Here is a 115,343-nt window from a genome sequence, read left to right on the forward strand (position 1 = left end):
ACCGCATTCCTGCAAACACAATCTTGGCCATCGTATCATCAGCCGCCATTTGCAACTCGATATAACTGACCTTTAACACCGGAAATGCGCTCCCCCATAATATGGAACAAAAAACAGCAATGATTGCAACTATCCACTTTTTTGTTAAGAACCTATCCATTCTTGTCATCTCCCACGGGTGTATGAACCTGCAACACATTGCATCAATCATGTATCAAAATTTATTTAAGTACCTATAGCAGTCTAATAGATTTATGCTTAAGAAAAACATTATTGTTTCCGTCGTGCAAATGAGAAGCTCCCATCTCAAGCATTGCCGAGTAGTTTACTTTTCTTCAAATTCCTCCACCATTAACGAAAGCTTTTCCCAGCGGGTCATTTTCCGCTCCAATTCATCTTCTGTCTGCTTTTGTTTTTCATACAATTCCTGTGCTTTTTCAAAATCGCTATCTGCGGCCTGTATCTCCATTCGAAGATGCTCCACGTTTTCTTCAAGAGACATAATTTCATCCTCAATTGTCTCCCATTCTTTCTGCTCATTATAAGACAGCTTTTTTCTTTTTGTATCAGTATCTTTGCCGGGCTTTACTTTCTGCTTTTTCCCTTTTTCTTCTTGTTCTATTTGTTGGACTTGTGATAAATATTCACTGTAATTCCCATAAAAGTGTTCGATCTGTCCGTCACCTGTAAAAACAAGCAGGGTTTCCACTACCCGATCTAAAAAGTACCGATCATGTGAAACAGTAATAACAACACCAGGAAATTGATTCAAATATTCTTCTAGAACACTTAATGTTTGTACATCCAAGTCGTTTGTCGGCTCGTCCAATAACAGAACATTCGGTTCGGTCATTAATACTTTTAATAAGTATAATCGTCTTTTTTCTCCACCGGACAGGCGACGAATATATGTCCATTGTTTCGGTCTTGGAAACAAAAAACGTTCCAACATTTGCTCTGCTGTAATTACTTCTTTATCTTTTGTATAAATGACTTGCGCGACTTCTCTAATATAATCAATTATACGCAAATCACCGTTTAGTTCTTCTTCCCCTTGGGTATAGTAACCAATCTTTACGGTTTCTCCGACATGAACTTCTCCTGTATCAGGTTTTTGACGCTGTGCAATAATATTCAATAAGGTGGATTTCCCTGTTCCATTCGGACCAATGATCCCAAGTCTTTCCTCCCGATTAATTAAATAGTTAAAAGGAGCAATGATTTCTTTACCGCTATATGACTTTCCAACTTGATCCAGTTCAACTACTTGTTTTCCCAGACGGGTTGTGCCAACTTGAAAATCAACATTTTCTTTTTTCGTATGAAACTTTTTTTGCTGTAAATCATCAATTCGCTCGAACCTTGCTTTTTGTTTTGTTGACCTTGCCCGTGCACCTCGTCTTAACCAGGCAAGCTCCCTTTTTAATGTATTTTCATGTTTTTGCTGACCGGCCTTTTCTAGCTCTTCCCGTTCCGCTTTCTTTTCAAGAAAAAGCTCATAATTGCCTTCATATGTATAAAGCGTCCCATTATCCAGCTCAAAAATCCGATTCGTCACGCGGTTTAAGAAATAGCGGTCGTGTGTGACTAGCAGTAAAGCACCCTTGTATGAAGTCAAATAGTTCTCTAGCCAAGATATTGTTTCATTATCTAAATGGTTCGTAGGTTCATCTAATATGAGTAGATCAGCGGGTTGAATAAGCGCTTTCGCAATGGCCACGCGCTTTTTTTGTCCACCGGATAACGCCTGTACATGTTGGTTTACGTTGGAAATTCCGAGCTTTGTTAGAATTGTTTTTGCTTTTGTATTTGCATCCCAAGCTTCATGCTCATCCATTTGCTGTTGCATCTGTAGCAGTTTTTCTTGATTTGCTTCGTTCATTGGATCTTGTTCCAGCCGGAGTAGTGCTTGTTCATATTGCCGCATCGTTTTCATGATGACTGCTTCACCATAATAAATTTGTTCAATAACCGTCAACTGCGCATCCAGTTCCGGCGTTTGCGGCAAATATTCAACTTTATAGTCCTTTGGATGTTTAATTAATCCTTCATCCGACGGTTCTATTCCTGAAATCACCTTTAGAAACGTTGATTTCCCAGTTCCATTAACTCCAATTAAACCAATTCGATCACGATTCGTAATTGTGCAGTTGATATTCTGAAATAAAATTTTATCCCCATATGCCTTTTGTAATTGTTCAATTGTCAGCATTGTTCATCACCCTTATTAGAAAAGCGCAAGCGCCCTGTTAAGCCCCGACAAGCTTAAGCAAGAAATCGTAGTGGCGGTTTTTGCCACGAAGAGTTATTGCTTAAGACCTCGAGGGGCTGGGCGCTGGAGCTAGACAGCTATGCGCAAAATTTTATACTTCTGATCTTATGAAATAGTTGTTAAACTATTTATTCCTTTCTCGAAAAAACTGTTTTAGAAAAAGTACAATCAATAATAATAGCCAGGAAGTAACAACATAAAAGATTATCCTCCCTGAATCAAGCATATCCGACAAAAAGAACAGCATGCCTAACCAAATAATGAACACGCCTAGTATTTGATAACCATAAAATTTTAAATTCATTTTCATCCCCTCCAATAACAAGCACTATTTTTAGTTTATCGGATGTTTACCTGCTTTTCCATTCCAAGAGCATATGATGCCTCCAATCAACAACCATAGCGGATAAAAAAACCGCGCTCGTCGCCCAACAATCAAACTGCTACCTGCAAATCCCGCAGATTGTATTAAAACGAAGAAAATCCCGCTACACGCGGGAACGATAATATATCAAATTCGAATTTTCATTTCTTAACCTTCGACAGGAAAAGAAACCCAAAAAGTCGTTGTGCCCTCTTTACTGTCTACACCTACTTGGCCATTATGCTTTTTCACGACTTCTCTTACAATCGCTAACCCCAGACCGGAACCCCCTGTTTGTCGATCCCGTGACGATTCAATCCGGTAAAAGCGGTCAAAAATGTTGGCTTGATCTGCTTGTGGGATGGTTTTGCTCGGACCGGTGAAAGAAATCCGATATTTCGCACGCTCTTTTTCCCCCGTAATGGTAATCGGCCCGTTGCCTTCATAATAACGAATGGCGTTATCAAGCAAATTGTGAAGCACTTGCTGAAGCGCTTCGACTTGAACCTTTACAGGAGCTGCTACTGCATTTACTTCTACCGGAATGTCTAACTCCTTAAGCTTCCAATCAAACAATGAAACACACTGGTTTATTTGAGTGGACATAGCCACAGATTGTTTATTTGCAAATTTATCTGTGCCTGAATGATCCCATTCCTTTAGTAATTCAAGCTGTTCGACTAGTTGTGATAGACGGTTTGCTTCGTCATGAAGCGCGTGAAAAAGTGTTTCATTTCCCTGAATCATCCCTGTTTTCAGCGCTTGAAGATATCCACTTAAATTGGATAGCGGTGTCCGAAGTTCATGGGATACATCTGAAACTAGCCTATGCCGTTCCTGTTCATTTGCTTGTAGTTGTTGGATAAGCCCATTGTATTGCTTAATAAGCTGGCCAACCTCATCATCGGTTCCAACGGTAATTTTTTGTGGATATTCTCCCTGTTTCAGTTTTTCTGTAGAAGCGATAAGCTTTCGTATAGGACCGACAATTTTTTTCGTCATATAAAAATGGAGTAATCCCCCAGCGATTATACCAATCATACTGAAAATCAATAAATATTGAAGTAAGGTTCCATTAAATTGCTGCTGCCTCTGTTCATCAAAATTACCGATTCCTTCTGCTAAAAAACAAGCGGTATTATAAACCGCCCAGCTGCTTAATGCGATTGCAGCGATAATGACAACCGTGTTTAATAGCGTCAGCTTCCACAAAAAACCTTTTGGAGCAAAAGATTTAACATAATTATGAAGTGACAAAACGATACCCCATTCCTCTAACGGTTTGAATGCGCAAAGGACGTGACGGCACTTCTTCCACTTTTTCACGCAGTTTTTTTATATGGGCGTCAATCGTTCGATCCAGAACGCTTTGTTCATCATAAGGATAAAGTTCCGTAACAAGCTGTTCGCGTGAAAAGACTACATTCGGATGCTGCATCAGAAAGTAAAGCAAATTGAACTCATGTTTTGTTAGTTGAATATTTTCCCCGTAGAGCAGAACCTCACCTTTCCGAGGCATAATACAAAGGCCATTAATTGTAATTTTTTTACAAAAGTGTCCTGTCCTGCGCAATACCGCTTCCACATTAGCGATCAGTTCATTCGGATCAAACGGCTTCGTAACGTAGCCGTCAGCGCCCATTCGCAGGCCGGCAACCTTATCATCCACACGTGCTTTTGCAGACAACATAATAATGGATACTTCACTATTTGCCTGCTCTTTCACCCATGCACAAAATGCTTCCCCGCTTATTTTCGGTAACATTAAATCAAGAATAATTAAACAAGGCTGGTAAGTTAAAAATGCTGTTTTCGCCGCCTCACCATCCGGTGCTTCCACTACTTCATATTCATGATGTTCCAAGTACATGCGAACTAGCTGGCGAATCATTGGATCGTCTTCCACTACCAAAATAACTTGCTTCATGCTTACCCCTCATTAATCCATTTTTTCGTATTCCTGTACCATTAATTCATAATTCAGCGCTCCGAGTGTTGTGTTTTGTATTTTCCCTTCCGAATCAATCATGAATGTAGTAGGGATTGGCTGTATCTCATAGCGGTTGGCTACAGAGGAATCCTCATCTAACAGAATACGAAATGTAACGCCAAATTCTTCTATAAATTCTGGAACTTTATCTACTCCACTTTCCGTCTCCAACAAATTTACAGCTAAAATTTCTACATCCGTATTTTCGTGAAACTTCTGCATATCAGGCATTTCGGCACGACATGGCGGACACCACGTTGCCCAAAAATTCAACATAACGCGTTCACCTCTAAAATCGGATAACTTTACTGTCTCACCGTCCAGAGTCGTCAATTCGAAATCAGGTGCAAGGTTTCCTTGTTCAAGCCCAACATCAACATTCTCTTCTTCCTCACCTTTTGAATCGCTTAAGACAAAATCATAAATCGCCCATGCAAACAATCCAACAATTACAGCAATAATAATTCCCTTTTTCATCTGTACGGTCCCCCCACTTTTATCCTAGTTTTTCCATCCATGTATCTTGGACTAACTTCAGAAAAAACTCCGCAATCCGGGGCATTTGCCCGGTAAATAAAATGATGCCCATAGCAATCATAACAACGCCGCCTATTTTCATAATAACTTGGCTTCGTTTGACAATCCATTTCGTTGAACCAAGGAAGAAAGTCAGCACTAGAAAAGGTAAAGCAAAACCGATAACATACATAATCGTATAAAAGACTCCCTGTCCCGGATTACTGGCAGCCAAAAATAGAATGGAGCCGAAAATCGGTCCTATACAAGGTGTCCAGCCAGCAGCAAATCCTGCCCCAACAAAAAAGGTCCCTGCATAACTAACTCGTTTTTTCGTATATTGCATACGTTTTTCTCTCATTAAAGTAGGTAAATTAATCCAGCCTGCAACAAACAAACCCATCACAATAATAAAAATACCGGCGATCCGTTGAATAAGCAGTCCAGAGTCTCCCGCAAGCAAATGTTGAATCCATTGTCCAAGAAATGATGCTCCAACTCCAAGGCTTATAAACACAAGCGAAACACCTAGAATAAAAAATAACGAATGACTTAACAATCTGCCACGTATTTTCGAATCTTGTTTTCCTTGAAGTTCCTTAACGCTCATTCCAGTAATATATGACAAATAGGCCGGGAAAATCGGCAAAACACAAGGAGATAAAAACGACAATGCTCCTGCCCCCAAGGCGAGAAACATCCCAACAATTAATAGTGTATCAGCTTCTATTCCACTCATCTTGACACCTTCCTTTTATAATGTAAACGTTGGAAAGTTACTATTACAAAAAATATAATAATGAAAAACCATGGGTCAATCATAAAACCGTAAACGCTCGTATAAGGCATAACCAAGGATAAGATAAATTGTGCAATACTCCAAACTAACAGAAGAATGTATACATTTCTTTCCTCCTGAAAACGTTCCATTAATACAAGCATAACCAAAACAAACAATAAACTTAAATATGGCAACATGATCGAACTATGTTCCAATACCATTTGCAAAAATTCATATATAAACGAACTAATAAAAAATATTGGTGTAAAAGCTAATAGAAGGGCTATGACATCAAAGGAATGCCGCTTCATTTTATATATAATATTAATAATGATCAAAACACAGGCAATATAAAAAGCCGTTGAATTACTCGGATATGCTAGAACAGATAACGGATCTTGCATGAAGATCCCTAGATTAGCAACTATTTTTCCAACCCAAGTATATATAACAAAGTTAATTAATAAAGACGTTATTTCCTCCAATTGTTTCTTTTTCACATGTTTTGGCAGGGAACTCGTAAAATAATAAAAAACATAACTAATTAAAAAGCTTGCAATTAAGATACCAATTGACATTAACACCGCAGTTGCCGCCATCCTTATCCTCCATCACGTATTATTCAATACCAATTATACACGTCCTATATGAAAATTTGATGAAAGCCGCTTATATTTATACTTTAAACAATCTTTAACGGTAATCACCTATGCTATAATTAAGTCCAAACACTGATGATACGGGGGTTTTTTCATGACATTACCAAGAGGAAAAAATAATTGCATTACAGATGTATGTAACGTGAAGGTTGGACATGTTACATTGTATGAAAAAATGTCTGAGACAGACACAATATGTACAGGTGTAACTGCTATTCTCCCACATAGCGGGAATCTATATAAAGAAAAAGTACGTGCGGCAGCTGATGTTATCAATGGATTTGGGAAAACGAGCGGGCTTATTGAGGTAGATGAACTCGGATTAATTGAATCTCCCATTATGCTAACAAATACAATGAGTGTCGCCCCTGTTATGCAAGGGACATTAACATATATGCTTGAACAAAATCCGAAGATCGGGGATGCTTCTCCTTCCATCAATATTGTTACGGGAGAATGTAATGATGGTTTTCTAAATTCGATGCGCTTGCAGTCAGTCACACCTGCGCATGCAATAGAAGCAATTAATAATTCAACGACAGAAGCTGCGGAAGAAGGGGCTGTCGGAGCTGGAAAAGGGATGATTTGCTATGGATATAAAGGAGGAATCGGCACGGCTTCTCGTCTCGTACAAGTAGATGATACCGACTATACTGTCGGCTGTCTCGTTTTAAGCAATTTTGGTAAGCGGGAGGAAGCACTATTTGCAGATTGGCCAAAATCGACGATGAAAACCCCCGAGGGCTCCATTATGATGGTCGTCGCAACAGATGCGCCATTTTATGACCGTCAATTGAAGCGAATCGCTAAACGTTGTGCTGCAGGACTTGCTCGAACCGGAAGTCATATGGATCATGGAAGCGGGGATATATCCATCGCCTTCTCCACCGTCAATAAATATGAACACTTAAACGACGAACCAACGGAAACGGTTACCTTTTTCCGGGATGATCATCCGTCTATGAACCAATTTTTCCTTGCAGTAACGGAATCAACTGAAGAAGCGATTATTCGCTCAATGAAGCAAGCGGAAACGACAGTCGGAAAAGGTGGATTTACTGTAAAGAAGGCACCGCTGTAGTATCGTGATGGGTCCAGTTTTAGGAGATAAATTATCATTTAGTACGCAAATTCGGGATGCAAATCACACTCGATTTTGCTTCTTTTTTATTGCGATTAAAGAAAATATCATATAAGTTTATGTTGTTTTGTTATACACTAAATTCATCGTTAAAACACTTGCGATTCATACCGTTATTTTTACAATAATTAAAGCCTGATTAAGGATTTATTTCGAGGGTGCTAAGATGTTTATGTTAAAATTAGCATAGTAATCATTGTTAAGTAATCGAGACAATTTGTTCAATTTAACTTTAATTAAAAGGGAGAGGTTATCAGGGTGAAAATAGACTTTTTTTGGATAGGAATAGGGTTAATTGGAGGGCTAGTGGGATTAGGATATTTTATAGGAGATGGATTAAAAAACTTCCAAAATCCAAAAGCAAGTTCTTCAGGTTATCCTACATTGATTAAAGAAAAAGATATGCATATTTATTTAGGGCTAAGTAAAGAAGAATTAAATGAATTGTTAAACAAATATACAAATGCACCAAAGATTGAACTTAAAGGTACTACCTACTATCCATACCAACAATTTATAGAGTGGATATCTTCTAATGACATTTATAAAAATTAACTTCTTCAAGGGCGCAATTTTGAATTAAGGGTGATACCGTTTAAGTGCTAGATTGTGTAGTAAAAATTTTACTAATCAAAAAAAAGGAGTTGATTTGTTGAATCCCTCTATCTTGGCTGCATTACTTGTAATTTTTATAGGCGCTTTTGTTTATAAATCTAAAAGGAAAAAAGATTAATCAATAGGGCGCAGTTGTTGCCAGAATAATATTCTGGCAACAGGCACCTCAGCTAAGGTCACACAGTTAATTGAATCAAAAAAATAGTCCCAATAGATGATGACCTCCATTGGGATTAACTGTAGATTTAACTGCTATGCCAATACATCATGATATTCCGGCGTTTTTTTAATTTTACTTTCTGCATAAGAACATTCCGGGATTATTTTCTTCCCCTCTTCTCTAGCATACGTAACCATCTTTTCTACGAGTTTTCCTGCCATACCTTGCCCGCGAAGTTCATCTGATACATACGTATGGTCCACGATTAAGGTCCGATCATCTTTTTGTTGAAACGTAATCTCTGCTAGTGGAGAAGTTTCATTTTCTCCAACAAAAAACTTGCCTTCACCTTTTTTGATTGTACTCATGCTATCCCTCCCTTTCTTATTATCTTAACATAGTCACATTATTTTGACTTCCAATAAAGATTGTTCACGAGTTTTTATTATCGTGGAGAGATAATTGCTATTGTAGTTAGTTCCCCAAAATCGCTAACCACTGCTGCCAAATTACGAATTTCCTCCCATTCCATTGCAACGTATTAATGATATAGCCCAATCCATCGGCATGGTAACGGCCGCTAATTAACTGAAATGCTTGTATTTCATACACGCCATTACGATCCATATCTACAGGATAAAATCCGCTAACACCGTCGTCCATTCCTTGAATTGGTTTTTTTAACGTTCCGTCCACATGATAGATTTGTGATAAATAATCAGGACTTCTACCGCTAATATCAACCAAGTACGTCTGACCTGTGGCAGGACTTTGAATACTAACTTTATATTGATCCAAATAAGTTACGGTATACTGATTTTGTCTATTATAGTCGTTATAATCAAACAACTTCACCGCTTGATTGTTGACATAAGAATACACATAATCGTATGTTAATGCCCCTGATCCACCTGAATCAATACTAATAAGAATGTCCATAATACCATCCCCAGTAAAATCACCAAGGTACAAAGATGGTTGATAACCAGCATTTGTTTCAAGCGAAATAGCTTGCACAAAGTTCGTTGCCCCATCTTGAATGTTCAATGTAATCTGCTCAACATAAGGACTGGATAAATCTGCTGACTTTATCGCAGACAAAAACACATAATCTGCCATTCCATCCCCATTCACATCACCATATGCGCCACTTACTACCTCAGGTTGACTGTTGCGATATGGATTATTCATAAACATACTTCATCACTCCTGCCTAGATTATTGTTTTAACCCAGTATATTCTTTCAAGCAGAAATGTGATTCGAATTAAGAAAAGCGCAAGCGCCCTGGTCAGCCCCGACAAGCTTAAGCAAGAATTCGTAGTGACGGTTTTTGTCACGAAGAATTATTGCTTAAGACCTCGAGGGGCTGGGCGCTGGAGCTAGACAGCTATGCACAGAACCTTAAACCTTCTGTCCTTTAAAAAAAGTAGTTCATTTCTGTGCAACATAACAATTTACACAAAAAGAACTACTTATTATATAAAAAGATGGTTTTTGTAACAGCAGACTATTGTTTATTTATTGAGTCCTTCAATTCCTTTAATCAATCGATCAATTTCTTCTTCTGTATTGTACGGTGCAATGCCGGCACGAATGAGTCCGCCTTCACTACCTAATTCAAGTTTTTCAACTAAGGTCATCGCATAAAAATCTCCATACTCAATATGGACCCCTAGTCCCGCCATTTGTCGGCACACTTTTTCCGGGCCAGTTCCTTCTACTCTAAAAGCAACTGTTGGGGTCTTTCGGACAGAATCGGGAGCTTGGTACATGATCACATTCTCTATTTTTCCTAATCCCTCTCGTAATCTATCAGCTAGTTTATTTTCATACGCTTCCATTCGTTCATAGCCAGATAGAAGCTGTTCCCTTAATGTCTCGCCTTCTCCGAAACCAGCAATAACGCGTATCGCTTCCATTACGCCAACTAACCCTTCAAAGTTAATTGTACCTGTTTCCAATTTGTCGGGAAGATCATTTGGCGCAGGACGTAATTTAAATAACTGTAGGTTTTCATACACTTCTCTATTAATAGCTGCAATACCTACATGAGGGCCAAAAAATTTATACGCTGAACAGAATAAAATATCAGCGCCCAACTGTTTAAAATCGACAGCAAAATGCGGAACGGCATGAACAGCATCGATAGCAACCAATGCACCTACCTCTTTTGCACGTTTAATGATAGGTTCAAGGTTATTGATTGTACCAATCACGTTGGATGCCAATCCAATCGCAACAAGCTTCGTATTATTCGTAATGATATCTTCCAAATTCTCTGTGTTTAATGTTAACTTGGATGTATCAAGTGGAAGCTTATGAATATCGAGTCCACGGTCATCAGCAGCCGTCACCCAAGGGTCAATGTTTGCATGATGATCAAGTTCCGTTACAACAATATTCCCGTCTTCTTCGTTCCACTCTCGAAATAAAGCCCTTGCAATCCGGAAAGCAATCGTCGTTGTATTTGCGCCGAATACAATTTCATCTTTATGTGCGCCTAACAAAGTGGCAGACAGTTCCCTTGCCTCATCAACAATTCTTTCCGTCTCCCGTCCGGTTTCATACTCCCCGCCGAGGTTAGCAACACCACTCCTCATATACTCTGACATGGATTCTATAACAGTTCCTGCAACCTGTGAACCTCCGGGTCCATCAAAGTATACTACCGAGTTATTATTATACGTACGGTTTAGAGCTGGGAACTGTCTTCTTACTTGTTCAATTGGAAATAGATGTTGATTCATTCAAATCTCCTTTCACTCATGCATTATAGAGGTTGTTCAAAAAGTCACCAAATTATTAGCGGCGAATCTCTTCGTTAGCTTGTTTCTCCGCTGCTCATGTATCTAAATGCATACATTCCGCTGCTCGAAACTACGCCGCCTCGACCTTCTTGCTTCTAATTCGGCACTTTTTGAACACGCACTTATAGATTATAATTCTCTTAAATACTCCGATACTTTTTGCAATCCTTCTTTTAATACGTCAGGATCACAGGCATACCCGATACGAACTGTCCCTTCCATATCAAAGCAACTTCCCGGTGCAAAAAACGCGCCATTTTTTTCATATAGTCCTATACAAAAATCTACGGAAGACATGTCCGCATCATACGTAAGCATTGTCGTTGTACCGCCTTGTGGTTTTACATAATTGATACGTGGTTCATTTTTTACCCAGTCGTCAAGAATTTCGATGTTGTTACGAACGATTTTTAAACTTCGGTCCATAATTTTGTCGTAATTTTTTAGTGCGTGTACAGCCAATAAATCATCAATCATGCCGCAGCTGATGGTCGTATAATCCCGGTGCTTTACACATTCTCTAATGACATCTTCGGGTGCTGCGATCCAGCCTAAGCGAAGTCCAGCTAATGACAATGCTTTAGACATACTGCTTGTGCTGATCCCTTTTTCGTAAAGGTCCACGATTGATGGGACATCTAAATTAGGATCCTGCAGTAAGCCGCGATATACTTCATCACACAACAAATAAGCATCTGCCGATTTGGCAACTTCAACAATTTCATTTAACTTCGCTTCATCCATCACAGATCCAGTCGGATTATTTGGGTTATTAATAATAATTAACTTTGTCTTTTCCGAAACAAGAGAGGCCATCTCATCCACATCAGGGATAAAATTATTCTTCTTTGTTAACTGTAATCGTTTGACAGTAGCTCCAAAAGACTCTGGAACGGAATGGAGTTGTTGATACGTTGGGTCGACACAAATCACTTCGTCCCCGGGTTCAATAAGTGTATACAATAGTAAAAAGTTTGCACCGATTGCCCCATTCATGGCCAGTACATTGTCAGGTTCCATTGTTTTATACAACTTAGCCACTTCTCGCTTAAAGTCAGGAGAACCTTCAATATGACCATATGTTAGTTTTGTATCCGTTAAATTTTGAAAAAATTGTACAGGGTCCTCGCCACCTAACGTTAATAATTCACCTACTGTTAAAGAATCCACACACGTTTCGGCCATATTATATACAGCACCCTGTTCGTACTCATTCATCCATTCTTCTATTTTAAAATGTTTAATATCCATTTGCTGTCTGTCTCCTCTTTGCTTTTACATCTTTAAAAGAATTTTCCGTTTAATTAACCGTACAATGTAAAATTGCTTTTTCTCTGATCATCGATTCATTCACTTTAATTCCAAGTCCCGGCGTATCCGTTATTTCAAGTGTTCCGTTTATATATTTCGTTTCCGCTACATCTTCTGAAAACATGAGCGGCCCGACCATCTCGTTTGACTCAATGATCGTTTGAGAAAGTGATAAATGAGCTCCTGCCATGGTTCCGATTGCTGATTCCACCATCGAACCAAATTGACAAGGCATCCCGGCCGCTTCCGCTAAATTCGCGAGTGCAAGGGCAGGATATATTCCACCTGTCTTCATTAATTTAATATTCACCATATCCGCTGCACGTAGCTGGATAATATTTAACAGTTCATGAGGGCCATGGATACCTTCATCAGCCATAATATTCACATTCGTCGCTTTTCTGATCTCTGCCAATGAAAGATGATCATTTGCCTTCACCGGTTGTTCATACCATCCAACGTTACAATCTCTCGTTTGATTAATGACGTAAATGGCTTCGGCTGTTTTCCAACCTTGATTTGCATCAACGCGCAACTTAGCTTCAGCTGGTATTGCCTCACGTACGGCACGTATCCGTTTGATATCCGTTTCGGCATCTGTTCCTACTTTTATTTTAATATGGTGATACCCCTCAGAAACAATTTGCTCCGCTTCTTCTGCCATTTTTTCAGGTGATAGAATACTTATCACTTGAGGGATTTGCAGTTCTTTATGGGATCTCCCGCCAATTAACCGATAGACTGGCTGATTGGAGAGCTTGCCCATTAAGTCATACAGCGCAATATCTATCGCCGCTTTTGCCGATGGGGCATCAAGAATTTTTTCATTCATTTTCTGGTGAATGGAATTAATGTTGAACGGATTCTCGCCCATCACAAGGACTGCTAGCTCATTTTTTAAAATCTGAAACGTACTCTCCCATGTTTCACTCGTCACATGCTGATCAGGAACCGCTTCACCCCAACCAACTGTACCATCTTCTGTTTCTATTCGAGTAATAATTGTCGGCATATCGTCATACCGATCATAAGAAACAATAAACGGCTTTTTTAAATCCAATTTTATACCAAAAACTTCTACTTTTATAATTTTCATGAAAACACCTCTTCTATGGAGACTACTTGTCCTTATTATTTATCATCATATTTTTCGGTAAATTGGGCTAAACGATTAACATCTAAATTACTTCCTGTAACAAGTGTCAATACCTTTTTCCCCTTCAAGTCATCAAGAACGCCTTCTTGAAATGCAGCTATTCCTGCCGCGCCTGAACCTTCAATTATATGATGGTGCTCTTTCGCCATCCAGTGGACTGCTTTGGCGACACTTTCTTCTTCTACAAGTACGAAATCATCGACAATATTGAGCACTAAATCTAAATTGCCTTGAGAAATTCCGCCATGAAGCCCTTCTGCATAGGAATCTTTATATTCGACATCAACGAGTTCTCCTGCTTTAAATGAATAATACCAAGGGGGTGATGCATGCGTTTGTACACCAATGACTTTAATAGACGGATTAATCGCTTTGGCAACAAGTGCAACGCCACATAATAAACCGCCGCCACCTGCTGGAACGACAACAGCATCAAAGTCTGGTTCCTGTAAAAACGCTTCAAGGCCAGAAGTTCCTTGGCCAGCAATAATATAGTCATCTTCAAATGCATTGACAAAAACTCTGCCTGTTTCTTCAGCCAATTTGTGCGCATGTTCCTCTGCCTCATCGTAGGTTGCCCCGTATACTTCCAAATCACCGCCAAGTCGTTTAATGCCTTCTCTTTTCGTTGCTGGTGTATTTTCCGGAACGACAATTTTCGCAGAAATATTTTTTAATCCTGCTGCATAGCTTAGACCTTGTGCATGGTTACCGGCTGAGGCTGTAACGACCCCTTTTTGCATTTCTTCGTCGGACAATGAATCCAATTTATTTAGTGCGCCACGGGCTTTAAAGGACCCTGTTTTTTGCAATCCTTCCATTTTCAACCACACATCTGTACCTACATCTTTAGATAGAATATCCGAATAAATCAATGGAGTTTCATTTACTCTTCCTTTCAATCTCTTTCCGGCTATTAAAACATCTTGAAATGTTACTTTTAATGACATGTATAGATTTCCTCCTGCTTTAATTAAAGTTTTTTACAATGTTAATAAATAGTTCGATCGTTGAAGGGAATACATCTTCATCAATATCAAAGCGTGCGTGATGGTGTGGATAAGCACTTTTTTCTCCACCCATCCCTACAAATATAAAGGCTCCCGGTTTTTCCAGTAAGTAGTGGGAAAAGTCTTCTCCACCCATCACTGGATCAAGTGCTTCAAACACATCATTTCCAAATGAATCACGAATGACTTTTTCCACAAACCGGCTTTGCTCTAAATCGTTTATAAGTGGTGGAGTTCCTTCAATATATTTTAGCGTACCCTTTGCATCAAACGTAGAACATATTCCTTCTGTAATTTGTTCCATTTTAGCTCGCATCAGTTGTATTGTTTCCAGATTAAATCCTCTTACTGTCCCATGTAAAGTTGCCGTATTTGGTATAATATTATAGTTTGAACCGGATTCGATTTTACCTACCGTAATCACCTTCGTATGAATCGGGTCTGTTTTCCGGCTTACAATGGATTGTAACCCTTGAATGATATGGGAGCTAATATAGATAGGATCTACCGTATCATGTGGCATGGATCCGTGTCCGCCTGCACCTTCTATTGTGATTTCAAAGTCATCGGTTGATGCCATCATTGGTCCATGCGCTAATCCAATTTTCCCCTTTTCCACTCCTTGCCAAAGATGAACACCAAAAACGGCATCGACATCCTCCAGCACACCTTGGCTTATTAAATAAGCTGCTCCGCTTGGGGTTATTTCCTCGGCTGTTTGAAAGATGAATTTAACGTTATGTTCAATTTCCTCAGAATGCGCTGCCATCCATTCCGCAACAGCGAGTAGTACAGCCGTATGCCCATCATGCCCACACGCATGCGTTACACCGGGGTTTTTTGATATATATTCTTTATCCCCTTCTTCTGTCAATGGCAACGCATCTATATCTGCACGTAAAGCAATAGTCTTAGCGCCTTTTGTTCCTTTTAGATAGCCAATAACACTGGGGCGCTCATAATTTAATATATCAATTCCTAGCTTTTCCAACCTTGTTCGAATGTAGTTTGAAGTTTCAAACTCTTTCCAAGATAATTCAGGATGTTGATGCAAATGACGTCGATCTTTAATCGCTTGATCAGAAAGCTGCTCTAACGTTTTTGGTTGCATAATATACACCGCCATTTCTTAAGATAACATTTTATAAGATCTTTTTTCACCATTACAAACAATGCAACTGCAACAACGGATAATTAGCACCATTGTTGCAGTATTAGTTTATCCCTATTTTACTATTCTTTCATCAAAAGATAAATAAATGAGCAATAGTGACGAAAATAGCCCCTAATGTGTATTGGATTAAAATAAGCGGCCATACCCAACGAACCCACTTTGTCCAAGAAATTCCAGCGGCTGCAAGGCCTGCCATAAAGTAACCAGATGTCGGGGTAAATATGTTGGAAATCCCATCCCCGAACTGGTAAGCCAATACAGCTGTTTGTCTGCTAACACCTACTAAATCAGCCAGTGGTGTCATAATTGGCATACTTAATGCAGCTTGCCCACTACCAGATGGTACGATAAAGTTTAATAATGCTTGCGCAACATACATCCCGATAGCGGAAAAGCTGGATGGAAGTCCACTTACCACGCTAGCAAGACCGTGTAAAATAGTATCTAGAATATTACCATTCTGCAAAACTACGAGAATTGCATAAGCAAAACCAACAACAAGTGCTCCTAATACAAGTACGCGGCACCCTTCAACAAAGGATTCCGCAATATCATCAAGAGACATTTTTCCAACAATCCCCATCACAATACCCATTAATAAAAATAGTCCTGCAATTTCTTTAATATACCATCCATATTGCATTACACCGAATGCTAACCCGAAAACAGTGAGAATTAATACACCAAGGATTATTCCTTGTCGAGTCGTTATCGAATCTTGGTCTGTATTAACTTCTACTTCGCGGGCTTGGTCTTCTTCATAAACAAGGCTTTTCGTTGGATCTTTTTTTACCTTATGAGCATATCTCATTACATACGCAATACTTACACCAACAAAAATAACCCAAAACACCATCCGAGTAGCAAATCCGGAATAAATCGGTAATTCAGCAATTCCTTGTGCTACACCAACTGTAAACGGATTCATAAATGCTGCAGAAAATCCGGCTGATGCACCTGCAAGCACAATACCTACACCGGTTAAAGAATCATACCCAAGCATTAAAGCGAGCGGAGTAATGATCATAATGTATGGAATCGTTTCTTCAGCAAGCCCAAAAATAGCGCCTCCCAGAGCGAAAAAGATCATTAATACCGGTATTAAATATAATTCCTTCCCATTCATCTTTTTTGAAATACTACTAATGGCACCATCCATTGCTTTTGTCGCCCGAAATATGCCAAAAGCTCCACCAATAATAAAGATAAAGAAAATAATACCTGCTCCGTCAACCATCCCTTGGTGAAGGGCTTGAAATACTTCAAAAAAGCCTGTTGGACTTGAGTCGATTGCACCATACGTACCTTCAACAACAATCGTTCTCCCGTCTTCATTCTCGACCCTATCGTATTCACCTGCTGGAACAACGTATGTAGCAACTGCAGCTAAAACTATTAATGCAAATATAATGACGTAAACGTGTGGCACTTTAAACCTTTTCTTATTTTGTTCGCTGGTTGATTCCATTTAACTTCCTCCCTTTTAACATGTTCCAATCTTATAAACATTAATAAAATTGGTTACCTTATTGTACACCAAAATTCCTTTTTAGACAATTCAATATATTAATACATTTTCCAGAATATTTGCGACTAAGCGCATAATGTTGCACAAAATTAACTTTTATTTTTAGATGACATTTACCACTGGAGAAAGTAAAATAACGTAGAGGGGGCAATGCGGAAAAATGAATAAGTGGAAATCATATTGTCCATATTTATCACAACATCCTGTTTTTATGAACACGATAATTTTCTTAATTATCATCAATGCTATCTTAGTAGGTTTAGAAACATATCCTTTTATTGCCGATCGTTTCGCTTTTTGGATCGTTTTTCTCGATCAGATTTTGCTCTGGATTTTTACGATTGAAATAGTCATTCGCCTCATCGCCAGTAAATCAATCGGTTCTTTTTTCAAAGACCCTTGGAATCTGTTTGATTTTATCATTATCGTAAGTGGACATATATTAATTGGTGCCTATTATGTTACTGTTTTAAGGTTATTAAGAGTATTACGGGTCTTGCGGGCAATATCCATAATACCTTCCTTGCGCCGGATGGTAAATGCTCTCCTACTCACTATCCCTTCCATGGGCACGATTTTTTTGCTTCTCGGTTTGTTTTTTTACATTTATGGGGTAATGGGCACGTTTTTATTTAGATCGATTGCTCCTGCATATTTTGGTACCCTTCATGATTCCTTACTGACGTTATTCCAAGTCGTAACGCTTGAGTCGTGGGCAAGTGGTGTAATGCGTCCTATATTAGCAGAGGACCCTACATCATGGTGGTTTTTTGTGACGTTTATTTTAATTGGAACTTTTGTTATCTTCAACTTGTTCGTTGGGGTTATCGTAAATAATGTAGAGGAAGCAAATCAAGAGGGCCAGCCTTCACCAACCGATTTAAAGCTGGAAAAAATGCAAAAAGAACTCGAAGAAATTAAGCAGATGCTGAGAAATCCAGACAGAGAGTAACATTCTGCTGTCGATAATAGCGCTTCTGTTTATCGACAGCCAAAATGTTATGAGATGCGCGTACCGTTTGCTGTCTTTTCATCAGGACTTAACAAAATAACATCACCGTCTTCAGGAACCCCGCCCAATACAAGTACTTCAGATTTATATCCAGCTATACGCATTGGGGGAAAATTAACAACTGCAGCTATTTGTCGTCCAATCAATTGATCCGGCTCATATCTTCGAGTTATTTGTGCTGATGATTGTTTAATTCCAAGCTCGCCGAAATCAATTTCTAATTTAATCGCCGGTTTACGTGCCTCCGGAAAAGGCTCTGCTTTTATAATTGTGCCGACTCGCATATCAATATTCAAAAATTCTTCAAAGGTTGGCATGAAAAGTTCCTCCTACTTATGCATTGTATTGGATACAACATATCATATTTCACACGAATTTTACCAATTAAGCAACACTTTAAAATATAGAGCATAATATTTATATGGCAGAAGCAGTTTCCATCATAACAATTACATCAAGTGACCAATAGCTTAAGCAATAACGCACTGCTCTCAAAAAGGCATCTCGATTTCTAGTTTTGCTTCGCTGTGCATTTATCATTAAGGTTTTTAAAAAAAGACGATTCGTTTGGTTGATTAAACAAACGGGTAACATGGTATGATGGAGACACCCTTATTCAATTCAGGTGTAAATATATAAATAAACCTACTTATATTAAAAAATAGTCTGGGAGCGTTATGATGAAATTATGGAAGAAATATAAAAACAGTTCACTCGTTCTAAAAATGTCCATTGGTTTTATATTAGGTATAGTGGCAGGAGTTATATTTGGTGAAAAGGCAGGAATAATTAATCCGCTTGGAACACTGCTTATTCATTTGCTCAGCTTAATTGCTATTCCAGTCATTTTTTTAACCGTCGTATTGGCTGTGGATCAAATGAAGATTGCCCAGCTGGGGAAATTGGGAAGTAAATTGGTACTATACTATATGGTCACAACAGCTGCCGCCGTGTTAATCGGTCTTGCACTAGCTTTCACTATAAATCCCGGTGAAAATTTAACCTTGCCTAATACCCGAGTCGAACAACCGGAAATACCACAGGTTTCAGATGTGCTATTGCAAATTGTACCTAAAAATATATTTGCTGCTTTTTCCGCCGGTGATTTAATGGCGATTTTATTCGTTGCTGTTATAATCGGAACAGCTATATCAACGATGAAGTTTTCCAAAGAAGAGAAGATGCAGGAATATGGTCAGTTACTCGACCATGTTTTTAAGGCATTGAATGAAATGTTTTATAAAATACTGGGCGGAATTTTATTGTATGCACCGATTGGGGTATTTGCAATAAGCGCATCAACCTTTGGTAGCCAAGGCTGGGATACATTTCAGTCATTATTAACATTTACTGCTGTGTTTTATATTGGTATTATTCTTCTTTGGTTAATTGTTTACACAAGCTTTTTAAAATTTTCGGGCAGATCGATCGTTTCTTTTTTCAAGCAAACAAAAGAAGCATACACAACAGCCTTTTTCACATCTAGTAGCATCGCTTCATTACCGGTTGCGATTAATGCAGCAAAAAAAGCTGGGGTATCCGAACACACCGCTAATTTCTCCTTGCCGCTTGGCGCTGTATTTAACTCTGACGGCGGCGCATTAAGAATGGGAGCCTCCATTATTTTTGCGGCGAATATTACTGGACTAGATTTATCCATTAGTGATTTGATTATTATCGTTGTAATCGGTACGTTACTCTCCGTCGGAACTGCTGGAGTGCCAGCGGCTGGACTTGTAACTTTATCGGCAGTTCTATCCATGTTTGGCCTGCCTCTGGAAATTGTTGCATTAATTGCCGGTGTTGACGCAATTATTGGTATGGGCGGGACGGCTTCTAATGTGATAGGCGATATTGTCGGAGCTGCTGTTGTGGACAAACCAAGTCCAAAACAAGCAAAGAGCACGGTATAATACGCAAAGTCTTAGTAGGTACCAGATTTGAAATAATTTAAAAAAAGCGCCAGACTCTTAAAAATAGAGTCTGACGCTTTTTAATTATGCTTTTTGAACATTTGTTGCTTGTGGTCCGCGTTGACCTTCTTCGATATCAAAAGTTACGCTTTGTCCTTCGTCCAATGTTTTGAACCCTTCACTTTGGATAGCAGAGAAATGTACGAATACATCGTCTCCATCTTCACGCTCGATAAACCCAAATCCTTTGTCTGCATTAAACCATTTTACTGAACCTTGCTCCATTAAAAATTCCTCCTAGTGTGATGTTCACACAATGTATTACTATCCCTGTCCAAAGTGATCTTTAAGGAAAAGGTATGCACGCATTCCTTCACATTGTAAATTCCATGGCTATCGCCAGGCTCTCCAAGCGATTACCTTAGTCGCACTTATACTGATGTTTAAGGGTATTTCCTTTCTTAATCAGCCGAACAACAATAATTAATTACTACTATACCAGTGATACAGAAAAAAAGCAAATAATCATGAACGTTTTTTTAACCATAGAATTATAGGACGTTAAAAATCTTAAAATAGCCTAACGACAGATTCGAAACAATCGCCCAACTCTGCTAGGACGCAACATGAATATTACGCACGAAATGAAACCGAAAAATAATATGGACGAATAGTAAATGTCTTCGTAAGAAAAGCGCAAGCGCCCTGCTTAGAAACGTAGCGACTGCGCCAGCTCATAGCTGGTGGTTCGATGTCGTCACGCAAAGTGGCGGTTTTAATCGAACATTCCAATATGCTCTGAGATAAAGGAATCATGCCCCTGCAAAAGGGGTATGCCAACGTTGCCCGCAAAGGGCGTATTTAGTTGGCCCTCCCTTACCTGAGCGAATCGATGATGACTTTCACCCAAGGGCATAAGGGCGACTAAGCCTCTGTCTAAAGCCAATCGGCAAGTCTTCTTTATCGTAAGGCGCTGCGGGAAGTCGCCTAGTTTCTGGGAGCTTAAGCTAGACAGCTATTCGCAAAACTTTTATACTTCCTTATCTTTAAATAAAAGCTGTCGAGTGAATAGTGCGTCTCGACAGCCAGTTTATTGTTTATTTTTGTAAGTTATGTTTTTTAATAAATTTACTTAGAACTTCTTCCAAATTTGGTTTACCCGTTTCTTCCAGATCGTAATGCACTCTCGTACAAGGTTTATTAATGTTAATGATTCTTGTTAAATCCATTGGTGTTCCAATAATGACCGTATCACAGTCTGTCTGGTTGATTGTGTCCTCCAGATCTTTCAATTGCTGTTCACCGTATCCCATAGCTGGAAGGACTTGACCGATATCTTGATAGATTTCAAATGTTTCGGTTAACTTACCGACCGTATACGGACGCGGATCGACAAATTCTTTTGCACCGAGGCGTTCTGCAGCAACGGTTCCCGCTCCTATTTTCATCTCACCATGTGTTAAAGTCGGGCCATCCTCAACAACCAACACGCGCTTTCCTTCAATTAGTTCTGGTTTATCCACTGTAATTTTCGATTCGGCCTTCATAATCGTCGCACCTGGATTTGCTTTTTTAATATTTTCTTCCACGATTTTAATTGATTTCTCGTCTGCACTATCAATTTTATTAATAATCGCAACATCGGCTGTTCTTAAACTTACTTCACCCGGATAATAGCCTAATTCATGGCCGGGTCGATGTGGATCCAAAACGGTAAAAGCCAAATCAGTTTCATAGAATGAAAAGTCGTTGTTTCCCCCATCCCAAAGGATCACATCACAGCCATCGGGATCGTTTTCAGCAGCTCTTAAAATTGCTTCATAATCGACTCCAGCATAAATAATATTGCCACGTTCCACATGCGGCTCGTATTCTTCCATCTCTTCAATCGTGCACTCGTGTTTCTTTAAATCTTCCACCGTTGCAAATCGTTGTACACGCTGTGCTGCTAAATCACCATATGGCATTGGATGTCTGACAGCAACTACCTTTAAGTCATGTTCCATTAACGTTTCAATGATTTTTCTTGATGTTTGGCTTTTTCCAGTTCCTGTACGCACCGCACAAACAGAAATAACCGGCTTATTACTCTTAATCATCGTATTTTTCGGTCCCAATAATGTGAAGTCAGCACCTGCTGCATTGACGATTGCACTAACACCCATTACTTCATTATAAGTTATATCACTATACGCAAAAGCACATTCATCCACGTCTAATTCATGCAACAATTCCGTTAATTGGTCTTGGGAATAAATCGGAATCCCCTCTGGATACAATTCTCCTGCTAATTCTGCCGGATAACGGCGACCATCAATATCTGGAATTTGTGTTGCTGTAAATGCTACCACATTATAATTCTCATTATCCCGGTAATATGTATTAAAATTATGAAAGTCTCTGCCTGCCGCCCCAATAATAATCACATTTTTTCTTTTCATTTGACTCTCTCCTACTATTCCAGTTGTTTTAAAGCATGAACTTATTTTATCTCATATCCTCTCTCTTGTACAGTATTTTTATAAATTTTTTTGTATTTTTATTAGTTTTTTTATACATTCGAACAGAATAAAGAAATAGACACCGAAAAACAAATTAGACAAAGAGACTAACTGATTATCCACAATAAGTACAATCATTGAAGTTAGGCAATCGTTGTTTTCACAATACATATTAATGAATATTAATTAGCTTTTACGTATAAAATGAGAGAGATGGATTAGTGTACTATTAAACTTAATCGAGGAGGCATTTTTTATACAATGAGGCATCTTTTATGGAGAAGATTTTTAAATAAACTTTTACATCCTTCCCTCTTCTGTACTACTATCAATGTAAAATGCGTTATTTACATTATTATTTCCCTTAGCTTGTTTGTCGCTTGAGAACTAACATAATACAACTTCTTTTCATGACCAACATACATCAATACACTTTCTTCTCCTTCATCACCGAGTATCAAGTGGAGTAAATGTGTACCGCCATCTTCATATTGAACTAAAATATCGTAATCGGGTTTTACGTTATTGACACCTATTCTTTTTCTTGTAGCACGCTTCATCACTTCTTCAAAACCGGATACACCTTCTTGTTTATCCAAGGATATAAAAAAATTGTCATTAATACTTCCGTATCCCTCTGACTTAGAAATAGAAATTTGTGTAATCGTATCTAAAATGGTCATCTCTTCTTCTGAAGATTGGCAACTACTTAAAACAATATGTGTTAAAAAAAGACTTACTGCAAAGAACCGTATATACACTATGTATCTCCTCCGTTGCATGCTTCGATTGATTGTTTCACCTTTAACCCAATACTTTTTAATTGTCCGAATTATGCTCGTACTCTAAAATATCACCAGGCTGACAATCCAACGCTTTGCATATAGCTTCCAAAGTGGAGAACCTGATTGCTTTTGCTTTTCCATTTTTCAAAATAGATAAATTAGCCATCGTAATACCAACGCGTTCCGAAAGCTCCGTCACACTCATTTTCCTTTTGGCCAACATAACATCGATATTTACTATGATTGCCACATGATCACCTCAGACTGTTAAGTCATTTTCAGATTTTATTCTAAGTGCACTTTCTAATAACTCCTGCAATACAGCAGCAAATATTAAAATAATAAAAGTCGCAAACAGGATAACGAAACCGACAATAGCAATACTTGGATGCAAGGCTCCCTGTATTCCAATATAAATTATTCCGATGACATACAGTAAGATGATAGCAACCGCACAATATTTTATACGATTTAACGCCGTTATCGACACCTCGGAAAAAGCATGGTTCCCATTGATGTATTTAAGAAGATTTAACGCTTGATACAATGCAAAGAAAAACGGGACCAACGTCACGTATAGCCCAAATAAAATCGGATATTGCAAGTAAGCAAATTCCGGATACATATTCGCTGTATTGTTTGCCAGAGACGGCAGGAAGAACAAACATAAAATAAGTGTCACCAACCCAATAATAAAAACAGTTATCTTTAAAAAAGTAATTGACCCTCGTTGTTTCATAAAAATAATCACCCCACATATGTATTACATTTTATTTTACAACGTTTATTATCGAATATCAATAATTATTTATCTATTATCAATGCATTAATGCAAAATGTTTACACACGAGCGGAACAAATGTACATTCTTTCAATTCTTGCATAAGATGATTCTGCAAATCTTTTAAGGAGATGTTTAAAATGTATAATCAGCCTAATATGTATGCATGCCCTTATTACGTGGGCACACCAGTATGCCTATGTGGAATGATTCCCAGAACATACTACGATCATGTATACTATCATTCTTCCAATGTTTATGATGATAACAGAGCGAAGTTAAAAGACCATGGGAAAGAACCGTTTGTCATTAATATCGAAAATGCTGCTGAAGAAAACGAAACCTTTCGTACCGCAATTTGGACTGGGAAGAATTTGCAAGTAACAGTGATGAGTATTCGTCCAAGTGAGGATGTCGGGTTGGAGGTCCATCCTAATGTCGATCAATTTTTGCGAATCGAAGAAGGGCATGGGATTGTTCAAATGGGGAATGTGAGAGATAACTTATATTTTGAGAGGTATGTCTATGAAGATGACGCGATTATGGTGCCGGCCGGAATTTGGCATAATGTAACGAATACAGGAAATGAACAATTAAAATTATACACCATTTATGCACCGCCTGAACATCCTTATGGGACGGTTCATAAGACAAAAGCAGAGGCAATAGCTGCTGAATCAAACCATTATTAACAAATCGTTTATTAACAAAAGTATTCCTTTAGTATCTTAATACACAATCGATCCAACATTGATAGGGATGGCAGATTCGATAGGAAAAGTCGCTATCCCTCGCTTTTGTTTAAGATATTAAGAAATATAAATAGAACTGCTAAACGGCTTTATAGATGACAAGATAAAATATTGTTCATTTTTCTATTAAGGTTCATTTTTGCCTTCATACTTATTTGTTTTTAATTCCTTAAATAAATTATTATTTTGAGACCCATTTAAATTTGTTTTCGGAAAATTACCGCCCGCTAATGTATTCTTGATTGCTGCTATCTCATTGATTAACGTATTATAATCTTCTTTTGTTAATGGCTTTTTATTTTCCTTCAATTCGTATCCAAGCTGGCCGCTAACTTCAATCGTAGCATATTGAACATCATCAATAGATGAGACACCGGATTGTCTTAAACGAGTTTCAAGTTTTCTATTTGCAGTTTTCCACTTTCTATTACTATCACTGCTTTACCGGTGGATATCGTTTCCATGAAATCAAACTTTAACTCCAAATACTCCGTTACTATCATTAGAATGGTTATGAGTAATGCTACACCAAATGTAACGAATAATCCTTTTCCTGATACAGGCTATATTAATAATGAACCGATTCCAATCATGACGATCACTTGAGTAATTGTCATTTGCGATATGGATTTTCTGCCGCCAAATCTTAAAATAAATTTACCGATATAAAAAATGAGGATTGTTTGCCATATCCAATGAAATTCGTCCACTTTAACGCACCTGTCCTTCGTATATGTATAACAATATATCATTTAAACTGTGCTGTTTTACAAAAATCATACACCGAAGTTTACTACCGTACAGACGAGAGATGGCTTAACAATAATATTAACCATCCTTTATGTCAGGTATATTGTTCATTACAGCATCCATCGTAAAGGAGACGCAAGTAATAGTTGGAGATGTAATATGCTCATCTCCTTGAAAAATATTTGTCATTTCGTACCGATCCTCTGATAGAACATATTGTTCGAGCGTTCCGGAAGCGGGGTCAACAATCCAATATTCCGGAATATGGAACGCAGCGTACGTCTTTATTTTATCAATCTTATCTCGTTTTAAAGTGGAAGGGGAAAGAACTTCAATAACTAGATCTGGTGCGCCTTCTATACCACGTTGCGTTAATATACCAACTCGTTTACGATGCACCAGAGCGATATCTGGTTGGCGTACGTTTGTAGAAGATAAAATGACATCAATCGGGGCGAAAAAAATGAAGTAATCCTGTTTACAGCTTAATGAAATTTGATCATCTATTTCAGCAATGACTAACTGATGAATTGTTGAAGGAGAGGGACTCATTAATTCAAGCTTTGCCTGTACGAGTTCATACCGATTTTGATCATCGAGAGTTGCATAATCGTTATAAGTAAGATTGTTTTCCTTTAAAATATCTTTATTACAGCGATCTTTCTTATCCATTGGTGGAAACCTCCTTTGCATCAGCCTATCATATCATTAATTCGCTCACTATTAATTGGTCTGAATTTTCCATCTCCATTAATAGTTTGAAGAATTCTACTATAATAAGCTCGATGAGAAACCTTTTTTCAGAATGTACCATTGTTAAAGAAGCATTATCTCGCCATTTGAATCAACATAAGAAGTTGAGATGTCCTAGATTTTTCTTATCGTAGTTGCTATAATCAACGTAGCAAAATACGCTTAGCACTCATGTTTAGTAAAGACTGTTTTCGCAGAAATTTAGGTGGTGGGTCATTCGATGAAACACATTCTTAGAAACGTTGTGCGTTGGATAAAAATACGTTTATCGCATATTCCCGAGCGTGACAATTATTTTAGCGCTTGGGTCATTTTTATCCTTTGGGTGGCTACGACGATAACTGCTATTACTCTTGCAGCCGGCAACCCGACGGGAGCTAGCCTAATCTCATATGTTATAGATTTGGGTAAGGCAGTTGGTCTCAACCTCTTTCTGTTTCCTATTGTAACACTCGTATTGAGTGCTTTATTTGCATGCCTTTATTTACCTATCCCTCGCCTTTGTACGGGGAGTTTTATATATACTGTCATTGTCCACATCACCATTTTAATTTGTGCGAATAGTGGTACTCTATTTTCTTATATGGTTGGCATTGGGTACAGTACAGCTGTATTGCTTATTGGAATCCTTTTGATCATGCTTATGCATAAAAAAGTCGGTCGGGTTAGCCTATTAGTAATGCTTGCCCTTATAGTCATTGTGAATTATATGTATCTATCAACAGATACCTTTGACAGTCAACACACCTTACAAATGGATACGGAAGACGCTACCCCGATTATGGAGGAAAATCCTGCTGAGCCTGGCAATTATGATTATACGTTTTTTACGTATGGGAGCGGAGAAGACTTGCATCGTGAAACGTTTGGACATGAAGTTAGTGAGGTGACAAGATCCGTAGATGCGTCCCATTGGATCACAAAATGGGATGAAAAAAGAAAGGATTTCTGGGGGTTTGATCCATCGAATTTCCCTATCAACGGAAGAGCTTGGCTCCCGGAAGGTGATGGACCTTTTCCTATCATTCTAATGGTCCATGGAAATCATACGATGGAGAATTTTTCAACAAGCGGGTACGACTACTTAGGTGAATTGCTTGCTAGCAGAGGATTTATTGCAATATCCGTAGACGAGGACTTTGTTAATTATTCAAATGTATCCGGAAGCCCTAATGATAATTATAAATTACGCGCATGGCTTATTTTACAGCATATCGCTGAACTGCAGCATATGAATCTATCTCCGGAAAATGCATTATATAAAAAAATAGATTTTGATCAAGTTGCTTTCATGGGCCATTCAAGAGGTGGACAAGCAGCGCTTATGGCAGCTGATTATACGACCTTTTTTGAGGATGAATCATTGCTGGAAAGCATGGATGCAATTACGATAAAGGGTGTCATTGCCATTGCCCCAACAGATAAAACGATTGATGGAAAAAAGCCGCACTTGCATAACATTTCCTGTTTGCTGCTAGGTGGAGCACGGGATGCGGATGTGAGTGACTTTCGAGGAAATGAGCAGTTTTATCGGTCTACTTTTGATACAGTAGATGATGGATTCAAGACAACACTTTATATTGCAGATGCAAACCATACTCAGTTTAACACCAGTTGGGGAAAAATGGATCTGAGCATTCCAAGGGGCCTGTTTTTAAATCAGAGACAGACGATGAGCTCTGAAGACCAACAACAAATTACTAAAGTATACATGGCGTCATTTTTGGAAAGTGTATTTCACAATAAGCAATCTTATAACAAACTATTCGAAGATTACAGGTACGGGAGCAAGTGGCTTCCGGATACGACGTTAGTGAATAAATATCGCGACGCCGCGTATACGCCAATCATTCAGTTTCAACAAGATAAAAACGAAACGATAGATTTGGAAGGCTTTAAAAAGTGGGAAGTGAAAACACCAGAAGACAGACGTGGTAATGATCATCTTACCGATGCGCTACTGCTCGAATGGGATACCGATGCCACCTATACGGTCGATCTGTCAAACGAAGATCTAATCACATATTCACATCGACTACCTGAACAATTCGTACTGACTATGGCAAACATGGATAGTGAAGCAGATGGTGAGCGTGTGCCTGACATCGAAGTAGAAATCGAAACAATGGAAGGGGTACGTGTCCAGCTTCCACTAGATGAATTCCTTCCTTTTCCGCCGGTTATTTCTACTAATTACACTATTTTTGGCCTATTCGAAAATACATTTCGAGACGGAAAATATGAGCCTTCATGGGAGCCGATTTTTCAAACGTTCCCAATTCCCATCGAAGCGTTCGAAAAACATGATACTGCATTTGACGGGAAAAACATCAAAAAACTAACATTGCATTTTAAAACGCCTCCCGGAAAGATATTCGTAAAAGAAATTGGAGTACGGTGATGTGCGGGATGAAGTCGGCTGTCATTGAATCATTATACAGAAAACATCTTCCGTTACGAAAAAACAGACATGAACGATATCATGTCTGTTTTTTCTATAGTGAACTTTTTACTTGTTTGATATATACAAAACGAACGATTATAAAGTAAATCACTTGTATAATGAAGAAACTTCCGAGAACCATACTTGCTTCTTTTACAAGATTATAATCAAATAAATGGGAAAGAGCGGTTAGAGCAACAGCACCATGCACTAACGCAACAACAATCGGTGCAAAAAATAACAGAGCTGTTTGCCGTGTAATAACCTTTTTCAATTCTTTATCCGTAAGTCCCATTTTAGCAATGGATGCAAATTTACTTTTATCATCATCAAGGTCTGTAAATAATCTAAAATATAAGAAACTCCCTGCTGATGCGAAGAATACGATACCGATAAACAAACCGATAAACAATACAGGCCCAAACATCTTGTTAATCGTGTAAATGGTGTAATCATTCGCTTGGAAATTAAAGGTTTCTATTTCATCCCTTAAAGTTTCACCAGCTTGAATCAATTTTTCATCCTGACCTCCAGCCGCTTTCCAAACCGTATTCTTTTCTGTTCGTGAAGGTTCAGGTAGCTGTTGATACGTCGCATCTGAAACAACATAATAACCATACATTTCAGGTAATACAGTGCCATCAATAATTTCTTTTAATGTCAGTTGTTCATCATTTTTAAGCTGTACAGGCTGATCTGTGAAATTATCCTGAACATATCCTTCCATTATTGCATCATTCTGTTTAACACCAATGATTTCGTTATGTTCCAGATGAATGGGATTTTTACCTAATAGCTTAGCGAAGTCATTATACATCGTTTCACTCGCAATCAGGACTTCTTCACCATCCCCCATATTATAATATTCCATCTCAACCGATTCCTGTTTTGCCTCAATGCCTCGCTCTTCAAGTTCTTGATTAACCGTTTCAATATCCTGACTTGCTTCATCACTTGCATCCTCATCTTCCACATAAGTAAACGTATAAGGATTGGCCTCTTTCATCCCGCCTGTTAAATACGTCTGAAAGCCAAATAAAGCGCCAATCGCACTAAACGCTACCGTTGAAATAATCGCAACCATAAAAAAAGTGCGTGCATTATCTTTCATACGGAACGCTAAATCAGAAAACAGAATCATATTCGTCTTTTTCCAAAACAGCAGCTTTCGTCTTTTTAAGAAATTAATTGTAAATACGCTTAACTGCGTAAATAAAAAGTAGGTACCGATAGTAACTACAACAATAACCGGGATCATCACGATAACAACCGTTACCCCTTTTGCGAGTAAAGCTGTAACATAACCCGCGGCCAATAATAATACAGCAATGATCGTCAGAAAAATAGATGCTTTTGGTTCTTTTTTAGGCTGTTGATCCGCTTTAATCAGTTCCACTAATTTTTTGGAACGAAGGATAAACGTCACAAAAAATGAAATAACTAAAAACAATAGCGTAAATGAGAGAAGAGTGATGATGATCGCCCATAGCGGGAAATAAAAATATAAGGATTCCTCTATTACTAATACATTTTCGGCAATCAATAAAATTAACTTCGCAAATAATGTGCCAATTCCAATCCCGATAACCGTCGCAATGACACCAATAAACATGTTTTCGAGAAACACCATGAAACGGATTTGCCTTATTGACATACCTTGCATCATAAGCAATCCAAATTCTTTCTTACGCGATTGTAAAAAAGAGCCCATGGAATAAAGCACAAAGAAGAATGAAAACAAGTAGATAATCCCGCCGGCAACACCCATCCCAAACAAAGCATTTCCATCCACATCACCTTCACCAAATGCCGGGTGAAATGCAAACATCGCAAACGTAAAAAATATCATAACGGTAAACAAACTGCTTAAAAAATAGGCGGCATATAGGCGCTTGTTCCGGAGTACATTATTAATCACGAACCGACGAAAAGTCATGGTCATCCCCTCCTAATAAGGAGAGTGTATCAATGATTTTCTGGAAAAAGGCTTTCTGGTTGTCTCCTTGGTGAATTTCTGAATAAAACTTTCCATCCCGAATAAAAATAACCCGATCACAATAGCTTGCTGCTTGTGGGTCATGCGTAACGAGCAGCATGGTTGCTTTTTCCTGCTGATTCAATTTTACAAGCATTTCCATTACATCTTTAGACGATTTGGAGTCTAAATTTCCTGTCGGTTCATCTGCAAGCAGAAGCTTCGGACGATGAATCATTGCACGTGCAACAGCTGCACGTTGCGATTGGCCACCCGATATTTCGTATGTCCGCTTGTTCATAATTTCAGAAATCCCTAATGTGCTGGCAATTGCTTCTGCTTTTTCTTCCATTTCTTTCACTCGCTTGCCGTCTAATGTTAACGGAAGAACAATATTTTCTTTGACCGTTAACGTGCTTAGTAAATTATAATCCTGGAAAACAAAACCGAGTGAGCGCCGGCGAAATTTAGCCAATTGATTACGATGGAGTTGATAAGGATTGTCCCCTTCAATCAGGACGGTTCCTGTTGTTGGCTCATCAATTGTTGCAATCAGATTTAAGAGGGTTGTTTTACCACTGCCAGACGGTCCCATCACCCCGACAAATTCACCTCTCTCTACTTCTAAATTGATATCTGTCAATGCACGGTAAGCTATCTTACCTTCATAAACTTTACTCACTTGTTTTACCTCAAGCATAAAAATTCCCCTTTCAAATAAAAGCGCAAGCATACGTACAAGCTAAAAACAGAATATTCTAGTTCTCCAAATTACCCGTCCTACAGAAACTAGGGGGTCTTTGAAAAGCCTGTACTAGCTATGGTGCGTTATAAACTGTACTTTAATAGCTTATACTTATATATTAAACGCTTTGGCCCTATTCAACGATCGATCATTCTTTCATTAACATTACATCTTTGTAAGATAAGGGGAATTTATGCAAGCGTCTGTGGTTTTGTAAAACAAATCCGGAATGTTGTGCCTTTATCAACTGTCGACGCCACTTCAATAGTGTGACCAAGGTAATCGATAACTTCCTTCGTTAAATAAAGTCCTATACCCGTTGATTCACGAAACGTACGCCCATTATCACCTGTATAAAATGCCTGGAATACCCGTTTTTTATCATGCACCGGAATACCAACACCATAATCAGTTATTTCCAATACGGCCGCTTCCGCTCGCTTATACACAGTTATATCTATTCGATTACTCCGACCGGCTGTATATTTCACCGCATTATGCAATAGTTGATCAATAATAAAAAAGAGCCATTTTTCGTCTGTCTCAACGGTAAGATTACTTTTTATGGTGACACGAGGATACACTTCATTACGGATATAAAAACGTTTATTTTCCTGGTTTACTGCTTGTATAATTTTTTTCAATTCAACGGGCTTTATTTGAAAATCCTCTTGAATTGTCCGCATTCTCGCCATATACAAAACAGTATTCAAGCCATTTTTTATACGACCGGTTTCTTCGCGTATATTCGAGGATTCGGGTTCATCCAACTCCTGCGCAGACAACTCGATAACAGATAACGGCGTTTTCATTTGATGAACCCAGCGATTAATAAACTTTAAATGATTCGCCTGGTCATCCTCCGCTTCTTTTAAATGATTCATAAATAATTGATATTGCGTTTTCGTTAATTGATCAAGCGCTTCGCCAATAGGAGTATTGTCCGTCCTTTCCAGCAGCTGCTGCAAATCAATAGAACTTATGGATAATTTTTTGTACATATGACGCCTGTTATAATAATGAAAAATCAAATAAACAAATAATAAGAAAAAACTAATGACCACACAATAAAGTAAAATCGCGTATTCATGAAAACCGCTTAGGATTAAGATCATACTAATAAACAATAATTGCATGCATTGAAGAGCAATGAACCCGATATGTTCTTTCATAAATAACTTCATAATGAACGCTCCGTCCATGTCACATTCAGCCTATAACCTGATCCACGCACTGTTTCCACCGCTCCGGTAATACCAACGCTTTGAAACTTTTTGCGAACTCGCGACATATTCACATTCAGTGTATTTTCATCGACAAATACTTGGTCATCCCATAATTTTTCCAATAAATCTTCTCTTCCAGCCACCCGTGGGTAACGTTCAATTAAAAGTTCCAATATATTTGTTTCATTTTTAGTAAGGTCAACGGAGTTATTATTGTAATGCAATTGATGTCGTTCCGGGTAAAGTTTCACATCATGTACATCTAAAACTCGTTCCTTTTGACTTCCTGCATATTCACCGTAAGCACGGCGCAGCTGGCTACGAATTTTTGCCATAACGATATCTGGAGAAAAAGGTTTCGTAATATAATCATCACCACCGTTTTCAAGTGCCATAACTTGATCCATTTCCCCTATTCTTGCTGAAATAAATATTACCGGACAAATAGACTCACTTCGAATTTGGCGACACCAATAAAAGCCGTCATAATAAGGTAAATTAATATCAAGTAAAACAAGATCTGGCTTATACGTTTGAAAGGAATCCATAATATGATCAAATTGTTCAATAGCTAAAACACTGTAATCATATTTTGAAATATATGCCTTTAAATAGGCTGCAATTTTTGGATCATCTTCAATAATCATCACTTTATTCATATGAAATCTCCTTATTTTACAAAAGTGCCCGTCTATTTTATCACACAACTTATTTTACGAATCCTTTTTACATTGGATACCCTTTGCCCGATAACAGATAAGAACCAGTAATATTATATTCTTTACGTTGCTTTATGGATATCCTTAAGACTATTAAAAGTAACACAAATCCTACTAAACTTGTCAAAACAGGATAGACAATTGGAAAAATCACACTTGGGTAGCCTTTTGTAATATCTGAATAGTACCCCATTGCCATTAGCGATGTGCCAGAAAGGTTTATCAATTTGACGGCTAATTTATTTTCGCTTCTTTCCATATAAGACACCTCTTCTTCTTTAACCGTATTATCTGAAGAGATGGTGATGATTTTCCATTTTCTATTATCCATCAACTCGTCATCATCTGTTAGCCGCTGAACGATCTTAATCTGTTCATTGCCAGTAAGGCGATCTTTTACAGTCAATACATCTAACCAGGAAAAATATCTGCTCCCTCTATTTCGATTGGATAGCCATATTTCATCCGGTTTGGAAATTTGCTTATTGTTTAGTAGCCAATGAATTTTTACAATATCCCCTGGCGGTACGTTCGCATCTTTATCCCAAAGAGTTAATGATGCCTTTCGACCTGTTTTCTCTTCTCTAATTTTTATATTTTCTCCATTTACCGTTATTTCCTGCACATCAATGATATCTTCAAAGCCTTGTTCCTCGTAAGCATGATGAATCTCATAACGGGATTCGATTATTTTTCCAATCCAAAATTCACGGATCATATGAAACATGGGGATCAATGAGGTAGCCAGAAATATAAAGGAAATAATCAATAATGTAATTTGTTTTTTCATTCTTTCTCTCTCCCCCGTCGATACGAATGAAATTTCAATAAAATTGAACAATGAACCTTTAGGACTTATAGGTTATATACTAATGTAAGATTTTATAAAGGAGATGGGTTTTGTGGAAAGATGGATTAAAAACTTAAAAACAGCAACACCACAAGAAGGATTTGAGCTGGCGATTAAACTCGCTCAAAAAGGTATCGAATATACGCAGCCATCCGAAAGCATCAGAAAAAAACTGCGTCCGAAATATTCACGGGATGCCGATAGTCTAATAGCTGCTTCACAAGTGATCGCTATTCATTATCAAACCGTTGCGGCTGCAAATAATTATTGGGGAATGAATACGAGAATTAACTCCAAATAACAGCTGCCGCCCCATACGAAAAATATTCAGAAGTTAACGGTAGAAATACAACAAGGCCAGTTGGACAAAGATACAACAGATTTAACGAGGCTGGAATTGCCTACCATTTACCGTTGAGCTTCCCTCTTCACACGTGAAGAAAAGCGCAAGCGCCCTGCTTTGAAACGTAGCGACTGGACCGAAGCAACTGAGATAAAGGAATCACGATGAGCTGTGCGAATCGATGATGACTTATTGTAAGGCGCTGCGGGAAATCGCCTAGTTTCTGGGCGCTTAAGCTAGACAGCTATGAGCAAAACTTTATACTCTCTGACCTTTTTTTTAAAAAAAGGGAAACTTATGAAAATAAACGACAAGATTTTTTAAAATAAAGTCCCTTTAAATTTCTCTGGTTTTTTCACATACCCTTCAATGATAAATCCGCAGTTTGTGCAAATAATATACTCGATCGTCGAGCCGAAACTCATTTTGTTATCTGGATGCATGGCTGAATAGCCACTTTGTTTCCCTTTCCCCAATTCTTTTTCACCACATTTTGGACATTCCGTTACTCCCGTATTATTATCCATAAAAAATCCCCCCTTTTGTCTATGATATATCATCTAATGCAACTATTTCCCCGGTTGATGCATCTACACCGTATAGACAATCCAATCTTCCACATAAAACGTACTGTTTTTGCTCAAAATCATATACATAATAAGGGTCTAGCTTAAATAATTTCTTAAGTTTTTCATACGCCGCTTCTTTTGTTATTGTTACTTGTTCCGGTGCTTGAAATTCTTCAATCATCTCTAGCATCGGTTGATTATCAATGTAATTGAGTGGCTGAAAACTCTTAGCACCAATCATCACGTTTATTTTTCGTTGAAATACCCGATCATCTTGCTTATTTACTCTTAATGTTGCATGAATGTATTCTTTATCACGGTGAAGTGTTTTTAAAATCCATTTACCAGTATCGTTTGGATATTCCTTGCGCAAAAAGGTGCTGACCGCTTCAACACATTTCTGATGTTCCGTTTTGGTTATCGGAAATGAATCAGGAGAGGACTCGCCTGAAAATGCCTGTTCGATTGTTACATCCTCTGTCATCTGAATCTCTTGCCTTTCAAAAGTTTGATGTATAGGAGCTTCCCAATACAACGTTTGATCTATTTTAGTCCGTGACCGTTCATCCACAATGAATTCAAACGGTATCATCGATGTTTGATCATTCGTAATATAGACTTCTTCCACCGCATAAACAGGCATTAATTTTTCCTGTTCAAATAAAGGAAATTCAACAAGCCCCAGTTGTTCTTTTGCGAAGTTTTCTATTTTTTCAAGGGATAGCGTATATCTTTCATTTTTTATTTTATCCGAAAAAAGAAATTCCCCATGAACAGCAAAGAAAGTAAGCTTTCCTTCTAGGTCAACTTTAACCTCAATCGAACCGGAGGGAGAAATTGCTACACCAGCGAAGTGTTGTTTAAAATGAAACTCCCCTTTTTCGGCTTTATGCAGTTGAAATTCCTCTCCATATGATAGACCTGTCTCCTGTTCGATCCACTTTACGATGGTCTCTATATTCATATCCGGAAAAATGAGCCCATCTGCATACGATGTTCCCCCGACAAAAATTACACGCTCAAACTTTCTGCTATGAATGTTGATCTCTATGACTGCTGTACCCTCCGGATTTAAATCATCATCTTCTAATTCTTTTAAATGATTAGGAAACCATTCCATGCATAATGTATATATCGTTTTATTGAAAATATTTACGCTCCGATCAAGGTGATAACGCTGTAAATAATAATTATTTAAACCAAATTTTCTATATGTAAAATCAATTAATCCCTTTATTCTATTATCCATCTTAGTCACCTCGATTCTTTAAGTGCTGGCTGTTCATCATTTGCATTTACATGTTGACTTAACATCCTGTTTAATTTTCCCTTCATTTCATCCGTAGTAATGATAAAACTTAACGGAAAGCCTTTTGTCTTTACTTTCAACTCATAACCAGCATTTGCTTCTAGTGAAAAGCCATAATATTTGTGATTTATGTCAATGGGAACAAATTGATAGGATTTTATCTTATGCCACGGAATAAAACGCCTTCCGCTAAGCAATCCGTCATCAACAATGGCAAATAAATTTAACAGACTGTGGGAATTAGCTATTGGAAGAAATAATAATAAGTATAAAGACCAATCAAACAGTTGGAAAAAAGCGCCTAGTAAAAACATCGTCATTACAAATAGTAGCATAAGGGAATAAATAATAATGCCAATCTTTTGCTTGGCATATGTAGGAAAATCAACAGGCTTTTCCGGATGTTGTCGAATAGCAGAAATATCTTCATTCGTTTTAGGAAAAATAACTTTCTGATTCATTTTGAAGAGAACCTGAATAAACTGATAGAGAAAAAATCCGAAGATAACAAGAAACAATAAATCTATAATTAATTTTAAAATCATTAATCCTGCCCCCAATCGGCTTATAGCCATTGACACATTGAACTATTATTTCGATAATACACTTTATCTTCCGCCTCTTCAATCCTGCCTATTTTCAATGCTAGCAGGCATTAGGGGAATTTGTTACACCATCTTTTTTTATGATTTTTATCAGAACCGATAAACGCTACTAATGTGCAAGCCTAAATGTAATCTAATACAAAGTGGCCGTTATGACTTAAGTGAAAAATATGTAACAGTCGATAATCTCCTGAATCAAAAAGTGAATGACAGTGGCTTTCATCTATCTCCCATTCATCATTAGCAAACTATATTCTTTCCTTATACATAACCATTGCGCTGAAAAAGAAGATTGGAGTGGAAAATTTAATATCCACTACTTCAATCGAATAATCATTTAAAAATTCATTAACCTTCTTATCCAGCCCTTTTTCAGAAAATCCATAAAATGTTTTTATTTTCACTTTCTTCGCCTCCTAATATTTTTATATTTTAATTTGATGACTTATAGCGCAGCGTTAACGGCTCGTTTTCTTCCATCGTGGCTTTGTATAGACTAAGGCTTCCCGTTGTCGGTTTAGAAACATCGGAATGTACTACAAAATCTTCATTTAAAGATATAATCCAACCAGCTTCATTGTCACTCACTAAAACAATAGCAAGTGTCCCAAACTGCTGAATATCATCCCATGCAAATAATTCTGTTTTATTATTTTCGGTAATAGAGATTCCCTCTTGTTCACTGACCACTTTAACATTATCACCTTGCCATTCTCCATGAATCTCTGCTCCGACATAATAGTAGGACAAACCATTTTTACGATCGCCATAAGTGCCAACAAATTGCTGGATGGTATCTTCCGCTGTTTGATATGTAAAAGCTGCAACATCATTTGCTAGCCATTCCACTTGATGTTTTCCATCTATTTCATATGGCAATGTTTCTTTTGGACGACCTAAAATACCGTAATACGACCTATAGTAAACGGATTCCCCGCTGTCTACATGTTCTTTAATGGAAAAAACGTGCTTGAAATCAGGTGAAACGCTTATGATGTTTTTTATTTCCTTGTTACTATCAACAAGCAATACGGCGTGTACGATAATGAACATACCTACAGCGACAACTCCTATCAATTTAAATCTCCTTGTGAGGCTAAGCAGAAGTAGTATTGAAATATATAAACAAATAGCACACATAATATTGATGATGTAAAATAATCGGTTATCGATATACTCTACTTCAACTCTTTCATGGACGAATAAATATCCCATTTGCAAACAAAAAAGGCCTATAGCAAATAGAAAAAGAATCCAACCGACGATTTTAAACGATTTATTTTTATTCGGATTCATTTGGCTGTACCTCCGTCGAAAACTTCCATGTTAATCCGTTGTCTTCTGAGATAAACTTTCCTTTTATGTTACCGCCTTCGTAATCCCCATTCGGTCCTTGATTAACGAGAACTGTCAAATGATCGTCTTCTATTACCGGTACTTCTGCCTGAACAAAGACTCGGTCATATTTTTCCGGGATATTAAAAACTGCTTGATTCCAAGATTCTCCACCATTCTGTGTAACATAAACATCCGGCTCTTCAGGATTTATTGTTCCATAGGATAAAAATCCAGTCGTTTCATCAACAAATCCACCAAACGCAATTAATCTCGTTGTAGGTAGTTCTGCTGTAGACACCCAAGTTTGTCCGCCATCATGGGTTAAAAAGACAATTGAAAGCTCTTGAGACATGGTACGCCCACCAGAGATAACAATATATCCAAACTGATCATTTAAGAAATCTACTTTTCTAAAACGCATAGGCGCGAAAGGTTTCGTAACAACACGATCATGCCATGTTTTCCCTCGATCAAGGGAATAGGTTATTACGATTTTTTTTGATTTTCTGTTTACACCCTCCGAATATAAAAATGCAGCACGGTTTTCGTTAAGTATATAACTGCCATCAATTAATTCTTGCTTGTTCCCCCTATACTCCCCTTCAAATAAAAAATCTTTTTCAATCGGAACTTTAACCCAGTCACTTCCTTCGTCATAGGTAATGTTTAGCTCATCGTTTTGTAAAGTATAGCTAATATTCTCGTTGTTTACTGGCTGTAATGGTTCAGACTGCGATTGAGATTGTTCCGCTGCATTTGGTGATTTTGTATTATCTGCGGATTCCGTTTGCTCGTTCAATTCCGGAATTACGATAGAGTTTTGATTTTGATAAAAGTAAGTTCCAATAATTAAGGCCACCATCATAATAGAAGATAACCCTAGGATAACGTTTTTCATTCATAAAGCTCCCTTATAAACGATTAAATTGCTTAGCTAACAATCGCCAAGTCTTGATGACGATAGCTTAAGATGCACTTATACAATAGAAAGGTTTTTCACAGTCGTATCTGCTGAAGATTGCCTTTTTTTCTTCCGTCATCGAAATCCGTTAAACAAAATCTCTGTTACTTGAGATGTCAAACGGAGTCAATAAAAACCGTAGCACTGTCTTAGCTTTCACGTCAATCTTTTTCAGAATTCCTTCCAGTATACCCATCCACATCATTTTCGTGATAAGTACATTTATGGTTAAGAGTTAGATGTTTTCGCTAAATAGCTTTTTTAATGAATTAAGTTGATGTTTATTTTTAAAAATTTACTTCCCGGCCAGGCAGCACAAGGAATGCTCTTATACTTGTCATTTTCTTCATATTTAAAAAGCGATCATCATTACATTAATTACCTTAATAAGGGAACCATTACTATAAAGATTTTTTTGGAGGTAATCTTAAATGAAAGTCGCTATTATGGGTGCCGGACTTTCTGGTTTAGCTTGTGCGATAACGCTTGAAAAGAACGGTATTTCCCCAACGATATATGAGAAAGGAAGTAGGGTAGGTGACAGATTTGTAAATGGAGAAGTGTTACTTGATATTCTAAACCGACCAATTGACGACTGTATTGCTGATCTTTCAAATAGGTATGGCATATATCTCAAACCAACATCCACTATTCAAAGTATGGAGCTTTTTTCAAAAAATGAAAAGGCAAAAATCGAGGGGCATCTAGGATTTACAAATATTCGAGGTAGAAATCAAGATTCTTTTGAGTCCCAACTAGAACGACAAACTAAGTCAACTATTCATTTCAACTCCGAGTATACATTTGAACAATTACGTACGGAATATACGCATGTGGTCATGGCAACTGGAGATGGGGCTTATGCAAGTGAACATAAAAACTTCAAAGAAGATTTGTCTGTATCTATAAAAGGGGCAACAGTTGAAGGTACATTCGACCCGAACAGAGTAATGGCCTGGATTGATTATGACGTTTCTCCTTATGGGTATTGTTACCTTATTCCATACTCAGAAAAGGAGACGAATGTTTCCCTAGCAATTCCTGATCTACCTGAAAACGCTGATGTAAATATTAGCGACCTTTGGGATCGATTCTACTCAAATATTCAATCTCAACTAAAACAGGAGCTACCAATTACTGATCGGTTTCAAATTACCCGTTACCCAATGGGTATCTGTCTATCTCCGAGAATAGGTAATACATTTTACGTTGGCAATTGCTTGGGTACAATGATGCCGTTTATGGGCTTTGGCCAGTACCCCTCTATTTTAAGCGGAATTTATGCTGCTTATGATTTATGCGGTATAGATAATTATGAGGAATTAATGAAACCCGTTCGTCAAAGCTATGAAAACTCTCTTGTACTAAGAAGGTCTTTAGAAAAATTATCTAACGAAGGGTTAGATCGAATGATCCGATCGCTTCAAGGATACTTGGGTGAAAAGTTATTTCAAACAAAATCAATTGATCCAGTAAAATTAGCAAGCTATGTACTACGACCTGTTCTAAATATGACGAAGGAGTAAACGTTTTTTTCGGCTAGTTGCATCGTTTTTAGAACATCTCTTACCTCTTCCTGAATTACTCTTCGCTCCAGTTAAGTTAACTTGAAACGATCATTTAGGTTGAAACATAACTGAATGAGCATGAAAACCCGGGTTCCTAATTGAGGAATTCCCGGGTTAATGTGGGATGCTGTCAAAGAGTTATTTTAGTATGATCAAAAATATTCTCTTGCCCATATGCGTTCCTCTTCTCTGTCGAGTTTCCATTAGACCGTTTATATGTAGTAAATGTTACACACATTGCAATACAATCCGATTATTGCACAATGGTTTTTTCTATCCGCGTATCTGGGATGAACCATATAATCGCAACAATTAAATAAGTAACGTAAGAAATTATCGGGACCCAAAATGCAAATGCAATACCCGTTACATACAATAGCATCGAAGTTTTCCCTTTCCAGTCAAAGCCGATTTCTTTAGCCAAATCAGAACCTTTCCCTTCACATTGAACGACTTTCTTTTGTAAGAACAAGTATGAGACGGCACACAGTAAAAGGATAACGCCATAAAATAATGTTGGCACAGCTTCTAACGGGTTCATTCCAACCCAAGCCGTCGAAAACGGAATTAATGACATCCAAAACAACCAGTGAAGATTGCTCCAAAGTACTTGACCATTTAGACGATTTAATTTATGTAGTAAATGATGATGATTGTTCCAATAAATTCCGACATAAACGAAACTTAACATATAACTCACGATAGTCGGAATTAGTACCAAGAATGCTTCTTTATCAATGACTGTAGGTGGCTTTAGCTCTAATACCATAATAGTAATTATAATTGCTAGTACACCATCACTAAACGCTTCCATACGACTTGTTTTCATACTACCGCCTCCCCTTTCTCTAGTTCTATTAACGATTTCTTTTAATTTTAAACGATATAACCATCATTTATCTATATTTTTTTATGTTCACCGCTCTTAACAAGTGGCCCTCATCCAATAATTTTAATCTGACCTACATTTCCAAAGCCATATTCTTTAAGGAATTCTCAGTAATCTTTCGAAAGCGTTATATCAGTCTTTTCTTCAGCCTCCCCTCGTCCCATTGCCACATTTAAGTCTTGTGTCCAATCGAAGTAATAAAAAATTCATATACTGTAGTATCTAAAACACTATGGTTTTAGTACTGTGCAAAATGATGAAGTGAATATTTTGGTAAATTATTCGAAAGGAGTTGTATTATGCAAATTCACCATTGTCCAAACTGCGGTTATTCCCTTAACTCGTCTGATAAGCACAATAATTACCACTGTCGCGTTTGCGAACATAGCCATAATGTTTGTCGTTGTAAGGACAGCCATGAACCGATGTCGTCTTACAGCCACCATCACGATTGCAAGCATCCTCACCGACATTGCCAGTGTGTTTGCTGTCACCATGGATCATGCAGACGGTTCATTTGTGACGATGACTTTAGGTTACGTTTAGGTGGGTTACAAGATGGGTTGAACTTCCGTCTCCGACAATTAGTTGGTTGTCATGTAGAGATTCGCCTAGAAGATGATCAAACCGTCCGTGGTGAGATCTGTCATGTTGGGTCAAACTTTGTTGAATTAATGGTTGATCACAGATATCCTCATACTGGATCAGAAGAAATAGATCCTGCTTCTGTAGATGCCTCGGGTTCTCCGGATGAAACGGATGCACAGGGTATTACTGAAATAGAGGAGCAAGGGAGTAAGAATAACAAGAGAAAGAAAAGCTATACAGTGATTTTCTCGCTGGAAAAAATCAACCATATGGAACACCATTGCGGATGCCCAGGCCCTTGCACATGTAAGTAGTAGCAATTGCGTTTTATAGACCTTCTTTGTGAGGGGATTACTTTGTTCATCCCCTCAAATCATAGAGCGTTTAAATTCCATAAAGATAGGAGGGGTAATGCCATGAAAGACATGTTCCAAAAAATACATGACCAAATCAAGAATAATTCCTGTCTTCTGATTAAACAAAGGCTGCCTTTTCTCATTATCTATTCGCAAAATGGAACTACCTTTAAAGCTATTGGAAAAAATAACTCCAAAGATTATTTTAGCACTCACCTTTTTATGTTTGCGGACTACCTTGAAAACCAAAAATGTATCACCCTATTCCCGGTAAATCAAAAAACTCATACGATTTCCTATACTACTCAAGTTGTTGTTTCCCTCAATGCCATTTGTGGAATTCAATGGGTAAAACCTAAATTGATTAGCAAAGCAAAACGTCGACACACGACAGAAAAACCAATTAATACTGATAAAAAAACAGGCAATTACGAACCTCAAAATAATAAAAAGACAGCCTCACATAAACAAGACAACGCCAAACCTGTGATCGTTGAGAATAACAAAACTTCCCCATCTCATACTACTGCACCATCCGAAATAACTATTCAGCGAAAAGATGATTTCCCTACACGTAGGAATGAAGTAAATTCCTCAATATCTCTGAACCGAATAATTCCAGATATGGAAAATAAAAATTCACCTGCAGTAGATGGTTCAGAAGTAGAACAAACACTCCGTTCAAAGATAGAGGATGCAGAAGAAAGAGTAATCGATAGCGACACTGAAAAGCCATCCACGATTAAAGAGGAAATGTACAAAGACCTAGTAGAAATATATCCACATCAACATTCACATCATTCGACTGTTAAACCTGCGCAGAAGTCACAGCCTGATTTTCTCCTAATTTCAACGAATAGTGAAAAACAAGAACATAAAAAGGTTCAATCCTCTGAAACTGAGTCAAATGAAACTCCAGAAAAGGTAGTGAAAACATTAACCTCCTTTATTCCACTCGATAAAATTAGATCGATTACGATTAAACATGACAAGAAAAACTAAAATTTAAAATTATTGGATGAGGATTTCTATTATGCGTTTGTTAAGTTCTGTTAAAAGCAATGTTAATCTTCTTACACCTATTTATGCAGTTAGGATACAAATTCCCTTCGTACCGTGTGCACTTAGTAAATTATTTTCATGGTCCTGCCAAAAAGGAGATCGGTAGGGTGTGCCCAGAAGGATAACAGTTATTTCCTAAGAGACTAGCTCAAGAATCTATAGGTTACTGGCAATTCCGCAAAAAAATCAACCACTAGGTTTAACAGGACTTTTTGTGTTTGAAAGCTTATTACGATAGTAATCCCTGCCAGCTCTCTAGCCCTCTACCTCCTGTTGGGCTTATAGTCATTAGGTAGTAAGGAGGATTACCTTAACGTTCCTATGCTTGTCTATATGTGAGCATGTAGTTCGTGTTTTTTACAACAAATATTTAGTTTGTTCTAGTAATAACTATTATATCATGAATATTTCTTATAATTTTGGTGGGTTCCCTTAAGTGAAGTCTTGTTAAATTTCAGGGATAAATCAATTTATGAAGCAAGGAAATGCGTGGTATATAAATAAATGCTAAGTGAATGTGCAATATTGTAATCCTGACTCGATCACATAAACCGAGTCAGATTTTTAGTTCAATTCTCTTTTTTTATTGATATCATTATGATTTTTTCCATAGAGATTATTTTTACATCCTTTTCCACCTTTAAAACAATGGTTTCTTTGTTCACATCGGTTACGAACCCTTTAATCACCTCATCATCCATCGTGATTTCAATAGTTTTTGTTTCAAGAAACAGTAAATATATATTTAACCGCATTCGGAAGAATAGATGCAGTAATTTTGGCGATGAAGCAACTGTAGCACCAAAAAAACTGGTAATATCACGACGCAGACAAGGGTCAATATCGCGCAATTGTGCTTCATGCTCGTGTTCCGCAAACCGCCCTTTTGGTTCCACCTTTCCGATGACACGGTATGGTAGAATGGTCTCCATCTTGTCATCTAGTAAGACAACAAAGTCAAAGCCAGCCGTGTGAACTTTCCCTTCTACGGTTTGACCTGTGAGTAGTTTCACTTCCACAAATAACCCTTCCAATCCGAAAAGGGCCTTGCGAAACGTCTCTTCCGGCGGTCTGTTATCTAATGCCAGATCAAGAAGTAATTCATTTGCAACAGCAATTTCCTTTTCTAGTTCTTCTAATTCGTCAATGGATAGGCAACTTGTTGGGGATGGGAATTCCGCAGTTGGAAACCTATCTGGGCAACAACGATGATCAGTACAAAAGTCTTCAATCGGGGCTTCTTCAACAAGAGGAAGGTTCTTCCTCGTCACAAACTTCATCTTATTCACCTCCTTCCTTAAGAACCTTTTTATGTATGCGATGGTGGCGGACACTAAGTAAAGGGAATCAGTGTAAGCTTTTTCGCCCCTTCTTTATTTACTTAGTGCCAGACACCATTCCTTCTTATCTTCTAAACGTTCCAAGGAATCTAGATGGTTAGAACTACCTTTAGTGTTTTAGTGGAGGCAAGTGTTTTTGAGGATCCTGATGCACCCTCATAATCCCCCACATTCCTGCCTCGATATCCCAGCGAATATTACCTGAGCGATACATATAGTCACCAGGAAAACCAGATACTGATCCAGCCCCACCCAAGAGCGGTAGATTGCGAATAGCTCCAGCTACCTGATGGCCAACGACCGATTCAATACGTGAATTCATATCCTTTGAATCGAAGTGCCAGCGGTGTCCGTGCAGGTGGAAGGTGTGTGAACGGCGTCTTTCTGCTGGAGTCACTAACCGAATTGTAACTGGGTCACCTAAATAGCTTTCAAACAGAGGTGTTGCTGGGTCTTCAAACACGATGGAGGAAAATAGTTCATGTAGCTCAGGATGTTCGCGATAGCGGTTTATGAGACGCTCAGAACGGTAATTAAATCCGCGTGATCCCTGGTCGTACGTATCAAGAAGGTCCTCATCAATTTCTGGTGGTGCTAAGAGGATACTGTCAACAGGATCAAAGATAATTTGTTCGTCTTTGTCTAGCAGTCTTACACCGTCATGCATGATTAGAGCGAACTCTCTCGTATCAGGCAGTAATGAGTTCCGTAAAATCACATTGGCACCAGTCCTAACAGGTTTAAGGGTATACGGATCTAAATATTCGGTCCCTCTAGGTTCAGCAATAAAAGCTCCGAAAGTGCCATGCCCTTTGTGATTACGAAAATCAGCCATATCCCATAATCCGCAAGCTCCAACTTGGCTGTCTACAAACCAGCGGTAGTTAATAGTCTCACCTGGCCCCACTGTTTGGTCGTCATTAAATCCTACGGTTTCTCCTGAGGATGTCTTAACGTCATAATCGATCAGTTGTGGATGAAGTGATATTCTTAAGGACGGCGGATAGAATGCTTGTTCTTTCACTATCGGGTAGGGATAGATCCCATCTTTAAATGGGAACAAATCAAATTTCAGCATACTTGTCAAGGTAACATCGACTGTATCACCCACATTGGCTCGAATAATCAATGGCTCTGGTTTCTTTCTTCCGCTTAAAATATCATCCATTTCTTCACGTAAGGCAAAAATGATTCCATGCGGGTCGTGATCACCGTATCGGTTGTATTCGATTGGAGTTTGAAAAGCAACAATATCAAATTTTCGAACAGGCCCTTTAACCGGCAAGAGGGTAGGGTCTTTTGCTGATTGCGGCACCTTCCCTGTACATTCTGGAAACGGTTTACCGCGCTTTGGCGGTGCAGGCCGATCCGCTAGAGGAATGAGGTCTGGAACACGTTCACCGTATGCCCGAATTAATCCCCATAGCCCATGCCATAAATCCTCTTCCGTTTCAAAGGCCCACAAATAGTCTCCGGCTCTAGGGATAAAGGTTTCAAAAGTGAACGACTCCGAAATTCCAATATGGTTCTGGCAGTTAAGACTAGATAATAGATCCCCCCTTTCCTGCAGCCATTTTAGCCCGTGAACATTAAAGCTGTGGGATTCTTCTTGCGCCCCTTGCAATAGTCTGATGCGAATCGGATCGCCCTCATAAGCGTATAAAATCGGTGTAACCGGATCCCCATGGACGTGAGAACTAAAACTGTAAGCCGGATCACAATCAGGACCTAAACGAAACTGGAGCGGCTCATTTTTATAATTCACTCCAAATACTCCAGGATCATCCTGTGAAGCCGGGAAAGGGGGCGGATTGATAGGTTTGCCGTCTTCGTCAAATAATTGAGTGAAATCTTGTGTGAATAAAGCAAAGTCACGGTAATTTGGGATGAATGGATTTTCGACGGTTACCTGTGTGCCATGATCCACTTCTTTACCCGTCTTCGAATCAAGGAGCGTTGAAAAACGCGGGTGTATGACACCGGAGCCAAACACACCGTGATGTTGATGAGCCAATGGGAATAGATGATCATGGAAGTACCATGCTTTCAATTCAACATCGGCAAAATAGGAATATCGGATTGTTTCGCCTGGTAAGACAGATGAATCATAGTTCCACCCAACATTTGCTCCATCACATACAAGTACATCGAATTTTACAAAGTGAATATGAAACCCATTTTCATACGTTCTCGTTACAAGCTGGAAGGCATCACCATCTAAAATATGCGGGAGTCGGTTCGTATAATTAATTTGAATACACGTATTTGCTGGGGCATGGATGACAAGCGGTTCTGGTTCCTTTTCACCTGAACAAATGGCCTCTAAGTCTTCGTCAGGAACGAAGATTCGCCCCTTTGGATCGTGCCAGCCGTGTTTATTATAAACAATGTCTAACTCAATGATTGAAACATTAAACTCTTTAACCTTCACTCCCTCTGGGCAAGGGTCTGTAAATACCGCTCCTGGTCTAGAATTAGGGATCGCAGCATGTCGCTCAAGCTCCGTCAGTCCTCTTCCTCCAACAATGCCGAGTGGAGGGCGAGGTGCTTTATTTCCAACCTTGCCAGGTATAAAATTCGGAAATCCTGGTCTCAATTTAGTTGGCTTTGGAGGCTTCGGTCGATCTGGAAGCGGTTGAAGTGCTGCAATAGTCTCACCATTTGGATAGCACTGGCTGCCATCTTGAAGAGTGTCAAATACGCGATTCATTCCCCACATACCGGCCGCAAAGTGTGGATAAAGGTGACAGTGAATTACCGCATCACCCATCGAACCCTGCAGACTTCCTAACCCATATAGGGGAGAAATCGTATAGTGAGACTGTGGACTAATCGCTTGGGCATCAAAGATTTCTGAAGATAAGTCCTTAGGATCACTAAACCATTGATGGACATGGTAGTGGAATACATGCGTTTCCTTCATTCCTCCATGAAAAAGGCGAATTTTAGCTGGATCACCAACGTACCCTCTCAAAATGGGAGCGGATGGGTCCCCAAACACCCACGAATCGTGATGGACTTCCTCTCCTTCACAATTTGGGCACACAACCCCTTCGGCAAGCAGCTGCGAGCGTCGATTTTCAGGTTCATAACGGTAGTTCGCTCCATGGAATGAATCTTCTTCCTGATTAGAAATGTGATTAATCGGACGGTTTCCAGTTATATCATCTACTTCCATTTCATCATGGAACATCCAAACATATTCGCGGAAAGATGGCAGCAGTGGATGATGAATATCCGCATACAATCCGCTGTTAGATTCCTTTCCTGTAATTGGGTCAGTCCACCAGGAAAACCGATTTTGAACCACTAGAGCGCCGAACAGTCCATTTCCATTTGTACCATTTTCTGTGCTCGATTGGTTTCCTAAATCGGAAAAGAAATATTTCCCATCTGCAACAGCATGGATACGATAAAGAATGGATTCGTTCGGTGCTACTGTGGTGTCTTTATTAAAGCCCACCATGGTACCATCGGATTGACAAACATCATAATCCGCTTCCTGAAAATGAATACCTGTGTTAAACGGCAGTTTGTTTTCAAATTGAATTTCCACTATATCGCCCTCATTCGCCCGAATTGCTAAAGGCTGAACGAGTTCGACAGGAGTGAAAGGATTCTTTTTGACTAATCTTTTCACTTTTTGCTCATTTTCTTTTAATACATACATCATTCCATTTGGGTTGTGATCACCAAAGGTATTGACGACAATTCGTATCGGGATGGCAACCACGTGGTATCTTCGTATCATTTAACACCCTCTTCTCTTTTAATCTTTTAGGTCTGGAATTTTCGTACCCCTACCTGTTTCAATATAGAAGACTTCGATTGAATGGATATGAACAAACCATTCTCTTCCCTCCAAAGCTGGGACATGAGACGTCTGAACGTCTAATACTGCTATATCTTCCATCACATCTTTGATAATGCCAATAAACAGGAACGGGAAGGATTCTGTTAAAATAAAGACTTTCCTTCCTTTATTTCTTCTAAAATGCTTTTCAATGGCATCATCTCTTACAACGTTGACCGTACTCATTTGTCTTAGTTCATCCAATGAGTAAACCCTCCTTAATAGTGTTATAGAAATGGGATTATGATACCCTTGTGCCCCGCTCCCGTTATGTTAATGGGAATACCAAATCGCAAGGGACTTCTGTTGAAAATGCACTGACTTTTTCAAGCGGAATGCTTAATGGAAATGGGCTTTCATAGAAAGGGGCATTCACCATTTTGATCGTCACTGGTGACAATGTAATGTGGCTTTCCGTTACTTCATCAATCGTTCCGCAGAAAATCGGTCGGAATACTTGGCCTAGTAGGTTGAGTTGAACTGCTTTTGTAATGACCAACAATTCTTCTCCCTTCATGCTTTTTAGATCCGTTAGCAGCCTCTCATCCATTGAGTGTATCTCATTTAACGCTTCTTCATTTGACTTTTCCTCATGATTACTCATCAAATCTCCCTCTTTCTATTGTGTTCATTTATGCCTTACCTATTGAATTCTATTTAACACCAAAATACCCTTGCCTTTGGAGTTGGCTCCCTTATGAAAGGTTCGCCCTTAAGCTTGACACATTTTTTACTTAGCCAACTCATTAAAATTTCACAGAACAATATGCGTCTGCACCTTAATCTCACTTACACCGTTATCTGTTGTGAGACCACATTAAACGAGGTACTTAAGCAATTCCTTCCAAATTGTCATTAACCTGATTGTCGTAACGGATTGAATATTCATTAGCGGAATACACGTTTTCGATTTTAGATATAAGTTTTTCATGTCTGTTTTTACGATTTTTCCTACTGTTGTTTGGTCAGATGTTTTTACCTCCACCCATGTTCCTTCCCATGTTTCCAAATTCGTTCTCATTGACTCTTCAAAAAATTGCTGTACTAAAGCATCTCGTTTCGAGACTGTTTCTCCAAATCTAAGAACGATCTTTTGTCTTAATTGATTATCATATATATGATTCTGGTGCGGGTTAGAGTACGTAGGGGTTCCAAATGGAATATTCGCTGATTCGATCGCGGTATATGGGAGCCAAATCCGTTTTTGCAAGTTGGTCAGCATGACAAAGTCCCTGCCAACGGTTGTCACTTTACCTGTTATCGTTGAGTTTTTCTCCATATCAAACACGGGCGTAATGACCACTTCCTGATGCCTCTTCATTTTTAAAAATTTCTTGAGTGTCAATGTTTTACGATGTGGTGCATACAAATCAATCAATTTAAACACATTCATCTGACTGATATGCTCAGTGAGAATTCTTGTTTCTTCGGCCGAAACAGCGCTTGTCGGTGAAGAAAATGATGGTCTCTCTACTGGCTGCTTTGTATTAATTGCAAACTTTTTCCTCTCCAATTCTTCTCTCCCTTCTACCTTTTCATTAGTTTTCCTACATCTATTTATTGTTAATATATGGCTCAAATTTCTTTTGGGTTGGTTCTTCAGCCTATAAAAGTCACTTTTGGTGCTGCCTAATCGATAAGAGCTGTGATATTTTCCGCTAACAGCTCAAGATCTACCGAATTATTCCCCGTATTCATATCATGATAAGCCCGGACCCAATTGTTCCCATCCAGTAAATACATCTTCGTACCGTGTACAATTAGTCCATCAGAGTCTTTTTTATACGCCATGTTAAATTGCTTGGTGATTTCCTGCGTTTGGTGAACTGTTCCTCTTAAAAAATGCCAATTCTTAGCAGTGATATTAAAATTACCTTTATATTGTTCTATTTTTTCAACGGTATCGACTTCTGGATCCAGCGTAATCAAGATTACATCGTAGTCTTGTTCGCTAACCTCTCTATTTTCCAAGGATTGTTGAAGTTTCATTAAATCCATCACTGTCATGGGGCAAACATCGGGACACGAGGTATATAAAAAGGTTACAAGCTTTGGTTTTTCCGGAGAAAAAGTATAAATTTCTCCAGTAATCGCAGGCAAGTGCGGATCTTTAATGGTAACTAATTTGGGAAGTGCAACTGTGCGAGGCCATAAAATGTAAACAGCAACGAATCCTATGAAAACTAGGACGGTTATGATAATTTTCTTTTTCAAATACATTCACCCCCTCAAACTCTTAGTGAATATAAAACTAGACTTAGAACGAGAGTCAGTAAAAACGTAGCAAATCCGCATAGCTGATATATATTAAGAAGGATTTGCTCTTGATTGGAAATTGGGATACTGCAAATTTGCGGATTTTTCAGAACCTCCCCAATCATCACCCCCATCGAACTGCCTATTAGTCCGTTATAGAAACCAGCGAGGACCGAATGATATTTTACCAGTGAGCCGAATACCCAACCGGCGGATATGCCTAGGAGGATATTCAAGATAAAAATTGTTGATAGTTCAATAGGAAGAAGGACTGTTAGGTGGATACTTAGAACCATCGTTGAAATTAATGTGGCCGTTTTCGAAATGGTTGTTGCAAACCGGTCGTCAAACAATTGCTTCCTTCTTTTAAAACGGAAGTAACAGTAAATCGTTGCTATAAGACTCCATGCACCAAAACCATAAATGATTAACATTGTATTCCTCCTATGTCCTCCTTACCGCGATCACCAAGATCACCATGATTAAGCAAATGAGAATTTCTAAAACAAAAATGAAAAAAAATGGTTCTGTCAGAATTGCACCCAGCATCGGTGCCATAATCCCTACCATCAGTCCATTAATTAAACCAGTTAACATCGTTTGATAGTCAAACAGCGCACCGAACAAGGCCCCCGCTCCCATTCCAATGAGGGTTGTTAAAATAGTGACTACTGTAAAGTGGAATGGGTATTGAAAGATCAATAGAATCCCTGTCGAAAGCGCCACAACCCCCCCGATTGCCATGGCAATATTCATTCCTAAATGGAAGCCTACCAATCGCCGATATCGGTAAACATAAACGTACAGAAAAATAAATATTATCAGGTTCCCATAAAGGATTATCACAAAAGACACATTCTGCATTCAACCACCCCATAGCAAAATATGCATACCATAATATAATATGCATAGCACAACAGAATATGCATAACATAGCCTGTTAGTAATAGCTGCCTTTATTAATGCTTTCTTTTTAAATAGAAGCCAATACCTAAGTCAGCAATAATATCCATTACGAAATACCTCTGATTTCCGCGTAAAAATAAAAACCCGTGGATCAAAAAAAATCCCCCGAACCATATCAGTCCGAGGGAACAAAAACATACATCTTTATTCTACTAAAATCGCTAAACCTATTTAGGAAAGGTTGTAAGAATATCTTTAATTAAATGAAGTTTCTTTCGAAGTTCACTTCCATTTTTAATTCTTTTTTAGTTCAAGATTTCTCGGGTTTCCCCTATTTTTTTCTTTATTTATTACACTATCGTATTCAACAACCATACAAAAAAAGGGTTTGAAGAGGTGTTTTTGGAGACCCAATTGAAATTAACTTAGAAGTGCACAGTGAAAGGATGCAAGACTTTATTACAAACGTCATAAGTTAATTGAACAAAATCATTTCTCCAAACACGCCACACACTCCACATGGGAGGAGTGGATAGAATTGATGTATTTGCGATTTTTAGCAAAACGGTCGTATGCGGGAACATATCGACTAATTTGTACGTTCGTGGGAACAGGTCAAAAGTAATCATAACATTTTATTACAGTAACTAATCAACATCAACATGTTTTTCTCGTTTCGTCAAATACCACACGATAACAAGTCCAACAATGCCCATAATAGTACCAAACAATACTTCAGAAAAACGAGCTTTCCCTTGGAACAATAGATTAAATATCAAATTTTCATCTGAAAATACATCATTTACAGATATGATTAACAGGCCTGCTGTCGCAATACAAAATGGCACGATTTTCATCATCATGACAATTATATTTTGACTAAACCTTGCAAGTACAAATGTAAAAGTTGCAGCACACAAATTAAACAGAATAACGATTCCTGCAAGTAAACATGCATATTGTCCAAATGTAATGTCATACAGTTGCAATCCACCAGGACCGGGGTGAAAAGCCATGACAGATGCTTCCCAATAATCTATGGCACCATTAGCCATAAATGGAATATATGCTAACACAATGAGCAAGAATGATAAGAATACCGCACTAAATATCGTTACAACTAATTGAATTGAAAAGATCTTCCGACCGACATGTGATGAATATTGGATAAGGTTCACACCCCACATACGATCCATTGTTAAAAATGGTGCAATCAATATAGTAATAGATATCAAGGAAAACACACCGATCCCTGCAACATAATTTGAAAAATTACTTGTTAGATCATAGCGGATTAAATTGCCATTGTTTATGTCTAATATATGATTTGCTGCTTGAACAACGACAGGTCGACTATCATTGTCTATATATCTTGTTTGAAGATAGTCCTTATAGAAAATATACGTTCCTTCAAGTGTTATGAGTGCATGCAATTTATTTAATGGTGATGCATATAACTCTTCCAAGGATTGTGCATTATTTTCTAGTTTCTCTTGCATTATTGTTAATAGTTCAGAGCCCTTTTGCTCATCCACTATTCTTACACTAGCATTGCTAATCTCCTCATGAAACATAACATATTCCTCATAAGTAGTTATATTGTTTTCCTTAAAAATGGATTCTGTAGAAATAATATCATTTAATTCCTCGATGACTTCCGCCTTTTTACCAGGAATATCATATGAATCAAGTTCTTCTGAATCAAGTATATCACCGTAAAGTTCGAACATCTCGTTTTGATACGAACCGTAGATACCGTATTTTGATAAACTGTCATATGAATCTAAAGAATCTTTTAGAAAAGTAAACCATACGAGAACACCCATTACACCAATAATTACAATCATTCGCCAATTCCATATCTTTTTTAGCTCATATATTAATAGATTCATTTTTTCCTCCAATTTTAAAAAACTATCAAATAGATACAAACTCCCTATACGATCTCTTTTTTTGCAAAAACTTTTGTGCCAATTAATATTAGCAAAGATAGGCCCAAAAAGGATGCCGACAACCCTATCGTCTCATAATACTTCCAAATAATATCTGCTCCGCCGTCAGTAAACCATTCATGACTTGTTTTCCAGAGCCAAACTGGAGTCATTCCTAACATAGCACGTACAGTTGAGCCAATAGGAAATAAGTATTTAACGACAAACAATCCACCTAAAATAATCACAGATATCAAAAATGTTGTATAACTGTTTCGAACAAAAATTCCAGCTGTAAACCCAATCAGAGCAAAACAAATAGCTAAACCAATTGTCAGCGCAATTGTTGCCCATAAGTACTGAACAACCGTTAAGCGATTCCAAGTGATAAAGGGTTTACCAAATTCGCCTACTGCATAGTTAAACCCACTTGACACATAATCAAACCACACACCAGAAAAATCGAATTGAAGAAAAAATATAGTCAATGACATGCCAACGACTACAACACTAGTTAACAGTGTCCCAATCCATACTGCATTGAGTTTTTTCCATATGATTTTTCTACCAATATTTGAGGCATAAACAACTGATTCTGTCCCGTTTATTTTTTCAAATGTCGTTGAAAAGATACCTAGAAACAACCCAATTAGACATACCTCTGCAATAATGAGCATAAATATTAAGCCAAACAATGTACTATGCACATATGGTGTTTGTGTACCAAAATAGAAGGATAAAGCATCCCCATTTTCCGCTTTTTGATCGATTACTTTCTGTACTTTCTCATATTTTTTTATGATATTATCGGCCTTCTTACCGGTTACATCATATTTTTGTATATAATCTTGAGCAATATTGTCCGCTTGAAAATCAGTAAAGATATTCACCGAGTTTATATTTCTATCAAATTGATAATCATTATAAGTTAATAATATAAATGTTCCATTTAACAAAATACAGAATATAACAAATCCTATCACCACTGGCTGAAAGAGGATCTTCTTTGATTCGTTCCAAAAAAGCATTTTTCCACCTCACATGATGTCTTCTCTGTAAACATAGAGAAATACATCTTCTAAATTTGGACTAACAGGTGTTGCAACATCACTACAGTCCTGCTCACTTACAAATCGAGTAACTGTTTTACTATTTAATTGATATTCTGTAAGCGTAAAATATTTCTTGTTAACTGCTTTAATATTGTCCGTTTCAAACACTTTCGCTGCTAATTGATTACATATTTCTTCAGGTGTATCATTGATTAATAATTTATGATCCTTCAGCATAATTACTTTGTTTGCTATTGTTTCAATATCAGACACAATATGGGTAGATAATATAACTATTCGTTCTTTGGATAAAGATGAAATCAAATTACGGAAACGTACACGTTCTTTCGGATCTAGACCAACAGTTGGTTCGTCTAAAATTAATATTTTAGGGTCATTTAAAATAGCTTGTGCAATTCCAACACGTTGAACCATACCACCTGAAAACTTCTTCATCTTTTTATCCCGAACAGTTGTTAAACCTACTAATTCAATCAGTTCATCGACTCTTTCCTTTGCAATTCTTCGATCAATGCATTTTAGAGTCGCCATATACAACAAAAATTCCCTTGGTGAATGATTCCGATAATACCCAAAATCCTGCGGTAAATATCCGATTAAATCACGGTATTTCGAATCAAGCTTAATGATGTCGTCACCGTTCCAGAGAATTTCTCCTTTCGTAGGAAATATTAATGTTGTTAACATTTTTATTAATGTTGTTTTTCCAGCACCATTTGGCGCTAATAATGCATAAACACCATTATAAAATTCTAAAGAGAGGTCCTCTAAAGCAGTAAAATTTCCATATTGTTTTGTTACATTGTTAAGTATTAACATAGTTTTTTACCTCCGTAAATATTTTGTTCAATCGGTATACGAATAATAGACATCCAAAAACAGCTAAAATGAAAGCAATAGTAGTTGGGATTGCCCTTAAAAGATTCTCCCATTTCTCAATACCTACTAAAAATGGAATCATCCCGTTAAGAGTAATCCATGCACTAGAAAAAATCGCAAATGTCCACTTACCTTGGAATAGCCTAATTAACAAAAGACTTGATGTTACACAGATGGACAAACTAAATAAACAAAGGGAAAACAATAATAGAAATTCGTCCCCATTTCTCGTACTAAACACAAGCATTAAAATTGTTAACATAAAACCTACTAATGAATAAGCAATAATTCTTAATGCCGTAATCTGAATCATTGTAAAATGGCATGTTTGTTTTAATTCATATAAACCATTGATTCTCTCTGACATTTCCGTAAAGAATAAAATAATTAAATAAATGATAGGAGCGATGATTGTTGCAGACGAAAAGATAAATTGTTCGGGTAATGTAATAAAAATAACAGATGCTAATACAAGGGTTACCATTGTAATAAACCATCCATAGGATGTATCCCAAAAGATACTTCGATATTCTAATGTTCTAACTATCTCAATCATTTTTCTCCAAGAACTTTTTGGCTTTTGTAGACCTTGTTCTAAAATAAATTCAATACTTTCATCTTTATTCATTGACATCAGAAAACTCCTTTCTCAATAAATGAATCAACCGATAATACTTTGACTTCACAGTCCCCTCAGCTTGATTTGTTAAAGTAGCAATTTCCGAGAACGTATATGCTCCAAAAGTATGTAAACGAAAGATCTGTTGAATATCAGCGGGATAACAAGCGACAAACTGCTCCATTTGTTCAAGTACGAATTTATTTTCAAATTGTATTGTAAAATCGTTATAATCGATTGGATCTACATCACCTAATTGAAGTGTTCGCTGCATTTGGTTGTAAGAACTAGAACGAAACCAATCAATTATTTTATTAGTAGCAATTCGGTATAACCAAGTTCTAAAACCTCCTCCCTTTTTTCGGTCGTAATATTGAATGGTTTTTAACATCGAAATAAATATCTCTTGTGTTAGATCGATTGCCGTATCAACATTCGTAATTTGTCTTCTAACGTAACCATGTATGTCATCATAATACATACGAATGAGTTCATCGGCAGCATCTCGATCGCCCTTACGCTGAATTTTTTTAATTAAACGATATTCGTTCAGTTCTATCCCTCCTTTTTTTACCCGTCTACTTACATATTCGTAATCTATTAGAAAATAGTTTCAGTAAAAATTAAATTATTTTAGATCACATTCTCAGTGAATAATCGATTCTATTACTTTTTGAATTTCCAGTCAATTTAATAGATGAAATAAGAGACTAACTATATAAAACCATTAACTTTATATAATTAGCCTCTTGTTAAATATTCATATTATATTTCTTTTGCAATCTCAATCCCTGACTTAAATTCAATCGTTAATTGTCTTTCATGGATCGTTATTTTCTCAATCAACCTTCTAACCAACACATCATCATACGTTTCAAGTTGCTGCGGTTGCTCTTTTAAAAACTTTGCCATTTCTTCAACCCGCTGCCTAAGTCCTTCCCTGGCTGCATTTTTCATCATAACTTCCTGCTTCAGTTCCCGCAATCGGTATATTTCTTCCGCTACATCATCGTAATCTTCTTTTGAATTTGCGAGTCTAAGCAGTTCCATTTGTAGTTCTTCTAGCTTTTCGTCAATATCAATTGTTGGTTTATCCGCATTTTCATGCAAAACTGTTTCAATATTTTCTATTAATAATTTCAAGTAATTATCTTTGTTGCCCAAGACTTCATTAATGGCTTGTACTATGGCTTGGTGTAGTTCATCTTCTCTGATTGTTTCTGCATTGCAAAGATGTGTTTTTCTTTCTAGTCGACTGACGCAACGCCATACAATGGACCTGTACCCTCGGTTATTCCAGTGAACCCTTCGAAAAACATCTTCACATTCTTTACAAAATACAATACTCGACAATGCATACTTGCTACTATACACACGTTTCTTTCCTGTTTTTCCATTTCGTATATTTGCCCTTCGCATCATTTCTTCTTGAACTTGTAGATAAATCTCCCTTGGAATGATGGCTTCATGATTATTTTCTACATAGTATTGTGGAACGTGACCATTGTTGACAACTCGTTTCTTCGTTAAAAAATCTACGGTATATGTTTTTTGAAGTAATGCGTCCCCAATATATTTTTCATTTTGCAATATCTTTTTAATCGACTCTGGCCGCCACTTTGTTCGTTTAGCTGCGGTTAATATCTCATCAGCTTCAAGGCCACGTGCAATTTGAACCAAACTGGATCCCTCTAAATATTCTCGGTAAATCCTTTTAACAATTTTCGCTTGTTCTGGATTAATTACTAGTTTATTGTTTTCATCTTTTGTATAGCCTAGAAAACGATTATGGTTTACCTGCACTTCACCTTGCTGGTATCGGTATTGAATGCCAAGTTTTACGTTTTGACTAAGTGACTGACTTTCTTGTTGTGCAAGAGAAGCCATGATGGTGAGCATTATTTCGCCTTTGGCATCCATTGTGTTGATGTTTTCCTTTTCAAAAAAGACAGGTATTTCTTTATCTTTCAATTGCCTGATGTATTTTAAACAGTCCAGCGTGTTTCTCGCAAATCGACTGATGGATTTTGTAATAATCATGTCGATTTTTCCATTCATGCTATCTTCAATCATTTTATTAAACTGCTCACGCTTTTTTGTGTTTGTTCCAGATATGCCATCGTCTGCATAGATTCCTGCAAGTTCCCATTCAGGATTGTTCTGAATATAGGTAGTGTAGTGTTCCACTTGAACTTCATAACTAGTTGCTTGTTCTTCGCTATCTGTCGATACCCGACAATAAGCTGCTACTTTTAATTTTTCTTTTTTCTCTGCACCAACATTCCTCGTTCTTCTCCTAGCCGGGATAACTGTGACACTTCTTGCTAATGACATTTTAAGTCACCTCTTCTTTTATTAAGCTGTATACATATTCTGCTTGTTTAATGGGATTGTCGTATTTATCTTCCACTTTTTCGATTGTGAATGTAAAACTAGGTGTAAATGTTTCTTCCTCTTTCATTCTATTTAAACGCCCTAGTTTTTTCGCACGTTTAAACCTTTCTTCTTTCAGCCGTTCAAATTGTTCTTCTGAAATTAATCTAGGAAATATTTCATTCCCCATATACCTTTCATCTGTTAATATTCTTGTAATTCCACCATGTGATCGATTAATACCAGAATCCTTTGCTGCATTAGCTAAAGATTTACCAGATAAGTATGACTGGATTAAAAGCTTTAATTGCTCAGCTTCTCTGGCATGAATTTCAATTTTGCCGTCTACTATTTCATATCCAAAGGGTGTGTGTGCCATCAACGTTCAATCCTTTCTCTAAGTGTAATGCCACATTTCAAATGAAATCCTATTTCATTAGGTGAATATACGATCATCTTTTTTACAATGTCTTGAAAAGATTCTTCATCAAATGCATCTATAAATATTCCTTGTTTAAAGTATTTAATGAGCCGCTTTACTTCACTTAGCTGATTTGAACTGTCATTAATTAAATACAGTAACTGCTCTCTTTCTTTTTTTAGCTTCATATGTCGATGGGTCAATTCGATTTTCTGTTCATTAAAAATTGCCGGTTCTAAAAATCCTTTTGTCATTAATTGAATTAATGTATTCAGTTCGTCTTTTGTAACCTCCAGTTGTTCTTCTATTTCAGTAATCATTTGATAGTTTTCATCTTGGTTTGACGTTTCTAGTTGTTTCGATAGTGGGGTTAAAACATAACTATATCCAAAATTTAGTTTATTCATCATCGTAATAAATGCCTGATGAATACGTTCTTCTCTTATAAAAAGCATCGAACATTTATCTTTGTTTTTAATGTGTGTAGAACAACACCAAGCGATATATTTACTATGCGTGGAAGTGTGAATTCTTCTTTTAAAGGTATCGCCACATTCCACACATTCAATCTTTCCTGAGAAAGGATAGCGGTTTAAATATTTTCTACTTCCAGCAGCTACATTCTTTTGGCTTGCTTGATATTCTAGCATTCGATTAGCCGCTTCAAAATCAACATGCGTAATAATCGCTTCATGGTGATTTTTAATTAAGTACTGATCCAATTCACCTTGATTGACCTTTCGATTAAAATGTTCATCAGTAAAAGTCTTTTGAAGTAGAACATCCCCAGTGTACTTTTCGTTCTTAACAATTCCACGTATCGTAGACTCTGTCCAATTGCCATTTCGCTTTGTTGGTATTCTTTCTTCGTTTAGCTGCCTGGCAATTCGTTCTGTTCCTATTCCTTCAAGTACACTATTGAATATTCGCTTGACAACTTGTGCTTGTTCTTCATTTACAACCACCATTTCATCGATATAATCGTAACCGTATGGCGGGTACGATATCTTGTAAGTCCCTCGTTTAAATCTTTGTCTAATCGACCATTTACTATTTTCGGAAAGTGACACTGATTCATTTTCTGCTAGACTACTTAAGATTGAAAGCATAAGTTCACTTTCCATCGAATTTGTATTGATGTTTTCCTTTTCAAAATAAATGTGCACACCTAAGTCCATCAATTTTCTGACTAACTCTAAGCAGTCAATTGTGTTTCTCGCAAATCGACTAATCGATTTCGTTAAAATGAAATCAATCTTTCCTTTTTCACAATCAGATATTAAGCGAAGCAATTCTGGTCGTCTGTCTTTTTTTGTTCCTGTGATGCCTTCATCACTGTAAATATCAACTAGTTGCCATTCTTCATTTGTTTCAATCAAAGTTTTGTAGTGTCGTCTTTGGGCTTCTAAACTAATAAGTTGATCCTCATTCGATGTTGACACTCGTATATAAGCAGCGACCTTTTGTTTTGGTTTTCCTATTGAAGATGTTGTCATATCAAGTGTTGTTATCTTTCTCATCCACTCACCCTCCTTTCTTGTATGTGACATATTAGCGTTAGAACACTGTTATATCAAGGTTTATCGCACATTAAAGGGCTTAATAATGGATTGAATTTTTGACGATTTAATTTACTTATTTGATCGAATTCTTCCTGGGAAATAAGCTCCTCTTCACGAAGTTTCATGAGCTCTTTTTCAGCAAGATGAAAATTGAGTTCATTATTAAGTTGCTCCTTAGTAGGTTTAGATGGTTTATGATTAGGTGTTTGATGTTCAGGCAAGAGTTGTATCATTCGCATATAGATTTCCTCCTAACTAGTCTTCTATCTATATGCGAAAAAAAGCGTAGATTCGAACCCCTGTTTACTATAATATTTTGATATTAGTTGATATGTAATTGAAGTTGTAGATATAATGAAAGTAGATTATTCAATAAACGGGCCAGATTGTTGAGGAAGTAATTGACTATTGAGTATGTATGTCTGTATAATAAATACAATAAAATAAATGTCCTATGATGAGGAGAAGTAATTAAATTTAGCTTCGTTACAGAGAGTTAGGGTAGTTGAGAGCCTAGCAAGAAGAAGTTTGACGAATGGACCTCTAGGGAACAAGGGGAAATCTGTAAAGAGAGTATCTAAGTGGTGGGCTGCACCTTATAGCAGACTGAGTATGTTAGTACTTGATAATGAGTGGTGTGATTATATATACATTTAATAATCACGCAATTTAGGTGGCAACACGGAAATAAACTCCGTCCTATTAATTTAGGACGGAGTTTTTATTATTTTGTAAAGTAAATATATGAGGAGTGGGCTTATGAAAAAGAATAATTTGTTAACAGGAGATCGACCTACAGGTAAACTCCACATAGGGCATTATGTAGGTTCGTTGAAAAACCGAGTTCAATTACAAGACCAATATAACAGTTTTATAATGATTGCAGATCAACAAGCATTAACTGATAATGCAAGAAATCCCGAGATAATCAAAAAAAACCTTATTGAAGTAGCGTTAGATTATCTGTCCGTAGGAATTGATCCATCTAAAGTAAATATCTTTGTTCAATCTCAAATACCGGAGCTTAATGAGTTAACAATGCACTATTTGAATATCGTTACGGTCTCAAGACTTAAAAGGAATCCTACTGTCAAAAATGAAATTCAAGAAAAGAACTTTAGCGAGAGCTTGCCTGCTGGTTTTCTTACTTATCCTGTTAGCCAAGCGGCAGATATTACGGCCTTTAAAGCCGGTGTGGTTCCAGTTGGAGAAGATCAAATACCTATGATTGAACAAACCAATGAAATTGTTAGAAGTTTTAATTCTATTTATAAAAAGGATGTACTAATTGAAACTAGTGCATTACTTCCTAAAAAGGCACTAGGAAGATTACCTGGTATTGATGGAAAGGCAAAAATGAGTAAATCATTAGGTAATGCTATATACTTATCGGATTCCCCAGACGTAATTCAAAGGAAAGTTATGTCAATGTATACCGATCCTAATCATATTAGGGTAGAGGATCCCGGAAATGTGGAGGACAATCCAGTCTTTACTTACTTAGATGCCTTTTGTTTAGATAAAGTAAAATTAAATGAAATGAAAGATCACTATAAGAGAGGAGGTTTAGGAGACGTAAAAGTAAAACGATATTTGAATGATTTACTTCAAGCAGAATTAGAACCAATTAGAAATAAACGAAGCTATTATGAAAAAAATATAGAGTATGTGTTAGAAGTTTTGAAAAAGGGAAGCCTAAATGCACGTTCAGTAGCAACAGAAACACTTTTTGAAGTAAGAGAAGCAATAGGAATAAATTATTTTAATTAACAGGTAAAGGACAGAAGGTAAATCTCTGTAGTGAATGGGACGATTATAATATATTAAGTCATCTAAGTATGTAAACTAACAGTTCCAGAAACGGGCGCACTTCTTGAATAAGGATATGCGCCCAGTATTATAAAATAGGGCCAGATTATTAAAAAATACAAAGGGGTTTCATTGATGCAGAAAAAATGGAGAATTAAACTTGTTTTATTCCTTACATTATTAGGTGCAATAGGCATTGTTGCAATCATTCCGTATGAGATTACAACCTTAATGAACGAAGAGTTTTATAAAACTAGTTCAGAAGCAATGCCTGTTTCATTGGTTGTAACAGTAAACTCAATAATTCAAGTTGTTTTTTTGTTTTTATTAGTATTAATAGGTGTACGGCTTCAGAGAAGAACAGGTTTAAGCACCCCTAAACTGGAGAATTTTGTTTACAAAAGAAAATTACAACGCTTTTCAAAAAAGTGGCTGATAATTAGCATTTCCATTACATTTATTTTTTCTTTAATTACCATCCTATTTGACCTATTTGTGTTTTCTTCCGTTATAGAAATACCCGAAGGACAAACAACGGTCACCATTTGGTGGCAAGGCTTACTTGCAATGTTTTATGGAGGTATAACGGAAGAATTAATGGTTCGATTATTTGGAATGACCTTAATAGTGTGGTTATTAGCACGTATCGCCAAAAAAGAAAAAGAGGAGATTCCTAACAGTTTTTATTACATAGCAATTTTTCTTACAGCGATTTTATTTGGCTTAGGACACTTACCAGCAACTATTCAAATTTTTGGTGAACTATCTACAATTATTGTTACACGAGCCATAGTGTTAAATGGTTTACTAGGTCTATGGTTTGGTTACTTGTACTGGAGGAAAGGATTGGAATATGCAATCATTGCACATATATCGGCAGATTTCTTTATACACGTGTTATTTATGCAGATGTTTTATTAAGCAATCGGACGCGATTGTAGAGAATAAATACTTATTTAAGAAATAACCGAGGAGCAATTACACTGCTCGGTTATTTTTTCTACTCATACTTCACAAACGCATCTTTAAAGCCAGCTTTCTTTGCTTTTTCCAACTGCTTATCCGCATTCTTTTTAACACTATACGCACCAATCTGCACGCGATATAGTTTCTTTCCACTAGTTGGCGGTTTAGGTGTTGACGTACCTTTCGCTAATTCCTTCTTCACATCTGCCCGAAACGTATCCATTGATTTTCCATGTTTTGAAAACCAATGACGTGGGTCACCATGATTACTAGCGATTTTCTTCTGATGCCCTTCATAATGACCGATGATATTTTTCTCCGTCAGTTTGTATTGTTTACAGAGGTAAGCAGCAAGTTCAACCGCTTCTTTATAAACTTTATTAAAGTAAGTTTTATCCGTTAAATTATCCTCACAGATTTCAAAACCAATATGTGTATTATTCGCATCACCACCTGCATGCCATCCGCGATGATTCCAAGGTAATGTTTGGTAAGTTGCAATCGACCCATCTTTTAACTTTCCGATAAAAGCATGAACACACACCTGTCTACCATCTGGACGTGGCTGGTTCCAGTGATTGTTGTATTGATTCTTTCCTAACAAACCATCATCTGGGCCAACGTAACGTTTTAAATTCGGATTGTTTGCCCCTGTGCTATGGACCATAATTCCCTTCGGTGTGATTTTCCTTCCAGCTTTGTAACATTCATTCTTCGTTAAATACAACTTCTTTAAATTCATGATTCATTTCCTCCTTTGTTGTGTAACTGAGCAAGTACACTTTTCAACTTCTCAGGTATTGGCAGACCTAGTCGTGAAGCATTTTCTAGCATGGAAATACCTTCATTTGAACAATAAAAAAAGATGACTGCTGTTCTTAGAACGCTGCCATCCCCTATCAAGTGAGTGTCAATCATATGTCCGACACCTACCAATATAAAAATTAATACCTTTTTAAATATCCCCCGGTAACCAATTTCACTAGATAGTTCCTTATCGACAATTGCACACATAATCCCTGTAACATAATCAACAACAACCAATATAATCAATGCATACAAAAAGCCATCTAAACCTCCTAAAAACCAACCAATAAATCCACCTAGTGCTGTAACAATAATCTGTATCCAGTTCCATATATCCTTCATAGAAAGTTTCCTCCTTCAATTTTAAAAATATCTATATAAAAAGGGTGTCCACATTTTGTAGACACCCTTGAATTGTTTATATTTGTTTTGGTAATGCTTCCCAAACTCGCATATCTTCTTGTCCTAATGACCAAATAGCAATGCCTCGTAACTTCCACTTGTAAGCTGCCTCGTTTGCCCAATAAACCAAGCTATCAACATCTTGATAATAGAGAATTGAAAAACCATCCGCATCTCCTAAAAATAATCGGGATATCCAAAGATTAATGTCCTTTGGTTTTATTTTGACGGTATAATCATTTCCGGCAATTAGTGGTAATTCTTGTGAGTGGAAGAAATCATAATCCATTGATATATCATCACTTCTTGTGCTTATCTCCTCCACATCATTATTTACTTTAAAGACCTGAAACTCGTTATCCCAGGTAACACCTGTTCTTGGTATTCTTCCGAATTCTACTGTGTTTCCATTAGGGAAAGTTATATCTACACTTTCATATGGTTCATATGTCCATGCATCTCCTAAACGGAGTAAGTCAGATATCATGCGGTTATCTGAACGAATTCCTGCATAGCCTCCACTGAAATCGTTTATATCCACTTTAAATCTGAATGTGTTTGCTGCCCCGGAATACACCCTAACAGAATTATTTCGTATTCGCATTTCAACCGTATAAAGATTAGGTGCGGTTCGTAAGTTAGCATTTGGGGTGCGTTCTATTTGAACATTATAACTTCCTAGTAATGAACTACCTTTATACAATTCCAAACGCTGGGTACTATAGTTTAAACAACAAAATAAATCACCACAGAATACTCCCGCTCGCCCATTCCCATTTTGCGGAAAACCTATTCTTGCCCTAATGTGTATATCTTTAAAATCGGAATATCTCCATGTTAATTCACCCGTTCCATCAAGCTGTGCATAAGGACGTGGATTGTTAAAATCTTCTTTTTTCCATACTTCCCATTCACCGCTTAAGGTTGTCCAATAATTGCTAGGTAGCGGATTTTCATCCCTGAAATCTTCGTACCAGACGAGAGCTGAGTCCGGCTTTCTTCTCAACACTTCAGTCGTTAATTTAAATGCCCGATCGGGTTCCACCATTTGACCATTTACCCCTTTAAATTTCCTCGGAGCAAGTAAGAATTCCGCTTCCCCTGCACTGGATGATTGTTGAAAGTCAGAGCAAACTCTAAAACCATAAAACTGAACACCAGGAGTTCCTGCTTTAACTTTAATCGTATGTGTACCTGCTGATAAGGATATATTCTTCTTTAACGTTAACCAACAAGTCGTTCTCCAATAAGGCCACCACAGCCTATTTTCATTATAGGTTGTTTCATCATTATCAATTGATATTTTAATTGCATTTTTATCCCAAAAAGAAAAACCAATTCTCACTGCAATATCATAAGTTCCACTAGATTGTAAAGTGAAATTATATGTCGTTTCACCATTTTCACCGAGAGTAACCATCTGGGACGAATCAGAAACAATTCCCGCATGACTATCATAATTACTGCCTAAGCGATCAATATATATTGTTCCGAATTCTGTCTTTTGTTGTTTACTATAAGCCGTTAAAAAACTTCTTCGATTATAATCTTCTGCAATTAATGGATTGGTTCGTGCAATCGCATCTGGACCTTCCATATAATCATAAACATGCGGCAGTGCCCAGGGGACTTTATCGTAATCATCCCAATAAGCAATGATAGGAATCATCGGTTGCGGTGGTGCATCATTAGTAAAATTATAACCACCTGTCATCCAAAGCTGTGCTGCATAATACGTATTAGATGTACCACGATAAACCCTATTTAAGTTTTGTGGAGTATCATCAATTCGCCAGTTCCAACCATAACCAGGAAGACCTAAAAATATCTTCTTAGGTGACATGACGCTCGTTGCATAATTATAAATACCTTCCAACCAATCTCGTGGAGAAACAGGACCAGGAGCCGAACCTGCCCAAGCCATCCCATAACTCATAATCGCAGCCGTATCACAATAAGGATCTAAATCTTCATATACACACCAGTTTTCTCCACCAACAGAACCTTGAACCCCTGTCATCCCAGGTAAGCAAATATTGACAAGCTTTGATGAGTCGTACTGTTTTACAGTTTCATAGATGTTTTTAAATAAAAGATTTGCGGCATTTTTGTTTTCATAGCCACCGCCACGTTCTAAATCAATATCAACACCATCACACCATGGATACTTATTCATGATCCGAACGATTTCTGATAAAAATTTATCTTTTGCTCCATTTGTGTTATTTCTGATTGCTGTAAATATTGATGCCGTTCCATGATTCATGATTGTTAGCAACCATTTTATATGCGGCCATTTATTGATATATGGCATCATGCTCGATATACTTGTCCCTGTTTCTTTAATAGTCCCAGTAATATCTACCTCGAATGTGAATATACCGACCGTATCAAGCCTATCCCCGTATTTGTTTAAAGCCTCATACATTCTTGCATTTCCCATGAAACTCCATATCATTGTCCTTCTACCTTCGAGATATTGACTCATTGCTTGTCACTTCCTTCTTGCATCTCTTGGAATTCAAATAAAACTCGTGCTGCTTTTCCTTCTTCGAGTTCTACAATATGTTTGCTATCAGATGCTGCAGTATATTGATAGAACCCTTCTTTTTCTGTTTTACTTTGATTTCGCAATACTTGTCTTTTGGAAGCCAATAATGAAAATGTATCGTCCGAATTTGCGGCAGCTTTAAAATTCATACGATGCGAACCATAGCCTTGCGATAGTTTAATAGTTCCCGCTTTCATTGCTTGTAGTGGTGTAATATGACAGTCCAATCCAGCTGAAGTTGTACCCAGATTAAATATGACAATTGTTTCTTTACTTCTAACCACTCCGTTATAAAAACGAACTGGGACAACCTCGCTTTCTTCTCTATATTTTTCAAGTGAAGTTTCTGTATTTAAGACATAGCCTGTTAACTTATCACCTTCTTGAAGTTGTATATCTGTATAATAAATCGTCCCCGTACAGTCTGTAACGAACAATTTCAAAGTTACATTCACGACTCTTTTATCTTCTTTCACACGTATCATTTCACTAAATCGAGTAAACTGTATCGCCATTCAAATCACCTAACCATCAAGTGTCCACTTTATTTCTGATACATGCCCAACCCAACCAGTAGCGATTGAGCCACCTTGTAATAGAATATCCGTAAAATATACAGCTCCAGTACAATCTCTTACAAATAAACGGATTGTGATTCTTCTAATTTTTTCTGAACCTTTAGGATTTATTCCATGTGCAGTTTGAGTTAAAAACACCATTGCCAACACCTCTAAAATAAATCAATAATTCTCTTTTCAATCGATCCATCTTCGTATTCAATTTCCACTTCAATCCCTACTTGCCCATTTGGTCCTTTCTCTAGATTTTCAGAACCAATTTGTGCGGATATAGTATAATTCTTTCGATTTGCTGGATATACAGTTTGATACATACTTTTCGTCATTCCCAAAACACCTTCTGCTTTAAAAGATGCATCACCGCTTGCACCATTATTCGGATCAACAGTAAAACCAGAATTCACCCAGTAAGTAAATCCATCATCTGCCCTTGAATTTCTCAAATGGTTAAACGGTACTAAGTCTTTTATTTCCTGCCGATCAAGCACATCAGTATCGTGCAGCATGTCCGCAGCTTTATCCCACTGAGCTGATGAATCACCTAACTCTTTTAATTTCGTTGACAGTTCAATCACTGTTTTCCATGGTTCTTGTAAGTTATATTGTCTGCGTACGATGCGAGTCTTCACTTGTAAATTTAATTCTTTATCGTTTACGGTAACAATATCTCCTAGATCCCACTCTTCGTGTTCATAACCCGTTAGTACGGATAAGTCTATTGCAGTTAAAACATACGACACTCTCGGTTTTGCATATTGACCTAATCGCATATTCGCAAATTCCAACATTTGATAAGGGTTACTAAATGATGAGGCATCAAGTGTTGCAATTCGAACTTCCGATGTAAAACTATAATCTTCTACATATGCTTTATTATTGTTAATAGATGAAAATGTCATGCCATCTTTACCGTATGCGTATAATCTTGTCACTAAACTTCTTGTATCCACTGTTCTTTGAATACTTTTCATATTCTTTCTATAACTAAATAACGCACCACTATCTTTCCCGCCAAATGTCAGTAAATGAACTAAACGATTCGCACTATCAAAAATTAAATCTCCACCATGGATATTTTGCACTTCTCGTAATATAGATAATGCATTTTTCTCCTCTGATTCCCACGTCCGCTTTGTAGTTACATTCACATTTCCAACAGACCACTCCGTTCCTTCTAACGCATATTTCATTGGGACATCAGCAGTATCTGCATTAAATTCAATAGGCTGTTTATCCGTACTAAAAGCTAAGTCATAAAAATCTGCTTCTGCATATACGTGAGTGATGATATTACCCTCTTGGCTTTTTTCATCCGTTATTGTTCGTATGCGATACACATCGTCTACGATTTGAATTTGTTTTTCGTTTTCAATACTTTCCCTTTTTAAATCATGAAAAGGAATCTTAAACTCTAAGATGTCAGCACCATTAATTTCACTTGTAACAATGACATCAAACGCATTTTCTAAAACTGCATCCCAAGCGCCGTTACTATCCAAAACGACAGGTCTAGCAAATCCAAGTTTTTCATAGGCAGGTTTTGGGATATCATGCAATATAACTTCTATTAGTTTCGGTGTTTTCGTTTCATCTTCTGTCGTTAAAGTAATGCGATAGCGGATATAGGCTCTATTAGGTGAAATTAATTCACCTGTTGGTCCAATTGTTTGCCACGAAGTCCAATCCTCAAGGTCATCTGATGTGGATGTTTCAACTAAACTAATCGCAGTGGTCCCAGCAATATATTCACTAGTTACTGAAACTCTACCATTGCCACCTAAACCACACTTTTTAGGTACTGTATAGAGCACACCACTACTTGGATATTTGTTATCTTCTTGCTTTAAAATAACAGCACCTGGTTCCGTTAATGCATCGACTTGGGATGCACTATCTGCACCATTTGCTTGAATAGAAGATTTAAAATATAAGTGTATATCTTCCATTGTTAACTTTGAATCTTTCTCAAAAAACCAATCATCAAAACCTCCGGCATAGTAATACGTATCTTGTAACATACCCATGACAATGTCAGCGGTACATTCTTCATTCAATACACCTGTATAATTTCTTACAAGTGATTGCCAAGTCGCCCCATTCGACCTATCACCGATAAAGTTTTGAATTGTTTTATCAGTCCTATTAATAATTGTTGTGATAAAATACCAACCATTATTTACAAAGCTAATACTTGGTGTCTCGGATGTATCATAAATTAATGTCCCAGCATTGTTATAAAGCATTAATCGTAGTCTGCCTTGATATAACGAAATATACAGGATTGGTTGTCCGGGTCCATTTCTTGTACTAAATATAGGAATAAATGTTTGACCGATTGAATAGGTTGTTGGATTTATCCAGCCACCGACAACAATTTTCTCCCCTAAATCAGTAAAAAAGCTACCATCATTGGTAGCGGTGAGGTGCGTCTTTTCACTTGTTGGATTGACAATATTCTGCCTGAAAAATCGCCCAAACTTCCCTGCCACTAAACTGGCAGATGTTCCAGACCAATTTGATATAGTAAAATGATGATTATTTGTGCCACTATCTATCAGCTTACTTTCATTTGGTTGTGATTCATTAAAACGCCATAATGCAACTGTTTCATCATGAATCGGAAACTCACCAGTAAAATCTGTTTGAGATGTTACAACCGATTTAATCGCCATAATAAAATCACCTCCATCTACTTTGACTTAATATGTGAAGTTCCGTAAATGCTGCTCCTGTACTATTTACTTTTATTTCATTACTACCAGGATATAAAACTGGAAAATTTAACTCATCTAAAACAGATAAACCATTCCGAACCGTATTTCCACTTGTATCTGTTATTTTTGCAGTTAGTAATCCACTATCAACGATTAATATTTCATTTGATGATAATGGTCCATTAACTTTTAAACTTTCGCCATTTGTGGTAACCGTTAAAAATGTTGAACTTGAACTACTGATATTTCCTTTCATTCGATATATCGGGAAAGATTCTATATTGCCTAACTCCCTATCAACTACATGGCTACCAGTAGAATTAATCGTAAATTGCTCATCTGTAATCGCATAACCATAAGGGTCTGGACAAACAAATGTAAGTTCAAAGGAACCTGCACTTCTTAATATTCGTTCACAATCCACTTCCTCTACTAAACGTGCTAAAAAATATCTGTTTGGAATATCGTCTAGCACTAATTGTTTTAATCCTAAATTAGGGTTCAACCATTCAGCTACATCATCCAATAGATGAATTACTTCGGTAAATGAATGCTGCGGAAAAATATTACAAATGACTTTGATATATTTTTCTGATGTATCTGAACCTAGATCGGCAATTCCCATTCGACCAGGTATAACTTCAAATGCATTTCTAGGAGCGGGAGAAACTTGCCAACTAACAATTCTTGCAGTGATTTTCATGTTTTTCGAATGAACGCCATCAAATGTAAACCCCATTCATCCCACTCCTTTCTAACTTGGCACGAACCTCCCTTGTGCTCGAGACCCTGTTTGAATTAAGTTATATAATTCTTGTGAAACTTTTCTAATATCATCTTCACTTCTGACAATCATTTGTTGGATTGTAATTAATGATCCATATCCATCTTGACTTGTTGTAATACCGTTTGCCCCTACATTCATGTTTGATTGAATGTCGAAATCTGTCGGAACTGCATCTTGTATATCCTCAGAAACTTGACTCATTGCCTTATCAAAACCAACCCCTAAACCTTGAGCCATATCATCACCAATACCAGCAAATACAGTTGATGGAGATTTAATACCAAGTAAACCTTTTACTCCACTTACAATTCCACCTACAAAATTACTGATTTTATCTTTGATCCAAGTAACCATGGAGGCAATTCCATCCCAAAGACCACGTACAATATTTCGACCGATTTCGACAATTGCAATTGCTGCTTTTCCTATTCCCGTAATTAATGCCATCACAATTTGTGGTAAAGCAGCGACCAGGGAAGGTATAGCTTTAATTATGCCAACTACTAATTGCAAAATGATACGGATCCCCATATCGATAATCATCGGTAAGTTTGAGGTAATAAAGTTAATAATTGAATTTATTATTTGTGGTAAGGCAGCTATCAATCTAGGTAAAGCTGCAACAATACCTTCAGCTAAAGCCATAATAATTCGAAGAGCCGCATTTAATATTTGTCCTAAATTATTGATTAACGTATCTACAATTAAAATGATTGCATCTATAACCGCTGGAATTAGCTGTGGCAAGGCACCTGCTATCCCATTCGCTAATGCGATAACAATTTGGATGGCCGCTTCAATTAAAATAGGTAAATTTTCAATAATAAATTCCGCAACAGTTGTTACTAAATATACGACCATTTCAACTAACGGCTCGATATTCCCTACAATCGCCTCAATAATTCCTGTTAATAAAGCAATCGCACCTTCTAATAAAGGTGGCAGTAAAGTAGGCAAAAGTTCTACCAATACATTCACCAGCTCTGTTAGCATTGTGGCTATCATATCAATGGCACCCGGGATATACTCTGTAATTCGATTAATTCCTTGAATTAAAAAAGATGATATTCTCTCGCCTATAGCGGTAATATCACCTTCTTGAAATCCATCATTTAATATTTCAGTTATATCTCGAACTAATTCTGTCACATCACCAACTGCCCCTTGGGCCATTTCTGCAAACTGTTCTCCGATAACGATTTGTAGTCCTTCATAGGCTGATTTTAAACTTCGTACAGAACCCGCTAGTCCACTTTCCATCGTGTCTGACATTTGCTGTGCGGCACCATCAGCATTTTCAAGTTCCTTATATAGATTATTCATCTCATCGCCAGTTCCAGATAATAATGCATTCACGCCCGCTAGATCTTGTTTATTGAAAATATTACTTAATGCGTTCATTTTATCTGCTTCTGACAATCCATCAAGTTCTTTATTTAAATCTGTAAATATATCGTTCATATCACGAATATTCCCTGATGAATCGGTAACGCTTATGCCCAGACCTTCTAATTCTTTTGCAGCAGCCGATGTGGGAGATGTCAAAGACATAATGATGTTTCTAAGTTTCGTTCCACCTTCTGCGCCTTTTATCCCGCGGTTCGCTAGGACTCCCAACATCACATTCAAAGTATCTAAATCTTGCCCAGCATTTTTCATTGTCGCTCCCGCAACAAGTATTCCTTCACCTAATTGCTGTACATCTGTGTTTGACTTTTGTGACGTCTTCGCCATTTTGTCCATGTACATGTCCATATCAGCGATTTCAAGGCCTAAAGCAGCCATGGAGTCTGTAACCAAATCAGATGCTCTTGCTAAATCCATATCACCCGCGGCAGCAAGTGTAAGCACACCTGGAAGTGCTCCTATCGCCTGTTCTGTATCATATCCCGCTAAAGCAAGATAATTTAATGCCTCAGCTGATTCTGATGCTGAGAAACGTGTACTTGCTCCCGCATCTTTTGCTGCTTGAGATAATTTATTGAAGGCTTCTTCCCCTTCTTCACCGGCTAGTCCCATCGTTGCCTGAACTTGCTTCATGGCATCTTCATATTCGCCATAAACATTTAAAGAGTCCTTTATAAACTTACCTGATGCGACTGCCCCAGTTCCGATTGCAGCCATTGCCGCAGCCGCTGCTTTTAAACCGGCTACTAATACTTTACCTGCAATTTCACCCGCTGTTTTTAAACCATTCACAAGTTTTTCTACTTTTTCTCGATTAAGATTCTTTACTTCTTCTTGTGAGTCCTTCAGTTCACGTTCTAAGTTATTTAACTCAGCATTCGCATTATTTAACTGGGTTTGCCAAGAAAGTGTTCTTCTATCATTTTCTCCAAAGGATTCAGCAGCATTGGCAAGAGCCTTTTCTAGTGTTGATACTTTTTCCTTTTGTGCATCAATCTCTTTATTCAATACTGTATTTCTTGCGGTTATTGCTTTAATAGATTTATCATTTCTATCGAATTCTGATGTCACTAATTTCATTTCTGAGCCTAACACTCTGAAGCTTTGATTTATCTCACGTAACGACTTCTTAAATTCACGTTCTCCTTCAACACCAATTTTAAGCCCAAAATTGTCTGCCATACTGCCACCTCCTCCTAAAATAGACATAAAAAAGAACAATCTATTGATTGCTCTCAAATTCATGTTCTCAGAATGTAAAAATATTTAATTCTCTTTATAGTTTTTTATTATTTCTCCAAGGTTCTCATTCAAATATTCGTAAGCTCGCATTTTGATTACATCTTCTTCTGAAGGTTTATTATAGAAATTCTTTTCTTGGAGCTTTTTCTTCTCGATATTAATGTTCCGCTTAGTATTAAAAAGTATGTTATCCAATGTATCGTCAACTTGTTCGTTATACATGTCTAATCGTCCTTGATCATATGCTTCTTTTAATTTCTCTTCTAAAACATCTCGTGCTATTTCTGCACCTTGTGATATTATCCAGTCAGATATTTGCTTTAATTTATCCATACAAGAACTCCCTTCAAAATAACATCTAATATAATTGTTTGATGAATACTTCAACTATCCACTCTTATAGTAAAAAGTATATCACAGTCAATAAATATTCTAAATTCCATAAGGAATGATGTCATCAATGGATAGTTCATTTTTAGGTTTTGTAAGACCTGTGAATTGTTTGTGGATTTCCCATTGATCAAGTAAATGGCCAATAGGCATCAACCATACTTCTTCTTCAGTCCTTTTTAGCTGTGTAACTCCATAATAAATAAGTCGAGCAAACATTTCTTCATCGTTTACTCGACCACTTCGTTTTTTGTATCGGCTTCCTCCGACTCAATATAGCGTTTTGTCCCTTTAAACATTGCTTCCATAATTGCATCTTTAAAAGTTGCCATTTCAACAGGTGATGTTAACAGTTCCACATCATCTTCCGTTAACAACTCTTTCTTTTCTTCATTTAATCGATTATGGATATAGATACTTTGATTGGCAAGCAGGGTAATTAACCAGACAATCTCGTCTAAAGCCATTTCAAAATTTTCAGCTTTCATTAACTTCTCACCTAAATCTTCAAGGCCACCATACCTTTTTGCAATTTCCTTTGTCGCTTTTGTTGTTAAGATTAATTCATAGTCCAAACCACCAATCGTAATCTTAGCACTTCTTTCATTCGTCATAATTGATCGCTCCTTTTATCCTTCAGTCCCCGCAGCAAATACTGGTTCATACACTTCGCTATACCAGCCTGTAATAATTTCTTGGTTTACTCCATCATCACCTTCACTCACTTCAGCTTTCCATGGGTGCCTTCCTTGCCCATCAAGCTTGTTCCTTCGTAATACCGTACCTTCAATTGTTGGTGTAGAGAAAGTAATACTATCCCCTTTTGTTGCAAGGTTTGTTGCTGGAATACCAAACTTCACTCGGTATAGCCAAAAATATCGGTATTTTCCATTTGCCTTTTTCGCCCTAAAACCAATCGCAACTGGATCTCCACCATCTTCACTTGTAGATATTAATACATGGTTATCATCAATTGTTGCTCCAGTTAAATCACTAGCTGCCGCCACACCAATATCATCAATACCAAGCGATAGTGTTCCGCTTTGAAATTCTTTAATCACTTCAGCCGCACCATCATCTGCATATAAAGTTGCCTCAGCTAATTCAACAGATAATTCAGCACTAATAGCTTTTGCTAAAGGACTAGGAGTTTCATAGGTTTCATCACCGTTTTCCCCTTCTGTTATTTTTGCATAATAAAGCCTATCAAGCCCGATAGTCGCCATAAATCATTCCTCCATTTCAAATTCATAATATTTTGCTACATCAATAGCTAAATGATGGTAACCTGTATCATCTTCGTGACCAATATATCTTCTGTCGGTAATAACAAAGTCCGCACCCAAAAGAGTGCGGACTAAGGTATTTTTTATTGATGTATAATTCTTTTTTGAAAACAACGAAACCCTAACTTCTTGTACATCATACTTTGGAATATTATCTGCATGTAATTCAAACATATCAACGATTGGTGTGATTACAATGTATAAATCAGGAGCAGTATCTGAAAAGATACCTGTTTCAACTGGAATACCACATTGTTCCGCAATTTGAGTTACTTCGGCTAATACATTCATATGCTTTCCACTTCTTCTTCCAATTTTTTAATCATCGCATCCATACAAGGTTGCCTTGATGTTCTTCTTGCTGGTTTTAAAAATGGCTTTGCAGGTTGACCCGATTTTCCGTATTCGATTATATTAGCTAATTTAGCGTTGCTAACCCCATCTTTACGTGGTTCATTAAACCCTACTTTAACATTATGATTTCCTCTTCGGTCAACTAAGGCAGGTGATACTCCTAATGCAGATACCAACTCACCAGTTGATCTACTCGGAAGTTTTGTGTCCTTCCCAATAACCGAGCTTAAATTAGACTTCATTTTATCTAATACAATTTCTCCACCTGCTTCAAGAACCCTCGGAACGATTTCATCTGTTTTACTTCCCAATCTTGAAATCTTCATCAAGAATTCTTCTGGCATTTTAATATTAACTTTAGCCATCTGATGCCACCACCTTTTTTGTTAAAACCTCGATATACATATTTCTATTTTTCACATTATCAACGCTTACTACTTCATATCGCCCATCATCACATACAATAAACATTTTCGGTTTAATGGTTAAATCGGGAATGTTTCTAAAACGAAATAACGCATTCGCTTCAGAAAAGGCTGCCCTATTTGCCCAAGTCTTACTACCAAAGCGTTCTTCTTTGTATGCTGTCACAGATGCTAGGATTCTATCGGTTTCTTCACTGAAAGACTCTTCATCTTTTACAATTTCACGTGTTACGATATCGATAAATGTACGCATTTTACCAAAACTCATACGCTATACCTTCCAATCTCTATCTAGCCTTAATAAAAGGTTGACTGTTTTCCAAACTTGCTCTCCAGCAAGTGCGCTATCTGCGAAAAATCCACCTGTACTGCCATCTCGACTTTCGTAAAAGTGTGATGCCAACATGATAACCGCTTGTTCCGTTGTCGCGGGCATATTCTCATCTAAATATGTGCCTTCTTTAATATGTTGATAACTCTCTGCATAAGAAATGGCGGCAGTGATGTACATTTCTATTAAAGCATCATCTTTATCATGTTGGAGTATTAAATTAGCCTTTACTTTTTCTAGTAATGTCATCACTTTCGACACCTTTATTCTTCTGACATATAACCAGATGTTTTTAATTTCGATAGTAATGCATTAAAATCCGCAACTAAGTCTTCTATTGTTTCTGCTGTACTATCCGATTGATTTGCCATTTTTTCATTTGAAGAAGAAGGAAGGCCAGTGACCTTCGCCCCTTCTTCAATAACAAGTTCCCCGCCAATCACCGTTTTTTCTCCGCCTTGTTCCGTATAATTCTTAGCGTTATACCCCATCGCATTCTACTCCTTTATTTATTTTTGTTGTAAGACTTTAATTGCTTCTGGCAAAATCAACTTTCCATCGACACGTTGACTTGCTAGGAAACCAACTTGCCCTGTTGTTGCAAAAAGTTCGTTTAAACGCTTGAATGAACGACCTTGTCTGTCTGCAATCCAATAATATCCGAAATCACCAAAGGCAATAGACTTTGCTTTCGTTTCAATAGTCGGTGCATAAGCTGAAGTGAATACTGGACGATTCAATAACGTATCTGGTGTACCGGCAGTTAGTGATGGTTGCCATAAGTACTGACCTTGACCATCTTTTAATTTTCGAATTGCTTTTATTGTTGCATCATTCATAATGAATACAGCATTTTTACGATATGGTGCTTTTAAAGAGTAAACTAAGTCAATAATTTCATCTGCAGTAATAGCTGTTGCTGATGTGGCAGTAACTCCTAATTCTGCACCACCAGTATCATTAAACACTCCAGTCGGCTTTCCTGCTCCATCACCCACAAGAAACGCTTCTTCTTCTTTTGCTCCAATTCTTCGAGCAAATTCAGTTGAAATGTAATTCTCTAAATTAAATACACTATCGTTCAATAATTCATCCGAAACTTTAATCATTGTACCTAACTTATAAGCACTGATTGAAGTCTGTCCAAACACTGAATCGCTTTCTTCAAATTCTTCTCCTTCATCCAACCATGCCGCTGAACCTTTAGTAGTGACAACTGGAATTTTACGATCGCCACTGGACGTTTTTACAATCTTAGCAAATTTTCGGAATACGTTCTCTTCTTCTAATGACTGTACAAGTGTACGCTCGAATTCATCGGGAACTAAAAATCCTCCTTCTGAATCTGTTCCCACTGATAGTGAGTTCATAATTTCTTGTGTTGGATTTTTACTTCTCATCGCATTCCAGAATGCCTTTGTATAACCTTCAGAAGCTCGTCCACTCTTTGTTTCCATTCCTGGAACAGATGGATTTCCAATGATAGGTGTATTTATTGGACGATTTAATTCTGCATCTAAAGCCTCTTGCCGTTCTAATCGTTGAATTTCTTTGCCTAAATTCATAATATCCTCTTCCATACGATCATACATCTGTGCATCTTCAGCCGATACCAAACCATCACTTCCACGTTTAGTATCTAAAAAAGTTTTAGCAGCCTCCCATGCTTTTGCTCTTTTCTCACGTAATTCTAAAATTTTATTCATATTGGTTTCCTCCTAATATTTCAATAAATTAAGCCGCTCATAAAGCGGATCAACCGATTGACCTTTTTGTGGTTTTTGTATCTTGTTTATTAATGAATTTGTTACTGCTCGTCTACTAAAAACAAAGCTGTTCTCAGGTTGGTTTTCATCTTTACTATTTGCGAACATAATGGCATCCGCAAATCCGAGTTCAATTGCTTTATGTGCATTAAGCCACGTTTCAGCATCCATTAATTCGGATAGTTTATTTCTTGATAAACTTGTTTTAATTTCATATGCGTTAATAATGCTTTCTTTTACTTCGTCAAGCATATGCACCGTCTTTTTCATTTCTTCACTATCACCAATTGCGACAGTAAATGGATTATGAATCATCATTAGGGACGTTGGTGACATTTGAATTTCAGTGCCTGCCATCGCAATCACAGATGCTGCCGATGCGGCAATCCCATCAATTTTGACAGTGACATCACCTGGATATTCCATCAACATGTTGTAAATTTGCGCAGCTGCAATACAATCACCCCCTGGCGAATTAATCCAAACTTCAATATCGCCTTTGCCTTGCACGAGTTCTTCCCTAAAGGCAGATGGTGTGACTTCATCATCAAACCAACTCTCCTCTGCTATTGCCCCATATAAATGAAGGGTTCGATTATCAGTTTCATTATTCTTTGTCCAGTTCCAAAACTTCTTCATCTTTGGTTTCCTCCTTTTCATATTTCTTTGCAAACACACCTGCGTCTTGAAGTTTCGTCATATTCCCATTGATTAAATATAAATCTCCTCCAAGTTCATCCGGTATTCGGTCTAAATTCTCAAGTTCACGAATGTCATTAGCACTCATCCAGCCATTTTGCCTCGCTGTTGCATAGCCACTCATTCGTGAAGCATAATCACCTCTAAGCAATCCATCCACATTAAATTTCACAAAGTATGCTTTCTTTTCACTTTTAGTAAACAGTGAACGACTAATTGCTTGTTCCCACCGAATAACCCATGGATCAAGTGTGTATTTAACGAATTCTAACGATTGTTGCTCTATATTAGAAAAGCTCGACTTTTCCAAGTCACCTACCATGTGAGGTGGCACTCGGAAAATTCGAGCAATCTCGTTAATCTGAAATTTTCTTGTTTCTAGAAATTGTGCTTGATCGGGTGCAATTGCGATTTGTTGATACTTCATCCCTTCTTCTAATACAGCAACTCGATGGGCATTACTTGAACCTTGATAAGCTTTATTCCAACTATCCTTTACTCTTTGGGGGTCCTTGATAGTTCCCGGATGTTCTAAGACACCACCTGGTGCCGCTCCATTAGCAAAAAACTTTGCACCATATTCCTCAGTTGCCATTGCTAGACCCACTGCATTTTTAGCCATCGCAATTGGTGAATATCCAACTAAACCATCAAAACCAAGTCCGGGTATATGAAGTACATCTTCAGCTTTTAATGCAACGGATGTATTCTCTGAATCAGTCATTTCATCAAATGTCTTTGTGTATAAATAATACAGATTACCCCTTGCATCTCTTTCGACCGACATTTTATTTGGCATTAGTGGGTATAGTGCAATAACCTCACCTTTTCCATTGCGAATAATTTGTGCATACGCATTTCCCCATAATAAAAGATGAGTCATTAATGTTTCTCTAAACACAAATGAACTCATCTCAGGGTTTGGTTCGTCATGAAGTAAAAAATAAAGTGAATGGGATATTGCCTTTTCTTTTCCACCTGTATCTGTATATTTATATAAGTGCAGTGGTAAACCTGCTACAGCTTCAGCTAATATTCGTACACATGAATACACTGCAGTCATTTGCATTGCTGTAAATTCATTAACAGATTTTCCACTACTAGAGTTTCCCAAGAAAAAACTATAACTGCTTCCAAACGAATAGTTTTGTGGTTTATCTCTCGCTTTAAAAAGATTTGAAAACCACCTCATAAGAATATCACCTCCTAAAACAGACATGAAAAAGCACCTCAATTGAGATGCTTAATTAATTTATAATTTAATGTTTGCTTGCAAAATTGCGTGGTCGGGATAACCTTTCAAATCTGACTTGTAATCTTCTGGTTGCAATGCTCCATAACCATTTTCTTCATTAACAAAATCCCATATATAACTAACGTTATCTAATTCGATGTCCCTTGTAATAAAATGGTCAATCAATGACTTATAGACTTTGTGTCTGCTCTTACCCACATGACTCCATGTGTCTGGATTTTTGAATCCCCCCGAATACCATGGTGTATAAAATTGATAGTTGTCGGGCTTTAATCTCCACGTTCTCATTATATACGAACTCCACACATTAAAATCGCCAGCACATACAGTAGCACCTTCAATTTTTTCTAAGTGGTTTTTTAATGTGTTAAATTGTTCCTTCTTAAATAACTCTTTTCCGTCTCTTATTCTTGAACCAACTATTGTTATTTTTTTATTATTAATTTCAACTTCTATTTCTAAAAAATTAGGTTCTTCATTACCATGTGGGTTATTCATTGCTTCAATAACTTTAATACTATTGGAGTGTGATATGATTTCATTTTTTACGCCAATCAATATTTTGTTTTTTTCTTTTCGAATTTTGTTATAAAAAATAGTATAGTTAGATTCTTTAAGGCTTTCTATCAACCCATCATCTACACTAGAAAATTCCGTAAGTATTACAATATCAACATCTTTAATTATTGTTTGGGAAACAAACTTTGGCACTTCATAATTTGTGTTACTCCGTCCATTTATATTCCATTCTATGATTTTCATGTTTTCTCCTAGGCGATTAGTTTTATCAATTATATATTAACAAAACATTTAATGATTTACACGTTATTAATTAAAAAACAATCAATCCCCTACCATCATAAACAGAATCACGGGATCCACTTCTTCTAATTGCTCGGTCAAGTGCCATAACCGTTGCCACTGCTCCGTCAATTTTCTCAGTGGATTTTTCTTTATCGGGTTTAATGTTCCCAGCAGGGTCAGTTCGCACATGGATATTATCCATCATCCAACGTAAAACTGGATGCCCACCATGAGCAAGCTTTTCTTCGAGCGTCAATTTCATTAATTCTTTTGATGATGGGCTCATATCTTTAAAACCTTGCCCAAATGGAACAACTGTAAAGCCTAATCCTTCAAGATTCTGCGTCATCTGAACTGCACCCCAACGGTCAAATGCAATTTCCTTTATATTGTATTTCTTTCCTAATTCTTCGATGAACTTTTCAATATAAGCATAGTGAACAACGTTTCCTTCCGTTGTTTGCATATGACCTTGTTGTTCCCACACATCATAGGGTACTCTGTCCCTATCCACACGTTGTCTGATGTTTTCTTCTGGTATCCAAAAGTATGGCAATATCACATATTTATCATCTTCATATTCTGGTGGAAAGATTAAAACAAATGCTGTGATATCTGTTGTCGATGATAAGTCTAAACCCGCATAGCACTCTCTACCAATTAAACTTTCAGGGTCAACAGGCAAACCACATCTGTCCCACTTTTCCATTGGCATCCATCTGACAGATTGCTTTACCCATTGATTCAATCGTAACTGCCTAAACAAGTTCTCCTCAGCTGGGTTTTGTTTGGCACTTTCACATGCTTGTTCAACCTTTTCAATATCAACTGTAATTCCAAGTGATGGATTTGCCTTCTTCCAAACTTCAGGGTCTGTCCAATCATCATCTTCCTCTGCGCCATAAATAACAGGATAAAAAGTTGGATCTATCTTTCTTCCTTCCAATACATCTTTTGCTTTTTGATGTACTTCGTAACATATTGAATGTTGGTCATTTCCTGCAGTTGTGATTAAGAAGTACAATGGTTGCTTCCTTGCGTCCCCTGAACCATGAGTCATAACATCATATAACCTTCGATTCGGTTGTGCATGAAGCTCATCAAATACAACCCCATGAACGTTCAATCCATGTTTTGTATAAGCTTCTGCAGATAGCACTTGATAAAAACTACCCAATGGTTTATAAATCAATCGCTTTTGTGAAAGGACTGGTTTAAATCGTGCTTTAAGTGCGGGTGACTGTTCCACCATATCAACTGCAACATCAAATACAATTGATGCTTGTTGCCTATCCGCAGCACATCCATACACTTCTCCACCATGTTCAAAATCACCACATGTTAAAAGTAAGGCAACCGCAGCGGCAAGTTCTGACTTTCCTTGTTTCTTAGCTATCTCAATATAGGCAGTATTAAACTGTCGATAGCCATTAGGCTTCATCGTCCCAAACACATCTCGAATAATCTGCTCCTGCCAATCTATCAAGTCAAAGTTTTTTCCGAACCATTCACCCTTTGTATGCTTTAAACAGTTAATAAAGTTTACTGCCATATCAGCAGCATCTTTGTCATAATACGATTGTTCAGCTTTAAAAATCGTAGGCTTATACACTTCTAGTTTTCTAATAACACCCACCTCCCAAATAAAAAAGAACCCCTGTATAGAGGTTCCAGTAATCTGTTAATGTAGCTTAATTATTCTTCCGTTTTACTTTCTTCCAACAGTTCCACCGAATTATTAACAGCTTTACGTAAATATTCAGCATCAAACCCTGCACTTTGATAGCCTTCTAGAATGGTTGAATAATAATAACAGCTTGGTTGTTCAAGCGGTCTGCCTTCATTCATAATATAGACCATCGCATTTACTGTCTTTTTATCGACTTTAACTTTCATCATTTCTTTTCTATATAGATGGGGCCATCCTTCATAACGGTCAAGTGCCTTTTCGTCATTAGGCGTAATCTGCCACACAAGGGCCGGAACGCTTTCTCCCTTGCATGGTTCAACCGTTGCAACAGCATGCGCGTGTGGCCCCCTAAAAGTGAGTTTGTGGTCCTTTATTTCACTTGTTCCTACTACCTTTGCAGTTGGACATCTGTTTGCCATTTGCTCTAGATTTAAATTTGATCCGTAAGCAATATATAATTTACCCATCATGTCAATCCTTTCACAATTTACTTTAGAATGATTCCGAGTGGCTTATCCTACCCGGAATCTCCATGCTGCTGAGCCTGACAAAGGCTTGGTTAAGTGTGCCCTACAGTTTGCGAACTCTTCTCCAATCAATCCGATTCGATTGAGGTATGTTCGCATGGCAAATTTTTCATTTTCAACTTGGGGTTTTTTCGATGAAGCGCTTTTCTGTGTTAATGCTTGATTGTTGATTGCTAGGGATAAAACTATGAAGCTTCTTATTTTCCCTGCGTGAAGGACACTGTTAAAGCCTCGTAACTCAACCGTTCGGTTTCTTCTAAAAAAGCTGTGTAGGTTTAAAAAATGGTATCGGCTATTATGGTAGTGTCTACTTCTGCTTTCGCCATAGCCTTCATACCAAATGTCCTCAATTTCTCGCATCGTCTTTGGCTTTTTCCGATTCATCTTTTCTACTAAAATGTCATCCATCCGTTTGCAATAACGCATTCTCTCATTCTTGATTTCTAGTGCCTTGTAAAACAAATCGTTCCTACTTGCGATGATGTTTACAAAGTTTCGTATGCTTCTTGGTGTATGTGGGCTCCCATCTAAGTGAATGTGAATTCCACAAGATGAATTGGTAAAGGCTCCCGCTTTCCGTATCCTTCGAACAAGCTCCTGTAAAGTATCAATGTCTTTTCGGTAGGTTAGAATTGGGCTTACAATTTCAACACTGTAATCTCTGTTTGCGTTAACCCTTCTGCCACTTCGACTAACTTGTGTTCGAATACTTCCGTCATAAGTGAATTCCCAAATGCGTCCGTCTGGAGCTTTTACTTTCTTTACATCGTAGTATGTTCCACCTTCGATGTATTCCCCCTTAAGAAACTTTGCTGCTACCTTCGCTGCTTTTTCTCTTGTGATTCCTGTGAATTCAATTTCAATTCCAAACTTTGCGTTTAACATTTTATCATCCTCTTTTAGAGTGTATGTGTGTTTTCGTTACATACATATATCACTCTAAAAGCCTTATATAGCAAGTGTTATCTACACTTTTTTGAATGTATTTTTATTGTTCGATGATTAGACACTTATCAACTCCAAATACAATTCCGAGTGAACTTCCTTTATCCCATTTTATGTGTATTGTTCCTATATCATCGACATAAGAAACAGTTCCTTCATCACCTGAGATAAGATTTGAATATGGATCATCCATTTCAATCAAGCATACTCTTGTTCCAGGCTGATATTGCTTTTTTAACTTGGTCAGCGATTCTTTTGTTATGTTGTTCATGAAGCCTCCTCCATCTTTTTTGCTCTTTTAAATGAAGAATCACCTGACAACTTTGACATCAGAAGCTTTCTATCAGATTTATATTCATTACCGATAAAATTCAGTTTTAACAAGAAGCATCGAAATGCATATTTTTCATTTTCGACTTGTTTTTCAACTGCTGTTACTCGTTTTTGCTTTAGAGCTGTTTCACATAGTGCGACAATGAATTTTGTGTATGTTTCTAGTTCATCAGATGTTAATTCTCTTTCAAACCAAGGAAAGCTTATACGATCGTCTTCTAGTTCAATTTTAGTTGTTTTAATAGCTAGTGCTCGCTTAATTAATGTACGTTTACTTTGAATCAGTTTTTTTAAATTTTCGATTGTTTGTTCATCAAAGGCTTCCCGCGGGTATTCGATAGAAAGGATATAAGTTTCTAGTTTCTCATCCTGCGGTGCTTCAAAGCTATGTTCACTTTTCAACGTTTGGATTAACTCGTCATTAGGTGGTCCTTCCAATGTGCCAAACCTATCAACTACATAATCTCCAATCTGATATGCAAAGCTTGGTGTTCCTTTGTAATCAAAAGGAATATTCAAATGTTCGCTTATTGCTTCCACTAACTTTTTCCGTTCTTTTCCCTTCACATTAAATTTTACAATCATTTTTCATTCCACCTTTCAATTTTGGTACATACATATATCACTCTAAAAGGTGTTTATATCAAGTGTTTTGAACAGTTTACAATAAATTTTAAGCACTCTTACTCACTTCAAGTTCGCTATAAGCAATCTTTTTATTATTTCGAATCACATACACATCTTCATCTGTTCCAACTTGTTCAATGTATCTTTTTGCAATCACATCACAAAACTTTTCATCCAATTCAATCATGTAACATATTCGGTCAGTTTGTTCCGATGCGATTAATGTCGAACCAGAACCACCAAACGGGTCTAGTAGAATACTGTTTGTTAAACTTGAATTCATTATTGGATAAGCAATTAAGGCAATTGGTTTCATCGTTGGATGGTCGGCATTTCGTTTTGGTTTATCAAACTCCCAAATAGTCGATTGTTTTCTATCCGAATACCAAAGATGTCTACCTTTCTTTTTCCATCCAAATAATATCGGCTCATGTTTCCACTGATAAGGTGAGCGACCAAGTACAAGCGATTGTTTCTTCCATATACAAGTTCCAGATAAATAAAAACCAGCTTTCTCAAATGCTCTGCGGAAGTTAAGCCCTTCTGTATCCGCATGAAACACATAAATGCTACCATCTTTCGCAAGTGCATCTTCCGTGTTCGTAAAAGCATCCAATAAAAACTGGTAAAATGTATCGTTATTCATATTGTCATTTTTAATTTTTCCCGCACTACCTTCATAATCAACATTATAAGGTGGATCAGTGACAACCAAGTTCGCCTTTTTATCCTCCATTAACTTATCAAAGGTTTCTTTTTTCGTACTATCCCCACATACAAGTCGGTGTCTACCTAAAAGCCACACATCACCTTGCATCGTTATTGGTGGGTTTTGAAGTTCTTCATCGACATCAAAGTCATCATCTTCTACTCCATCTCGAAGTGTATCTTTAAACAAATCGTCAATTTCAGCAGCATCAAAACCTGTCAGTGAAACATCAAAGTCAGCAGCATCTAAGTCTGTCATAAGTACTGCTAGTTTTTCCTTATCCCAATCACCACTAATTTTGTTCAGAGCAACATTCAGTGCTTTTTCTTTTTCTTCGTTTAATTCAACTACAACACATTCGACTTCAGTTCTTCCCATGCCTGCCAAAACTTTTAATCGTTGATGCCCACCAACTACTCTTCCAGTTGTCTTGTTCCAAATGACGGGATCAACATATCCAAACTCTTCAAGTGACCGTTTAATTTTTTCATATTCACTATCGCCAGGTTGTAAATCTTTTCGTGGGTTATAATCGGCAGGAATTAATTGTTCAACTTTAATTTTTTCTACAATCATATATACACACCTCATCTATCTATAAATCGTTACAGGAGTACTCGCCCGCTACGATTAATTTTTTATTTGCCTTTACGCATCGTTAATAAGCGCTCCATCATATCATCTTGTGGATTCGCACCAATGAATTCTGTTGCACTGTTTTCTCTTATAATTTGATAAATTTCAAGCCAGAGTCGATTGGTTTGTGTCATAAAGTTTTGACTCATAGCAACATACGGGCTTTGCATAGCATTTCCTGTGGTTGGATGTTTTGCTAAAAAGCCAAACTCTGTCACAGCTGCCTCGCACTGCATCCATCTTGCTGCACTCATTGCATACCTTTCTAAAAGTTGCGGCATGATTAAATGAGCACAGTCCCTTTCATTTAACCAATTCCACGTTTCTTCATAAATTTCTGCCGCTTCAAGAGTTGAACCGTCCTTTTCAGTGGCAGATAGCATCTCCCTTGGCGGTGGCATTTCTTGTCCTTGAAGGTCTGGCGCATGTGTAAATTCAAGCACTTCTAATTTTCGTCTACCTGGATTTCCATCTTCTAACTTCTCATATAATGGCTTTCTTTTTCGTCCAGAACCAACCCGAGCACCGCCTCTATTCGTACCATCCTTGGCCATTTCAACACCTCATTTCTTCTCGCCCCCTATATACCCTCTTTGAAATCGCGACTTTTTGCGTGACGCTCCCCGCCCGTTGTCCACATAATAAGTTGTAGAGATTGATTACCCCCTACCCCTTCGCCAACGATCACCATCTCGTGCGGTAATCGATGAGTGACAAGGTGTGCAAACAGACATCAGATTGCTTTCGTCATGCGTTCCACCTCTTGACAGCGGTAGGATGTGGTGTACTTCTTGCACTGGAGTCAGCTTCCCGTTTCGCTTACATTCCTCGCAGAGCGGGTTCTTTGCAACATAACGATCACGTATCCTTTTCCATGCACGTCCGTATCGCTTGGCGGTGTTTGGATCACGTTGATACTTTTCATATCTTCTCGCCTCAGCCTTCCGGTGTTCATCACAGAAGCGTTCATGCGTTAACTCAGGACATCCTGGCTGTGAACAAGGTCGCTTTGGTTTTCTCGGCATAACTTTCACCTCCAAACAAAAAAGCCCCCGCAGGATTTCTCCCACGAAGGCTCGCAATATTTTGTCTATATTAATACCATAACATGCTCAAAGTCAAAAAGCGTCCGCAATATTACTCACTTGAATATTCAAAAGTCAAATCTATTTCCCTTTGATACTTTTTCCATACTACCACTATAACCCGCTCAAACGGTAAATGCATCCACGATATTACTCACTTGCCATAAAGCAACAACGTTAGCCTTTCCAATGCTCTATTCTTTTTGTTGTAGGCAGATGACCTCTCAATCTTAAAGTAATCACAAATCGTATGCACAGCTTCGGTTCGTCTTTGGTCTTCCACCATATAAAATTCATACAGAACAAACTGTTCATCTTCGGTTAACTCATCCCAAGCAGGCTGGAACCAATTCATATATTCAATGGCTTGTCTTAGCCTTTCTTTCAGCACATCAATTTTATCTATGCTATAAGCAATACGGTTTTCATTTGCTTTTGGATTGTGTACAGACGGCATGCCATCATTCACTGGTGCGCTTGGGGACATCATTCCATCATGAAGGATTGCAATATCATCATCGGTATTATCAATAATATGTTTCATGCTATTGTAATCTTTTAGCACGTCAATCGTTGCTGCTCGTTTATCTAGGTAGTGCCATACAATATTCATACAAGAATTCCCCCTTTTAACGTTGCCTTCACCGCATCAATGAGTGCTGACTGCGTATTATTCTTTTTATTTAAAGCATCCATCACACGCTCGTCCATTGTATCTTTTGTGATTAAATGATGAATAATTACTGTCTCTGTTTGCCCTTGCCTATACAGCCTCGCATTTGTTTGTTGATAAAGTTCTAAGCTCCAAGTGAGTCCAAACCAAACGAGTGTTGAACCACCTGCCTGTAAATTCAAACCATGTCCTGCGGATGCGGGATGGATTGCAGCAATTTGAATCTTTCCCTCGTTCCATTTTTTAATCGAATCACTACTTGTTAAAACTTCTACCTTAAATTGGTTTTGTATTCGGAGCAGGTCGTGTTTAAACCAATAAGCTATTAATACTGGTTTACCATTCGCCGCTTCAATGATATCTTCTAGCTTTTCGAGTTTTCTGTCATGTATTTGAGTAACAGAACCGTTATCATCGTAAACTGCACCATTTGCCATTTGAAGAAGTTTATTTGATAAAGCCGCTGCATTTGAAGCGGTTATGTCCTCCCCTTTTATCGTTGTAATCAAATCACGTTTCATGACATCAAGCGTTTCTTTTTCTTTCTGATTTAACGAAACAGGCATTTCATTCATGACTAAATCGGGTAGTTTTAAATAGTCCGTCCCTTTCATGCTGATAGTGATATCGCTTATTTTTTCATATATCGCTTCTTCTGCCCCTGGTTTTGGTTTATATGAAAAAATCATATGTTGATTTCTTTTGTCAGGATCAAAGTACGATTCTCTAAAACGTCCGATGAATTTCCCTAATCTTTCACCCATATCAAGTAATCGGTACTCCGCCCATAAGTCCATTAAGCCATTCGATGAAGGTGTTCCTGTTAAACCAACGATTCTTTTTATATTCGGTCTTACTTTCATCAAACTTTTAAATCGTTTTGATTGATGAGATTTAAAAGAGGATAATTCATCAATAACGACCATATCAAAATTAAAATCGATACCACTTCTAGCAATCAACCATTCTACATTTTCGCGGTTAATAATATAAATGTGCGCATCTGAATATAATGCTTCTAATCGTTCTTTCTCTGTTCCAACAGCAACTGCATAAGTTAATCCTTTCAAGTGACTCCATTTTTCAATTTCTTCTGGCCACGTATTTCTAGCAACTCGAAGCGGTGCGATAACTAAAACCCGGTGAACTTCAAATCGCTCTAACACCAATTCGTATATTGCACTTAGAGTTATGATTGTTTTTCCTAACCTAAGCCCATATCCAAAAAGATAGCGGAGATAGGATTTTGTTCAATGTAGCTAATTGCATATCTCTGGTAATCGTGTGGTATGAACTTCATTCGGCATCACTCCCTATCATTTCATCAATTATTTTTTTAATTTGTTGTACATCATCTAATACAAAAACTTGAAATCCTAGCTTTTTTAATAATCTATGCCTTGATAGTTGAATAGGCCTTGGTTTTTCTCCTTTTCTTTTCACTTCTACAAAACTAACCTTTCCCTTTGGAAGTAGAACAAGTCTATCTGGCATACCGATAAAACTTGGACAAGTCATTTTCAAACATAAGCCTTTTCTAGCTTTTATTTCATTTACTAATTTTTGTTCGATTAATTTCTCCTTCATAGACATTCACCTTTTGGGAATTTTCGGATTAACCATAAATCCTTTATTCATCAATGTTTCGGGTGGGTGTTTAGCAATTTATTTTAATTTAGTGTAAGTCTTTGATAGTCCTTTATATAACTTATTTATATATACTATTTTAAAAAATTCATATATAAAAAGTTATAATATAGACCTTATTAGACCTACACTTTTTAGTTTAAAGGAATTCAGATTTCAGCTTTAACCCCTTGATAATGACGCCTTTACTCGTTCTTTTCCGTTCAAATTCCCTAGCGTCTAAAGCCGTATAGAAATCAGTTGTACTTCTTGTAAACTCTCCCATTCGAAAACAAAATGCACGATATTCATCATAAACTTCCCCTGACTTTTCAGTGTAGGTTTCATCAAGTTCACAACATTCATCAAGGAAATGTTGGAGCCAGTTATTGTTTTCTTTATACAAGTCAATCGCATCTTGAACTTTTTTGGGCGGTTTAAGCTTATAATTGTCATCAATAATCTTTTTCGCACCTTCAATAATCCACGTTAAAATTGCTCCTCCTGCATGTTCAATCAAATAATCAGTGTAATTTTTGATGTCACTGTTTCCAGCAATTTTCGCTTCAAAAGGAATCACGATCAACCTTCGCCACGTTCCCTCATCCAATGCACCAACCTTTGGAAGGTGATTGGTATATAAGACAAGCGTATGGCTTGGCACATATTTAAACGGATCTTTATACTTTTTCTCTGCCGTTATTTCATCAGTGGAACATAGTTGCTTAATATTAGATGTATTTAATCGCATACCTTCTTCCAATTCAGCAGCAATCAATAATCTTTTTCCTTTTGCTTCAGCAAGTTCCGGCTTTACATTTCTCCTATAGCCAACCGTTAAAATATCGGCAGAGATACTACCACTATACGACCCTAGTACTCTAGCGATTGCGTTCCAAAAGGTCGACTTCCCGTTTCTACCTTCACCGTAGGCTATAATTAACGCTTCAAAGTACACAACACCAATTGCAGACAAACCGACAATTCTTTGGACATATTCAATTAATTCTTGATCATTACAAAAGAAAACATTCAATGCCTCTAGCCATTTGTCCATTCCTTCATCACTTGGTGTCACTGCGGTTTGCTTTGTTATAAAGTGGTGTGGGTCAGGCATCATCTCGGAAAACAAACCTAAGCGTAAATCAAACGTTGCGCTTGGGGTATTTAACAGAAAACCATCTATATCAAGTTCTTTAGGCAAAATTTCAAGCATTGGTCTAGCTTCTTTTAACGATGCCGATATTTTCCTTGAATCCCTTCTTTGAATAACATACTTGCTGTAAGCCAGTGCTTCTTCATATCGTTTAAGTGATTTTCCCTGTTCTGCATTTAAAAACTGAGCCGCCTTTTTCAATCCTTTGTCCATCACAACATCTAGTGCTCCGTTTTCAGACATCTCATTTAAAGCTAGGTTAACCTCCGTTTCAGCCTCTTTTAGTTGTCTGGCTGTAAGGTCTTGTGCAACAGCTTGTGCTTTGGGTTTAGACTCTTCCCAATATCCACCGTTATATACTAAAAAATCAGTTGCAGGAGAGTATCTTAAAATGCTTTTATATTCATCAGACAAAACGGTTGCTTGACCAACATCAGAAAAGTCCAGTGGCTTAAGAAGCAACCCCTGTTCATAATCTTCCGGTGGAATATAATCATCTTGTGACGCAATTCTCTTTCCGAAATTCACAGCACTATTCCAAATCATATCTAGCTCATCTGCATCTAATGGCGGATTACATTTATCTGCTTGTTTAAGAAACAATGCATAGGCCTCTTCTGTATTACCAAAACGAACAATAACCCGTCCCGCATACCTAGACATGGTGGTATTTCTCGAGCCTTCTTGAATTTCTTCCGTTGCATCATCCCAATCCTCAAAGCTCGCCTCATTTAGGACATCTTCTAAATTTCTATTTCCGTCATATATTTCTACGTTTGGTGTGTTAATTCCAAAGATGAACCTAGCACTATCAAGTGCATTTGTATCAAAATAAGGGAATTTATCGGCTATTTTCTGTTTCATATTCGTATATTCCGTAGCATCTCTTATCTCTGTAATCATGAAATATACGTGGAAACGTGGACGTGCTGACTTACTTCCCTTTTGTTTCATATGGTTTCGACTGTACACTGCAACAAAAGGAACATCTTCAAATGTAGCAGCAACGTCACTTGGAACTACCCACTCATGCGGATTATCTGAATGGTCATTATCGCAATCAAGCACAACGTTATCTGCCTGAATAAAGTTAGCGTTAGAACGATAATTATTCTTATATTTTGCAGATACATGATCTGTTTTAATCGCATCTTCCATCGATTGTTTGTCCGTAACAATTATTTGATGAGGGTAAACACAATTTGATAGATTCCCCGTACAATCTGCTGTATATAAAGTAAATTCAATCATTTAGGTTCACTCCTCTGTAAATCTGTATTCTTTTGGACAATATAAAGCAGGATTATTTCGTTCTCTCCCTTTTTTATATGGTTTAATCCATATACGTTTACCACATTGATATGTTCTCCAATGACCTGCAACACCCCAAACAGACAGTGTAATTTGATGCTTATTGTGTTCAATTGTTACTGGGTCATCCTCATCTGTGACGATAGTTATTATTCGCTGAACTTTAGCAATTCGATTACCACCATCTGTTTTTTGGTTTCTTTTTCCAGCCATTTCATTTCGTGAATAGTCATTTTTAATTTTTATAAGTTCAGGGCGATTACTCATTCGATATTGAATTCCGCGCCAAAGATATGCTAACCAATGTGATAATCCTGTAATACTTTCAAAGTCGTGGAAGAATGTCCCATCTTCATCTATCACATATGGAACAGCATGAAAACCTGCATCGCCATTGTCATATAATAGAATAATTCCAACATTATTAGCTCCAGCACCACTTCCATTAGAGTCATGTAACAAAAGTTTACAAATAACACAATCATCATCTGCGATAAATAAGGCCTCCAAACCGTAAATATACATATCATTGCGATACGGATGCGTAGGTTGAGCAATTTTTTCAACTTCACTACCATCACTACCAAAAAGAATACAGGCACTGAAAACAGACAGTGCCGCACTTGCTGGTGATATCGGTTGACAGACTTGTCCTACATCGTGCAGTTCTTGTGCTACTTTTTCTGTTAAATCCATAAAGTCAGGTTCTGACATAATCGTTTTTCTACCCGCTACTTTATAAGCTAATGATTCCATTTCATCAAATCCTACAATACGTACAGCCGCATCCCACACTTCTTTTGGTGCTGAGTTTGTTTTCATAAACTTTCTACCTCCCTGCCGTGAAACCTTATCTTCTTACTACAATCATTGCAATAAACCGATGTGCTATAAAGATCACCTTCTCCATCGCAAAAAACCGCTGCAATATCTACCGACACTTCAGTACTGCACATAGGACAATGGCAAAATACATTTTCATCAGTTATCTCAATAGATACATCCATTGCGTCATTCAAACTTTCTTTCACATAAAACATTATGATTGGCCTCCTTCATTTTCTAATTTCATTTTGTACCATTCTAAATGGCGTTTTCTTTGTTGATATTCAGGAACAGCAACTAATAAGCCGACATCTACCTTTTGTAAAGTTTCAAGCATGTATATCTGTTCGTTGGTTAAATAAGGTCGGATACTTTTACCCTTTTCAATACCATTCGCTGTTCTGAATTGCTTTGCTGACATTCCTATAACAATTCGATTTAACATATCGCACTCATTACTAAAGTGATATGGTTTTGGGTTTTCGTGAAGTAGCTTTATATTTTCCGTCAGTAATGGAAATTCCTTACGAGCAGCAACAAGCGATGTAATAAACTCTTCCATCTCATTAAATCTACGAATATATAACTCTTTAAATTTCATTGCTTTCTTTCCCGTATAACCCATGACAAGCATCGTAAATCCATCACGAGTCATTGCGTAACAAGGCAGTTTTCTACCTGTGCTATCCTTATATTTACTGAGCGAAAAATTGGATTTAATAAATTCTTCACTCAATCCAGATTTGGTGTCAGTGATTTTTGCAATATCACGTAACACATGGAAATGTTCCTTTTCAAAAAACTCTGCTACAAACAAACTGTCTACCCTTGCCGTATCCTTGGTATCGGCAAATACACCATATTCATCTTTTGGTATTAATTCTTTCATTGAAAGAACCTCCTACAAATAGTTGTAGAGTAAATAAATTTACCCTCACCTATATGCGAAGAAAAAGGGGTATTCGAACCCCTCTAAATTAATCTTTTTTATAGAAGTTTGTATCAAATCCATCCGCACGTAATTCCAACGTATCTGCCCAAGGTGGAGATACGCTCATTAAATCACTGATATATTCGACCGTTACATCGTTTGGTGCTTCAATGACAATTTCATCATGTACATGCATGACAATACGAAAACCTTCATCATGAACACGTTGCAAAGCAAAACACAATAAATCTCTTGAGACAGCCTGGACAATGTTCTCGACAAACTTGGGACCATAGCTGAAAATCCGCTCCCACTTCTTTGTCGCACCAATACCTTCATAAGAAACAGATTCATTTCCAAAACTATTTATCCCTATTCTTGGCTTTACATAAGAGAGCCATCTACCTGAAGGTAAACCAATCAGCAACATGCCGCTTTGATATTCAAACTTAATTCCATGGGTCATGTGTGCTTTTCGTTGTCTCACAGTTTCTTTTGCTGCACGATCAACATCCCACCAAAATTTCACTATTTTTGAATTTGACTGCCGCCACACATCAACAAGTGGCTTTAATTCCGATTCTTCCAACCCCATGCTGGTTGCCCCCATCGATTTCAATGCACCGATAGAACCTCCATAACCAAGCGCTAATTCAGCAATTTTACCTTTTTGTCTAAGTGGACTATCCTTAGTAATCTCATCCAAGGGAACTTTAAACATTTGAGAAGCAGATGCTTCATAGATTTTTCCGTGTGATGCAAACACTTCATTTCTCCATGTTTCTCCTGCAATCCAAGCAATCACGCGAGCTTCAATTGCACTAAAGTCAACGATTATGAAGCGATTGTTCCGAATAGGAACAAATGCGGTCCTTATAAGCTGAGAAAGTACACTCGGAACAGATTCATATAAAATTTGTAAGGCTTCAAAATTACCTTGTTTCAATAAAGCACGTGCTTCGTCTAAATCGGATATATGGTTTTGCGGTAGATTCTGAACTTGAATTAACCTTCCTGCAAATCTACCTGTACGATTTGCACCGTAAAACTGAATCAATCCCCTCGCTCGTCCATCACGACAAACGACATTTTCCATAGCCGCGTATTTTTTCACGCTTGATTTTGCGAGTTGTCTTCTCAGTTGAAGCACTTCTTTAATTTCACCTTCATTACTTTCAATTAAATGAGTTACTGCGGCCTTATTTAAACTGTCTGTTTCTACACCTTTTGTTTGTAACCATTCACGCATTTGTTTAACAGAGTTCGGGTTTTCTAGCTTAGTAATTTCCTTCATACGACTGACTAACTCGCCGCGAATTAAATCATCACATTTAATAGCCTGAGCAACTAACTCCAAATCTAGCTTTATTCCCCTATCATTAATTAACTGATCTAGAAGATAGTTATCCCATTCTGCTTCGGGCATCGGAAATTTTGATAGTTTATCTTGTATCGCAATTTCGGTTTCTACATCACGTTTGTTATATGCTTTAAAACTGTCCCATCGATTAGGATCATGTTCTTTTAAATTTCTCGTTCGACCACCATTTGTTTTTGTTGGCCTACAAGGAATGGAGAAAAAACGAATTAAATCTTTACCTTCCGACATTTTTTGTTTATCCGCTCCCGTTACCATTGCAGCACCTTCTAAAGATAGCGGTAAGCCTAAATAAGCAGACCACACCATTGTGCATCGCCAATCTACAGGTGATAAATCTTGCTTAAAATGTTTACTTAAACAAATCCGTTCAAACTGAGCATTAAAGGCCCATTTTGTTATATCTTTATTAAATATTGCTTGTTCAATTTTAGGCGGAATAGACTCGCCATTCGCTAAATCAATGACATGAACAGGTCCACTATCCACACTGTAAGCAAATAGCATTACTTCAAAATCATCTGCCTCCACATAGCGATAGACCCCGCTTTTAGCGAGGTCCACACTACTATATGTTTCAATATCAATATTTATTGTTTTCATGATAAGAAGTCATCATCCACATCAGTAGCGAAATCTACCGATGCATCTGTTCGACCACCTAATGGCTCCCCATCACGAATCTTTTGAATGTTACCAAGGCCACAAGCAACTCCCCGGTTACCATTAGAGTTAAATGCGTAAAAGTTAATGCTTACACGGGCATATACACCTGAGTAAACTTCCGAACGCTCTAAAATCGGATTAATATCGGCATCGACAATCTGTGGTGGTGTAATGCTATTTGCATTAACAAAGAAACTATCTGCATACGCTTCATCATCTGAACGGTCAATATCTCCATCACGAAGAGGTAATTTTAACGATGCCTTGTTTGGAATCTTCCCACCAAACTTTCCGCGCCCTTCTTCAATTGCGGCATCTACTGCTTTTTCAATTGCTTCTAAAGTTTTCGTATCACTTTTTGGAATAATCACACTCACGCTATATTTTTCTTTTCCACCATTAATTGACTTTGGCTCCCACACATTTGCATAAGATAAACGTACTACCCCTGTAATTACTTTTGTTGGATTTTTTACTGTTTTCGACATAATTATTTCTCCTCCATAAATTCATTTTTTGCTGTTAATATATTTATTTCTGGACGCTTATCCGATACCGGAACAAGCGTTGGTTTTCCGCTTGGCTTAATAATAAAATCAGCAAGCACTTCATTAAATTTCTTTTTACCCATCAATTTTTCCATGTTGGTTATCGTAAGCAGACTTTGCTTGTAAATATCTTCATAGCCTGCCTTCTTTGCGGCTTCAGCTACCGCTTCTTCATCTGCATATTTACGATTAGACCGACCTTCTACAACTTTAAAACCTGCCCACTGTTTTCCTTGCTGAATAGCAGCATTCGTTGCATAAGCAAATATTTCATTTGCCCATTTAGTAAGGTCATTGACATGAAGTAAAATTTCAGCTATTTCATCATCTGTTAATAAAGGCGGCTTTTTAAATTCAAATTTTGCTATTTTCAAATTTTCTTCCGCCCTTGCTCTGCACTCCACAGATGCCCTACAAAATCTACACCAGTCACCAGGGTTAAATTCACCATCTCCATTAAATGCTAAATCAGCTTTTGGTTTAAGTGTGCCTTCCGCCCATTCTATTAGACTAGTTTTGGTTATTTCAAAGGTTGAGATGTTTTCACGTCTTGGTTGATAGATGGTCATTTTCACTGCATCGATATCATAAATTGCATCAAATAGATTAAGTGCCCCTAATGCATAAAGCATCATTTGCGGATTATTTTCCGCTTCAACTAAAACACCTTGTCCATATTTAAAATCAATAACATGAACCACATCATCTGCAACAATTACACAGTCACCTGTTCCAAAGCCTTCTGGGACATAATTTGAAAAATCCAACCGCTGTTCAATTAAAAGAAGTGGATCTTTCGTTACTTGTTTTACTGCCGCTAGTTCTTCAAAAATAAACTGGACATATTCATCGGTATAACGATCCATCTCTTCAGAATCATAAACAGATGTTGGTTTCTTCGTTGAGACCTTTAATGCGGCTCTAAGCTTATGTTCTCCCAGTTCATGAGCGGCTGTCCCTTCCTTAGCCGCTTCACCACTAGAATCTTCAAACTCTAATTCAAGGCGAGCCGATGGAGTACAATTCATCCATCGATGTGCCCCTGAAGCGGATAAAATAGCATGTTTCGTCATTGCAATTCCTCCGCATCTTTCATCAATGCTTCATAGTCTTTTTCTTCAATTTCACTCAACTTAGTCGCACCGTACTTTTCAAGTAGCTTTTTGATATCTGCTGTAAAGCCTGCTTGGCTCTTTTGTGCCAATAATGTACGAACTTCTTCAAGCGATATTTTTTTCTTTTTCGGCTTTGCCTTCTTCACTGGTGCTTTTTCTTCTGTTCGTGGTGATTCTTCATTACTCGCTAACACTTCAGCAATCGTCTGAAGTGAGCCAGCTAAATTTTGTAAATCAGTGACTACATCAAGTAGTAATTTTGTTCTGCTCATATTAAGCCTCACCGCCTTTCCGAGTTTCTTTTATTTCAACAGTTTCTACTGAGTCGCCAGGTGTGATAACAAGCAGATTTACTTTTTTACCAAACAATAAATCTAGCATTCGGCTACGTACAGTTTTACGTTTACCTTCAACTACTCTTGTTTTCTCACCATTTTCATCTTTAACATTGATGATTACCTTGTGTTTTAGACTCATCTGAAACACTCCTTTCTAAGGGTTTTATTTCGTCCCTTACTAGTAAGCGAAAAATAATGCCCTTTCGAACCCCTTTTTTAAAATAAAATTTAAAAGGCTCAATTAAGAGCCCTTTCCTATCAGTTTTTCTAATCTTCTGTATATTTTATTTAAACGATTTCTGATAGCCGCTTCAGTCACATCTTCTTCGGCTGCAATCTCAACGTTTGTTTTTTGTTCATAAAATTTCTTTTGTACCGTTCTCAGTTGTTTATCTGTTAACTTCCCCATTGCTTTGTGCAATTGTTCGATTAACTTTTGTTTCTCTTCGCAGTTCTCCATTTCCAAAATCTCATTAAATGGATCTGCATCCCAATCTGCTAAAAATTTATTGTGCTCAGCTTTTGATTCTCCATTTTCATCTACATAAGAATCAAGATTACAAGCAATTCGATAATTATAGCGGCGACCTTCATCTACTTCTCTATCATCTTCAGAATGTAAAATCTCAATGTCAATCTCTGTTACACCATTTTCACCTGGTATGATAGTTGCTATCTTTTTACCTCCTGAATAGTAAATATAAGACTCTCTCTTCTCTTGGCTTGTTTTGTACTTTTTTGTCATTGTTTGGCATCCTCTCCGCCAATTTGCGGAGGGCAAAGGATGCAAACAATGAAGAACTTGTCCTTTAGTAACCTGACCTTTACTTAAAAAAGTGCGCAACAAGGTAAGGGCACTAATATTGAGACACTACAATCCTGGTTCGGATTGCGTACTTCAATATGTATCCTTTGCCCTTATTGCAAATCAGGCATTTGATATTTTTTTAATCTATCTAAAGTGTATAATGAAATTCTGCATTGCGGTCGGACATGGTTATGCCCGTTTTGAGCATAAAAAATAGGCTAATACTACTTCATTTATAAAAATGAAGTAGTATTAGCCCGCATAAAATCAACAAAACAAAAACGGACATGAGCATGTCCGCTTTTTCATAAAGTTACATCATATTTTTTTAAAAAATCTCTTGTTTCATCTACTGATTTCCCTTGAAAATACATTAAAACATATCGATACCATTGATGACTAGTTACTCTTGTTGATAATCGATGTGCGGATTGATCTATAATGTGAAAACTAATTTCAGGTGGTAAGTATAAAGCTATACATATCGCCACTAAAGTTTCCAAGCTACCATTAGATTCACCATTGAATATCCTTCGTACTTGACGATCATCCATAGGGATTTTTGCTGCTATTTCTTTATAGGTTAACCCGCGCCAATCTTTAACTTTAGCTAAGCAATCACAAAAATCATTACTCATCTTTCCGTACATTTCCATATTCTCCATGATAACTTTTTCCAAAAATAATTCTTGTTTTTCTGGTGTTGAATTTTCGTAGCCTTGATGAAAACTAATATCAAATTCAAATGGGGAGTTCTCATCTCGATTCAGCACACATTCACTATGATAATTTGCACCTATTCTGTCACTCGAGCGTACTGTAATTGTAAAAACCAAACAACATTCATTCATGTTGTGCCTTGCATAATTTGTTAATGTTAAATTACCAAATAAATCTTTTTCAACATATTTAGGAGTGTTTAATACAAAATGCGAATCTATATAAACATAGCGACCGCTAGATGTAAGCCTTGCAAAATCAGCATCAGTGAATGATAATATTCCCGCATCAACTGCTCCAATTGAAAAGGTTTGATTTCTTTCTAGTGTGCCTTTTTTAAAGCTATGGGTTGGAATATATCTTCCGTCTATGAAATTAAACGCTCCCATTGCTTCATCATAACCAGCATCAATCATTCTAATTTTTGCTGCTAAACGAGAAACCCCAAAAAACTCTGCAAGTTTATCAATGGTTTCCTCTATTATGGCTAGCAAATCATTAGTTTTATTTTCTTTCATTAAATCTTGTATTACTAAATATGCCTCTTGTTTAAACATATTCAAAGGCATTAATATCTTAGGTGCTAAACTATTAGCCTGCCACTCCATCCAGTCAATATAATCTTTTTCATTACCTTTTACTCCACCTGAAACTTTACAATTAATCTTTGTAATTTCTTCATCAAATAAACTTTTTAAAATAAACGCTTTTTTGTGGAGGTGCCAATGGACACATTCATGAACAATCGTGTTGTTATAGGACCCTAAGTTTCTCAAGAAATAACAATTTGGATCAACTACAATGCTACCCGATTCCATATATTCCTGGATATAGCTCTCAGTGCTTTCATCATAAAATAATGTATTCGTATCTTTAAAATATATTTGACCAAATACACTACCATCTTTTGTAATTGTTCTACTAAACACTTTCAAGTTCATCTTTGTTGCTAATAGTATTGGATCTATTGGCGTAGGTGTTATCAATGATTCAGGATAATATTCTTTCAGAAAATTCTCAGCTACTTTTTCAAATTCTTCTTTTTTGATTATAGGTACAAAATATTCCGATAATTTATTATTGACTTTAGAACGATTTCTACTTTGATTATATACTTCAATCTGTTTTATTTTAAACTGTTGAAAATTACTTTCCATATTTGTTAAGCACTCTAAAATAAACCATTGTTCTCCTATCTCACGCTCATCAACAATTCGCTTATTTGTATCACTAACCTCTATGTAAGCCTCTATCAACACATCAAAGGCAATGATTGAACCTGGTAAATCCTCAACATAAACTTTCTTAATTACTATGTCCGATAATTCAATCTCATCTATTTCTTCAACAATACTCAGACGAATGTCTAGTTTATCTGAATGATTAGAAATGAAGTCCTGAAGAGCGTCAAACAACTCATTATAAAACTTCACTTCCACATAATTATTAAATGAATGTTCGATTCCCATATACAAGACTTCCTTTCAATTTATTTGCTATTAATATGCAATTTATAAGTATCCCAGGTAAACTGTACTATTGTTAATGATGCATTCATTGCCAATTTAGCATATCTAATAGGTAACTCTTTATAGTTTTTACCTTTTCCATGCCCGTCACCTTTATCATTTCTAAGTGAATTTAAACCATCAACTACTTGAATAAAACTACTTAATATTTTTTTAACGTCATTATTATTTTTCGCTGATATATTTTCTTTAGGATCCAAATTCAACTTAAGAAAAACCTGTTTTCTTAATTGAGCGATAGTCGATGTAGTTGGATAATCCACGCCTAAATCATCTAATATATGTTTAAAGCACGACTCTAATAATTCTTTTGACTTACCTATTACATCAGAAGGTGATTTTTCCACTAGCGACATCATAATACTTAATTGACTATCTATATATTTGTCGTTGAATCTTTCCTTCGCATTTATTATCAACTTTTCACTAAACAAATCGTTGTACGTAAACCTAGATAGAATATTTTTAAGCTTTGGATAAAGCTTCTTTTGTTCCTCTGATAACAATCCATCTATGTCTTGAAAATCTATGTATTCTATTAAATCAAAAATCAATTTTAAAACATTCTCACTACTAGCATCATCGATGAATGCTTCGAAAGATTTTCCTTTTGATAATCTATATCGTAATTTCAAAGGTATTCCTACAGATTTTAAAGTGAAGTCATCAAATTCTTTATCAGTAAAATCAAGTATATAACCACTTTCATTGAAAAATCTCTTGAAAAAATTCACTTCATTAAACGTAAGCATATTATCCCCTTAAAAATTTTATTGGTTTGCATCATTAAAAAGTATATTAACTTGATACATAGTGCATCATAACTTCTTGAACATTCAAATAATGCTCTATAATCTTAAGGCCTTTTGTTCTATTTCCTCTATAATGTGGAGATAAAAAGAAATGTAAACTTGAATTGGAAACATCACCCGGTAAAATTAATGCACTATATATATGTTTATCCCCCTCGAACTTCCCTCTCAATAGCTCATTATAGGAAAATTGTTTATAATTCATATCATTAACTTTATAGTAATATTTAGAGTCAAAAATGAATATTGCATCATTGCTTTTCGCAAAATGATCCAATCTGATTTTAAACTTGTGAGGTGATACATCCACTTCAAACTCTTTACTTGTAAATGTAATTCGAGAAGCGTTAAAACTTTTATTAAATATAAGTTTATTATTAATTTCATCTACACCTTGAAAATAATCGTTTAAATATATTTCAACCATTTCTTCCCAAATCCTATCAAAATAATTTATTTTGATATGGACCTCTCCACCTTGAGAAGATTTACTATACTGTTCAAAGAAGTCGATTAAATTGTCCACTAAACTTTTATCAGCATCCTTAAATATTCTATTTCTAAGTAATCTAAGTTGATTAATTGTGTAATCACGATACTTTAGGAAATCAAATGTTGTTCTATAAGAATTAATTACAGGTAAATTTATAAATAGCGGAAAACTTTTAATTGTATGGTTTATTACAAATACCATACACTCACTTAAAAAAACATTATAAGTTCTCTTTCTTTTCTTATACAGAGGAGAATAAAGGATATTTCCTTCACTAATTATTACATTTGATTTTTGAATTGTTTGCTTCCACGCAATATCGCCACTTATATTTGGTTTAATTTCCATTGTGTTTTCTCTATATACTCCAAAATGCTGGTAATATTTATAAATAGCAAAAAAGGGTGCAAAGGGATAATCTGATTTAAATTCTGGCTCGAATCCAAAATGTCGATTAGCTTTTGCCTTTGTTTTGCTACTATCCATATACTTCATCATAACATCAAATAATAATTTAACGTCTCTTTGATTTACATTACCTGCGTTATTCATTACCTCTAATTGGTTTTCACTATAAAAATGTTTTGGAAAAACCACTAAGTTTCTCTTGTCACTTAATATAATACCGACAAAATCGAAAACTTCTTTTCCAATTGACTTTATGTATTTTATGTCCCCTTTGTAAATATTAAAAAGTGATACGTCTATTTGTGATATATCAAAATTATCTTGACCCACATGCATATTCACTAACATATCCTCCTAAGTTATAAACAGTTATAATGAATTATTCAGCCACAAGTCAAGGCATTCTAAAAACCTATCACTGAATATTTTTTTATCATCTTCAAACGCATCGTATATCTCTGAAAAACTAGTTAAAGATTCGTCAAATAAAAATATCTCTGTACTATAACTAGACTTTTGAATGTCTTCCCATAAATAATGTAATAATTTGTTTTTAACTTGTTCTTTATGCTCTGATGCTGCTGCATTTTCATTAAACTTTATGAAAAACTGCCCTAATTGTTTATCTTCCCCTAAACTCAAAAAACGAGTGTCGGATATAAACTTATTTAAGGTCCCGTATAAATCTACCCAACTAACATCCTGATAATTATTGTTATTATCACGATAAACTCTTATATCAACATTATTTTTATAAGGTTTCACAGTCGGGACTGGTTTTGTACTAATATATTCCCAATCAAATCGTCTTTTAAAAGCTGTATCCATAACAAAAACATTTTGATCGCTTGTATTGACTGTACCAATAATGTTGAAGTTTGGAGGAAGCTTCACTTTATCATCTGGAATCGCTATAATATCTTCAGCAATTATTTCATTGTTTATAAAAAACTTACTATATCCAACATTCATCCCCTGCGTTTCTCTATCTAAGAGTTGAAATATGTCACCAAATATTGCAGCACAGTCTCCTCTAGACATTTCTTCAATAACTAAAAAAACCATTTTTGATGTGTCTTCATAAGCTTTCTCTAGTGCTCTTGTGAATACCCCTTTAGAATATTCATAAGTTATTTGAGAGTTACCAGCACCCGTGCTTTTGACCGTTGGAAGTAGCTGCCCTACAAAATCACTGTAAGTATATTCTGGATGAAATGTAGTTCTGAAGACTCTATCTTCTGAGATTCCTAACGATTTAATATATTCATCAACACTGTGACTTTTACCAGTCCCTGGGGCTCCATAATAAATAATTTGCATTTTGTATACCTCCTAAATTATTGAATTCAATTTTGAAACATAGTTTCTTATTTTTTCAATTAAACTTTGATTAACTCCATTAAAGCTATCGAAGTTAATTCGATAATTTTTATCTATCGCCATGTAAATTGCTGGTAGCACCCTTAATAAATACCTATAAACTTCTGATGAAGGATTTTCTGAATTAACGATTAAACCAGACAACAATATTAATTCTTTCTGCACATCATTTACTTCAAAGTAATTATTAGAACCGTTTGATAGTAAAAGATTATCTAATTCTTCCAAACCTATCAACCTGTCTCTGTTACCGATAGGATGAGAAGACCCAAGAACATCATGGTAGCCTCGATTAAACATATCAATATAGTTAAATCCTAGTAATTCCGAACAAACAAAACTAACTTTAACAGCTCTTTGAGACGATCTATTGGTTTCATTTAAATTCACAATATACACAGGCCTATTATTAAAATATAGATTATTAGTACGATTTAAAACGCTATCAGAAATCCCTAGAAGAGTAGGCATAACTTGTCTTGTTAAAAAATCATTACCAGAATTTAATTTAGGATGTATATAAAAGAAAAGCCCGTCTATTCTACCATCCTCTGTTTCAAAGTAACCAGAATATATGGAACTATTACCTGAGTTCTCAATTGTACTTTTAATGTTTTCTTTTGTGTCGAATCTGCATTCCACTACTTTTAATTTTGGATAATTCTTATTCAATTTTTGAAGCATTGCCTCAATCATTTCTTGTGCAGAACCTATACCAATTTCTAGCCATTTTGACTGAACTTCAGCACTTAAGTAAGCTTCATTTAATTTTTCTTCAAACTCGTTCGGCAATACTAAAATACGCTTCAACCTACTTCACTCCTTAATAATTTAATATTAAAACTTCATTCTTTTTATAACGCCAACCACTAGTACCTATATCCACAACACGATACCCATGCTCTTCTACCCATTTTTCAAGTAAATGATTTGTTTTCCCTCGATGATGCATAACATTAGATAAAATGAACTTATGCCCTATTGAGTTTAAATAGTTTAAAGTATTTAATAACTCGACTTCTTCATCAGCGCTCCAACCTTTCATTCCACGTCTACCATCGTTATATGCCGCACTTGTTATAAAATATGGAGGATCAAAATAAAAAACTGTACCTTTTTCATATAAATCCCAATCTAAATCAGTATAATCTAAATTCAACATTGTTAACTTCGGAGCCCTTACTTTAAATTCTTTTATTCTAGTTTTTATATCTTCACTGTATCCCGCAACCCCTATTGGAGTATTAAATTTCTGTGAATTATTATAACGAATCATATTTTGAAACGAGTACATATGGAGGGCATATAAATATTTTGGAGAATTATCTACGTTATTGTAATAATCTCGCAAAATTAGATACTGTTCTTTATCACCTTTATTCAAATCAAATTCTGAAATTACACCTTCGATTTCTTCGATTAACTTATTACTATCATTTTTAAGCAACCATTCTACAACTCCAAAAACATATGGATTCAATTCATTATAAACAACTTCTTTTTTAGCTGTAACATTAGCCCCTACATTAAAGGCTCCACCCATTACATCTACAAAAGTATCTATAGAATAAGGTAAATGTTTTAATATTTCAGGTAAAAGTGTATCTTTACTTCCAGAATAATTTAAAGGTGATTTCATCAAAGTGTTTTCTTTTTCAAAGTAAATAATCACTTCTTTTAGTTTTCGTCCATTCCCTTTACTACTAGAACGATGATTTCTATATTCTTGATATTGATAATACTCGACTTCTACTTTTGAATCTTTTGCGAACATCTTTGCAATTTCAATTAACTCGTCTAATGGCACCAAAGCTTGGTTACTATAACTAATTAAAACGTGTTTAAAATTTAATTGTCTCAATAAATCTTCGAATTGCTCTTTAGCTACTGTTCTTCTTGCATACAACGAATTTTTATTACCCCTACCTCTTTTTCCACCTATGCCCTTTATTTCTGGAAAATCATATTTTGCAATTGTCTCAAGCATATGATATGCAGAAACATATTGAGTAACCGTGTAAGGTGGGTCTATATATGCTATGTCACCGCTAATTCTTCTCACTAAATCATTTGTATCTTCATTATAAATTTCATGTTTAAAAATATTATCTTCATATTCTTCAAATTCTAATGGCAATAATGTAAATTCTTTTTCGGCTCTAGGATCCCAAAACTTAAAGAAAGCCTCATATGTACCTGATGTATTAGAATATCTAGTCACACTTTGAAGTAACGAAGCTAACAAAAAGAAGTATTCACTTTCATCAATCCACTTTTCTTTATACAGTTCTTCGATTGTTATTCTAACTCCATCTATTTTTGCTCCATTTGATTCTGTGAAAAACATTCTATCTCCTACAGGGGTGTAGTTGTTATATACAAAAAAGTTTTTATCCGGATTAAATGATAGTTTATTTAAGTAATCAAATATATTAATTTCAAAGTTTTTCTCAAATTTTGAAAAGGCTGGTATACTATAGTTTTCAAGTTTTGCTCGGTTAATGACATATGAATAATATAAAAAATCATTGGAAATTATATTAAATCTATTCTTAAAATAATCTCCAACACTACCTGTTCCAGAAAATAAGTCTCCAAAAACTTTACCCTCAATGTTATATTTATCTATTACACTTTCTATAAATGTTAATAATCTAGTTTTATTACCTAAGTATCGCAAAAAAATTCACCTTCTGATTTTAATCTTTCTTATATTTTCTTTTTCTTTTATCCTGAGGCTTTCTAGCAGTAAGGGGAATGGCCCATACAAGCCCAACCTTAGTCACACCCTCAATTCTTCCTTCTTCGCATAATTTTTGAACTCTTCTCTTAGATATTCCCCACTTTTCCGCCGCTTCTTTAGCAGAAATATATTCCATATCCATATCCCTCACATTTTAAAGATACTACTATTATATTCCCAAGTGCGAACAATATCAATTAATCTCTATATAATTTTTAATTAAATAAACTTAATCTATCCTGTCAACTCTCCTCCCTAAAAGCCATTCTGTCAACTCAACCCCAAATTCCAGCACTTCCAACATCAACAATAAAAGGGCTTCACCAGTTTATCCACATAAAATAAACAAAGGTGAAACCCTATAAACCTTATTCTATCAACACTTCAACCCTTCTTATTCATCCACTCTTGACATCAATGCAACCAACTCGACATGCATACTCTGCGGGAACATATCGACCGGTTGTACTTCCTTCGTACGATATCCGCCATCTTCCAATATACGCAAATCACGGGCCAATGTAGATGGGTTGCATGATACGTAGACGATTCGATACGGCTGCATGTCGATCATTGCTTCGAGTAATGCTTCATCACAGCCTTTTCTTGGCGGGTCAACAACAATCACATCAGGATTCAGACCTTGTGATTTCCACCATGGCATTACTTTTTCCGCTTCTCCAACGAAAAATTCAGCATTCGTCATTCCGTTTAATTTCGCGTTCAATTTCGCATCGCTGACTGCTTCCGGAACAATTTCAACGCCATATACTTTCTTCGCTTTTTGCGCTAAAAATAAAGAAATCGTTCCGATGCCGCAATATGCATCAATGACAATATCATCGCTACTAACATTGGCGTATTCCAACGCTTTTTCATATAGTTTTTTTGTTTGTGGCGGGTTAATTTGATAAAACGAATTTGATGAAATCGCAAAACGGACATCACCAATCGTATCGTAAATATATTTCTCGCCCCAGATAACATTCGTTTCTTTTCCCATAATAACGTTTGTTTTTCGGTTATTAATATTATGGATGATCGATTTAATATGTGGGTATGTTTCGGTAAGTTCCTTCACTAGTTCTTCCTTATGTGGAATCTTTTTGGTTCTCGTGATGAGGACGATCATCGTTTCATAGGTCTCTCGCCCGGTACGCACCATAATATGCCGTAAAACGCCACAATCATTTTTTTCGTCATATGCCGGAATAGCTAGTTTATCTGCTATTCTTCTGACAGCTTCTACCATTCGATCATTCACTTCATCTTGCACAACACACGTATCCATATCACTAATAATATCGTGACTTCTCATACGGTAAAATCCAGTAATCAATTCACCGTCTTTTTCGCCGACAGGGATGGCAACCTTATTCCGGTAGCGCCATGGATCTTCCATCCCAATCACCGAATGGACGGGTACATCATCTAGATGGGCAATTTTTTTCATAACGTTTTTTACTTGATTTTGCTTCATTTCAAGCTGCATATTATAGCTCATATGTTGTATTTGACATCCACCACATTTATAAAAAACATCACAAGGAGGCTCTACCCGTTCGGGACTTGCTTGCTTGATTTCAAGCAGTTTACCAAAGCCAAAGTTTTTATTTACCTTTACAACTTTAACTTCCGCTTTTTCCCCGGGCAGGGCATACGGTACAAATATCGGATAACCATCTATTTTGCCAACACCATTCCCCTCGTGCGTTAAGTCTTCAAACTGCAGTGTAATTGTTTCATTTTTCTTTACCGGTGCTGTTCGTTTAGCCATCTTAATCTTCCTTTACTCTTTACCATTTTCGTATTATCCAATATGCATTATTATTTTAACAGTCCCTTATATCGTTTCCATCTTATCATAAATCAAGGCTTTAACGTAAAAGGATATAAAAATTTTTCCTACCTACTTATAGCGAAACAGAAAAAAGCATTCCATCCAATGTTAGTGTCATTGATGGAATGCTCGAAGAAATGATAAGTTTACTTTTCACTGTCATCTCTATTTTCAACTGAAATATTATCCATATCTACTTCTTCGGCAAATTCCGTTTGCAGTTGCCCAGACGATGGAAATTTTGGTTCATTAGCAAACACCTTTTCCTGCATGTATCCGTGAAATAATGGTTCTGTGAAAGTAATAATAAAGGCTACATAGAAAGATACGAGCAGCATCGCCATGGAAGTATCGATAAAAAGGTTGGCTAGCATCCAGACGGACAAAATAAGTAGGCCAAAATCCAAAAATGTAGCGATAACATTTCCAAATTTGCGCAACAATAATAAATCTCCAATGAAATATGCAACACCTGTTACAATCAAACTCATCACAAACAGCATACTAAGTGTTACATTAGTAAAAATCCCAAATAACGAACAAATCACAATAGATACGATAATGAACTTTATAACGATTGCCTTTCCATGATTCATAAGTGGTTCACCCTTTTTATTTCTTAGTATGCCTCCTTCGACATAAAATATAAGCAATCTTTATCACAACGAAGTCTATCAGAAAAGATCTGCTAACAATCAATAAAAAAGGGGGTCAGATTACAACGGGGCATATTTGATATAATAATTCACCAACTTTGCGAATGGAAAATAACCTTCGTTTAACTTTCTCACATTCAATCTCATACTTTTATCAGGTTTTTACCGACATGATCCATGAAACACTCACTAAGCGGATGGTAATTTAAAGACTTTTTTGGGTATGTTGTTTCTTGGTAAAGCTATATCAAATATTTTTGCTTATGACACGGAATTGAATTCCATTTTTTTGGCAGTCCACCCTTTCGTAAAAGTCCTTTGGAGTACAAGTTCAAACCCTTTTTGTGAAGGCATGCCAGGATCAGCTAAATAGATTCTATATCTTGTTAATTGCTAATGATTTTCCAATTGGATCATAACCTCACTTTAGCTTTCTGCAATTTTATGGCCGGAGAGACAGAATGCATGATATTCTTTTATGAATACGAGCACCATTTTGGTAAGATGAGTGTAGGACATGTCTGATGCACTCTCCTTAACTTTGGTAGATAATATACTTATTCAAAAAGCTTGGTGAGGTTTTTTAAATAAAGAAGGTGGTAATTTTAAAAGTCATAAATACAGCAAATAAGATATCATGGAAAATGGGCTATCAAAGTTAAACATAATCACGGAAAGGAAGATATAGATGCGTCATTTATTGAATAAAAATGTTGATAAAATCGAGATTTCAGGGATACGAAAAATTTCCAACAAAATCGACCGTTCTTCAGATGTTGTGAATTTGACATTCGGTCAACCAAATTTTCCAACACCTGATTATATTAAAGCCGCTGGTATGAAAGCGATTGAAGATGATCAAACTGCTTACACAGAAACTGCTGGTTTGTACGAATTGAGACAAGCTGCATGTGACTATGTAAAGGAATTATATGATTTATCCTATAATCCGGAAGATGAAGTAATTGTTACGGTAGGTGCTAGCGAGGCACTTGATATCGCTTTTCGTACAATATTAGATGAGGGTTCTGAGGTTATTATGCCAGCACCTGTCTATGTTGGATATGAACCACTAGTCACATTATGTAATGCAAAATCCGTTTTAGTTGATACAAGGGATAACGGTTTTAAATTGAACGCCCAAATGATCGAAGAAAATATTACCGATAAAACCCGCTGTGTTATGCTCCCTTATCCTAGCAATCCGACAGGTTCTATACTTACAAAAGAAGAAATATTTGAGATAGGAGAATTATTGAGGGATAAAGATATCTTTATTATCGCGGATGAAATTTATAGTGAATTGGTTTATGAAGATACACACTACTCTATTGGAGCAGTTCCAGGATTAAAAGAGAAAACAATTATTATCAATGGGGTATCAAAATCGCACTCTATGACAGGATGGCGCATCGGATTTGCTTTTGCACCCGCTTATTTAATCGACCAATTTTATGCCATCCATTCATTCAATACTGTTTGTGCAAGTACCGTCGGCCAATATGCAGCAACGGAAGCATTGAAACAAGGGGTAAACCGCGAAGAAATTAAGTCAATGAAGAGAGATTATAAAAAACGAAGAGACTTTGTCTATAACCGATTGATAGAAATGGGATTAGATGTAAATGAACCTCAAGGGGCGTTTTATATTTTTCCATCCATTAAAAAAACCGGACTTTCTTCAGAGGAGTTTGCATCAAGGTTGCTTGATGAAGAAAATATTGCTGTGATACCAGGCAGTGCTTTTTCCAAATTCGGGGAAGGGTATATCCGAATTTCTTTCGCACAATCCACGGAAGAACTACAAAAAGGTTTGGACGGGATCGAGCGCTTCTTATCAACCTTTAAATAGTTAGAAATTAGTTAGCGGGGCCTGTTCCTTGAAAAGAACAGACCCCGATTTTACACTAATGATGCAAGTTATAGTCACTACCCTTAATCGAAGCACCATTTGTGAGTGTGAACGTCAAATGAATAGAACGGTTATCGCCGAATTATTTATTTTAGATAATACCTTGCATGCGTAATATCACTTCTGCAATGAGTGCGGACCCTATAAACGTACCTAATAACACAAGACTTGCTACAACAAGTGTTTTCCAACCAAGTTTCATGAAATCAGTCCAAGATCTGCCAATCGCTATCCCGGCATAAGCGAGAATCGGTGTTGCTAAGGCAAGTAGTTGTACTTCACCGGTCCATTCTGCTACCTTTTCAGAGCCGGGCATCCACGGCATAGACACAGCGACACCAATGATTGAAATATACGCAATGCTAGGGAAGTTAATCGGAATCAGCTCACGTAAAATAAACCCTGCTAAACAAATTAAGATAAGTACAATCATACCTGGAACAGCTGCTAAAGGTAAAATATCATAACCTGCCCAGTTACCTAATAATGCGGTAAAGCCAAATATAGCTAATAGTAACGTCCATTCTTGAACATTTTTTAACATGCATATTCCCCCTTATTTTGTCGATTCGGTTTTTCCGCGTGTCATCCATCCATATAATTTTTCCGTTAATGGTAAGCCAATAAAAATACTGACCCATAAGCCTGTGGACAAGGATAATAAGTTACTTGCACCTGCAAAAGCTAATATTTTATCTTCAATTTCTGGAAATGCTGCAACGAGTGATCCACTTGCTGCCGCCATCATACTTCCACTTCCTACCCCTGAAGCCATGGCAAAAGACAGTGGATTGAGCGGGGTTATAGTCGCTAGAAACCCGGAAATCAATCCCATAAAGACAGCACCGAATACCGTACCGAAAATATAAACAGCCATAACTCCACGGCCTTCTGGTGACCCAATCCCAAATTTATCCATAATTAAACCTACGTTCGGTTCACGTGCTACTGAGTGCATCATTCCGATTGCTTCTCGCTTCAAACCTAGCCAAACCGCAACAGGTAGGGCTAAAAAGATCGTTCCTAAGTTACCGAGTTCCTGCAATATCAATGCGGGTCCGGCAGCAATTACCTCCGGGAGTGAAGGACCGATGATAACTCCAATTTTAGCCAATAGTAATGCTACCCCAAGAACGATAATTGGTTCCGCATTTTTGGATTGTTTTTCTTTAACTACTGGTGTGAAATATAAAATAAGTCCAATAATAAGCGCATATAACATTGGTAAAAGCAGAATAACCCCAGGGCCGACCGGAATTTTATGTGTTCCAATCAGTTCTGTGACAACTACCGTTAATAAAACAAGCACATGGAGACGCCAGTCTTTCCAAATGCCGTAAATCGAATTGTTTTCATTCACAGTAATTCCTCCTTGAAATTCAAATTTTATTACACAATTCATGATATACTTTTTGCACTGTAATTGCATTCCAACACAGTTATTTTCTATAATAAGTAAGCTTTTAAGCTGATGAAGGTTGCAATCGTGTTGAGGTGGGATTCTCTCTCTATGACGCGTTTCCCTCTTGATGTCGTGTGTTACTGCCTTGGTCAAGCCTGCACACTTGTGTTGACGCATGTCGCTGTCCTTGGTCTTTCTTATGTTGCCAAAGCTTCAATAATTTCATGGACGGCAGTTGAATCTTTCGAACCGCTTCCTTTGTTGTTTGCAATATTGAACAACTGGTTTGTATTTTGGCTCGAGAATGTTGGTATTTGATTTTGTTCTGCAAGATTTTTGTACAGCTGTAGATCTTTTGTCATGTTGGCAAGCGAAAATTTTACATCTTCAAATGTTTCCTGCAATATATTTGGTCCGAATACATCCATCACCTTTGTTTGAGCGGACCCTTTTTGTAAGATTGCTGCAATTTTTTCTTTCGATATACCTGCTTTTTCCCCAGTTAGCATAGCTTCACTCAATAATGTAATGACACCTGCGACTACCATATTGTTGCAAAGTTTAACAGTTTGACCTGCACCGCTTGGGCCAACATAATCTATATTCTCACCGACAGCTTTCAGCACGTCCTGTATAGATGCGAAAGCCTTTTCATTTCCGCCGACCATAATTGTTAGTGTGCCGGCTTCAGCTCCAGCAGGGCCACCACTTAGCGGACAATCAAAATATTCAATTTTGCGTTCCTGCGCTTTTTCATGTAAGTGGCGTGTCAGTTGTACATCGTTCGTACTCATGTCAATGATACTCGTTTCAGGTCGCATTGCTTGCAGCGCACCGTCATCTTCTTCCAGCAGCAGTTTTTGAATTAATGCAGGAGAAGGTAAGGAGAGAATTAAACAATCAACTTCTTCTGCCAATTTTTTCACATTTTCTGATCGCACCGCCCCCTTTTCAACTAATTTTCCCACAGCCTCTTTATTTATATCATGAATAGATACAATATAACCATTTTTTAATAAATTTTTCACTATGCCCTGGCCCATTAAGCCACAGCCAATAACGCCAATCTTTTTCAAACGATCAGTCCTCTCTTGATGTTTATTTGCTCTCTAGTGCATTCATTCGTAATTGATCTTATTTTGGAAAATTCAACACCCGCTCTTGTGCAGAGCAGATGACGAATTCCAGGTTAATTTTTACTTCTTGCTCAATATCATTTAACACATTTCACATTGAAAGAACACGTGTAGCACAAGTTAAAAAGCCAGCTTTCAATCTATGAAGGTCAGTTGTATAAAAAGCCGATCATTGCAGATTTTTGTAATCTACTTATTCGTAAGGTTTTATTTCGCTTCCTTGACTTGCAATTCATTCGTTATGGCCTCATATAAACAGCTTTGTAGTCCGTCCAGAAATCGAGTGCAGTAGAACCTTGTTCGCGCGGTCCAATACTTGA

General features: G+C 37.0%; 122 protein-coding genes, 1 pseudogene and 1 other annotated feature (2 of these 124 cut by a window edge). Of the genes and pseudogenes, 14 read left to right on the plus strand and 109 right to left on the minus strand.

Features of this window, described 5'->3' with window-relative positions; all coding sequences use genetic code 11:
- The 8 genes from ACLIBG_RS00280 to ACLIBG_RS00315 all read right to left on the minus strand — a co-directional run.
- Nucleotides 1-160, minus strand: the 5' end (the start) of a protein-coding gene (locus ACLIBG_RS00280; RefSeq protein WP_439310694.1) for a DMT family transporter. It extends 773 nt beyond the left edge of the window; the window shows 160 of its 933 coding nt (coding positions 1-160); it begins with the start codon at nucleotides 158-160; its stop codon lies off the left edge, out of view.
- 165 nt (nucleotides 161-325) lie between these two features.
- On the minus strand, nucleotides 326-2,212 hold the full coding sequence (locus tag ACLIBG_RS00285; protein WP_439310695.1) for an ABC-F family ATP-binding cassette domain-containing protein: 1,887 nt from the start codon (nucleotides 2,210-2,212) through the stop codon (nucleotides 326-328).
- Nucleotides 2,213-2,396: 184 nt separating this feature from the next.
- Nucleotides 2,397-2,576 (minus strand): hypothetical protein, encoded by a 180-nt coding sequence (locus ACLIBG_RS00290; RefSeq protein ID WP_439310696.1) that lies wholly within the window; start codon nucleotides 2,574-2,576, stop codon nucleotides 2,397-2,399.
- 228 nt (nucleotides 2,577-2,804) lie between these two features.
- Nucleotides 2,805-3,893: a sensor histidine kinase gene (locus tag ACLIBG_RS00295; RefSeq protein WP_439310697.1), complete on the minus strand. Its 1,089-nt coding sequence runs from the start codon at nucleotides 3,891-3,893 to the stop codon at nucleotides 2,805-2,807.
- Nucleotides 3,880-4,563, minus strand: coding sequence for a response regulator transcription factor (locus ACLIBG_RS00300; protein ID WP_439310698.1), 684 nt, complete (start codon nucleotides 4,561-4,563; stop codon nucleotides 3,880-3,882). Before ACLIBG_RS00300 ends, ACLIBG_RS00295 begins: the two co-directional genes overlap by 14 nt.
- Before the next feature lie 12 nt (nucleotides 4,564-4,575).
- Entirely contained in the window at nucleotides 4,576-5,103 is a 528-nt protein-coding gene (locus tag ACLIBG_RS00305) for a redoxin domain-containing protein (RefSeq protein ID WP_439310699.1), read from the minus strand.
- A 19-nt stretch (nucleotides 5,104-5,122) separates the two neighbouring features.
- Nucleotides 5,123-5,881, minus strand: a complete 759-nt coding sequence (locus ACLIBG_RS00310) for a cytochrome c biogenesis CcdA family protein (protein WP_439310700.1) — start codon at nucleotides 5,879-5,881, stop codon at nucleotides 5,123-5,125.
- Complete coding sequence (locus tag ACLIBG_RS00315) at nucleotides 5,878-6,522, minus strand: hypothetical protein (protein ID WP_439310701.1); 645 nt, start codon at nucleotides 6,520-6,522, stop codon at nucleotides 5,878-5,880. Before ACLIBG_RS00315 ends, ACLIBG_RS00310 begins: the two co-directional genes overlap by 4 nt.
- A gap of 154 nt (nucleotides 6,523-6,676) precedes the next feature.
- Here ACLIBG_RS00315 and ACLIBG_RS00320 point away from each other — a divergent pair, with 154 nt between their 5' ends.
- Nucleotides 6,677-7,663: a DmpA family aminopeptidase gene (locus tag ACLIBG_RS00320; RefSeq protein WP_439310702.1), complete on the plus strand. Its 987-nt coding sequence runs from the start codon at nucleotides 6,677-6,679 to the stop codon at nucleotides 7,661-7,663.
- A gap of 318 nt (nucleotides 7,664-7,981) precedes the next feature.
- Nucleotides 7,982-8,278 (plus strand): DNA-binding protein, encoded by a 297-nt coding sequence (locus tag ACLIBG_RS00325; protein WP_439310703.1) that lies wholly within the window; start codon nucleotides 7,982-7,984, stop codon nucleotides 8,276-8,278.
- Between the two features lie 312 nt (nucleotides 8,279-8,590).
- Here ACLIBG_RS00325 and ACLIBG_RS00330 read toward each other — a convergent pair whose 3' ends face one another.
- The 8 genes from ACLIBG_RS00330 to ACLIBG_RS00365 all read right to left on the minus strand — a co-directional run bounded on the left by ACLIBG_RS00330 (nucleotide 8,591) and on the right by ACLIBG_RS00365 (nucleotide 17,426).
- Entirely contained in the window at nucleotides 8,591-8,866 is a 276-nt protein-coding gene (locus ACLIBG_RS00330; protein ID WP_439310704.1) for a GNAT family N-acetyltransferase, read from the minus strand.
- A gap of 106 nt (nucleotides 8,867-8,972) precedes the next feature.
- Nucleotides 8,973-9,695 carry an FG-GAP-like repeat-containing protein gene (locus ACLIBG_RS00335; protein WP_439310705.1) on the minus strand — a complete coding sequence of 241 codons (723 nt, stop codon included), beginning with the start codon at nucleotides 9,693-9,695 and terminating at the stop codon, nucleotides 8,973-8,975.
- Between the two features lie 319 nt (nucleotides 9,696-10,014).
- Complete coding sequence (locus tag ACLIBG_RS00340) at nucleotides 10,015-11,247, minus strand: cysteine desulfurase-like protein (protein WP_439310706.1); 1,233 nt, start codon at nucleotides 11,245-11,247, stop codon at nucleotides 10,015-10,017.
- A gap of 189 nt (nucleotides 11,248-11,436) precedes the next feature.
- Complete coding sequence (locus ACLIBG_RS00345) at nucleotides 11,437-12,558, minus strand: aminotransferase (protein WP_439310707.1); 1,122 nt, start codon at nucleotides 12,556-12,558, stop codon at nucleotides 11,437-11,439.
- A 49-nt stretch (nucleotides 12,559-12,607) separates the two neighbouring features.
- The gene (locus tag ACLIBG_RS00350; RefSeq protein ID WP_439310708.1) at nucleotides 12,608-13,714 is read right to left on the minus strand and encodes a mandelate racemase/muconate lactonizing enzyme family protein; all 1,107 of its coding nucleotides are present in this window, start codon (nucleotides 13,712-13,714) and stop codon (nucleotides 12,608-12,610) included.
- A 35-nt stretch (nucleotides 13,715-13,749) separates the two neighbouring features.
- Nucleotides 13,750-14,724 carry a threonine ammonia-lyase gene (locus ACLIBG_RS00355; protein WP_439310709.1) on the minus strand — a complete coding sequence of 325 codons (975 nt, stop codon included), beginning with the start codon at nucleotides 14,722-14,724 and terminating at the stop codon, nucleotides 13,750-13,752.
- 19 nt (nucleotides 14,725-14,743) lie between these two features.
- Nucleotides 14,744-15,895, minus strand: coding sequence for a M20 metallopeptidase family protein (locus ACLIBG_RS00360; protein WP_439310710.1), 1,152 nt, complete (start codon nucleotides 15,893-15,895; stop codon nucleotides 14,744-14,746).
- 133 nt (nucleotides 15,896-16,028) lie between these two features.
- Complete coding sequence (locus ACLIBG_RS00365) at nucleotides 16,029-17,426, minus strand: YfcC family protein (protein WP_439310711.1); 1,398 nt, start codon at nucleotides 17,424-17,426, stop codon at nucleotides 16,029-16,031.
- 220 nt (nucleotides 17,427-17,646) lie between these two features.
- On the opposite strand from ACLIBG_RS00365, the gene ACLIBG_RS00370 reads away from it, so the two are divergent.
- Entirely contained in the window at nucleotides 17,647-18,438 is a 792-nt protein-coding gene (locus ACLIBG_RS00370; RefSeq protein WP_439310712.1) for an ion transporter, read from the plus strand.
- Nucleotides 18,439-18,485: 47 nt separating this feature from the next.
- Here the strand turns inward: ACLIBG_RS00370 and csaA are convergent, their stop codons facing one another.
- The gene (gene csaA / locus ACLIBG_RS00375) at nucleotides 18,486-18,815 is read right to left on the minus strand and encodes a chaperone CsaA (RefSeq protein WP_439310713.1); all 330 of its coding nucleotides are present in this window, start codon (nucleotides 18,813-18,815) and stop codon (nucleotides 18,486-18,488) included.
- 363 nt (nucleotides 18,816-19,178) lie between these two features.
- Between csaA and ACLIBG_RS00380 the strand changes: the two genes are divergently transcribed.
- Entirely contained in the window at nucleotides 19,179-20,411 is a 1,233-nt protein-coding gene (locus ACLIBG_RS00380) for a dicarboxylate/amino acid:cation symporter (protein WP_439310714.1), read from the plus strand.
- 84 nt (nucleotides 20,412-20,495) lie between these two features.
- Here ACLIBG_RS00380 and ACLIBG_RS00385 read toward each other — a convergent pair whose 3' ends face one another.
- The 5 genes from ACLIBG_RS00385 to ACLIBG_RS00405 form a co-directional block, all read right to left on the minus strand.
- Nucleotides 20,496-20,696: a cold-shock protein gene (locus ACLIBG_RS00385; protein ID WP_439310715.1), complete on the minus strand. Its 201-nt coding sequence runs from the start codon at nucleotides 20,694-20,696 to the stop codon at nucleotides 20,496-20,498.
- Nucleotides 20,697-21,508: 812 nt separating this feature from the next.
- Entirely contained in the window at nucleotides 21,509-22,852 is a 1,344-nt protein-coding gene (locus ACLIBG_RS00390; RefSeq protein ID WP_439310716.1) for a cyclic 2,3-diphosphoglycerate synthase, read from the minus strand.
- 407 nt (nucleotides 22,853-23,259) lie between these two features.
- Nucleotides 23,260-23,673, minus strand: a complete 414-nt coding sequence (locus tag ACLIBG_RS00395; RefSeq protein ID WP_439310717.1) for a hypothetical protein — start codon at nucleotides 23,671-23,673, stop codon at nucleotides 23,260-23,262.
- Between the two features lie 58 nt (nucleotides 23,674-23,731).
- Nucleotides 23,732-23,947, minus strand: a complete 216-nt coding sequence (locus ACLIBG_RS00400) for a helix-turn-helix domain-containing protein (RefSeq protein ID WP_439310718.1) — start codon at nucleotides 23,945-23,947, stop codon at nucleotides 23,732-23,734.
- A gap of 9 nt (nucleotides 23,948-23,956) precedes the next feature.
- Nucleotides 23,957-24,436, minus strand: coding sequence for a DUF2975 domain-containing protein (locus ACLIBG_RS00405; protein ID WP_439310719.1), 480 nt, complete (start codon nucleotides 24,434-24,436; stop codon nucleotides 23,957-23,959).
- Between the two features lie 182 nt (nucleotides 24,437-24,618).
- Here ACLIBG_RS00405 and ACLIBG_RS00410 point away from each other — a divergent pair, with 182 nt between their 5' ends.
- On the plus strand, nucleotides 24,619-25,170 hold the full coding sequence (locus ACLIBG_RS00410; RefSeq protein ID WP_439310720.1) for a cupin domain-containing protein: 552 nt from the start codon (nucleotides 24,619-24,621) through the stop codon (nucleotides 25,168-25,170).
- A 186-nt stretch (nucleotides 25,171-25,356) separates the two neighbouring features.
- On the opposite strand, the gene ACLIBG_RS00415 is transcribed toward ACLIBG_RS00410, so the two are convergent.
- The 3 genes from ACLIBG_RS00415 to ACLIBG_RS00425 all read right to left on the minus strand — a co-directional run bounded on the left by ACLIBG_RS00415 (nucleotide 25,357) and on the right by ACLIBG_RS00425 (nucleotide 26,652).
- Complete coding sequence (locus ACLIBG_RS00415) at nucleotides 25,357-25,593, minus strand: YetF domain-containing protein (RefSeq protein WP_439310881.1); 237 nt, start codon at nucleotides 25,591-25,593, stop codon at nucleotides 25,357-25,359.
- A gap of 200 nt (nucleotides 25,594-25,793) precedes the next feature.
- Nucleotides 25,794-25,940, minus strand: a complete 147-nt coding sequence (locus tag ACLIBG_RS00420) for a hypothetical protein (RefSeq protein WP_439310721.1) — start codon at nucleotides 25,938-25,940, stop codon at nucleotides 25,794-25,796.
- Nucleotides 25,941-26,058: 118 nt separating this feature from the next.
- On the minus strand, nucleotides 26,059-26,652 hold the full coding sequence (locus ACLIBG_RS00425) for a Uma2 family endonuclease (RefSeq protein WP_439310722.1): 594 nt from the start codon (nucleotides 26,650-26,652) through the stop codon (nucleotides 26,059-26,061).
- Nucleotides 26,653-26,953: 301 nt separating this feature from the next.
- Between ACLIBG_RS00425 and ACLIBG_RS00430 the strand changes: the two genes are divergently transcribed.
- Nucleotides 26,954-29,134, plus strand: a complete 2,181-nt coding sequence (locus ACLIBG_RS00430; RefSeq protein WP_439310723.1) for a hypothetical protein — start codon at nucleotides 26,954-26,956, stop codon at nucleotides 29,132-29,134.
- Between the two features lie 94 nt (nucleotides 29,135-29,228).
- Here the strand turns inward: ACLIBG_RS00430 and ACLIBG_RS00435 are convergent, their stop codons facing one another.
- The 5 genes from ACLIBG_RS00435 to ACLIBG_RS00455 form a co-directional block, all read right to left on the minus strand.
- Nucleotides 29,229-31,112, minus strand: a complete 1,884-nt coding sequence (locus ACLIBG_RS00435; protein WP_439310724.1) for an ABC transporter permease — start codon at nucleotides 31,110-31,112, stop codon at nucleotides 29,229-29,231.
- On the minus strand, nucleotides 31,087-31,851 hold the full coding sequence (locus tag ACLIBG_RS00440) for an ABC transporter ATP-binding protein (RefSeq protein WP_439310725.1): 765 nt from the start codon (nucleotides 31,849-31,851) through the stop codon (nucleotides 31,087-31,089). Before ACLIBG_RS00440 ends, ACLIBG_RS00435 begins: the two co-directional genes overlap by 26 nt.
- A gap of 236 nt (nucleotides 31,852-32,087) precedes the next feature.
- Entirely contained in the window at nucleotides 32,088-33,080 is a 993-nt protein-coding gene (locus ACLIBG_RS00445) for a sensor histidine kinase (RefSeq protein WP_439310726.1), read from the minus strand.
- Nucleotides 33,077-33,781, minus strand: a complete 705-nt coding sequence (locus ACLIBG_RS00450) for a response regulator transcription factor (protein ID WP_439310727.1) — start codon at nucleotides 33,779-33,781, stop codon at nucleotides 33,077-33,079. The genes ACLIBG_RS00445 and ACLIBG_RS00450 overlap by 4 nt, the downstream gene beginning before the upstream one ends.
- Nucleotides 33,782-33,848: 67 nt before the next feature.
- Nucleotides 33,849-34,631, minus strand: coding sequence for a hypothetical protein (locus ACLIBG_RS00455; protein WP_439310728.1), 783 nt, complete (start codon nucleotides 34,629-34,631; stop codon nucleotides 33,849-33,851).
- Between the two features lie 112 nt (nucleotides 34,632-34,743).
- Here ACLIBG_RS00455 and ACLIBG_RS00460 point away from each other — a divergent pair, with 112 nt between their 5' ends.
- Nucleotides 34,744-34,992 (plus strand): hexameric tyrosine-coordinated heme protein, encoded by a 249-nt coding sequence (locus tag ACLIBG_RS00460; RefSeq protein WP_439310729.1) that lies wholly within the window; start codon nucleotides 34,744-34,746, stop codon nucleotides 34,990-34,992.
- A gap of 362 nt (nucleotides 34,993-35,354) precedes the next feature.
- Here the strand turns inward: ACLIBG_RS00460 and ACLIBG_RS00465 are convergent, their stop codons facing one another.
- The 6 genes from ACLIBG_RS00465 to ACLIBG_RS00490 all read right to left on the minus strand — a co-directional run bounded on the left by ACLIBG_RS00465 (nucleotide 35,355) and on the right by ACLIBG_RS00490 (nucleotide 39,753).
- Nucleotides 35,355-35,561, minus strand: coding sequence for a transcription initiation factor TFIIIB (locus ACLIBG_RS00465; RefSeq protein ID WP_439310730.1), 207 nt, complete (start codon nucleotides 35,559-35,561; stop codon nucleotides 35,355-35,357).
- 19 nt (nucleotides 35,562-35,580) lie between these two features.
- Entirely contained in the window at nucleotides 35,581-36,852 is a 1,272-nt protein-coding gene (locus tag ACLIBG_RS00470; protein WP_439310731.1) for a hypothetical protein, read from the minus strand.
- Between the two features lie 5 nt (nucleotides 36,853-36,857).
- Nucleotides 36,858-37,457 (minus strand): hypothetical protein, encoded by a 600-nt coding sequence (locus tag ACLIBG_RS00475; protein ID WP_439310732.1) that lies wholly within the window; start codon nucleotides 37,455-37,457, stop codon nucleotides 36,858-36,860.
- Nucleotides 37,458-37,765: 308 nt separating this feature from the next.
- Nucleotides 37,766-37,921: a hypothetical protein gene (locus ACLIBG_RS00480; RefSeq protein ID WP_439310733.1), complete on the minus strand. Its 156-nt coding sequence runs from the start codon at nucleotides 37,919-37,921 to the stop codon at nucleotides 37,766-37,768.
- 28 nt (nucleotides 37,922-37,949) lie between these two features.
- Entirely contained in the window at nucleotides 37,950-38,813 is an 864-nt protein-coding gene (locus tag ACLIBG_RS00485) for a hypothetical protein (protein WP_439310734.1), read from the minus strand.
- Complete coding sequence (locus ACLIBG_RS00490; protein WP_439310735.1) at nucleotides 38,800-39,753, minus strand: WD40/YVTN/BNR-like repeat-containing protein; 954 nt, start codon at nucleotides 39,751-39,753, stop codon at nucleotides 38,800-38,802. Before ACLIBG_RS00490 ends, ACLIBG_RS00485 begins: the two co-directional genes overlap by 14 nt.
- Before the next feature lie 494 nt (nucleotides 39,754-40,247).
- Here ACLIBG_RS00490 and ACLIBG_RS00495 point away from each other — a divergent pair, with 494 nt between their 5' ends.
- Complete coding sequence (locus ACLIBG_RS00495; RefSeq protein ID WP_439310736.1) at nucleotides 40,248-41,342, plus strand: NAD(P)-binding protein; 1,095 nt, start codon at nucleotides 40,248-40,250, stop codon at nucleotides 41,340-41,342.
- Nucleotides 41,343-41,637: 295 nt separating this feature from the next.
- On the opposite strand, the gene ACLIBG_RS00500 is transcribed toward ACLIBG_RS00495, so the two are convergent.
- Entirely contained in the window at nucleotides 41,638-42,213 is a 576-nt protein-coding gene (locus ACLIBG_RS00500) for a TMEM175 family protein (RefSeq protein ID WP_439310737.1), read from the minus strand.
- A 477-nt stretch (nucleotides 42,214-42,690) separates the two neighbouring features.
- Here ACLIBG_RS00500 and ACLIBG_RS00505 point away from each other — a divergent pair, with 477 nt between their 5' ends.
- From ACLIBG_RS00505 to ACLIBG_RS00515, 3 genes are all read left to right on the plus strand, one after another.
- Nucleotides 42,691-42,819, plus strand: a complete 129-nt coding sequence (locus tag ACLIBG_RS00505; RefSeq protein WP_439310738.1) for a hypothetical protein — start codon at nucleotides 42,691-42,693, stop codon at nucleotides 42,817-42,819.
- Between the two features lie 17 nt (nucleotides 42,820-42,836).
- Nucleotides 42,837-43,175, plus strand: coding sequence for a hypothetical protein (locus tag ACLIBG_RS00510; RefSeq protein ID WP_439310739.1), 339 nt, complete (start codon nucleotides 42,837-42,839; stop codon nucleotides 43,173-43,175).
- Between the two features lie 102 nt (nucleotides 43,176-43,277).
- On the plus strand, nucleotides 43,278-44,219 hold the full coding sequence (locus ACLIBG_RS00515) for a hypothetical protein (RefSeq protein WP_439310740.1): 942 nt from the start codon (nucleotides 43,278-43,280) through the stop codon (nucleotides 44,217-44,219).
- 629 nt (nucleotides 44,220-44,848) lie between these two features.
- Here ACLIBG_RS00515 and ACLIBG_RS00520 read toward each other — a convergent pair.
- The 17 genes from ACLIBG_RS00520 to ACLIBG_RS00600 form a co-directional block, all read right to left on the minus strand.
- The gene (locus ACLIBG_RS00520) at nucleotides 44,849-45,559 is read right to left on the minus strand and encodes a hypothetical protein (RefSeq protein WP_439310741.1); all 711 of its coding nucleotides are present in this window, start codon (nucleotides 45,557-45,559) and stop codon (nucleotides 44,849-44,851) included.
- Nucleotides 45,560-45,728: 169 nt separating this feature from the next.
- Nucleotides 45,729-49,370, minus strand: a complete 3,642-nt coding sequence (locus ACLIBG_RS00525) for a multicopper oxidase domain-containing protein (RefSeq protein ID WP_439310742.1) — start codon at nucleotides 49,368-49,370, stop codon at nucleotides 45,729-45,731.
- An 18-nt stretch (nucleotides 49,371-49,388) separates the two neighbouring features.
- Nucleotides 49,389-49,676, minus strand: a complete 288-nt coding sequence (locus ACLIBG_RS00530; RefSeq protein WP_439310743.1) for a hypothetical protein — start codon at nucleotides 49,674-49,676, stop codon at nucleotides 49,389-49,391.
- 64 nt (nucleotides 49,677-49,740) lie between these two features.
- Nucleotides 49,741-50,076, minus strand: coding sequence for a hypothetical protein (locus tag ACLIBG_RS00535; protein WP_439310744.1), 336 nt, complete (start codon nucleotides 50,074-50,076; stop codon nucleotides 49,741-49,743).
- A 213-nt stretch (nucleotides 50,077-50,289) separates the two neighbouring features.
- The gene (locus ACLIBG_RS00540) at nucleotides 50,290-50,985 is read right to left on the minus strand and encodes a hypothetical protein (protein ID WP_439310745.1); all 696 of its coding nucleotides are present in this window, start codon (nucleotides 50,983-50,985) and stop codon (nucleotides 50,290-50,292) included.
- 116 nt (nucleotides 50,986-51,101) lie between these two features.
- Nucleotides 51,102-51,686 (minus strand): SCO family protein, encoded by a 585-nt coding sequence (locus ACLIBG_RS00545; protein WP_439310746.1) that lies wholly within the window; start codon nucleotides 51,684-51,686, stop codon nucleotides 51,102-51,104.
- A 14-nt stretch (nucleotides 51,687-51,700) separates the two neighbouring features.
- Nucleotides 51,701-52,162 (minus strand): hypothetical protein, encoded by a 462-nt coding sequence (locus tag ACLIBG_RS00550; protein WP_439310747.1) that lies wholly within the window; start codon nucleotides 52,160-52,162, stop codon nucleotides 51,701-51,703.
- A gap of 10 nt (nucleotides 52,163-52,172) precedes the next feature.
- Nucleotides 52,173-52,592 carry a hypothetical protein gene (locus ACLIBG_RS00555; RefSeq protein WP_439310748.1) on the minus strand — a complete coding sequence of 140 codons (420 nt, stop codon included), beginning with the start codon at nucleotides 52,590-52,592 and terminating at the stop codon, nucleotides 52,173-52,175.
- A gap of 689 nt (nucleotides 52,593-53,281) precedes the next feature.
- A complete protein-coding gene (locus ACLIBG_RS00560) occupies nucleotides 53,282-54,526 on the minus strand; it encodes a hypothetical protein (RefSeq protein ID WP_439310749.1) in 1,245 nt (414 codons plus the stop codon).
- A 44-nt stretch (nucleotides 54,527-54,570) separates the two neighbouring features.
- Complete coding sequence (locus tag ACLIBG_RS00565; RefSeq protein ID WP_439310750.1) at nucleotides 54,571-55,593, minus strand: hypothetical protein; 1,023 nt, start codon at nucleotides 55,591-55,593, stop codon at nucleotides 54,571-54,573.
- Between the two features lie 9 nt (nucleotides 55,594-55,602).
- The gene (locus ACLIBG_RS00570; RefSeq protein ID WP_439310751.1) at nucleotides 55,603-56,457 is read right to left on the minus strand and encodes an ABC transporter ATP-binding protein; all 855 of its coding nucleotides are present in this window, start codon (nucleotides 56,455-56,457) and stop codon (nucleotides 55,603-55,605) included.
- Nucleotides 56,444-57,151 carry a hypothetical protein gene (locus ACLIBG_RS00575; RefSeq protein ID WP_439310752.1) on the minus strand — a complete coding sequence of 236 codons (708 nt, stop codon included), beginning with the start codon at nucleotides 57,149-57,151 and terminating at the stop codon, nucleotides 56,444-56,446. The genes ACLIBG_RS00570 and ACLIBG_RS00575 overlap by 14 nt, the downstream gene beginning before the upstream one ends.
- Complete coding sequence (locus ACLIBG_RS00580; protein WP_163241933.1) at nucleotides 57,138-57,737, minus strand: RNA polymerase sigma factor; 600 nt, start codon at nucleotides 57,735-57,737, stop codon at nucleotides 57,138-57,140. Before ACLIBG_RS00580 ends, ACLIBG_RS00575 begins: the two co-directional genes overlap by 14 nt.
- A 164-nt stretch (nucleotides 57,738-57,901) precedes the next feature.
- Nucleotides 57,902-59,470, minus strand: coding sequence for a recombinase family protein (locus ACLIBG_RS00585; RefSeq protein WP_439310753.1), 1,569 nt, complete (start codon nucleotides 59,468-59,470; stop codon nucleotides 57,902-57,904).
- A 1-nt stretch (nucleotide 59,471) separates the two neighbouring features.
- A complete protein-coding gene (locus ACLIBG_RS00590; RefSeq protein WP_439310754.1) occupies nucleotides 59,472-59,888 on the minus strand; it encodes a recombinase in 417 nt (138 codons plus the stop codon).
- The gene (locus tag ACLIBG_RS00595; RefSeq protein ID WP_439310755.1) at nucleotides 59,888-61,450 is read right to left on the minus strand and encodes a recombinase family protein; all 1,563 of its coding nucleotides are present in this window, start codon (nucleotides 61,448-61,450) and stop codon (nucleotides 59,888-59,890) included. Before ACLIBG_RS00595 ends, ACLIBG_RS00590 begins: the two co-directional genes overlap by 1 nt.
- A gap of 53 nt (nucleotides 61,451-61,503) precedes the next feature.
- A complete protein-coding gene (locus ACLIBG_RS00600) occupies nucleotides 61,504-61,731 on the minus strand; it encodes an SHOCT domain-containing protein (RefSeq protein WP_439310756.1) in 228 nt (75 codons plus the stop codon).
- Nucleotides 61,732-61,937: 206 nt separating this feature from the next.
- Nucleotides 61,938-62,197, plus strand: a binding site (T-box leader).
- A 54-nt stretch (nucleotides 62,198-62,251) separates the two neighbouring features.
- Between ACLIBG_RS00600 and trpS the strand changes: the two genes are divergently transcribed.
- Nucleotides 62,252-63,262, plus strand: a complete 1,011-nt coding sequence (trpS, locus tag ACLIBG_RS00605) for a tryptophan--tRNA ligase (protein ID WP_439310757.1) — start codon at nucleotides 62,252-62,254, stop codon at nucleotides 63,260-63,262.
- Between the two features lie 174 nt (nucleotides 63,263-63,436).
- Entirely contained in the window at nucleotides 63,437-64,222 is a 786-nt protein-coding gene (locus tag ACLIBG_RS00610; RefSeq protein ID WP_439310758.1) for a CPBP family intramembrane glutamic endopeptidase, read from the plus strand.
- Nucleotides 64,223-64,301: 79 nt separating this feature from the next.
- Here the strand turns inward: ACLIBG_RS00610 and ACLIBG_RS00615 are convergent, their stop codons facing one another.
- The 51 genes and pseudogenes from ACLIBG_RS00615 to ACLIBG_RS00865 all read right to left on the minus strand — a co-directional run bounded on the left by ACLIBG_RS00615 (nucleotide 64,302) and on the right by ACLIBG_RS00865 (nucleotide 110,513).
- On the minus strand, nucleotides 64,302-65,009 hold the full coding sequence (locus ACLIBG_RS00615) for an N-acetylmuramoyl-L-alanine amidase (RefSeq protein WP_439310759.1): 708 nt from the start codon (nucleotides 65,007-65,009) through the stop codon (nucleotides 64,302-64,304).
- Nucleotides 65,006-65,416, minus strand: coding sequence for a phage holin family protein (locus ACLIBG_RS00620; RefSeq protein WP_439310760.1), 411 nt, complete (start codon nucleotides 65,414-65,416; stop codon nucleotides 65,006-65,008). Before ACLIBG_RS00620 ends, ACLIBG_RS00615 begins: the two co-directional genes overlap by 4 nt.
- 76 nt (nucleotides 65,417-65,492) lie before the next feature.
- Nucleotides 65,493-67,964, minus strand: coding sequence for a glycosyl hydrolase family 18 protein (locus ACLIBG_RS00625; protein ID WP_439310761.1), 2,472 nt, complete (start codon nucleotides 67,962-67,964; stop codon nucleotides 65,493-65,495).
- A complete protein-coding gene (locus ACLIBG_RS00630; protein WP_439310762.1) occupies nucleotides 67,961-68,542 on the minus strand; it encodes a hypothetical protein in 582 nt (193 codons plus the stop codon). The genes ACLIBG_RS00625 and ACLIBG_RS00630 overlap by 4 nt, the downstream gene beginning before the upstream one ends.
- A gap of 9 nt (nucleotides 68,543-68,551) precedes the next feature.
- Nucleotides 68,552-68,746: a hypothetical protein gene (locus ACLIBG_RS00635; RefSeq protein WP_439310763.1), complete on the minus strand. Its 195-nt coding sequence runs from the start codon at nucleotides 68,744-68,746 to the stop codon at nucleotides 68,552-68,554.
- 11 nt (nucleotides 68,747-68,757) lie between these two features.
- The gene (locus ACLIBG_RS00640) at nucleotides 68,758-71,277 is read right to left on the minus strand and encodes a phage tail spike protein (protein ID WP_439310764.1); all 2,520 of its coding nucleotides are present in this window, start codon (nucleotides 71,275-71,277) and stop codon (nucleotides 68,758-68,760) included.
- A 7-nt stretch (nucleotides 71,278-71,284) separates the two neighbouring features.
- On the minus strand, nucleotides 71,285-72,058 hold the full coding sequence (locus tag ACLIBG_RS00645) for a distal tail protein Dit (RefSeq protein WP_439310765.1): 774 nt from the start codon (nucleotides 72,056-72,058) through the stop codon (nucleotides 71,285-71,287).
- A 15-nt stretch (nucleotides 72,059-72,073) separates the two neighbouring features.
- The gene (locus tag ACLIBG_RS00650) at nucleotides 72,074-74,695 is read right to left on the minus strand and encodes a phage tail tape measure protein (RefSeq protein ID WP_439310766.1); all 2,622 of its coding nucleotides are present in this window, start codon (nucleotides 74,693-74,695) and stop codon (nucleotides 72,074-72,076) included.
- 84 nt (nucleotides 74,696-74,779) lie between these two features.
- A complete protein-coding gene (locus ACLIBG_RS00655; RefSeq protein ID WP_205178008.1) occupies nucleotides 74,780-75,088 on the minus strand; it encodes a hypothetical protein in 309 nt (102 codons plus the stop codon).
- A gap of 99 nt (nucleotides 75,089-75,187) precedes the next feature.
- Nucleotides 75,188-75,364 carry a hypothetical protein gene (locus tag ACLIBG_RS00660; RefSeq protein ID WP_186088520.1) on the minus strand — a complete coding sequence of 59 codons (177 nt, stop codon included), beginning with the start codon at nucleotides 75,362-75,364 and terminating at the stop codon, nucleotides 75,188-75,190.
- Nucleotides 75,365-75,375: 11 nt separating this feature from the next.
- A complete protein-coding gene (locus ACLIBG_RS00665; protein WP_257455526.1) occupies nucleotides 75,376-75,759 on the minus strand; it encodes a hypothetical protein in 384 nt (127 codons plus the stop codon).
- Nucleotides 75,760-75,774: 15 nt separating this feature from the next.
- Nucleotides 75,775-76,371: a major tail protein gene (locus tag ACLIBG_RS00670; RefSeq protein ID WP_186088518.1), complete on the minus strand. Its 597-nt coding sequence runs from the start codon at nucleotides 76,369-76,371 to the stop codon at nucleotides 75,775-75,777.
- A 3-nt stretch (nucleotides 76,372-76,374) separates the two neighbouring features.
- On the minus strand, nucleotides 76,375-76,722 hold the full coding sequence (locus tag ACLIBG_RS00675; protein ID WP_061114366.1) for a hypothetical protein: 348 nt from the start codon (nucleotides 76,720-76,722) through the stop codon (nucleotides 76,375-76,377).
- Entirely contained in the window at nucleotides 76,719-77,150 is a 432-nt protein-coding gene (locus ACLIBG_RS00680) for an HK97-gp10 family putative phage morphogenesis protein (RefSeq protein WP_061114367.1), read from the minus strand. Before ACLIBG_RS00680 ends, ACLIBG_RS00675 begins: the two co-directional genes overlap by 4 nt.
- Nucleotides 77,143-77,478: a head-tail adaptor protein gene (locus ACLIBG_RS00685; protein WP_061114368.1), complete on the minus strand. Its 336-nt coding sequence runs from the start codon at nucleotides 77,476-77,478 to the stop codon at nucleotides 77,143-77,145. Before ACLIBG_RS00685 ends, ACLIBG_RS00680 begins: the two co-directional genes overlap by 8 nt.
- Before the next feature lie 3 nt (nucleotides 77,479-77,481).
- Nucleotides 77,482-77,790 carry a head-tail connector protein gene (locus tag ACLIBG_RS00690; RefSeq protein WP_061114369.1) on the minus strand — a complete coding sequence of 103 codons (309 nt, stop codon included), beginning with the start codon at nucleotides 77,788-77,790 and terminating at the stop codon, nucleotides 77,482-77,484.
- A gap of 14 nt (nucleotides 77,791-77,804) precedes the next feature.
- On the minus strand, nucleotides 77,805-78,032 hold the full coding sequence (locus ACLIBG_RS00695) for a hypothetical protein (RefSeq protein WP_061114370.1): 228 nt from the start codon (nucleotides 78,030-78,032) through the stop codon (nucleotides 77,805-77,807).
- Between the two features lie 18 nt (nucleotides 78,033-78,050).
- Nucleotides 78,051-79,247, minus strand: coding sequence for a phage major capsid protein (locus tag ACLIBG_RS00700; protein ID WP_439310767.1), 1,197 nt, complete (start codon nucleotides 79,245-79,247; stop codon nucleotides 78,051-78,053).
- Between the two features lie 12 nt (nucleotides 79,248-79,259).
- Nucleotides 79,260-79,946, minus strand: a complete 687-nt coding sequence (locus ACLIBG_RS00705; RefSeq protein ID WP_439310768.1) for a head maturation protease, ClpP-related — start codon at nucleotides 79,944-79,946, stop codon at nucleotides 79,260-79,262.
- Nucleotides 79,915-81,198 (minus strand): phage portal protein, encoded by a 1,284-nt coding sequence (locus ACLIBG_RS00710; protein ID WP_439310769.1) that lies wholly within the window; start codon nucleotides 81,196-81,198, stop codon nucleotides 79,915-79,917. The genes ACLIBG_RS00705 and ACLIBG_RS00710 overlap by 32 nt, the downstream gene beginning before the upstream one ends.
- A 60-nt stretch (nucleotides 81,199-81,258) precedes the next feature.
- Nucleotides 81,259-82,023 carry an endonuclease/exonuclease/phosphatase family protein gene (locus ACLIBG_RS00715; RefSeq protein ID WP_439310770.1) on the minus strand — a complete coding sequence of 255 codons (765 nt, stop codon included), beginning with the start codon at nucleotides 82,021-82,023 and terminating at the stop codon, nucleotides 81,259-81,261.
- Between the two features lie 70 nt (nucleotides 82,024-82,093).
- The gene (locus ACLIBG_RS00720; RefSeq protein ID WP_439310882.1) at nucleotides 82,094-83,692 is read right to left on the minus strand and encodes a terminase large subunit; all 1,599 of its coding nucleotides are present in this window, start codon (nucleotides 83,690-83,692) and stop codon (nucleotides 82,094-82,096) included.
- A 68-nt stretch (nucleotides 83,693-83,760) separates the two neighbouring features.
- Nucleotides 83,761-84,222 carry a gamma-glutamylcyclotransferase family protein gene (locus tag ACLIBG_RS00725; protein ID WP_439310771.1) on the minus strand — a complete coding sequence of 154 codons (462 nt, stop codon included), beginning with the start codon at nucleotides 84,220-84,222 and terminating at the stop codon, nucleotides 83,761-83,763.
- A gap of 45 nt (nucleotides 84,223-84,267) precedes the next feature.
- Nucleotides 84,268-85,167 carry an amidoligase family protein gene (locus ACLIBG_RS00730; protein WP_439310772.1) on the minus strand — a complete coding sequence of 300 codons (900 nt, stop codon included), beginning with the start codon at nucleotides 85,165-85,167 and terminating at the stop codon, nucleotides 84,268-84,270.
- A gap of 103 nt (nucleotides 85,168-85,270) precedes the next feature.
- Nucleotides 85,271-85,498, minus strand: coding sequence for a DUF4314 domain-containing protein (locus ACLIBG_RS00735; RefSeq protein ID WP_439310773.1), 228 nt, complete (start codon nucleotides 85,496-85,498; stop codon nucleotides 85,271-85,273).
- Entirely contained in the window at nucleotides 85,495-86,145 is a 651-nt protein-coding gene (locus ACLIBG_RS00740) for a virulence protein (RefSeq protein WP_439310774.1), read from the minus strand. The genes ACLIBG_RS00735 and ACLIBG_RS00740 overlap by 4 nt, the downstream gene beginning before the upstream one ends.
- Nucleotides 86,146-86,233: 88 nt before the next feature.
- On the minus strand, nucleotides 86,234-87,472 hold the full coding sequence (locus tag ACLIBG_RS00745; RefSeq protein ID WP_439310775.1) for a site-specific DNA-methyltransferase: 1,239 nt from the start codon (nucleotides 87,470-87,472) through the stop codon (nucleotides 86,234-86,236).
- Nucleotides 87,473-87,534: 62 nt separating this feature from the next.
- On the minus strand, nucleotides 87,535-88,086 hold the full coding sequence (locus ACLIBG_RS00750) for a P27 family phage terminase small subunit (protein ID WP_061114380.1): 552 nt from the start codon (nucleotides 88,084-88,086) through the stop codon (nucleotides 87,535-87,537).
- 105 nt (nucleotides 88,087-88,191) lie between these two features.
- Nucleotides 88,192-88,557, minus strand: coding sequence for an HNH endonuclease (locus tag ACLIBG_RS00755; RefSeq protein ID WP_439310776.1), 366 nt, complete (start codon nucleotides 88,555-88,557; stop codon nucleotides 88,192-88,194).
- A gap of 214 nt (nucleotides 88,558-88,771) precedes the next feature.
- Nucleotides 88,772-89,230 carry a hypothetical protein gene (locus tag ACLIBG_RS00760; protein ID WP_439310777.1) on the minus strand — a complete coding sequence of 153 codons (459 nt, stop codon included), beginning with the start codon at nucleotides 89,228-89,230 and terminating at the stop codon, nucleotides 88,772-88,774.
- Nucleotides 89,227-90,590 (minus strand): annotated as a pseudogene (locus tag ACLIBG_RS00765) (SNF2-related protein). Before ACLIBG_RS00765 ends, ACLIBG_RS00760 begins: the two are co-directional and overlap by 4 nt.
- Entirely contained in the window at nucleotides 90,587-90,877 is a 291-nt protein-coding gene (locus ACLIBG_RS00770; RefSeq protein ID WP_439310778.1) for a VRR-NUC domain-containing protein, read from the minus strand. Before ACLIBG_RS00770 ends, ACLIBG_RS00765 begins: the two are co-directional and overlap by 4 nt.
- Nucleotides 90,878-91,076: 199 nt before the next feature.
- Nucleotides 91,077-93,323: a phage/plasmid primase, P4 family gene (locus tag ACLIBG_RS00775; protein WP_439310779.1), complete on the minus strand. Its 2,247-nt coding sequence runs from the start codon at nucleotides 93,321-93,323 to the stop codon at nucleotides 91,077-91,079.
- Between the two features lie 6 nt (nucleotides 93,324-93,329).
- Complete coding sequence (locus tag ACLIBG_RS00780; RefSeq protein ID WP_439310780.1) at nucleotides 93,330-94,205, minus strand: hypothetical protein; 876 nt, start codon at nucleotides 94,203-94,205, stop codon at nucleotides 93,330-93,332.
- Complete coding sequence (locus ACLIBG_RS00785) at nucleotides 94,202-94,423, minus strand: hypothetical protein (RefSeq protein WP_439310781.1); 222 nt, start codon at nucleotides 94,421-94,423, stop codon at nucleotides 94,202-94,204. The genes ACLIBG_RS00780 and ACLIBG_RS00785 overlap by 4 nt, the downstream gene beginning before the upstream one ends.
- A complete protein-coding gene (locus tag ACLIBG_RS00790; protein ID WP_439310782.1) occupies nucleotides 94,423-95,097 on the minus strand; it encodes a Rha family transcriptional regulator in 675 nt (224 codons plus the stop codon). Before ACLIBG_RS00790 ends, ACLIBG_RS00785 begins: the two co-directional genes overlap by 1 nt.
- Before the next feature lie 88 nt (nucleotides 95,098-95,185).
- Nucleotides 95,186-97,120, minus strand: a complete 1,935-nt coding sequence (locus tag ACLIBG_RS00795; RefSeq protein ID WP_439310783.1) for a DNA polymerase — start codon at nucleotides 97,118-97,120, stop codon at nucleotides 95,186-95,188.
- A complete protein-coding gene (locus tag ACLIBG_RS00800; protein WP_439310784.1) occupies nucleotides 97,117-97,671 on the minus strand; it encodes a DUF2815 family protein in 555 nt (184 codons plus the stop codon). The genes ACLIBG_RS00795 and ACLIBG_RS00800 overlap by 4 nt, the downstream gene beginning before the upstream one ends.
- A gap of 2 nt (nucleotides 97,672-97,673) precedes the next feature.
- The gene (locus ACLIBG_RS00805; protein WP_439310785.1) at nucleotides 97,674-98,804 is read right to left on the minus strand and encodes a DUF2800 domain-containing protein; all 1,131 of its coding nucleotides are present in this window, start codon (nucleotides 98,802-98,804) and stop codon (nucleotides 97,674-97,676) included.
- Complete coding sequence (locus ACLIBG_RS00810; protein ID WP_439310786.1) at nucleotides 98,801-99,118, minus strand: rRNA biogenesis protein rrp5; 318 nt, start codon at nucleotides 99,116-99,118, stop codon at nucleotides 98,801-98,803. Before ACLIBG_RS00810 ends, ACLIBG_RS00805 begins: the two co-directional genes overlap by 4 nt.
- Before the next feature lies 1 nt (nucleotide 99,119).
- Nucleotides 99,120-99,323, minus strand: a complete 204-nt coding sequence (locus tag ACLIBG_RS00815; RefSeq protein ID WP_008357760.1) for a hypothetical protein — start codon at nucleotides 99,321-99,323, stop codon at nucleotides 99,120-99,122.
- Nucleotides 99,324-99,425: 102 nt separating this feature from the next.
- Entirely contained in the window at nucleotides 99,426-99,929 is a 504-nt protein-coding gene (locus tag ACLIBG_RS00820) for an RNA polymerase sigma factor (protein WP_439310787.1), read from the minus strand.
- Between the two features lie 368 nt (nucleotides 99,930-100,297).
- Nucleotides 100,298-102,181 carry an ImmA/IrrE family metallo-endopeptidase gene (locus tag ACLIBG_RS00825; RefSeq protein ID WP_439310788.1) on the minus strand — a complete coding sequence of 628 codons (1,884 nt, stop codon included), beginning with the start codon at nucleotides 102,179-102,181 and terminating at the stop codon, nucleotides 100,298-100,300.
- Between the two features lie 20 nt (nucleotides 102,182-102,201).
- Entirely contained in the window at nucleotides 102,202-102,993 is a 792-nt protein-coding gene (locus ACLIBG_RS00830) for an abortive infection family protein (RefSeq protein ID WP_439310789.1), read from the minus strand.
- A gap of 46 nt (nucleotides 102,994-103,039) precedes the next feature.
- On the minus strand, nucleotides 103,040-104,290 hold the full coding sequence (locus ACLIBG_RS00835; RefSeq protein ID WP_439310883.1) for an LlaJI family restriction endonuclease: 1,251 nt from the start codon (nucleotides 104,288-104,290) through the stop codon (nucleotides 103,040-103,042).
- Nucleotides 104,291-104,323: 33 nt separating this feature from the next.
- Entirely contained in the window at nucleotides 104,324-105,274 is a 951-nt protein-coding gene (locus ACLIBG_RS00840) for an McrB family protein (RefSeq protein WP_439310790.1), read from the minus strand.
- Nucleotides 105,275-105,286: 12 nt separating this feature from the next.
- The gene (locus tag ACLIBG_RS00845) at nucleotides 105,287-106,144 is read right to left on the minus strand and encodes a hypothetical protein (protein ID WP_439310791.1); all 858 of its coding nucleotides are present in this window, start codon (nucleotides 106,142-106,144) and stop codon (nucleotides 105,287-105,289) included.
- 13 nt (nucleotides 106,145-106,157) lie between these two features.
- Complete coding sequence (locus tag ACLIBG_RS00850; protein WP_439310792.1) at nucleotides 106,158-108,014, minus strand: Dam family site-specific DNA-(adenine-N6)-methyltransferase; 1,857 nt, start codon at nucleotides 108,012-108,014, stop codon at nucleotides 106,158-106,160.
- 19 nt (nucleotides 108,015-108,033) lie between these two features.
- Nucleotides 108,034-108,213, minus strand: a complete 180-nt coding sequence (locus ACLIBG_RS00855) for a helix-turn-helix domain-containing protein (RefSeq protein WP_439310793.1) — start codon at nucleotides 108,211-108,213, stop codon at nucleotides 108,034-108,036.
- A gap of 258 nt (nucleotides 108,214-108,471) precedes the next feature.
- Nucleotides 108,472-109,854 carry a 23S rRNA (uracil(1939)-C(5))-methyltransferase RlmD gene (gene rlmD, locus ACLIBG_RS00860; protein WP_439310794.1) on the minus strand — a complete coding sequence of 461 codons (1,383 nt, stop codon included), beginning with the start codon at nucleotides 109,852-109,854 and terminating at the stop codon, nucleotides 108,472-108,474.
- Nucleotides 109,855-110,063: 209 nt separating this feature from the next.
- Nucleotides 110,064-110,513 carry a YndM family protein gene (locus tag ACLIBG_RS00865; protein WP_439310795.1) on the minus strand — a complete coding sequence of 150 codons (450 nt, stop codon included), beginning with the start codon at nucleotides 110,511-110,513 and terminating at the stop codon, nucleotides 110,064-110,066.
- A 748-nt stretch (nucleotides 110,514-111,261) separates the two neighbouring features.
- On the opposite strand from ACLIBG_RS00865, the gene ACLIBG_RS00870 reads away from it, so the two are divergent.
- The gene (locus tag ACLIBG_RS00870; protein ID WP_439310796.1) at nucleotides 111,262-112,425 is read left to right on the plus strand and encodes an aminotransferase A; all 1,164 of its coding nucleotides are present in this window, start codon (nucleotides 111,262-111,264) and stop codon (nucleotides 112,423-112,425) included.
- A 151-nt stretch (nucleotides 112,426-112,576) separates the two neighbouring features.
- On the opposite strand, the gene ACLIBG_RS00875 is transcribed toward ACLIBG_RS00870, so the two are convergent.
- The 4 genes from ACLIBG_RS00875 to ACLIBG_RS00890 all read right to left on the minus strand — a co-directional run.
- On the minus strand, nucleotides 112,577-113,029 hold the full coding sequence (locus ACLIBG_RS00875; protein ID WP_439310797.1) for a hypothetical protein: 453 nt from the start codon (nucleotides 113,027-113,029) through the stop codon (nucleotides 112,577-112,579).
- Nucleotides 113,030-113,041: 12 nt separating this feature from the next.
- Nucleotides 113,042-113,845: a DUF3100 domain-containing protein gene (locus tag ACLIBG_RS00880; protein ID WP_439310798.1), complete on the minus strand. Its 804-nt coding sequence runs from the start codon at nucleotides 113,843-113,845 to the stop codon at nucleotides 113,042-113,044.
- A 239-nt stretch (nucleotides 113,846-114,084) separates the two neighbouring features.
- The gene (locus ACLIBG_RS00885) at nucleotides 114,085-114,963 is read right to left on the minus strand and encodes an NAD(P)-dependent oxidoreductase (RefSeq protein WP_439310799.1); all 879 of its coding nucleotides are present in this window, start codon (nucleotides 114,961-114,963) and stop codon (nucleotides 114,085-114,087) included.
- A gap of 299 nt (nucleotides 114,964-115,262) precedes the next feature.
- Nucleotides 115,263-115,343: the end of an aldehyde dehydrogenase family protein gene (locus ACLIBG_RS00890; protein WP_439310800.1), read on the minus strand. The gene runs 1,371 nt beyond the window's last position; only the last 81 of its 1,452 coding nucleotides appear in the window; its start codon lies beyond the right edge, outside the window; it ends in the stop codon at nucleotides 115,263-115,265.

Origin of the sequence: Virgibacillus sp. W0181 (assembly GCF_051846915.1) — a bacterium.
Classification (GTDB): Bacteria; Bacillota; Bacilli; order Bacillales; family Amphibacillaceae; genus JBPYCR01.

What these genes read in the sequence shown, in the direction of transcription:
- ACLIBG_RS00755 (WP_439310776.1), bottom strand. Translation starts at nt 88,557, where the DNA reads ATGCCGAGAAAACCAAAGCGACCTTGTTCACAGCCAGGATGTCCTGAG.
- rlmD (WP_439310794.1), bottom strand. Translation starts at nt 109,854, where the DNA reads ATGGCTAAACGAACAGCACCGGTAAAGAAAAATGAAACAATTACACTG.
- ACLIBG_RS00790 (WP_439310782.1), bottom strand. Translation starts at nt 95,097, where the DNA reads ATGAAAGAATTAATACCAAAAGATGAATATGGTGTATTTGCCGATACC.
- ACLIBG_RS00450 (WP_439310727.1), bottom strand. Translation starts at nt 33,781, where the DNA reads ATGAATAAAGTGATGATTATTGAAGATGATCCAAAAATTGCAGCCTAT.
- ACLIBG_RS00340 (WP_439310706.1), bottom strand. Translation starts at nt 11,247, where the DNA reads ATGAATCAACATCTATTTCCAATTGAACAAGTAAGAAGACAGTTCCCA.
- ACLIBG_RS00835 (WP_439310883.1), bottom strand. Translation starts at nt 104,290, where the DNA reads ATGCATGTGGGTCAAGATAATTTTGATATATCACAAATAGACGTATCA.
- ACLIBG_RS00715 (WP_439310770.1), bottom strand. Translation starts at nt 82,023, where the DNA reads ATGAAAATCATAGAATGGAATATAAATGGACGGAGTAACACAAATTAT.
- ACLIBG_RS00355 (WP_439310709.1), bottom strand. Translation starts at nt 14,724, where the DNA reads ATGTCATTAAAAGTAACATTTCAAGATGTTTTAATAGCCGGAAAGAGA.
- ACLIBG_RS00655 (WP_205178008.1), bottom strand. Translation starts at nt 75,088, where the DNA reads ATGGATAAATTAAAGCAAATATCTGACTGGATAATATCACAAGGTGCA.
- ACLIBG_RS00570 (WP_439310751.1), bottom strand. Translation starts at nt 56,457, where the DNA reads ATGTTAATACTTAACAATGTAACAAAACAATATGGAAATTTTACTGCT.
- ACLIBG_RS00800 (WP_439310784.1), bottom strand. Translation starts at nt 97,671, where the DNA reads ATGTCGAAAACAGTAAAAAATCCAACAAAAGTAATTACAGGGGTAGTA.
- ACLIBG_RS00810 (WP_439310786.1), bottom strand. Translation starts at nt 99,118, where the DNA reads ATGAGCAGAACAAAATTACTACTTGATGTAGTCACTGATTTACAAAAT.
- ACLIBG_RS00435 (WP_439310724.1), bottom strand. Translation starts at nt 31,112, where the DNA reads ATGACTTTTCGTCGGTTCGTGATTAATAATGTACTCCGGAACAAGCGC.
- ACLIBG_RS00425 (WP_439310722.1), bottom strand. Translation starts at nt 26,652, where the DNA reads ATGGATAAGAAAGATCGCTGTAATAAAGATATTTTAAAGGAAAACAAT.
- ACLIBG_RS00815 (WP_008357760.1), bottom strand. Translation starts at nt 99,323, where the DNA reads ATGAGTCTAAAACACAAGGTAATCATCAATGTTAAAGATGAAAATGGT.
- ACLIBG_RS00740 (WP_439310774.1), bottom strand. Translation starts at nt 86,145, where the DNA reads ATGATTGTAAAATTTAATGTGAAGGGAAAAGAACGGAAAAAGTTAGTG.
- ACLIBG_RS00640 (WP_439310764.1), bottom strand. Translation starts at nt 71,277, where the DNA reads ATGGCGATTAAATCGGTTGTAACATCTCAAACAGATTTTACTGGTGAG.
- ACLIBG_RS00410 (WP_439310720.1), top strand. Translation starts at nt 24,619, where the DNA reads ATGTATAATCAGCCTAATATGTATGCATGCCCTTATTACGTGGGCACA.
- ACLIBG_RS00300 (WP_439310698.1), bottom strand. Translation starts at nt 4,563, where the DNA reads ATGAAGCAAGTTATTTTGGTAGTGGAAGACGATCCAATGATTCGCCAG.
- ACLIBG_RS00535 (WP_439310744.1), bottom strand. Translation starts at nt 50,076, where the DNA reads ATGAGTAATCATGAGGAAAAGTCAAATGAAGAAGCGTTAAATGAGATA.
- ACLIBG_RS00490 (WP_439310735.1), bottom strand. Translation starts at nt 39,753, where the DNA reads ATGAAAAACGTTATCCTAGGGTTATCTTCTATTATGATGGTGGCCTTA.
- ACLIBG_RS00825 (WP_439310788.1), bottom strand. Translation starts at nt 102,181, where the DNA reads ATGGGAATCGAACATTCATTTAATAATTATGTGGAAGTGAAGTTTTAT.
- ACLIBG_RS00635 (WP_439310763.1), bottom strand. Translation starts at nt 68,746, where the DNA reads ATGGTGTTTTTAACTCAAACTGCACATGGAATAAATCCTAAAGGTTCA.
- ACLIBG_RS00485 (WP_439310734.1), bottom strand. Translation starts at nt 38,813, where the DNA reads ATGAATCCGAATAAAAATAAATCGTTTAAAATCGTCGGTTGGATTCTT.
- ACLIBG_RS00760 (WP_439310777.1), bottom strand. Translation starts at nt 89,230, where the DNA reads ATGAATATTGTATGGCACTACCTAGATAAACGAGCAGCAACGATTGAC.
- ACLIBG_RS00875 (WP_439310797.1), bottom strand. Translation starts at nt 113,029, where the DNA reads ATGTTAAAAAATGTTCAAGAATGGACGTTACTATTAGCTATATTTGGC.
- ACLIBG_RS00780 (WP_439310780.1), bottom strand. Translation starts at nt 94,205, where the DNA reads ATGAAAACAAACTCAGCACCAAAAGAAGTGTGGGATGCGGCTGTACGT.
- ACLIBG_RS00650 (WP_439310766.1), bottom strand. Translation starts at nt 74,695, where the DNA reads ATGGCAGACAATTTTGGGCTTAAAATTGGTGTTGAAGGAGAACGTGAA.
- ACLIBG_RS00495 (WP_439310736.1), top strand. Translation starts at nt 40,248, where the DNA reads ATGAAAGTCGCTATTATGGGTGCCGGACTTTCTGGTTTAGCTTGTGCG.
- ACLIBG_RS00595 (WP_439310755.1), bottom strand. Translation starts at nt 61,450, where the DNA reads ATGAGAAAGATAACAACACTTGATATGACAACATCTTCAATAGGAAAA.
- ACLIBG_RS00830 (WP_439310789.1), bottom strand. Translation starts at nt 102,993, where the DNA reads ATGCTTACGTTTAATGAAGTGAATTTTTTCAAGAGATTTTTCAATGAA.
- ACLIBG_RS00725 (WP_439310771.1), bottom strand. Translation starts at nt 84,222, where the DNA reads ATGGGTAAATTATATATTGCTTACGGATCAAATTTAAATCTAGAGCAA.
- ACLIBG_RS00285 (WP_439310695.1), bottom strand. Translation starts at nt 2,212, where the DNA reads ATGCTGACAATTGAACAATTACAAAAGGCATATGGGGATAAAATTTTA.
- trpS (WP_439310757.1), top strand. Translation starts at nt 62,252, where the DNA reads ATGAAAAAGAATAATTTGTTAACAGGAGATCGACCTACAGGTAAACTC.
- ACLIBG_RS00675 (WP_061114366.1), bottom strand. Translation starts at nt 76,722, where the DNA reads ATGAATGTATTAGCCGAAGTAACTCAAATTGCGGAACAATGTGGTATT.
- ACLIBG_RS00585 (WP_439310753.1), bottom strand. Translation starts at nt 59,470, where the DNA reads ATGTCATTAGCAAGAAGTGTCACAGTTATCCCGGCTAGGAGAAGAACG.
- ACLIBG_RS00525 (WP_439310742.1), bottom strand. Translation starts at nt 49,370, where the DNA reads ATGATACGAAGATACCACGTGGTTGCCATCCCGATACGAATTGTCGTC.
- ACLIBG_RS00785 (WP_439310781.1), bottom strand. Translation starts at nt 94,423, where the DNA reads ATGTTTTATGTGAAAGAAAGTTTGAATGACGCAATGGATGTATCTATT.
- ACLIBG_RS00685 (WP_061114368.1), bottom strand. Translation starts at nt 77,478, where the DNA reads ATGAGTTTTGGTAAAATGCGTACATTTATCGATATCGTAACACGTGAA.
- ACLIBG_RS00310 (WP_439310700.1), bottom strand. Translation starts at nt 5,881, where the DNA reads ATGAGTGGAATAGAAGCTGATACACTATTAATTGTTGGGATGTTTCTC.
- ACLIBG_RS00455 (WP_439310728.1), bottom strand. Translation starts at nt 34,631, where the DNA reads ATGAAAAAACAAATTACATTATTGATTATTTCCTTTATATTTCTGGCT.
- csaA (WP_439310713.1), bottom strand. Translation starts at nt 18,815, where the DNA reads ATGCCAACCTTTGAAGAATTTTTGAATATTGATATGCGAGTCGGCACA.
- ACLIBG_RS00365 (WP_439310711.1), bottom strand. Translation starts at nt 17,426, where the DNA reads ATGGAATCAACCAGCGAACAAAATAAGAAAAGGTTTAAAGTGCCACAC.
- ACLIBG_RS00730 (WP_439310772.1), bottom strand. Translation starts at nt 85,167, where the DNA reads ATGTTAAACGCAAAGTTTGGAATTGAAATTGAATTCACAGGAATCACA.
- ACLIBG_RS00305 (WP_439310699.1), bottom strand. Translation starts at nt 5,103, where the DNA reads ATGAAAAAGGGAATTATTATTGCTGTAATTGTTGGATTGTTTGCATGG.
- ACLIBG_RS00515 (WP_439310740.1), top strand. Translation starts at nt 43,278, where the DNA reads ATGAAAGACATGTTCCAAAAAATACATGACCAAATCAAGAATAATTCC.
- ACLIBG_RS00430 (WP_439310723.1), top strand. Translation starts at nt 26,954, where the DNA reads ATGAAACACATTCTTAGAAACGTTGTGCGTTGGATAAAAATACGTTTA.
- ACLIBG_RS00320 (WP_439310702.1), top strand. Translation starts at nt 6,677, where the DNA reads ATGACATTACCAAGAGGAAAAAATAATTGCATTACAGATGTATGTAAC.
- ACLIBG_RS00385 (WP_439310715.1), bottom strand. Translation starts at nt 20,696, where the DNA reads ATGGAGCAAGGTTCAGTAAAATGGTTTAATGCAGACAAAGGATTTGGG.
- ACLIBG_RS00560 (WP_439310749.1), bottom strand. Translation starts at nt 54,526, where the DNA reads ATGAATCTATTAATATATGAGCTAAAAAAGATATGGAATTGGCGAATG.
- ACLIBG_RS00550 (WP_439310747.1), bottom strand. Translation starts at nt 52,162, where the DNA reads ATGTTAATCATTTATGGTTTTGGTGCATGGAGTCTTATAGCAACGATT.
- ACLIBG_RS00695 (WP_061114370.1), bottom strand. Translation starts at nt 78,032, where the DNA reads ATGGGGTATAACGCTAAGAATTATACGGAACAAGGCGGAGAAAAAACG.
- ACLIBG_RS00345 (WP_439310707.1), bottom strand. Translation starts at nt 12,558, where the DNA reads ATGGATATTAAACATTTTAAAATAGAAGAATGGATGAATGAGTACGAA.
- ACLIBG_RS00505 (WP_439310738.1), top strand. Translation starts at nt 42,691, where the DNA reads ATGAACCGATGTCGTCTTACAGCCACCATCACGATTGCAAGCATCCTC.
- ACLIBG_RS00390 (WP_439310716.1), bottom strand. Translation starts at nt 22,852, where the DNA reads ATGAAAAGAAAAAATGTGATTATTATTGGGGCGGCAGGCAGAGACTTT.
- ACLIBG_RS00565 (WP_439310750.1), bottom strand. Translation starts at nt 55,593, where the DNA reads ATGCTTTTTTGGAACGAATCAAAGAAGATCCTCTTTCAGCCAGTGGTG.
- ACLIBG_RS00610 (WP_439310758.1), top strand. Translation starts at nt 63,437, where the DNA reads ATGCAGAAAAAATGGAGAATTAAACTTGTTTTATTCCTTACATTATTA.
- ACLIBG_RS00370 (WP_439310712.1), top strand. Translation starts at nt 17,647, where the DNA reads ATGAATAAGTGGAAATCATATTGTCCATATTTATCACAACATCCTGTT.
- ACLIBG_RS00575 (WP_439310752.1), bottom strand. Translation starts at nt 57,151, where the DNA reads ATGTCAATGAATAAAGATGAAAGTATTGAATTTATTTTAGAACAAGGT.
- ACLIBG_RS00335 (WP_439310705.1), bottom strand. Translation starts at nt 9,695, where the DNA reads ATGTTTATGAATAATCCATATCGCAACAGTCAACCTGAGGTAGTAAGT.
- ACLIBG_RS00795 (WP_439310783.1), bottom strand. Translation starts at nt 97,120, where the DNA reads ATGAAAACAATAAATATTGATATTGAAACATATAGTAGTGTGGACCTC.
- ACLIBG_RS00745 (WP_439310775.1), bottom strand. Translation starts at nt 87,472, where the DNA reads ATGATTGTAGAAAAAATTAAAGTTGAACAATTAATTCCTGCCGATTAT.
- ACLIBG_RS00855 (WP_439310793.1), bottom strand. Translation starts at nt 108,213, where the DNA reads ATGGAATATATTTCTGCTAAAGAAGCGGCGGAAAAGTGGGGAATATCT.
- ACLIBG_RS00615 (WP_439310759.1), bottom strand. Translation starts at nt 65,009, where the DNA reads ATGAATTTAAAGAAGTTGTATTTAACGAAGAATGAATGTTACAAAGCT.
- ACLIBG_RS00670 (WP_186088518.1), bottom strand. Translation starts at nt 76,371, where the DNA reads ATGGCGACTATCGGGCTTGATAGGCTTTATTATGCAAAAATAACAGAA.
- ACLIBG_RS00625 (WP_439310761.1), bottom strand. Translation starts at nt 67,964, where the DNA reads ATGAGTCAATATCTCGAAGGTAGAAGGACAATGATATGGAGTTTCATG.
- ACLIBG_RS00870 (WP_439310796.1), top strand. Translation starts at nt 111,262, where the DNA reads ATGCGTCATTTATTGAATAAAAATGTTGATAAAATCGAGATTTCAGGG.
- ACLIBG_RS00700 (WP_439310767.1), bottom strand. Translation starts at nt 79,247, where the DNA reads ATGAATAAAATTTTAGAATTACGTGAGAAAAGAGCAAAAGCATGGGAG.
- ACLIBG_RS00660 (WP_186088520.1), bottom strand. Translation starts at nt 75,364, where the DNA reads ATGTTTGCTCGACTTATTTATTATGGAGTTACACAGCTAAAAAGGACT.
- ACLIBG_RS00620 (WP_439310760.1), bottom strand. Translation starts at nt 65,416, where the DNA reads ATGAAGGATATATGGAACTGGATACAGATTATTGTTACAGCACTAGGT.
- ACLIBG_RS00770 (WP_439310778.1), bottom strand. Translation starts at nt 90,877, where the DNA reads ATGAAGGAGAAATTAATCGAACAAAAATTAGTAAATGAAATAAAAGCT.
- ACLIBG_RS00710 (WP_439310769.1), bottom strand. Translation starts at nt 81,198, where the DNA reads ATGAGGTGGTTTTCAAATCTTTTTAAAGCGAGAGATAAACCACAAAAC.
- ACLIBG_RS00775 (WP_439310779.1), bottom strand. Translation starts at nt 93,323, where the DNA reads ATGATTGAATTTACTTTATATACAGCAGATTGTACGGGGAATCTATCA.
- ACLIBG_RS00380 (WP_439310714.1), top strand. Translation starts at nt 19,179, where the DNA reads ATGAAATTATGGAAGAAATATAAAAACAGTTCACTCGTTCTAAAAATG.
- ACLIBG_RS00445 (WP_439310726.1), bottom strand. Translation starts at nt 33,080, where the DNA reads ATGAAGTTATTTATGAAAGAACATATCGGGTTCATTGCTCTTCAATGC.
- ACLIBG_RS00555 (WP_439310748.1), bottom strand. Translation starts at nt 52,592, where the DNA reads ATGCAGAATGTGTCTTTTGTGATAATCCTTTATGGGAACCTGATAATA.
- ACLIBG_RS00865 (WP_439310795.1), bottom strand. Translation starts at nt 110,513, where the DNA reads ATGAATCATGGAAAGGCAATCGTTATAAAGTTCATTATCGTATCTATT.
- ACLIBG_RS00645 (WP_439310765.1), bottom strand. Translation starts at nt 72,058, where the DNA reads ATGGGGTTTACATTTGATGGCGTTCATTCGAAAAACATGAAAATCACT.
- ACLIBG_RS00405 (WP_439310719.1), bottom strand. Translation starts at nt 24,436, where the DNA reads ATGAAACAACGAGGGTCAATTACTTTTTTAAAGATAACTGTTTTTATT.
- ACLIBG_RS00735 (WP_439310773.1), bottom strand. Translation starts at nt 85,498, where the DNA reads ATGAACAACATAACAAAAGAATCGCTGACCAAGTTAAAAAAGCAATAT.
- ACLIBG_RS00820 (WP_439310787.1), bottom strand. Translation starts at nt 99,929, where the DNA reads ATGACAAAAAAGTACAAAACAAGCCAAGAGAAGAGAGAGTCTTATATT.
- ACLIBG_RS00750 (WP_061114380.1), bottom strand. Translation starts at nt 88,086, where the DNA reads ATGGCCAAGGATGGTACGAATAGAGGCGGTGCTCGGGTTGGTTCTGGA.
- ACLIBG_RS00630 (WP_439310762.1), bottom strand. Translation starts at nt 68,542, where the DNA reads ATGGCGATACAGTTTACTCGATTTAGTGAAATGATACGTGTGAAAGAA.
- ACLIBG_RS00840 (WP_439310790.1), bottom strand. Translation starts at nt 105,274, where the DNA reads ATGCAAATTATTTATTATGGAGCCCCAGGGACTGGTAAAAGTCACAGT.
- ACLIBG_RS00440 (WP_439310725.1), bottom strand. Translation starts at nt 31,851, where the DNA reads ATGCTTGAGGTAAAACAAGTGAGTAAAGTTTATGAAGGTAAGATAGCT.
- ACLIBG_RS00350 (WP_439310708.1), bottom strand. Translation starts at nt 13,714, where the DNA reads ATGAAAATTATAAAAGTAGAAGTTTTTGGTATAAAATTGGATTTAAAA.
- ACLIBG_RS00705 (WP_439310768.1), bottom strand. Translation starts at nt 79,946, where the DNA reads ATGAAGAAGTTTTGGAACTGGACAAAGAATAATGAAACTGATAATCGA.
- ACLIBG_RS00690 (WP_061114369.1), bottom strand. Translation starts at nt 77,790, where the DNA reads ATGACATTACTAGAAAAAGTAAAGGCTAATTTAATACTCCAACATGAT.
- ACLIBG_RS00680 (WP_061114367.1), bottom strand. Translation starts at nt 77,150, where the DNA reads ATGGCTAAAGTTAATATTAAAATGCCAGAAGAATTCTTGATGAAGATT.
- ACLIBG_RS00290 (WP_439310696.1), bottom strand. Translation starts at nt 2,576, where the DNA reads ATGAATTTAAAATTTTATGGTTATCAAATACTAGGCGTGTTCATTATT.
- ACLIBG_RS00520 (WP_439310741.1), bottom strand. Translation starts at nt 45,559, where the DNA reads ATGAAGTTTGTGACGAGGAAGAACCTTCCTCTTGTTGAAGAAGCCCCG.
- ACLIBG_RS00500 (WP_439310737.1), bottom strand. Translation starts at nt 42,213, where the DNA reads ATGAAAACAAGTCGTATGGAAGCGTTTAGTGATGGTGTACTAGCAATT.
- ACLIBG_RS00470 (WP_439310731.1), bottom strand. Translation starts at nt 36,852, where the DNA reads ATGGATAATAGAATAAAGGGATTAATTGATTTTACATATAGAAAATTT.
- ACLIBG_RS00600 (WP_439310756.1), bottom strand. Translation starts at nt 61,731, where the DNA reads ATGCGAATGATACAACTCTTGCCTGAACATCAAACACCTAATCATAAA.
- ACLIBG_RS00330 (WP_439310704.1), bottom strand. Translation starts at nt 8,866, where the DNA reads ATGAGTACAATCAAAAAAGGTGAAGGCAAGTTTTTTGTTGGAGAAAAT.
- ACLIBG_RS00465 (WP_439310730.1), bottom strand. Translation starts at nt 35,561, where the DNA reads ATGGATAATAATACGGGAGTAACGGAATGTCCAAAATGTGGTGAAAAA.
- ACLIBG_RS00665 (WP_257455526.1), bottom strand. Translation starts at nt 75,759, where the DNA reads ATGACGAATGAAAGAAGTGCTAAGATTACGATTGGTGGTTTGGACTAT.
- ACLIBG_RS00315 (WP_439310701.1), bottom strand. Translation starts at nt 6,522, where the DNA reads ATGGCGGCAACTGCGGTGTTAATGTCAATTGGTATCTTAATTGCAAGC.
- ACLIBG_RS00360 (WP_439310710.1), bottom strand. Translation starts at nt 15,895, where the DNA reads ATGCAACCAAAAACGTTAGAGCAGCTTTCTGATCAAGCGATTAAAGAT.
- ACLIBG_RS00805 (WP_439310785.1), bottom strand. Translation starts at nt 98,804, where the DNA reads ATGACGAAACATGCTATTTTATCCGCTTCAGGGGCACATCGATGGATG.
- ACLIBG_RS00590 (WP_439310754.1), bottom strand. Translation starts at nt 59,888, where the DNA reads ATGGCACACACACCCTTTGGATATGAAATAGTAGACGGCAAAATTGAA.
- ACLIBG_RS00475 (WP_439310732.1), bottom strand. Translation starts at nt 37,457, where the DNA reads ATGATTTTAAAATTAATTATAGATTTATTGTTTCTTGTTATCTTCGGA.